Raw genomic sequence first — 113,360 nt, 5'->3', positions numbered from 1 at the left:
AGAGCACGCCCGCCATCGCCGCATGCTGCACATGGCTGTGCGCATGGATGCAGCCCTTGGGCAGGCCTGTGGTACCGCTGGTATAGGGCAGGATGGCCATGTCGCCCGCCGCCACCGCGATCGCCGGTGGCTCGGCAGTGCATTGGACCGCATCCCGCCAGCGGCTGACGGTGGTCGCACCCAGCCGGTCCGCAGCTGGCAAAGGCGCGTTGCCCAGCAACCAGGGCACCCAGCCCGGTGGAAAATCCGGCTGCGCTGCGGCATCTGCCGGCATCGTATCTGACAGATGGCTGATGAGCATATGCACCAGCTGCTGGGCAGGTGGCAGACTGGCGCTGGCCTCGCACAGCGCAGGCGCCAGATCGGCGGTGGTGATGGCCACGCGTGCATCGGCGTCGCTGATGTAGTGGGCCAGCTCGGCGGCGGTATTCATCGGGTTGACGGGCACCACCACCGCATTGGCACGCAGGATGGCGTAGTGCGCCAGCACCAGCTGCGGGCAGTTCTGCATCAGCAGGATCACCCGGTCACCCTTGCGCACGCCCTGCTGGTGCAAATGGGCGGCCAGGCGCTCGGTCTGCTCGCACATCTGGCCATAGCTGATGGACTGGTCAAAAAACACCAGTGCGGCATGGTCCGGATAGCGGCGGGCGTTGACGGCCAGGTTGTCCCAGACCGAGGTGGCCGGCACGGTCAACCGCCGGGGCACGCGCCCAGGCCAGTACGGGGAAGTGGAGGTCGGTGCAGGCAGGTCTGCAGCAGAGGTCATGGCGTGTTCCGAACAATCGAAAAGCGAGGTTCAGGCCAGTATGCCCAGCGGCCGGGGCAGCACCCCGTCGCTTAGGGGACCAGCGGGGGCGGCGGCGGCACCGCCTGCATCTGCACCCAGTGCAACACCGCATGCCAGCGCCGGGCGGCGGCGGCCAGGCGCTGCTGGTCCGCACCTGGGGCGGCCTGGCGCCAGGCGATGTCGGCCATCACGGCGTCCTGCCACATCTGCGCTTGCTGCTCCACTTGGGCGTGCTGGAACTGGGCCAGCAAGGCCGCTGGCGACTCGCCCGGGGTGTAGGCATACGGGTTGATGCCATGGCGCCAGAAGCGCCACTGCAGGCGCAGCGCCTGCCAGGTCACCGCGCGGCCCTGCAGCCGCTGCCAGTGGTGAAAAGCCTCATGGGCCAGCCATCCGGCCATCAGTGGCTCGTCAAGGCGCAGGCATTGCCGGGGGTCCGATCCGGTAAAGCAGCTGGCCGGCATCGACACAAAGCCGCCATTGAACGACAGCGCCCGCCGCGTATCGCCGAGACGGCGCAGGTGCAGCCGCATGCGCGCCCAGCCCGGGTGCTGCGGCTGGCCAAAGTAGCGCGCCAGCAGCGCCCATTCCGCCGCGTTCAGCGGCCGGGACCAAAACAGTGCGCGCCGCAGCCTTGGCAGCCATGCGCGGGGCGATCGTGCCCGGGTCAACAGGCGCTCCTGCTGGAACGCTCTGCGCCAGCCCGCCAAAGCCGCCCTGCGGGCTCCGGCTGCTGGTTAACACCGATCCTCGGGCAGCACGATAAATTGGATACTGAATACATAAAAGAACTTTGAACCGAAATTTTCAGCAATTATTTAGGCACTGTTCTTGCATGGAGCTGTTTTTCATTCGTCAGTTTGCATTTTCTGTATACAAGGAGTGGGTTATGACGTTCATGTTCAGCCGCCGTGCGGCCGTCTTCGCTTCGATGCTGGCAGCGCTCGTGCCACTGTCCCAGGCCCAGGCGCAGGCAACGCACAAGATCCGTTACGAAGAGGTGGTGCGCTCCGTGCTCTATGTTCCCATGTATGTGGGTATCCAGAAAGGCATGTTCAAGGAGGCCGGCATCGAGATGAGCATGAAAACCTCGCAGGGCACCGACAAGGGCATGGCCGCCCTGCTCTCGGGCAGCGCCGATATTGTGCTGATAGGACCCGAGGCCTCGATCTATGTCGCCAACAGCGAGTCGCCCGTCAAACCCATTGTTTTTGCCGGGCTGACTGCGACCGACGGCTTCTTGCTGATGGGCCGCAAGCCCGAGCCCAACTTTGACTGGAAGCAGCTCCAGGGCAGCAAGATCATGTCCTTCCGTCCGGGCTCCAACCCCGATATCTTTCTGGAAGCAGCATTGCGCAAGAAGGGGCTGGATCCCAAGAAGGATGTCAAGCTCGTGAGCAACATCGGCCCGGCCGCCCGCACCGGTGCCTGGCTGGCCGGCCAAAACGACTATGCGACCTTCCTGGAGCCCGAGGCCAGCAGCCTGGAGAAACAAGGCAAGGCCTTTCCGCTGGGGTCGGTGGGCAAGGAAGCAGGCATGGTCGACTACACCGTGTTCACCACCACCGATGCCTACCTGAAGAAAAACCGCGCCGCCGTGCAGGCCTGGACCCAGGCGGTGGCCAAGGCCCAGCAGTACACGGCGGCCGCTCCAGCGGGCGAGCTGGCGGACCTGGTGGCTGACTACTTCACCGGCGTGAACAAGGCTGAACTGGTCAGTGCGATCGAGCGTTACCAGCAACTGCAGTTGTGGAAGAAAACCCCGATGGTCGAGAAGCAGGCGATGGACCAGCTGCAAGAGATGCTGGTGCAAGGCGGTGTGCTGGAGGCGAGCAAGAAAGTCGACTACGCGCGTTTTGTGGACATGGGCCTGGTGCAGAGCCTGGCCCAAAAATAAGGAAGTGCGATGAACCACCCCTACCGTATCCATGTCGACAACGTCTCGTTGCGCTACTTCACGCCCCAGGGCGAAACCCAGGCGCTGCAGAACATCAACCTCTCGGTCAAGGTGGGCGAATTCATCAGCCTGATCGGCCAGTCCGGCTGCGGCAAGAGCACCTTGCTGTCGATCCTGGCGGGCATCCTGCCGCCGTCCAGCGGCTCGGTGCTGGTGGACGGTCAGACCATCATCGGCCCCAACCCGCGCATCGGCTACATGCTGCAGCAGGACTACCTGTTCGAATGGCGCACCATTCTGGAGAACACCTTGCTGGGCGCCCAGATCCAGAACAAGGACCTGGCCGCCGCCGAAAAGCGCGCCACGCAACTGCTGCACAAATGCGGCATGGGCGACTACCTGCACCACTACCCGCGCCAGCTCTCGGGCGGCATGCGCCAGCGGGTGGCGCTGGCCCGCACTCTCGTTACCAACCCGGATGTGGTGCTGCTCGACGAACCGTTCTCCGCGCTCGACTCGCAAACCCGATTGTCGATTGCCGATGAGGTGGTCGATGTGCTGCGCGACGAAGGCAAGTCGGTGATCCTGGTGACACACGACATTGGCGAGGCCATTGCAATGACCGACCGTGTCATCGTGCTCTCGCGCCGGCCCGGGCGCATCAAATCGGTACACCACATGGATTTCCCCTCGCAGGGAGGCAAACGGCCCACGCCCTTCGAGGCCCGGGGCTGCCCGGAATTCAACGACTACTTCAATGTGCTGTGGGACGAGATCGACGCCCACGTGGAAGGATAAGCATGAGCACCGTCATGAACACCACCAACACGGCGGCCCCGGCCCAGGCCGACACCCGCAGCCCCGAATACCGCCAGTGGCTGGCCCAGATCCAGCGCCGCAAGCGCCTGGTGGCGCTGAGCCGCGCCGGCCTGTTGCTGGCATTCCTGCTGATTTGGGAGGTACTGGCGCGCAGCCACATCCTCAACCCCATGCTCACCAGCTACCCGTCTGCGGTACTGCCCACCCTGGTCGATCTGGCCCGCAGCGGCGACCTGCTGGGCCACACCTGGGTCACTTTCAAGGCCACGGTAATCGGCTTTGCGATCAGCATGCTGCTGGGCATCGGCATGGCTGCCCTGCTGTGGTGGAGCAGCTTTCTGAAAAAGGTACTGGATCCTTTCCTGGTGATTGCCAACGCCATGCCCAAGATTGCCTTTGTCCCGATCTTCTACATCTGGCTGGGCTCGGAATATTCGGTCTACGGCATGGCGGTCGCCATCTCGCTGTTCATCACCATCATGGTGGTCTATGAAGGCTTTCAGGCCATCGACCCCAACAAGATCAAACTGGCCACCACGTTGGGCGCGAGCAAGTTCCAGGTGATGAAGTACGTGGTCTTCCCGGGCAGCGTGCCGGCAGTGATCGCCGCGATCAAGATGAACATCGGCCTGTCGCTGATCGGCGTCATCGTCGGCGAGTTCCAGTCCTCCAGCGCCGGGCTGGGATTTCTGATCGTCAATGGCAGCCAGGTGTTCAAGCTCAATGTGGTGATGGCCTCGATCGTCGTGCTGGCGCTGCTGTCAGCGGTGATGTACATGGCGGTCACCCGGCTGGAGAAAAGCGTGCAGCACCGCTACGCCTGAGCGCTGATCATGATCCCCCATTTCAAGAAACGACCACCCCATGCAGTTTGAACCCTGGATTGAAGAACGCGTGCTGGCCCGCCAGGGGGTGCTCCACCCCTATGACCAGTTCGATGCCGCAACCACGGCCTTTGTCATCGTGGATCTGCAGAACTACTACACCCAGCCCGGTTTTCAGGGCGAATGTGCACCGGCACGCGCCATCTTTGGCCAGGTCAACCAGCTGGCTGCGGCGCTGCGCGCCAAGGGCGGCACCGTTGTGTGGATCAAGACCAGTGCCGATGGGGCCGACCAGTTCTGGTCCCACCACCACCGCCATATGCTGACGCCCGAGCGCAGCGCACGCCGGCTGCGGGAGCTGGGCAGTGGTCACGCCGGCTTTGCGATGCCGCCAGCGCTGGAGGTATTGCCGGGCGATCTCACCGTCGTCAAGCGCTGCTACAGCGCGCTGGCCCCCGGCGCCTCGGACCTGGACGCCGTCCTCAAGGCACGGGGCGTGCGCACGGTGCTGATCGGCGGCACCGTCACCAATGTCTGCTGCGAATCCACCGCGCGCGACGCGATGATGCTGGACTACGCCACCATCATGGTCGACGACGCGCTGGCCGCCGTTACGCCCCATGAGCATGTCAACAGCTTGAACAACTGGATGCTGTTCTTTGGCGATGTGCTGACGGTGGCCGAGGTCGCCGAGCGCCTGGCTTGACCCCCAAAAAACCGGCCTTACTGCTGCAGCTGCTGCCAGACCTTGTCCAGCCGCTTGCTGCTGACCGGGTACGGCGTGCGCAGCTCCTGGGCAAAAAAGCTCACCCGCAGCTCTTCCAGCATCCAGCGGTACTCCTGCATGCGCGCATCCACCTGGCCCTTGCGCTCTGCTACCAGGCGCCAGTAGCGCTGCTCCAGCGGCTGCAGTTCCTTGAGCTTGGCGGCATCACGTGCCGGGTCGGCCCGGTACTTGTCCAGGCGCGCGGTGATCGCCTTGAGGTAGCGGGCATAGTGGCCCAGTTGGGCCCAGGGCGCGATGGCGATGAAGTTCTTGGGCACCAGCTTTTGCAATTGCTGCTGGGCGTCTGCGGTGGCCTCGGGGGCGTTCTTGGTGTCCTTGATCTTGCGCACGGCAGCCATGTACTCCTGCAGCACGCCGGCGGCCATGCGCGCCACCTCGTTGGCGATCAGGGTCAGGCGCCCGCGCCCCTCCTGCACCCGCTGCTTGAACTGCTCGGCATCGGCGGGCAGCGGCTCTTGCAGAAACGCGCGGTCAATCGCCACATTGATGATCTGCTCGCGCAGCTCCTCCTGCGTGCCCAGCGGCATATAGCCCACCGCCATCTTCTGCAGATCGGGGATGTTCTTCTCCAGGTACTTGAGCGCATCGCGGATCTGCAGCGCAAACAGGCGGCGCAGGCCCAGCGCATGGCGGCTGGCTGCCACCTCGGGCTCGTCGAACACCTCGATGCCGACACCGGTGCCGTGGTCGATCAGCGCGGGAAAGCCAATCAGCGTCTGGTTGCCCTTCTTGATCTCCATCAGCTCGGGCAAGGCGCCAAAGCTCCAATCGGTCCAGAGCTTGTCGGCCGCATGCACGGGCCCCGACGGCTTGGCTTGGGCTGCACCACTGCTGGGCGCCGGGGCCGCCTTGCCCGCCTGCTTGGCAATGGCGGCGGGGGCTTGCACCGGTGCCGCTGCGGCCGTGCCTTCGGCCTGCGGCGCGATCTTGAGCTCGGCCAGCGCCTGGAAGGCGCCGCGCGCCTTGGCGCCCCACTGGGCCTTCAAGGCACCCAGGTTGCGGCCCTGGCCCAGCTGGCGGCCATGCTCGTCGCTGATGCGGAAGTTCATGAACAGATGGGGGCTGAGCATGTCCAGCTTGAAATCGGCGCGCTTGATGTCCAGCGAGGTCTCATCGCGCGCCTGCTTGAGCAGCACCTCGACCAGGCTGCCGGCACCAAAGCGCTCGGCGCTGCCCAGCAGCTCGGCCAGGCGCTGGGCGTTTTCAGCCAGCGGCACAAAGCGGCTGCGCGGGCGCTGGGGCAGGCTTTTGAGCAGGGCCTGGATCTTGTCCTTGAGCATGCCCGGCACCAGCCATTCGGCACGCTCCTCGCTGACCTGGTTGAGCACGAACAGCGGCACCGTCACGGTCACGCCATCGCGCGGATCGCCGGGCTGGTGCAGGTAGCTGGCCGTGCAATCGACCCCACCCATCCTGATGGTCTTGGGGAAGGCGGCGGTCGTGATACCGGCGGCCTCATGGCGCATCAGCTCCTCGCGCGACAGGCGCAGCAGATCGGGGTTGCGCGCGCTCTCGTCCTTGACCCAGCGCTCCAGCGCCCGGCCGGTGCAGATGTCTTGCGGAATCTGCTGGTCGTAGAACGCATAGATGAGTGCATCGTCGACCAGCACGTCCTGGCGGCGGCTCTTGTGCTCCAGCTCCTCGACCTTGGCGATCAGCTTCTGGTTGGCCTGCAAAAATGGCAGGCGTGTCTCCCAGTCGCCCTCGACCAGCGCCTGGCGGATGAAGATGTCGCGCGCGCCTTGCGGGTCGATCTTGCCGTAGCTGATGCGGCGCTGGCTGTAGACCACCAGGCCATACAAGGTGGCCCGCTCATAGGCGGCCACCTCGCCCTGCTTTTTCTCCCAATGCGGGTCCAGCAACTGCTTGCGCAGCAGGTGCGCGCCTACCTGCTCCAGCCACTGGGGCTCGATGGCGGCAATGCCACGGCCGTAGAGGCGCGAGGTCTCGACCAGCTCGGCCGCCACAATCCAGCGGCCCGGTTTTTTGGACAGATGCGCGCCGGGGTGCGGATGGAAGCGGATGCCACGCGCGCCCAGGTAGCCATCGCCCTCCTCGGTCTTGAAGCCGATATTGCCCAGCAGGCCCGAGAGCATGGACAGGTGCACGGCCTCATAGCCGGCAGCCTCCTCATTCATCGGCCAGCGCTGCTCCTTGACCACCGTCAGCAGCTGCGAATGGATGTCGCGCCACTCGCGCACCCGGCGGATGTTGATGAAGTTCTGGCGCAGCAGCTGCTCCCACTGCCGGTTGCTCAGCTTGTGGCTGGCCTCGTCGGCGACGCTGTCCTGCGGCGTGAAGGCGGCCAGCGGCGCGGCCGACTCCAGCGCTGCGGTCGCACCGGTGCTGCGCTGGGCCACCGGCAAAAAGGCGGCATTGCGCCCCATTGCCTGGCCCTTGGCCGGAGCCAATTGCTGGGCCATGTCCTTGCGGCTCTTGGCCACCACCTTGCCGCCGCGCGCATCCTGCAGCCATTTCCACAGCCGCAGGTAGCCACTGAACTCGCTCTTCTCGTCGTCGAACTTGGCATGCTGCTGGTCGGCCTGCTGCTGGGCTTCCAGCGGGCGGTCGCGCACATCCTGCACACTCAGCGCCGAGGCAATCACCAGCACCTCGGCCAGTGCGCCGCGCTCGCGCGCCTCGACAATCATCCGGGCCACGCGCGGGTCCAGCGGCAGGCGCGACAAGGCCTGGCCCATCGGCAGCAGCTCGCCCTGCTCATCGACCGCACCGAGCTCGGCCAGCAGCTGGTAGCCATCGGCAATCGCGCGGCCGGACGGCGCTTCCAGGAACGGGAAGTTCACCACATCGCCCAGGCGCAAGGCCTTCATGCGCAGGATGACGCCGGCCAAGGACGAGCGCAGGATTTCCGGATCGGTGAAGGGGCTGCGCGACTGGAAATCGGCCTCGTCATAGAGACGAATGCAGATACCGTTGGCCACGCGGCCGCAACGGCCGGCGCGCTGGTTGGCCGCTGCCTGGCTGACCGGCTCGACCAGCAACTGCTCGACCTTGCTGCGGAAGGAATAGCGCTTGACCCGGGCGGTACCGGCATCGATCACATAACGGATGCCGGGCACCGTGAGCGAGGTTTCGGCCACGTTGGTGGCCAGCACGATGCGCCGGCCGGTATGGCCTTCAAAGATGCGGTCCTGCTCGGCCTGCGACAGGCGCGAAAACAGCGGCAGCACCTCGGCATTGCGCAGTACCGGCGAGTGCTGCAGGTGCTTGCGCAGGTGGTCAGCGGCCTCGCGGATCTCGCGCTCGCCCGGCAGAAAAATCAGAATGTCGCCGCCGGCCCCACCGTTCCACAGCTCGTCGACGCCATCGGCAATCGCATCGTTGAGGTCGTAGTCCTTCGCATCCTCAAAGGGGCGGTAGCGCATCTCCACCGGAAAGGTGCGGCCCGAGACCATGATCACCGGCGCCGGGCCCTGCGGACCGGCAAAGTGTTTCGCAAAGCGGTCGGCATCGATGGTGGCCGAGGTCACCACCACTTTCAGGTCCGGGCGCTTGGGCAGGATCTGGCGCAGATAGCCCAGCAGAAAGTCGATGTTGAGGCTGCGCTCATGGGCCTCGTCAATGATCAAGGTGTCGTAGGCCTTGAGCAGCGGGTCGGTCTGGGTCTCGGCCAGCAAGATACCGTCGGTCATCAGCTTGACCGAGGCGTCCTTGGACAAACGGTCGTGGAAACGCACCTTGTAGCCCACTACATCGCCCAGCGGGGTCTGCAGCTCTTCGGCAATGCGCTTGGCCACGCTGCTGGCCGCAATACGCCGGGGCTGGGTGTGGCCGATCAGGTGGCCGCGTACCTCCCCCTTGTCATTGGGGGTGGCATTGATCTTGCCTCGGCCCAGGGCCAGCGCAATCTTGGGCAGCTGGGTGGTTTTGCCCGATCCGGTCTCGCCGCAGACGATGATGACCTGGTGGCGGTCCATGGCCTCCATGATTTCATCACGGCGGGCGGAAACTGGCAGGGATTCGGGAAACGTAATCTTGAGCGACATAGGGGCAGCATTATCCCCGCAGCAGGCCTCTACCGGTTGCGAAGCCGCAACAACGCCTTGGCCCGCGCAGGCTTTGCCGCTCAATCGCTGCTTCCGCCCCCGCAGCTGCTACCGCCACAACTGCTGCCACTGCAGCCGGACGAGCCGGCATCGCTGTCTGCACTCGTGCTGCTGGCCATATCGGCGCCATCACCAGCGCTGCTGCTGTCGCCCCGGTGGTGGCTGCTGTCGCTGCCCGATACCGGACTGGACATGGTGTCGGTGCTGCTGCTGGCCGCAGCGGACGCCTGCGCAAAGGCCGCTGCCCATTGGTCCAGCAGCTCCGGCGGGTAGTGCCAGCCGTCCTCGATGGCCGCAGCCGCATCGAGCGCAAACAGCAGCGGAATGCCGCCCAGCAGCGCACCCACCATATAGCGCCGGGTGTGCATCGCCGCATTCCAGCTTGGCTGCATATGCGCTGCCCGGTCCTGCGAAGCCCCAGCGCTGGATGCTTGCGCCGGCAGGTGGTGGAGCATATGCCCAAAGGCGCGCTGGCAAAACTGCTGGTAGCGCCGCGTATCCAGAATGAACGCATGCCACAGCGCATCGGCCAGGCGCGAAGGCATCTGCAGCTGCGCGCGCGGCGCCAGCCAGTGCATGATGAAAAACTGGCGCAGCGCCTCTTCGGCCTGCGCCAGGCTCGCATCGTTCAGGTAGGGGTGGTCACGCCAGATCGCCTTGCGGTAGGCGGCGTCCAGCCGGTACTGCTGCAAAAAACGCAGTTGCCGGCGTTTGCGCAGCATGCGCCAGCCCAGCACGGCCAACAGCGCCGCAACGATGGCGGCAAAGATCAGAAACATCAGACCCGCCCAGCGCCGGCTTGGGCGCAGCAGCAGCCAGGAACGCGATCAAACCTTGGGCACCGGTACATCAATGGCCTCCCCGATGGCATAGAAATGGCCGCCCGCGACATAGTGCAGCGTGCGCAGCGCCTGTGGCGCGGTTTCGAAATGCCAGTGGCCGTCCCGGAACACCCGGTCGTCGGCCCAGGCGGCGGTGACCTCGCCAATGAACAGGTCATAGCTTTGCTGGTTATGGGGCTCGGGCACCAGCCGGCATTCCAGCCAGGCGGCGCATCCCGCCACCAGCGGGGTCTGCTGGCCTGGCGCCTCGAACAGCTGCACACCCAACCGGGCCAGCTTGTCCGGGTGCTGCAGCGCGCTGAGGGTGCCCAACTCCACCGCCAAGGCGGCGATGGGCACGGTGGGCAGCTGCAGCGCAAAGCGGCCGCTGGCCTCCACCAGCGCGCGGGTGCGGGTGGCCTTGTCCAGCACCACGGTCACCTTGGGCGGTGAGAAATCAAGCGCGCAGGCCCAGGCAGCGGCCATCACATTGCGCTCGGCGCCATCGGCGGCCGACACCAGCACCGTGGGCCCGTGGTTGAGCAGGCGGTAGGCTTTTTCCAGCGCCACGGGTTGGAAGTGGGGGTCGGCGCTGCCAGAGATCAGGTCCATAGGTGGGTCTGCAAGTACAAGATCCCTCCATTGTGCATGTCTGCGCCGCGCTGCGCAGGCGGTGGCTCAATCGATGCGGATCTTCGCGGTCTTGACCACCCGTGCCCATTTGTCGATCTCGGACTGGAGGCGCTGCGCCATCTCTTCGGGCGTGCCGGGATCGGCCTCGGCACCGGCGACATACAGGCGCTGGCGCACCTCCGGGTTCCGCATCACCTGGTTGAAATCGGCATTGACCTTGGCGACCACCTCCTTGGGCGTGCCGGCCGGCGCAAACAGCGCTGCCCAGGAATAGGCCTCGTAGCCGGCCAGGCCCTGCTCGGCAATGGTCGGCACCTCGGGCATCAGCGCCGAGCGCTTGGGGCTGGCAACACCGAGCACCCGCACCTTGCCGCTCTTGATATGGCCAATGGCGGTGGGCGCATCGCTGAACATCATCGCCACCTGGCCACCCAGCACATCGGTCATCGCCGGAGCGCTGCCCTTGTACGGAATGTGCAGCAGCTGGGTGCCCGCATGCATGTTGAACAGCTCGCCCGCCAAATGGGTGCCGCCGCCATTGCCCGAAGACGCAAAGGCCAGGTTGCTTCCGGGCTTTTTGGCCAGCGCGATCAGCTCCTGCACATTCTTGGCCGGCACGCTGGGGTTGACGACCAGAAACACCGGGAACATGGCGGCAAAGCTCACCGGCACAAAGTCCTTCTGGATGTCATAGCCCAGCCTGGCATGCAGCGACGGGTTGACCGAATGGTGGATCGCACCCACAAACAGGCTGTAGCCGTCGGCGGGCTGGCGGGCTGCGGTCTCCGCACCGATGATGCCGCCGCCACCGGCGCGGTTGTCGATAAAGGTGCCCTGGCCCCACAGCTGGCCCAGCGGCGGTACAAAGGCCCGCGCCGTCGTGTCGACCGGGCCGCCGGGCGGAAACGGAACGATGAATTTGACCTGCTTGTTGGGGTAGTCGGCCGCATGCGCAGCCCCCGCATGCAGCAGGGGCAAGCCGGCGGCGGCCAGGGGCGCTGCGCCCAGGGCCAGCAGCTGGCGGCGGTTGATGGTGGTGGTCATGCTTGTCTCCAGGCTGTTTTTTTGCGAAACCGCCATCATCGGCCCGGCGCGCTGCTTTGCCCACACCCGTGCCGTTTGTGATTGCGAAACCTCCACTTCGCGCCAGCAGAAATGAAACAGGCGCCATTGATGGTTTTTTTCCATGGCCACAGACCCGATTCCGGTGCGAACTGCATGCAGGGGCGCCATGTTTGTATAACAATAGCGGCAGCCGCAAACCGCCGATCTGGCGTGCTTCTAGGAAATACCCCACCCCCACCCCTCCATGTCCGCTGTATTCAATTTCACCTTTGTGCCCTGGTTCCGTTCGGTGGCGCCTTATATCCATAAGTTTCGCAACCAGACTTTTGTAGTGGGCGTGACAGGTGAGGCGATTGCAGCGGGCAAGCTGCAATCCATTGCCCAGGATCTGGCCTTGATCCAGGCGCTGGGTGTCAAGATCGTGCTGGTGCATGGTTTCCGGCCCCAGGTGAATGAGCAGCTCGCCGCCAAAGGGCATGCGCCGCGCTATTCGCATGGCATCCGCGTGACCGATTCGGTGGCGCTCGATTGCGCCCAGGAGGCCGCTGGCCAGCTGCGCTTCGAGATTGAAGCGGCCTTCAGCCAGGGTCTGCCCAATACGCCGATGGCGGGCGCCACGGTGCGGGTGATCTCCGGCAACTTTGTCACCGCGCGCCCGGTCGGCATTGTCGATGGCGTGGATTTCATGCACTCGGGCCTGGTGCGCAAGGTGGACGTCGGCGGCATCCACCGCACCCTGGACATGGGCGCGATGGTGCTGGTCTCGCCATTTGGCTTTTCGCCCACCGGCGAAGCCTTCAACCTCAGCATGGAAGAAGTGGCCACGCGCGTGGCGATCGAGCTCAAGGCCGACAAGCTGATGTTCCTGACCGAAGTGGCCGGCATCCGCCTGAACCCGCTGGAAGCCGAAGGGGAAGACAACCCGGTGGACACCGAGCTGCCGCTGGATGCGGCGCAAAAGCTGCTGGCCGAGCTGCCCCCTGCCACCGTGCCGACCGATGTGGGCTTTTACCTGCAGCATTGCGTCAAGGCCTGCAAGGAAGGCGTGGAGCGCAGCCACATTCTGCCGTTTGCGACCGACGGCGCGCTGCTGCTGGAAATCTATGTGCACGATGGCATTGGCACGATGGTGATCGACGAGCGCCTGGAAGAGCTGCGCGAAGCCAAGCCCGATGATGTCGGCGGCATTCTGCAGCTGATCGAGCCCTTCGAGAAGGACGGCACCCTGGTCAAGCGCAGCCGTACCGAGATCGAGCGTGACATCTCTGCCTACACGATCATCGAGCACGATGGCGTGATCTTTGGCTGCGCCGCCCTCTACCCTTACCCGGAAGCGGGCACCGCCGAGATGGCCGCCGTGACGGTATCGCCCCAGAGCCAGGGCACCGGCGATGGCGAAAAATTGCTCAAGCGCATCGAGCAACGCGCCCGTGCCACCGGCTTGAAGAGCATTTTTGTGCTCACCACCCGGACGATGCACTGGTTTCTCAAGCGCGGCTTCCAGCCGGTGGACCCCGACTGGCTGCCCGAGCAGCGCAAGGCCAAGTACAACTGGAGCCGCAAGAGCCAGGTGCTGGTCAAGTACCTGTGATCGGGCCGGCTTGAAGCGCGCACAGCAAAACTGCCCTTGACCAGGGGCAGTTTTTTCTCAATGCCGGCGCTATCGGTGCCGCCTTAGCCCCAGAGCTTGACCACTTCGGCCGCCACGGTGGCCAGTGCGGCATCGCGGGCCTTGGGCTCGGCCTTGCATTCGGTCAGATAGCTGGTCACCAGGATGGGGGCACCACCGCCTGGCGGCCAGAGCAAGCCCACATCATTGCGCGTGTCAGGACCGGCTCCGGTCTTGTCACCCACCTTCCAACCCTTGGCGCCCGCGCGCAGGCAGTTGTCCCCGGTGGTGTTGGCAAGCAGCCAAGCTACCAGCTTGTCGCGGCTTGCCGGGCTCAGGGCGGTACCCAGGGTCAAGGTCTGCATGCTGGTCAGCATGGCCAGCGGGCTGGTTGTATCACGTACATCGCCGGGCTTGGACTCGCTCATGGCAGGCTCGATGCGATCCAGCCGCGTGACCTGGTCTTTCAAGCTGCGCATGTAGGCGGTAAAGCCTGCGGGGCCGCCGACACGCTCCAGCAGCAGATTGGTAGCACCGTTGTCGCTCAACGTGACGATGGCGTCGCAAAGCGCGTCGACCGTCATCGGCGCCTTGCCAGCAAACTTCTCGATGACCGGCGAATAGCTCACCAGCGCCGACCGGTCAAAGGTGACCTGTGCATCCAGCTTTTCCTGCCCTGCATCCACGCGGGACAGCACCTGGCCCGCCAGCAGCATCTTGAAGGTACTGCACATCGGGAAACGCTCATCCTGGCGCCAGCCCAGTGCCACGCCCGTGCCGGTGTTCAGCACCGACACCCCCAGCCGCCCGCCCACCGAGCGCTCCAGCGCCTCCATCGCGCGGAGAAACGCCCGCTCCGCGGGCGAACGAAGCGCAGGTGTGGCCGCCCAGGCGCGCGACGAGGTCGCTATCATGCTTGCCGCACCCATAGTCAAGAAAAACTTTCTTCTATACACTGATTCACTCCTTAGAATTCATGGTTCATCGATAGGTGACACTGAATTTACCGGGTTGGCTACGTTTTTACCAACGATGAAAACCAAGAAAACCCACAAGAAAAACTTATAGCTTATGCACCTGCCTCTGAATGCCCTGCGCGCTTTCGATGCCGCTGCACGCCACCTCAACCTGACGCGGGCGGCGCTGGAGCTGCATGTGACCCAGGCTGCCATCAGCCAGCACATACGCCAGCTGGAAGACCTGCTGGGCAAGCCGCTGTTTCGCCGCCTGCCACGCGGCCTGGCACTGACCGATGAGGGCATGGCCCTGGTGCCGGTGGTGGCCCAGGCCTTTGGCAGCCTGTCGCGGGCGCTGGCGCAGGTACAGGACCGGAGGCCGCACGAGGTGCTGTCCGTGGGCGTGGTGGGCACGTTTGCCGTGGGCTGGCTGCTGCCCCGGCTGCGGGCCTTTCAGGAAGCCCACGCCTTTGTCGACCTGCGGCTGTTCACCCACAATAACCGGGTGGACCTGGCTGGCGAGGGCTGGGATTGTGCGATCCGCTTTGGCGACGGTGCCTGGCATGGCACAGCGGCCCGGCAACTGCTGCAGGCACCGCTGACGCCGATGTGTGCACCAGCCATTGCCGCGCGGATACAGCAACCGGCCGACCTGGCCCATGAGACCTTGTTGCGCTCCTACCGCGCCGGAGAGTGGGAGCAGTGGTTTGCCCATACCCGGCAGACCTGTCCGACGCTGCGTGGCACGGTCTTCGACTCCTCGTTGACCCTGGCCGAGGCAGCGGCGCAAGGACTGGGCGTCGCGCTGCTGCCGTTGCGGCTGTTTTCCCGCGATCTGCAGGCCGGCCGCCTCGTGGCGCCGCTGGCGCAATGTCTGGACACCGGCAGCTACTGGCTGACCCAGCTGAAGTCGCGCAGCCCCTCGCTGGCCATGCAGACGTTCGAGCGCTGGCTGCTGGAGCAGTGCAGCCCAGCCGCCGCTGGCCAGTAGCCAGCCGCGATGGTCTCGGGACCCAGGCCGGGCCGTCTCCTACAAAGGCCCCGGCGCTTGTCAGACAGCGGGTAAACCAGGCCAGGCCTACGATAGGCAGTGACGCGTTCCTGTACAACAAGTCTGCGTCTACGCAGAACCACAACCACCGAGAGGACATCCATGCTTTCCACCCGCTATATCGCCTCCCTGTCCGCTGTTGCTGCCGCCTTGCTGGCTGCAGGTTGCGCCTCTACCGGCGACATCGAAGACCTGCCGCGCCCCAAGTCGGGCCACTGGCAAATCAGCTCCACCGACCAGGATGGCCAGACGGTCCAGTTCCAGGACTGCATGGACAAGGACACTTTCTACAAGACACGCGAGCTGCAAAAGGCCAAGTACGATGTGCAGCAATGCAAGACGAGCAGCCTCCGGGACAGCAATGGCTGGCAGTTCACCTCCAACTGCAAGGTAGGCCAGACGGAGCAGCGCATCGAGAGCAGCCGCAAGATCAGCGGCGATTTCCAGCACAACTTCCATGTGCTGTCGGTCACCAAGCAGCAGATGCCCGATGGCAGCACCGTGGAGACCACCCGCAATATCAAGGGCGAATACCTGGGCGCCTGCCCCGCCGGCATCCATCCTGGCGACCGCGTATTCGACGGTGGCGGCAAGATCAACTTCTACGACGTCACGGGCCTGAGCCCCAAGTAAGGTTTGGCACCTGTCCAACAGCCCGGCCATGCCGGGCTTTTTTTAAGTCTGAACGCCGGGCCATTTTGCTGATGCAGATCTAGAAATGGGTGATTCAGATACAGTACGATGTTCAGCCGTTGGACTGCGGCCCGCCCTGTGCTGCCTGCGCTGGCGGTGCCCGCCAGCCCCCATGCAGCCGTCCCAAGATGGCATGCCAGGGCCCTCCTCGCGTCCACCCGGCTTTTCCTCTGCCATACCGACAGATGCTGCCCACCGGCAGGCATCTTTCGTAGATTTTCTCCATGTCCCAGCAATACCTTACCGCCGCGCTTTACCAGTTCATCGACCTGCCGGAGTTTGCCCAGTGGCAGCAACCTTTGCAGGCGCTGTGTGACCAGCACCAGGTCAAGGGCTTGCTGCTGCTCGCCCACGAAGGCATCAACGGCACGATCGCCGGCCTGCCCGGCGATGTCCATGCGGTGCTGAACTGGCTCAAGCGCGACCCGCGCCTGGCCCATCTGGTGCACAAGGAAGCCTTTGCCGACAGCAACCCTTTCTACCGCATGCGGGTGCGGCTCAAACAGGAGATCGTCACGCTGGGCGTGCCCGAACTGAACCCGGCGCTCAACGCCGGCCAGTATGTGAAGCCTGAGGACTGGAATGCGCTGATCAGCCAGCCCGATGTGGTGCTGGTCGACACCCGCAATGACTACGAAGTGGGCATTGGCAGCTTTGAGGGCGCGATCAATCCACGCACCAAGAGCTTCACCGAGTTTCCGCAATGGGTGGCCGAGCAGTCCCAACCGGGTGGCGCGCTGCACGGCAAGCAAAAGGTGGCGATGTTCTGCACCGGGGGCATCCGTTGTGAAAAATCCACCGCCTATATGAAGACCCAGGGCTTTGACGAGGTCTACCATCTTGAAGGCGGCATTCTCAAATACCTGGAGACGGTGGACGCTGACGCATCGATGTGGTGGGGCGACTGCTTTGTGTTTGACGAGCGCGTGTCGGTCGGCCATGGCCTGGTGCGCGGTCCGCACCAGCTCTGCCGCAGCTGCCGCATGCCGCTGGGGGCGGACGAACTGGCCCATGCCCACTATGTGCGCGGCGTCAGTTGCCCCTACTGCCATGGCAGCCGCACGCCTGAGCAACTCGCTTCGCTGGCCGAGCGCCAGCGGCAGATGGATTTGGCGCATGAGCGCGGTGACACCCACCTGGGCCACACCCAGGCCAGCTCGCAGCAGTCGCGCCAGCAAAAAATGGCAGCACAGCAAGAGGCCTTGCAAGGCCTGCCGGTGCTGTACTCCTTCCGCCGTTGCCCGTACGCGATGCGGGCGCGCCTGGCGCTCGCCTACGCCGGCGTGGCCTGCCAGCTGCGCGAAGTGGTGCTCAAGGACAAGCCGCAGGCGCTGCTGGATGCATCGCCCAAGGCCACCGTGCCGGTGCTGGTACTGGCCGATGGCACCGTGCTGGAAGAGAGCCTGGAGATCATGCTCTGGGCGCTGCGCCAGAATGACCCGGACCAGTGGCTGAGCCCTACCGACGGCAGCCTCGACGAGATGCTGGCGCTCATCGCCCGCCATGACAGCGAATTCAAACCTGCACTGGACCGCTGCAAATACCCCAGCCGCTATCCGCAAGCAGATGCGGCTGCCGCAGCGGCCACGGCCAACGAGTTCTTGGGCGCATTGAACCAGCAGCTGACTGCCACCGGCTACCTGTTTGGCCGCGACCCGAGCCTGGCCGACATGGCCATCCGCCCCTTTGTGCGCCAGTTCGCCGGTATCGACGAAGCCGCATGGCAGAATCACCCCTGGCCCCATCTGCAAGCCTGGTTGCTGCGTCTGACCGACTCGGCACTTTTTGAGCAGGTGATGGAAAAATACCCTGCCTGGCACCCGGACGAAGCGGGCGTGCTGTTCCGCTGAGCGGGCGCCGCACGCTCCCGGCACGCGAGTGACAGGCACTGCCCACGGATGCGCAGCCCTGCGCCCGCTGCAGCGCTTGCCCGGCACCGACCGCCTGCGCCCACGACCGTGCCATGATCCAGTCCATCCAGATCCTGCGTTTTGCCGCCGCCCTGTGGGTGGCGCTCTACCACGCGCGGAACTACCGTTTCTTCCCCGAACTCCCCCCCTGGCTGCGCGCCATCGCCGACGGGGGCTTTGTCGGTGTCGACATCTTCTTTGTGATCAGTGGCGTCATCATGGCGCTGGCCACTACCCACACCGCCACCGGCCCGCGGCCCTCGGCCCAGTTTGTCGCCACCCGCTTTGCCCGCATCTACACGGGCTGGTGGCCCGAGATGCTGCTTTATGCCGCCGGCTTGCAGGCGCTGGGCACCATGCCGCCCGATGTGCATCTGCTGTCGTCCGCGCTGCTCTACCCGGCCAATTTCAGCCTCCATATCAATGCGGTGATCTGGACCTTGGTCTACGAGCTGTATTTCTACCTGCTCATCGGCGCCAGCCTGCTGCTGGCCAAGCCCTGGCGCGACCGCGCGCTGGCGCTCTGGGCGCTGGTCATCGCCGTGCTGGTGCTGTATTACGCCGCAACAGGCCGCTACCGCCCGGACATGTTCTCGCAAGCAACGCCGCTGGTCTGGTTCTATGCCGCGCCGCTGGTGCTCGAGTTCTTTGCCGGGTACTTCTTGTACCGCTGGCTGCAGCGCAGGCCCCAGCAACACTGGTGGGCCTGGCTGTTGGCCAGCGCCCTGCTCTGCGCGGCTGCCGTTTACTACAGCGTCACCGCCACGTTGTATGCGCCGGGCATCGTCGGCTTTTTCCACTGGCCGGAGCGTGCCCTGCTGGTGGGGGCTGCCGCCACCGCCCTGGTCGGTGCCGCCTTGCTGTTGCCAGCGCCCCGGCATGCGGCATGGCGCTTGCTCGCCAAGCTGGGCGACTACGCCTTTGCCATCTATTTGCTGCACCTGCTGGTGTTCCAGCTCGCGCAGCACTCCATCACCTCGATGGCGCTGGAAATACCGCACCGCGCCTTCAGCCTGCTGCTGGTGCTGGCGGCGCTGGTCGCGCTGTCGGCGCTGTACTACCACGCCATCGAACACCCCATCTACCAAGCATGCCGCCGCGCCATTGCGCGCTGGGCGGCTCCCAAGCCATGACCCAAGCCCGTATCCATCTGATCTATGCCCGCGCCCGCAATGGCGTGATCGGCCGCGACAACCAACTGCCCTGGCACCTGCCCGAGGACATGGCTTTTTTCAAGCAAAAGACAGCCGGGGGCACCGTCGTCATGGGCCGCAAGACCTGGGATTCGCTGCCGTCGCGCTTTCGCCCGCTGCCGGGCCGCGACAATGTGGTCGTCACCCGCCAAAATGGCTGGCAGCCCAGCCCTGCCAGCGAAAGGGTGCATGTCGCTGCTGACCTGCCGCAGGCGCTGGCCACCGCCCAGGGGCTGGGCCAACCGGTCTGGGTGATTGGCGGCGCGCAGATCTATGCCCAGTCGCTCGCGCTGGCAGACGAGGTCTGGGTGACCGAGATCAACCAGGATTTTGACGGCGACGCCCATGCACCCGTGCTGGATGACCGGTGGCAGGAGGTCTCGCGCGAAGCCCAGACCAGCAGCAATGGTCTGCCCTTTGCGTTTGTCTGCTACCAGCGTAGGCAGGCCCCAAAGTCCTGAGTAGGACAGGCAGAGGTCCCAAGGCACCACGCTGGTGCAGCGCAGCAAATTGATGCAAAATGGATTTCATCAAATAGCAATCTGCGGCGTGCCGGACCAAGCGCTGGGGCGACGCAACAAGACGGAACACTGTGACGATGAGCCTGGTACAAGCTTTGCCCGCCGGCCCGTTGGATGTGATCGGCGATGTGCACGGCGAGCGCCTGGCATTGGAAGCGCTGGTCCGGCATCTGGGCTATGACGACAATGGCATCCATCCGGCCGGCCGTACGCTGGTCTTCGTCGGCGATTTCTGTGACAGAGGCCCAGACAGCCCTGGCGTGCTGGCCCTCGTGCGCCGCTGGGTGGAAGCCGGCAATGCCTGCGCCGTGCTCGGCAACCACGAGATCAACCTGCTGCGCGAAGACGCCAAGGACGGCTCGGGCTGGTACTTTGACGAGCGCATCGAGGCCGACAACCTCAAATATGCACCCTATGCGCGTGCGGACAGGGCCTTTGACGACGAAATGCTGCCGTTTTTGCGCCAGTTGCCGCTCGCGCTGGAGCGCGCAGACCTGCGCATCGTTCATGCCGCATGGATCGGCGACAAGATCGACCAGGCCCGGGCACTGCCGCTTGGGCGGGTGGCGCAAGACTATGACCGGCTGGAGCAAGAGGCCTATCTGCACGCAAAAACGCTGGGCATCCCCGCCCAGTTGAAGGCCGAAAACCAGGCCTGGCCCTACCACCTCGAAGATGGCGCCCATTGCCCGCCCTTCATGCCGGCGCATGCCGACAGCGAGTTGAACAAATCCCAGTACAACCCCCTCAAGGTGCTGAGTTGCGGGGTGGAGCGCAGAGGCAGCGAACCCTTTTTTGCGGGCGGCAAATGGCGTTTTGTCGAGCGGGTGGCCTGGTGGGATGCCTATACGGACAGCACACCTGTCGTCGTCGGCCATTACTGGCGCCGCATCCATGAGCTCGACCGCTCGGTGCTGGGCAAGGGGGACCAGGACCTGTTCGCCGATATCGACCCCCACGCCTGGCACGGGCTGCGCGGCAATGTTTTTTGCGTGGACTTTTCCGTGGGCGCGCGCTGGACGGCCCGGCTCGCCGGCCAGCCGCCGGAGCAGGACTTCAAGCTCGCGGCGCTGCGCTGGCCGGAGCGGGTGCTGGTGCTCGATGACGGCAGTGCAGAGCCCACCACCGGCTTTATGCAGGCGGCCGTGCCAGCGCTGGTGTGACGCCCGGGTCAGCCCCTGATGCATGGAAAAAGCGGCCAGTGGCCGCTTCGTCGTTGATGGGCTCGCTGCCCTGTTTGGAGTGCTAGTGCCTTACAGGCCCAGGACTGCAATGCCCGCCTTGGCGATCTGCGCATCTTCCGGTGCCTTGACACCGCTGACGCCCACAGCGCCCACACATTCGCCGTCCTTCATGATCGGCACGCCGCCTTCGAGCATGCCATCGATCAGCGGAGCGCTCAGGAAAGCGGTGCGGCCACCGTTGATCATGTCTTCAAAACCCTTGCTCTCGCGGCGGCCGAGTGCCGAGGTGCGGGCCTTGGCCACGCAGATGTGGGCCGAAACGGGGGCCGCGCCGTCGCGGCGGATCATGCCCAGCAGGTTGCCGCCGTCATCCACCACGGCAATGCTCACGATCCACTGGTTCTTGACCGCTTCGGCCTCGGCCGCATTCAACACCGCCTTGACATCGGCCAACTCCAGCACTGCTTTGGTTTTCATGGTGACTCCTTGGAAAAGATGGGGGAAACCCGGTTGTTCAGCATGCCAGCATAACGGCATTACAGCGCGCTAATTGCTCAGCGGCATCACAGCATTTGTGCCTAAAACGTCGGTAATCCCCATCGGTTTAGGCGGCTGCACCTTCCGCAGCAGCGGAGGCCTCTGCATCGGCCATCTCGGTCTCGGTCTTGACCGACGGCGCATGGCCATCCCACTCAAACACCGCCATGCTCTCGACGTGGGCCGTATGCGGGAACATGTTGACCACACCGGCAGCCACGCAGCGGTAGCCGGCCTGGTGCACCAGCAGACCGGCATCGCGCGCCAGGGTCGCCGGGTTGCAGCTCACATACACAATGCGCTTGGGCGGTGTCCAGTCCTTGGCGCTGTCGGGCAGCGGCGCGGTATCGGGCACCTGGTGGCGGGCCTTGTGGATATCAGCCAGCGCCTTGGACAGTGCGAATGCGCCTTCACGTGGAGGATCGACCAGCCATTTGTCAGCCTGGCCATCGGCGATCAGCATCTCCGGCGTCATCTCGAACAGGTTGCGGGCCACAAAGCGCGTGGGCGCCAGCGCATTGCCTGCGGGGCGGCTGGCATTGTTGGCGGCATAGTTCTCGTGCGAGCGCTGCACCAGGGTCTCCGAGCCTTCGATGCCCAGCACCTCACCGGCCATCGTGCCGATGGGCAGGGTGAAGTTGCCCAGACCGCAGAACCAGTCGATCACGCGCTCGGTCTTCTTCGCATCCAGCAGGCGCAGCGAGCGCGTCACCAGCACCTGGTTGATGTGGGGGTTGACCTGGGTGAAGTCGGTGGGCTTGAACGGCATCGTGATGCCGAAATCGGGCAGTGCATAGGACAGCTGCGCGCCGATGCCGTCCATCAGGTGCACGGTGTCCGGCCCCTTGGGCTGCAGCCACCACTGCACGTTATGGGCTGCGGCAAAATCGCGCAGGCGCTGCATGTCGGTGTCGCTCAGCGGCTCCAGATGGCGCAGCACCAATGCGGTGACATGGTCGCCGCAGGCCACTTCGATCTGCGGGCAGGTTTCGCGGGCATCGAGGCTGCCGATCAGCGCGCGCATCGGCATCAGCAAGGCATCGACATGCGGAGGCAGGATCTTGCAGGTTTCCATGTCGGCGATGTAGCGGCTCTTGCGCTCATGGAAACCCACCAGCACCTTGCCCTTCTTGGCGACATAGCGCACCGACAGGCGCGAGCGGAAGCGGTAGCCCCAGCTGGGGCCTTCAATGGGGCGCATCACCGTCTCGGGCACCACCTTGCCCAGGTGCCAGAGGTTGTCCTCCAGCACGCGCTGCTTGGTCGCAATCTGGGCGCCGACGTGCAGATGCTGCATCTTGCAGCCACCGCAGGCACCGGCATGCAAGCCAAAGTTGGGGCAGCCGGGCCGCACACGCTGCGACGACTCGCGGTGGATCTGCAGCAGATCGGCCTGCTCCCAGTTGTTTTTCTTGCGCCGGGTCTTGGCGCTCACCCATTCGGTGGGCAAGGCACCATCAACAAAGACGACCTTGCCGTCGGCACGGCGCGCGACACCCTGGGCGTCCATGTCCATGGACACGATCTTCAAGGCATCTGCGGGGAACTGGGCTGCCTCGGCGGCATCGGGGGATTCGGAAATGGTCTGTGGGGTCTGCGCTTCGCTCATCCCGGTATTTTCGCAGGCTGGACAATGGCCTGCGGCCAACCTCTGGCAATTTGGCGTGCGGGAGCGCAAAAAATCACGACGGCGCCCAGATCAGCTTTGCCAATGCCGGGTCTTGCTGTGCTGCCGCCTCGTCGTAGCTGTCCCGATGGCGTATCACCTCATCCATATGCCGCTCGGCCCACAGGCGAAGCGCATCCAGCGTGTCAGCCAGCGACTGGCCCAGCGGAGTCAGGCTGTATTCCACTTTGGGCGGCGAACAGGCAAAGACTTCGCGCCGCACGATGCCATCGCGCTCCAACGCCCGCAGCGTTTGCGTCAGCATCTTTTGAGACAGGCCCTCAATGCCCTTGCGCAACTGCCCAAACCGCCACGGCCCTGCGCGCAGCAGGCCCAGCACCAGCACTGTCCATTTGTCGGCTACGCAATCGAGCACCTGCCTGGTGGGGCAGGTGGCGAGATAAGGGTTCCACGCAGGGCGGCAGGGGTCAATGGTCACTTTTTGGTTCCTATGTCACTTTTCGGTGTCTTATTGCAACTATTGATCGCAACCTTTAATCTCATCGTTTTTCATGCATCTGCCCACGGCAGCTTGGCTTATTCAACAAGGAGAGAAGATGAACACAGCACAGAACATGGATGTCGTACGCCGCTACTTTGAGGCTGTCGCAAAAGGCGATCTTGAGGGCGTTGGCGCCGCTTTCAGTAACGACATTGAATGGCACCAGCCCGGCAAGGGCACGCTATCTGGATTGCACCGTGGCAAGGCTGCCGTCTTCACACTGCTGGGCCAATTCATGCAGCGCAGCCAGGGAAGCTTTCGCATCGACAAAGTCGGCCCGCTGATGGCCCAGGGCGATCTGGTCAGCACCTCCTTGCACTTCTGCGCTGAAAAGCCAGGTGCAGCCATCGCCATGTCGGGCATCGATGTGCTGCGCATCGAGAACGGACTCATCCGGGAAGTATGGCTCTTCTCTGAAGATCAGGATGCGGAGGACGCCTTCTGGGGCTAACAGCGCTGGGCAGGCCAGCACGATGAGGCCTGCTTGAAAAACACAAAGGGCAGCCGCGCTGCCCTTCGGTATTTTGTGTAGCGATTACTGCGCGGTGATCATGCTGCCCATGTTCAGCTGGTCAGTCACCATGTTGGCACTGCTCGATGTGCGCTTCTTGGCGCCCGGCAGCGCATGGACTTCGGTGACGCAGACGCTGTTGTTGGGCGTGAAGACCACGCGGCTGCCGCTGGGCAGCTCGCCTGCAGTCTGGTGTAGCGGCTTGGACATGTCGACCGGTGGTTCCGCACTGCGGTAAATCACTTCGTTCTTGCTGTCATAGACCGTGTAGCAGGTCGCCTGCGCCCAGGCCGAGGCGGTGAGCGCCAGCATCGCAAGTGCTGTGGATTTGAAGCTGTAACTGGAACCAGGCATGGTAGGACTCCCGCAATATTTTTTATCGATCCGGTGAAGTTACCAAATTTTCCCAAACGGCGCATCCCCATTTGCCGGGGAAAGGTCAAGAAAAATCAACCAAAAACAAAAACTTACACAAAACGTGCGCCTGTCGCAGTTCTATTCAGATTTGGTATTGATAATTATTCTCATTCAATGCTAAGATTCGCCCATCGCCGCTGTCAGGGGCTGGGTGCATGCAGACATGCCTCCAGCCCTCGCAACGGTGATGGTTTCATCGTGGGGCGACTCTTGGGGCCCGTTCAGCCCCAGGGTCGTTTTGGCCAGCCAACGATCTTTTCGCACAGCCACGCATTTTTTCGATGAAGCCCGCGCAGTCCATGGCCGCTGCCCATCGCCGCCGCTGCGACCGGTGTTTGCTGAACGATAGCCCTGCCCTGCTGCACCGGCCCGCTTCGTCCACGGCTCCGCAATCTCCACCACCCGCTGCTACAGCTCGCCTTGCCGCAATCCGCTCGAGCGCCTCACCTGGCGTTCCGTCGCCTCTTCCAACACCGAGAAGTTACTGCTGCCGCCTGCCACCACGGTCAGCCAGCGCTTGGCCCGGGTCATGCCGGTGTAGACCAGCTCGCGGGTCATGATCGGCGACAGGCTGGGCGGCAACACGACGGCCGCATGGCTGAACTCCGAGCCCTGGGATTTGTGGATCGTCATCGCGTAGACGGTCTCCACGGCCTGCAAGCGGCTGGGCAGCACCCAGCGCAGGCCTTCGCTGGTCGCAAACACCACGCGCAGCGTACCCGGTGCCATGCCGGCCCCGCCGGTCTCGGGCGCCTGGTTCGCCGGCATCTGCACGGTGATGCCGATATCGCCATTCATCAGCTTGAGGCTGTAGTCATTGCGGGTCACCAGCACCGGGCGGCCGGCATACCAGCCGCTGCTTTGTGCAATCAGCTCGCGGTGGGCCAGCAGTTGGGCAATGCGCTCGTTGAGCCCTTCCACACCCCAAGGGCCGCTGCGCAGCGCGCAGAGCACCTGGAACTCGCCATGCGCCTTCAACAGCTGCAGCGCCCAGGCATTCAAGGCCTCGGGGCCGGGGTTGGGCGGCATCTCGCGCAGCACCTGCAGGTAGTGGCCATAGCCCACGGGCCCGGCATCGCGCTTGGCGGCGCTGTCGACAAAGCGCTTGCCGCCGCCATCGAGCACCAGTTGCGCGAGAGATGAATGTGTCGGGTCCGGTACCGCATACGCGGCCAGATCGGGGTAGCCTGCCTTCAGCAGCGGCTTGATGGCCTTGCGCCTTCCGGCGTTGACGACACCGGCCAACTGGCCGATGCCGCTGTCGGCATGGAAACGGTGGCTGACCCGCAGCATCACCACCGCCTGGTCCAGCGGCTTGCCTGCAATATCTTGCAGCTCCGCAGGCACCTGCTGGCCGGTCACCTGCTGCAGCCATTGCGCCGTCTCGTGCCAGTAGAGGCCGCGCTCGGCCTGGGCGCAAAGCTCCCCGAGCACCGCGCCGGCTTCCACCGATGCGAGCTGGTCCTTGTCGCCCAGCAGCACCAGACTGGCCTGCGGCGGCAGCGCCGACAGCAGGGCTGCCATCATCTCCAGGTCAACCATCGACGCTTCATCGACCACCAGCACATCCAGTGCCAACGGGTGCTGGGCATCATGGCGGAAATGCCGGCTGTCAGGCCGGCTGCCCAGCAAACGGTGCAAGGTCTGGGCTTCCGACGGGATCAGCGGCTTCAAGCTCCGGGGCCCACCACTCTCGGCCGGCGGCAAGGCAGGCAGCTGCGCATCATCGAGGCGCTGCAAGGCCTGCACGATGGATTCGGACAAGCGCGCTGCCGCCTTGCCGGTGGGAGCCGCCAGGCAAATGCGCAGGGGCCGGCCGCCTTGCTGCAAGGCCATGCTCTGCAGCAGCGCCAGCAGCTTGACGACGGTGGTGGTCTTGCCGGTGCCCGGGCCGCCGGTAATGATCGAAAACGCGCTCGATGCTGCCAAGGCGCAGGCCATTTTTTGCCAGTCGGGCGAATCGGGAACCTGGTGCGGCGCCGGTGCAAACAGCTGGTCCAGTGCCTGGCGCAGCATCGCATCCTGCGCGGCACTGCGACCCTGGCGCAAATGCTGGCTGGCAGTGATGCGCTGGCCAATGGCCTGCGCTACGTCCTGCTCGTACTGCCAGTAGCGGCGCAGATAGAGGCGATCGCCCTGCAACACCAGCGGTGTGCCACCCTGGCTGGGCTTGCCCGGGGCCGCCACCAGCGCGCTGGCCTGCAGCACCGACTGCCACTGCAGCAGGTTGACCTGGGCCAGCAGCTCGCTGGGCAGCGGCAATGGCGTAGGCTCGGTCGCGCCGCTGCCCTGCGCAGCGGTATCGGGTGGCAGCGACAGCGCAAAACGGCTGTTGTCCAACGTGGCTTGCAGATCCAGGCAGACATGGCCACGGCCCAGCTGGTGGCTGGCCAGCGCAGCGGCCAGCAAGACCAGTGGCGATGCGCCGGGATCGAGCTCATGCAGAAAAAGCACCAGCGCCTGGTCCAGGCTGCGCAGCCAGCCATGGGCGGTCCAGCGCTCTACCGTGTGCAGCAGGCTGGCGGTCGCGCCGTCCGGCACGGCCGGCGTACGTACTGCGGATTGCTGGTGGGGCACGCCCTGCTGGGGCGTGCCGTCCTCGGGTTCTGTCGTCATTGCATTCATCATCATTGCGCAAACAGCGCATCGAGCGCATCCATCAGCGCGCGCGGGGGTTTGTCCTGGTAGAGACCCTGGTGCTCCGCACCCACGCCTCGCAAAAACCAGTACTGCATGCCGCCCACATCGCGCTCGTAGTCATAACCGGGCAGGCGCTGCTGCAGCAAGCGGTGCAGCGCATAGGTGTACAGCACATACTGCAGGTCATAGCGGTGTTGCAGCACAGCAGCCGCCATGGCCTGCGGCGTGTAGGCCGTACTGTCCGCGCCCAGCCAGTTGGATTTGTAGTCCATCACGTAATAGCGGCCGCCATGCTCGAACACCAGGTCCATGTAGCCCTTGAGCATGCCATGAAGCTGGTTCGGGAGCAGCGCCGGCCTCGGCTGGCCCGGCAGCACATGCTGCTGCACGAGCGTGTCGAGCTGACCGGTCGAGGCCCGGTTGATCGACAGCCAGAACTCCATCTCTACCTGGTAATCGCCCAGCGACTGCAGTGCGGCAGGCGTCTCGCTCGGGGCACCCTGCAGCAGTAGCGGCGTCTGCAGCCATTGCCGGACGAAGCCTTGCAAGGGTGCGGCCCAGTCCCCCCAGCCGCGCACCTGGCAGCGGTAGGCGATGATGCCATCCAATGCCGCTGGTTTGCTCAGTACCGTGGCAAAACCCTCTTGCGCGCACCACTCCAGCAGGCCGTGCAGAAAGTTGCCCGCATCCGGGCCCTTGGGGAACGCATGTAGGCTGCCCGGCTGCGGCAGGCCGGGCGCGGTGGCTTGGGGCAGCGCTTCCTGGGGCTCGAGGTACTGGTCCTGCTCTGCGGTTTCGGGCTCGGCCGCAGTGACGGCTTCTTCGGTCCACAGGCCTTGCGAGGGGAGCGCCAGGCCCAGCCGCTCGGTCAGTGCGGAGAAACTGGCGATCCACCAGTGCTCATCGGCTTGTCTGCGGGGGCGGCGCGCCGGGTGAACGGCCGGCGGCCGCTCGGGCTGGTAGCGCTGCAGGCTGACCTCGGGGACCGGCTGCACTGCCATCTGCGGGCAGCTGCTGGCAAATTCCTGCAGGTAGGCATGCAGCGCCAGATCGGGCAGCTTTTGCCCGCCCGCCAGCAGGTAGCCGACAGCGCTTTTCTCCAGGCTGCCCGCCCGGCTCATGCCCTTGGCGAGCGGTGCCACGCCCAGCCACAGCGCGTACTGGGCCCGCGTCAGTGCCACATAGAGCAGGCGCATGTCTTCGCTCAGGCGCTCGTCGTTGTGGGCGCTGACCGCCTCGGCATGCTTGTTGTTCAGCTCCACGACCAGGTCACCCGAAGCAGCATCGTGGTACTGCGCATAGCCCCGGCTCTTGCCGTCAAAATCGCGCCAGCTGCTGATGAAGGGCAGCAGCACCAGCGGGTATTCCAGGCCCTTGGACTTGTGGATGGTGACCACCTTGATCAGGTCCGCATCGCTCTCCAGGCGCAGGATCTCCTCCTCACCCTCGGGGCTGTCCATCTGCTCGGCCAGGCGCCGGATCAGCGCCTGCGCACCCTCCACCTCGGTCGAAGCACGCTGCAGCCATTCGGCCAGGTGCAGCACATTGGTCAGGCGCCGCTCGCCGCCGGGCTGGCCGAGCCAGCGGGCGGGCAGGTCAAAATCGAGCAGCCACTGGCGCAGCATCGGCAACACGCCTTTTTTCTGCCACAGCTGCTGCAGTACACGTGTGCGCAGCGCCAGGTGCTCCCAATGCTGTTCATCATGGTTGAGCCGCTCCAGTTCCTGCCACGACCAGTCCATCGACGCGGTGGCCAGCGCCACCCGCAGCAGGCCGTCATCGCCAGGCGCATTGACGGCGCGCAGCCAGCGCAGCATGTCAGCGGCCTCACCCGTCTGGAACACCGAGTCGCGGTCCGACAGGTAGACACTGGCCAGGCCCCGGTCCTTGAGCGCATCGCGCACCAGCTCGGCCTCGGCACGGCCCCGCACCAGGATGGCGATGTCGGCCGGGCGCAGCGGCCGGCCCAGCGCATCCGGCGATTGGCCAAAACCGGCCTGCCCGGCCCGGGCAGCATTGAGCCAGGCGGTGATCTGGCTGGCGGCCGCCTGTGCCATGCGCTGGCGGTAGGCGGATTCGGCCACGCCGGTACGCGCGCTCTTGCCAGTGCCTGCGGCATCGCCATGCTCGTCGGCGCCATCGGCCTGCGCTTGCGTGCCGGCCTCCATAGTCCACAAGGTCATCGCCGGCGTGGTCTCGCCCTGCAAAAAGAGTGCGTCGCGGCGGCCGTTGGCATCAACGGCCACAAAGGGCACGGGATTGTGCTGCGCATCCTGGCGGAAGCGGAAGGCCGCCCGGGGATGGCCCTCGGCATGCACAAAGCAATGGTTGATGGCCTGCACGACCGCCTGGGTGGAGCGGTAGTTGGTGCCCAGCGAGTAATGGCGCTCCTGGGTGGCAGCGCGGGCGCGCAGGTAGGTGTAGATATCGGCACCGCGAAACGCGTAGATCGCCTGCTTGGGGTCGCCGATCATGAACAGGCCCTGCGCGGGGTCGTTGTCCGCAATGCGGTAGATGCGTTCAAAAATGCGGTATTGGAGTGGATCGGTGTCCTGGAACTCATCGATCATTGCCACCGGAAACTGGCTGCGGATGCGCTGCGCAAGAGCGTCGCCCCCGGGCGCATGCAACGCAGCATCCAGGCGCTGCAGCAGGTCGTCAAACCCCAGTTCGCCACGGCGCTGCTTCTCGCCCTCCAGCGCGCGCTGTATGTGGGCCATCGCATGGCGCAGCAGCAGCGGCTTGAGCGGCGTGGCCGCTTGTGCGTCTTGCGCCACCGCCTCCAGCCAGGCGTCGATCGCAGCAAAGGCCGCATGCTCGGGCACCACGACCCCTTTCTTGGCCTTGATGCCCGACTGGCCGAAGGCCCGAATCTTGGCGGGCGCCGGCTCGCCAGCACTCCAGGCCGCCATCGCGGCCAACCAGGCCTCGAACACGCCTGGCTCGTCCTTCTTGGGATAGGTGACGCCGTTGAGGCCCGGCACCAGCGCGATGAGCAACGCCTCCAGCTCGGACCGGTGCTGCTGCCACAACTGGCGGGCGGCATTCTCCAGCGCGCCATGGCGGGCGGCAGCCTCGCTGGCCTGGGCCAGCAAAGCCGGCAGGTCGACCTGGCCGGCAGGCGCCAGTTGCGCGCCCTCGTAGCGCCAGTCGGCATCCTGGCGGCTGAGCATGGGCTGGATGGCCTGCTGCAAGGCCTGGGGCGTGGCCACCACCTGCAGCAAGCTGCGCAGCGACGTTGCGGGCAGGTCGTAGAACTGGCGGCGCCAGTAGTCCTGCACCACCTGGGTCAGCAATTCGCTCTGGTCGGTGATGAGGCTTTGCTGGAACAGGCTGCCGCTGTCAAATGCATGTTCGCGCAGCATGCGGTAGCACCAGCTGTGGATGGTGGATACCGCTGCCTCATCCATCCAGTTGGCGGCCTCGTGCAGCACACGGGCGCAGGCAGGCCAGCGGCTGCTGGGATAATCGGCCCGCAGCGCCAGCAGCAAGGGGTCCGTCGCCTCTTCGCTGCCGCTGCCCTCCGGGTCCTGCGCGAACAGCTGGGCCGCTTCGGACAGGCGGTGACGAATGCGGTCGCGCAGCTCCTGCGTGGCCGCATCGGTAAAGGTCACCACCAGAATATCGGGCGGCGCCAGAGGCCGCCCAAAGGCCTGCTCTCCTCCATGCTGCAGCACCAGCCGCAGGTACAGCGCAGCAATCGTATAGGTTTTGCCGGTGCCGGCACTGGCTTCGATCAGCCGGCTGCCCCACAGCGGAAAACGCAGGGGATCCAATGCCAAGGTGGTATCGGGTGGCATCGCGCTCATCGCGGCCCCTCCCCATCGCCCGCACCACCCTCTGCAAAGCGCGCCAACGCCTGCGGATGCTGGCCATTGACCAGTTGCACATGGGCGAGCATGTCGCCATACAGCTGCTGGGCCACGTCCAGCAGACCGGCAGCCAGCAGCGCATCAAAATCCGGAAACACCCGGGCCAGCTCGGCCGAGCGTTGCAGCTCGCCGGTGCCCCGGTAGCTGTCGTCGTACAGCGACGCCAGCTGCCCGGCCGATGCAGCCGGTGACAGGCTGGCGATGGAGGTACGAACCGCTGCCGGCAAGGGCGCGCGCATGCCTTGCTGCCACAGTGCCAGCAACTGGCGCCACGCCGTCCGGGCATCGCCAGCGGCCAGCGCGGGAAACACCGCAATGCCCGATTCGGTGCAGACCACCGTCGTCAGCGCCTGGCCGGCGTTGTGCCAGGCCAGGTGCTCCACCCAGGCGCGCACCAGGCGGTCATAGCGCAGCTGCTCGCCGGCATGCAAGCGGCCGGCGGACAGGCTGATCTTGGCGGCATGCCGCTGGCCGGCGGCATCAGTCCAGCGCAGACCGCGCAGCCAGTCGGCCACGGCCGGGCCCTGCGTGCCGCCGCTGTAGCGCAGCTCCAGCGCATCGCTGCCCGCCTGCGGCCAATAGCGCAGCGCTGCCGCATACACCTGCAGCGCACGCAGGGCCGCGTCGCATGCGGGCTCGAGCGCGCAATCGGCAAAGGCGCGCAGCGGCAGCCGCCCTTCCAGCCGCAGCCGATGGGCCGCAGCATCGAGCTGCGCGCGCAGCTGGGGAGCATCGGCCGCCGCGCCGGGGTTGTCGCGCACCCAGGGCTCCAGCGCGCTCAGCAAGCTCGCCTGCAGGCTCCAGGCCTGCAGGCCGTCCGGGGCAAACATCTCCTCGTCCTGGCCGGTCAGGTCCTCGTCTTCAAAAAACACGCGCAGGCGCTGGCGGAAGAATGCGGCAACGGGCTTTTGCGCAAAGTCCTGCAGTTGGCGCAGGTTCAGCGCTGCGTCCAGCCCCATCTCGGGCAAGGCCTCCCACGCGTCTTCGGCTGCCTCGGTCGGCAGGCCTTCCCCGTGCACACCATGCCACTCCTGCGCATAGGTATAGAGGCCATCGCTGCCCGCCTGCGCAGGGGGCTGCGCGAAGTAGCGCGGGCTGAAGGGTTGCAGCGGGTGCTCCTGCGTGAGGGCGCGCAGCAGCGCCTGCCCCGAGGCAGGGCGGGACAGCCCGGCGGGGGCGCCTGCCAACTGCCAGCCCTGGGCAAGATGGTCGCGCAGCTGGCCGATCAGCACCGATGGCGGGCGGGCCGTGCTATCACGGATGCTGCGCCCTACCCAACTGATGTAGAGTTGCTCGCGGGCCGACAACACAGCTTCCAGCAGCAAGTAGCGGTCATCATCGCGGCGCGAACGGTCGCCGGGCCGGTACTGCTGGCGCATCAGGTCAAAGTCCAGCACCGACACCGGACGCGGGTAGGCCCCATCGTTCATGCCCAACAGGCACACCACGCGAAAAGGAATCGCGCGCATCGGCATCAGGCTGCAAAAACTCACGGCCCCCGCCATGAAGCGCTGATTCAAGCTGCTGGTATCCAGGCCTGCCAGCCAGGCCTCGCGTGCCACACACAGCGGCAACGCTTCGTCAAACGCCGCCGCCTCGCATTGGCCCAGCCAGCGTTCCAAGCCTTGCAGCAGCTGCATCTGCAGCAGTTTTTCATGGTCTTGCTGAGGATCGAACAGCAGCTCCAGCACCGTTCGTGCTCGTTCCACCCAGGCACCGGGCGATACCTCCTCGTCCAGCAGACTGCAGGCTTGCTCCAGTGCGCGCAGCAGGGCCGCCAGGCCACCCAGTGCTGCGGCATCGAGACCGCCAATCTCATCGTAGGGCTGGATATCGTCCAGCGCCTGACCGCGCCCCACGGCAAAGCCCAGCAGCATGCGGCGCAGGCCGAAGCGCCAGCTGTTGGTCTCCCCGGCCTGGGCCAGGCCAATGCGTGCGCGCTGTGCGGCATCCAGCCCCCAGCGCACACCGGCGCCTTCAATCCAGCGGTGCAGCAAGGCCAGATCATCCGGGTCAATGCCAAAGCGCTGGCGCACCGCATCGACGGCCAGCAGATCGAGCACTTCGCTGACGGCAAAGCGGCTCTCGGGCATGGCCAGTACATGCTCCAACGCAACCAGCATCGGCTCGCGCCCGCGCTGGCTCTGGTCGGCCAGCGAATAGGGAATAAAACGCGCATCGCTGCGGGCTATGCGGCCAAACACCGCATCGATATGCGGTGCATAGACCTGGATGTCGGGCACCATGACGATGATGTCACGCGGGCGCAGGCCCGGGTCGGCACCCAGGCGGGCGAGCAACTGGTCGTGCAGCACCTCCACCTCGCGCTGCGGGCTATGCGCGGTCTGGAAGCGGATGGAGCCATCCTGCGCCGGGTCCACCGCCGGCCACAGCGCGCGGCTTTCGGCCAGCGGCCGCAGGTCCAGAATGTCGTCCTGCAACTGGGCCAGCATGTGGCGGGGCTCGGCCTCGCCAAACAGATCAATGCGCCCGCCGTTGACCGGGCTCAGCAGCGCGGCGTACTGGTCAGGCTGGTCGAATTCGTCAATCAGGTGGATATAGTCGCGCCCCTGCTTGCCCCAGGCGGCCAGCAGCGGGTGGGCATGCTGGTGCAGGTCATCGTCGTGGATGAGCCCCTGCATGCTGCCCTTGCGCTGTTGCCGCCGGTACTGGTGGCGCAGCAAATCCTTGTCGGCAACGATGTCCGACCAATGGTGGCGGCAGGGGTTGTGCACGCACAGCAGCACCTGGCTGCTGCGCGACATGGCAGCCAGCGCCTGCAAGGTCTGCGCCGGCATCGAAGAAATGCCAAATACCACCACCCGGCGCGGCAGCCCGGGCATGTGCCGGGCCTGGGGCGACTGCCAGTACTGCACGAAGCGCTGGTGCACGGCGGCGCGGCTGGTCTCCATGCCGGCAGCGCCCACGTCGTCCAGCAAGCTGCGCCACAGCTGTGCCTGCCAGCGCTGCTCCTGCTCCAGCGGTTTCGCATCGCCGCGCGCACTGCGCAGCTGGTCACGGCCTTCCGCCCAGTCGCGCAGCCAGTCGGCGCGGTAGACCTGGTACTGGTCGAACAGGTCGGCGATGCGCTCGGCCAGTTGGAAGCGCCGGCGCTGGTCATGGTCCTCGGCGAGAAACCGCTGCAGCGCGGCGAACGCTGGCTGGGCCAGCAGACCGGGCAACAGGCGCATCAGGCGCCAGGTCAGCGGCTGCTTGTCCAACGGCGAGATTTCGGGGACCTCGTGCTTGCCGAGCACTGCCCGATAGGCCTGCCACAGAAACTGCGCGGGCAACTGCAGATCGACGGCGGCAGTGATGCCGCATCCTCCTTCCGCGAGCGGCTGCGCCATCGACAGCTTGAGCCACTGCGCAATGCCATTGCTCTGCACCAGGATCGTCTCGCTCTCCAGGGGCCGCAGCGGGTAGCGCTGCATCCAGGCCACGACCAGGTCTCGCAGAGCCTCCGGATGGTTGCTGTGTATCACCATCAGGCCGGGGGTCATCGCTGGGACGGGGGAAGATTGCATCAGAGGGGGAAAGATCGGTCAGGCTGTGCCAGCTTGGGACTGTAACGCAGGCCCAGCCCACCGCGATTGCAAAGGTCGGTGAGGCCGATAAAAAAGGCAGCCGAAGCTGCCTGTGCGGAGGGGGAGTCGGCCCGGCTCAATCCACGGTCGCGCCCGAGGATTTGACGACCGGCGCCCAGGCCGCCACTTCGGACTTGATGAAGGCGCCAAACTGCTCGGGCGTGTTTTTCTCGGCCACGGCGCCCAGCTTTTCATAGGCTTCCTTGACCTGGGGCTTGTCAAAGGCGCGGTTCATCGCGGCGTTGAGCTTTGCCACCACTTCAGGTGGCGTGCCAGCCGGTGCAATCAGGCCGAACCAGGACGAAACGTCAAAAGGCTTGATCCCGCTTTCTTCCATCGTCGGCAGATCGGGGGCGGTGGGCGAGCGCTTGGTGGTGGTAACCGCCAGCGCCTTGAGCTTGCCCGCCTTCACATGGGGCCAGGCCGAAGGCATGTTGTCGAACATGAACTGCACCTGGCCGGCCATCAGGTCGGTGAGCGCAGGCGAGCTGCCCTTGTAAGGGATGTGCTGGGTCTTGAGACCCGTGCGCAGCTTGAACAGCTCACCGGCCATGTGGATCGAGGTACCGCTGCCCGACGACGCATAGGAGACCTTGTCGGGGTTGGCCTTGGCAAAGGCGATGAGCTCCTGCACATTGTTGGCAGGCACGCTGGGGTTCACGACCAGCACATTGGGCACCTTGGCGCCCAGCGCGACCGGTGCAAAGTCCTTTTCCAGGTCAAAGCGCACCTTCGGGTAGAGGGTCTGGTTGATGGCACTGGTGACCGCGACAAACAGCAAGGTGTAGCCGTCGTTCTCGGCACGTGCGACTTGCTCGGTGGCGATGTTGCTGCCGGCGCCTGGCTTGTTGTCCACGACGAAGGACTGGCCCAGCTCGGCGGTCAGCTCCTTGGCCATGATGCGTGCCACCACGTCGGTGGTGCCGCCGGCAGAAAAGCCCACCACCACGCGCACGGCGCGCTCGGGGTATTTCTTGGGGTCTGCGGCTTGCGAGGCCAGGGGCAGCAGCGCGGCGGCACCCAGCAGGGTGGCGGCCAGCACGTGACGACGCGAGGGCATGCAGGCGGCCGCGATGCGGCTGCACGAAGAGGGGCTCATGGTGTCTCCTTGGCACCTGGACGCTGAGCACATCCAGGCGGTTGGCTTATAGGCTTGTAGCGGCTGCAGCCTGATGCGGCGGCAGACCTTCGGGGCTGATCACCCCAAACCGCAAGATTGTGCCACGGCGGCGTGCGCCTGAGACGCTATGACCTTTGCACGGCGTGCAAAGGTCCGAAGAGCCGTACAAGGATCTCAGACCGGCCGCACGGCCTGCTCTTGCGCCAGCTTCTCCAGCATGCGGCGCGTGATTGACTGGCTCGCGCCTCCGCTGGCGACAAACAGGAACATCGTCGAGCGCGCATTGGTCCAGCTCAGCTGTTTGGGCACCCAGCCACCGCCCTGGCCCAAAAACTCCAGCCAGACACCGGCTTCCAGCCGCTTGCCACCAATCCACAGCCCCACGCTATCGGGTTTGGGCGCATCCAGCATCGAGCCGGTCACGATGATCGCGGGCTCATCCTCGCCAATCGCATCGACGGCATCGGGCAGCTGTGCCCATGCCGAAGGAGAGGGCGCAGGCGACACGCCAGCGGCCGCCGATGAAGCCGGCAGGGGGCGTGCCACAGCGGGCGCCGGGTGCAGCCCCTCTTCCTGCACCATCTGCAGCTCGACCAGCGCGCTCGGCGCCATCTGCGCCACGGCGGTCAGCACCGGTGCAATGCGCTCCGGCATCCACCCGATGCTGGTCAGCCCAGCCTTGAGGCGCGTGAGCAGCGAGGGGATCAGCATGTCCGCATCGTGGTGCATGCCTGCGCTGGCATTGGCGCCGGCCAGCGCCAGCACATCGTCCACCGCCTCCTGGTAGGCGCGGTAATGCGATGACGAGATGCCCGAGCGCTCGGCCGCCTGCTGCAGCACCTTGGGCCAGGCGCCCGTCAATGCCGCCAGCAGCGCGGGATCCACATCAAAACTGTGCAGACTGGTTGCCAGTCGCAGCATCACGTCGGCCTCGATCTTTTCGAGGCTGGCCGAGGCGCTGTCGTCCGTGGCGGCTGGGACCGTGATCGGTGCGGCAGATGCCACGGATGCGCCTGCCGCCGGGGCTCGAAATGGCACGGCTTGCGGGGTGGGCGGTACCGGGGCATCACGCTCTGCCTGCATCTGGGCCAGTTGCGCCCAATCAGACTCGGGGCTGATGCTGATCAACCCTGATGCGCCCCACTGGCTCTCCAGCAGCATGCTGCTGGCGTAACCGGAGTCATCGACATCCTGCAGCGCAGACGACAAGCGGGGCTTGAGCCGCACCCCGAAGCGGCTGAGCGCCTGGGCAAAATCCCCGGCCCTGGGCTGGGCCAGAGCCGACAGCGTTTCTACGGTTTCGCTCACCAGCTGGGGAAACTGCGGATCGGACAGCGCACGCCCCTCTTCCTTGAGCACGGTGGCCTTGTCGACAATGGTCTGCACCAGCACGCGCGCAGGGTGGTCGGAATCACTCCAGAACGATGCATCCTGGGCGGCCATGCGCTCCATCACCGGGATCAGGGTTTTGTAGGCTCTGACGGCACCCACAGGACAATGCGCGGGGATGTCGAACAGTGTCTTGATCCGCTGCACAAAACTGCGGGTGTTGTCCTTGGCAGCGCGGCGCTTGAGTTCGGCCCTGGCCAGCAGCTCGGCATAGCTGTTCATCGCCAAGGTCATGATGCGCTGGTAGTTCGTCTGCAGGTGGTCCGCCATGACGCCCACCATGTCCGGCAAGAATAGCGCCGTGGCGTCTGCAGACATCTCCACATCGCTCAACGTGGCCTGCAGGCTGTCAAGGTAGACGGTATGGTGCAACGGATTGCCATTGCGCCAGTAACGGGTGATCTTGCGCAACGGGCGGTAGACGCGCTCCAGGCCTGTCAGGCTCTGCTCGGTCTGCTGCAGCAGGTTGATCTGCATGCGTCCCCACTCGATCTGGGCACGCAGCGCATTGCGGTCCCCGGGCAGGCCATCGGTCAGGCCCTGGCTGCTCATCTGGGCGTGGTAGTCCTCACGTTTGCCTTCGGCAATGGCAAACACGGCCTGGCGCAGACGCAGCGCATACGCGAGCGGCAGCTGTGCCTTCTTGCTGGCGAGCTGGCCTTGCGCGTGGCGCAACAATTGTTGATCTTCAGCGTTGCTGTAAGACGACAATTGCGCAGCCAGGGAAGCCAATGCAGCATTGACCATGGCGGCCATCAAAGGCTCCGCCTCCTGCAATGCCTGCTCCAGACAGGTGTCAAATACCGATACGGCCCGTTGCTCCACGCTTCACCTCTCCCAGTTAAAACGCCCGCCGCTTCTGTAAAGCGACGGGCGTACGGTGTGGGTTTACTTCAGGGCTTTGTAGCGCATCCGCTTGGGTGCCGCCCCTTCTTCTCCCAACCGCTTCTTCTTATCTGCCTCGTATTCCTGATAGTTTCCATCAAAAAATACCCACTGGCTATCCCCTTCCGCCGCCAGGATATGGGTCGCGATGCGATCCAGGAACCAGCGGTCGTGGGAAATGACCAATACTGTACCCGCATATTCCAGCAACGCGTCTTCCAGTGCACGCAGGGTTTCCACGTCCAGGTCGTTCGACGGTTCGTCCAGCAGCAGCACGTTGCCGCCCTGGATCAAGGTCTTGGCCAGGTGCAGGCGGCCGCGCTCACCGCCGGAGAGGTTGCCGACCTTCTTTTGCTGGTCCTGGCCGTTGAAGTTGAAACGGCCCGCATAGGCACGCGAGGCCATCTGGAACTTGCCCACGTTGATGATGTCCAGACCACCGGAGATGTCCTCCCACACGGTCTTGTCGTTGGCCAGCGCATCACGGTGCTGGTCCACAAAGGCCATCTTCACGGTCTGACCGATTTCGACCTCGCCCGAATCAGGCTGCTCCTTGCCGGCGATCAGCTTGAACAGCGTGGACTTGCCTGCGCCGTTGGGGCCGATGATGCCGACGATGGCGCCCGCAGGGATGTTCATGCTGAGGTTGTCAATCAGCAGACGATCGCCAAAGGCCTTGGACACATTCTTGAACTCGATGACGCGGCTGCCCAGACGCTCGGCCACAGGAATGAAGATTTCCTGCGTTTCGTTGCGTTGCTGGTATTCGTAGTCGCTCAGCTCTTCAAAGCGGGCAATACGGGCCTTGGACTTGGCCTGGCGCCCCTTGGCGTTCTGGCGCACCCATTCCAGCTCCTTCTTCAGCGCCTTGGCACGGGCTTCTTCGCCCTTTTGCTCCTGCTCCAGGCGGTTGCCCTTTTGCAACAGCCAGTCGGAGTAGTTGCCCTTGTAGGGAATGCCGTGGCCACGGTCCAGTTCCAGAATCCACTCGGCCGCGTTGTCCAGGAAGTAGCGGTCGTGGGTAATGGCCACCACGGTGCCGGTGAAACGGTGCAGGAACTGTTCGAGCCAATCCACCGATTCGGCATCCAAGTGGTTGGTCGGCTCGTCGAGCAGCAGCATGTCAGGCTTGGACAGCAGCAGCTTGCACAGCGCCACGCGGCGCTTTTCACCGCCGGACAGCTGGCCGACGATGGCATCCCAGGCAGGCAGGCGCAGCGCGTCTGCAGCGATCTCCAGCTGGTGCTCGGAGTCGGTGCCGGCAGCGGCGATCACCGCTTCCAGCTGGCCTTGCTCGGCAGCCAGCGCATCGAAGTCGGCGTCTTCTTCGGCGTAAGCGGCGTAGACCTCTTCCAGGCGTGCCTTGGCGTTGTTGACCTCAGCCATCGCCTCTTCCACCGCTTGGCGCACGGTGTGCTCGGGGTTGAGCTGGGGCTCTTGCGGCAGATAGCCGATCGACAGGCCTGCCATCGGGATCGCTTCGCCTTCGAATTCCTTGTCGACGCCTGCCATGATCTTGAGCAAGCTGGACTTTCCCGAACCGTTCAGACCCAGCACGCCAATCTTGGCGCCCGGGAAGAAGCTCAGAGAAATACCCTTCAGAATCTGTCGCTTCGGAGGAACCGTCTTGGTGACGTTGTTCATCGAAAAAACGTATTGAGCCATGTGTTCTTTTGGTAAATCAGTAAAAAAATATGCGATTTTTGATCGCGGCCACCCTGGGATTATCGGTGCATGCGACAATACCTGCAGTCAAAGGCTCCAGTTGCCTAGGACTTCAGCGCTTATGCTGGGGACGATGGACACAGTTCCGGGCTCCCTCTTTGAACCCATCTGCCTATCTGACTGGCTGCAATTATTCCAAAAAATTGCTTAGACGAGGCCGATACCCAGCGTCCAGGTTGGACGCATCTGATCCAATGAACTTTGAAGAACTGAATCTGGCACCTGCCATTGTGCAGGCTGTGCGCGAACAAGGCTACGACACGCCTACTCCCATCCAAGCCCAGGCTATCCCGCTGGTGCTGCAAGGCAGCGATCTGCTGGCCGGCGCACAAACCGGCACCGGCAAAACGGCCGCCTTCACGCTGCCGATGCTGCAGCGCCTGACCGAGTCCCAAGGCAGCCTCAACAAATGGGGCAACAAGGCCATCCGCGCCCTGATCCTGGCCCCTACCCGCGAACTGGCCGCCCAGGTGGAAGAAAATGTGCGCCTCTACGCTGCACACCTGGACATCAAGTCCACTGTCATCTTTGGTGGCGTTGGCATGAACCCCCAGATCGACCGCATCAAAAAGGGTGTGGATGTGCTGGTGGCCACACCTGGCCGCTTGCTCGATCTGCAGCAACAAGGCTTTCTGGACCTGTCCACGGTCGAGATCCTGGTGCTCGACGAAGCCGACCGCATGCTGGACATGGGCTTCATCCACGACGTGAAGAAGGTGCTGGCCCTGGTGCCCAAGGACAAGCAAAGCCTGCTGTTCTCCGCCACCTTCAGCGATGAGATCCGCGAGCTGGCCAACGGCCTTCTGAAGAATCCCCAGTCCATCCAGGTGACGCCGCGCAACACCACGGTGCAGCGCATCAAGCAGGTGATCCACCCGGTGGGCCGCGGCAAGAAAAAGCAGGTGCTGCTGCACATCGTGCAGGAGAACAACTGGAGCCAGGTGCTGGTCTTCACCCGCACCAAGTTCGGCGCCAACAACGTGGCCGAATACCTCAGCAAGAATGGCGTCTCGGCCATGGCCTTGCACGGCAACAAGAGCCAAAGCGCCCGCACCCAGGCGTTGGAAGGCTTCAAGTCCGGCGACCTGCGTGCGCTGGTGGCCACCGATATCGCAGCGCGCGGTATCGACATCGACGAGTTGCCCAACGTGGTCAACTACGAAATCCCCAATGTCTCGGAAGACTACGTGCACCGCATTGGCCGCACCGGCCGCGCGGGCCGCGAAGGCAACGCCGTGAGCCTGGTGTGCATGGATGAAGAAGGCTTCATGATGGACATCGAGCGCTTCACGAAGCAGGACATCCCTGTGCAGGTGCTCGAAGGCTTTGGCCCTGAAGAAGGCGAAAAGGCCGAGCCCATCGCCATGGGCCGCCAGACCATCTGGGGCGGCGCGGGCAAGGCCCCTGGCCGTGATGTGATGCAGGCAGCGGCCAAGGCTGCGCGCCAGGAAATGATGGAACGCGTGCGTACCAACAAGGTGGCACGCGGCCCCGGCGGCGGTAACGCAGGTGGTGGCCAGCGCGGTGGCAATGCCAAGCGTAGCCCCGGGCCACGCGGTGAACGCGCCGAAGGCGGTGCTGATTTTGGCGGCGAAGGCATGGACCAGGCACGCCGCGAGCAGCGCCCACCACGCCGCGACGGCCGCCAAGGCCCACGCCACCCATCGGGTGAGGCACGCGGCCCACAACGCCAGTCGCAAGGCCCGCGCCAAGGCGGCGCTGGTGCTGCCCGTGGCCCCCGCCAGGACAGCGAACGCCAGCCCCGCGCTGATGCCCACCTGGGCACGCAGTTTGGCGGCACGGTCGATGGCCGTGACCACCGCCGCAGCGGCGCGGCACAGCCCGATCCGATGCGCACCAGCGTGGACAGCATGGCCGAACGCGGCCGCCGTGGCGGCTTCGGCGGTGGCAACCGCAATGGCGGCGGCGGTGGTGCTGGCCGAGGTGGCCGCAACCACTCGTTCTCGCGATAAGCAGCGTGAAGTGGGGACGAATCCCAACTGTCATCGCTGATGGCAGTTGATTTGGACGCCCACTTCCGCTAGGGTTAGGCCGCATTCGAAAGCGAGTTTCATGCGGCCTTTTTCTATGCCCTCTTCCGCTGCCCACCCTGCAGCGCTCACTTTGGCACCCGACACCTTGACGGTGGCCACCTGCAATGTTCTCAATCTGGCACTGCCTGAGCGGGAGTTCTACGCCAACCAGGCGCCCTACACCCGGGCCCAGTACGAGCGCAAAACACAATGGCTGGGTGACCGCTTTCAGGCGCTGAATGCCGACATTCTGGCGGTGCAGGAAGTCTGGGACGAGGCTGCCTTTGCTCAGTCGCTGGCCGCCAGCGGTCTGCGCTACCACTATGCGGCTGTGCCCGGCGCAGAAAACAGCGAGGGCCGGCCAGGCGCCAGCGGCACCCCGCGCGTGGGATTGGCCACCCGCCTGAAGGTGCTGGCCACGCGCTCGTTCACCGACTTTCCTGCCGGGCTGGGCCAGCCCATTCCGGGGCTGGGCGTCCACACGCGTTTTGAGCGTCCCCCGCTCGTGGCCACGTTGCAGATGAAGCGTGGCCAGGTCTTGACGGTGCTGACCTGCCATCTCAAATCCAAACGCCCGAAGTTCCTGCTCGATGCCAACGGCAACCCTCTGGAAGACCGCGACAACCCCAAGATTGCCGCACTCGCCTCGTTGCGCTCGCTGGTGATGCGGGGCGTGGAAGCGACGGCGCTGCGCTGCCTGGTCATCGACCTGCTGCGCCACACCCGCATGCCCTTGGTGGTGCTGGGCGATTTCAACGACACGCCCGACAGCGTCACCACGCAGATGATCTCGGCCAGCGCCGAAGTGGCCTATGACCGCAAGGCCCGTGATCGCGCGCTGTTCAATGCCTTCGATCTGCTGGGCGATGCGGCGCTGAAAAAAGACGTGGCCTACTCCCATATCCACCAGGGGGCGCCGGCCGTTCTGGACCAGGTGCTGGTCAGCGAGGAGTTCGATCCGCGCAGCCGCCATGCGGTGGGCGATGTACGCCGCGTGGATTACTTCAACGACCACCTGCATGAAGGGCGCGACCGCAGCCGCTCCGACCATGGATTTGTTCGCGCATTGCTGCGCATGCAGGCGCCGGTACCTGGCGCCGCGCCCGGGGATGTAGCCCCGGATTTGGAGACGGCAGGCACTTTCGAGCGGCCCAGTGATGGGGCCTAGCAACATAGCGTCCAATGCAAACGACTGCAAGCCGCGCCGATTCCTCTCTGGAGGTCGGCACTGCGGCGCACACTACGGCGGCGGATCAGCGTGCGCCAGTTACGCTCGGAAACTTATTGTTTCGCACCCATCCTACGTGAAAGCCGTGCATAGCTTTGCATAATGGCAACGTATTTTTCAGGAGGGGCGTGATTCGTCACGCACGACAATGATGATGAAATCCGACGCAGCATCCCCAACCACCCAGCGCACGATGCCCGCCTGGACCAGCCTGACCGTAATTGCGGCAGCGCTTGCGCTGAGCGCGTGCTCGAGCACGCCGCTGCCTGCCTGGAACAGCACGCCGATAGCCGGCGGCCAACCGGCGCCGGGCACGGTCACGACCCGGCCGGCCAGTGGCCCCAGCCCGGTGCAGATTCCGGGCATCAGCAACCCCGGCGTGGTGTCAACCCCGGTTGAAACGGTGCCCCTGCAGGGCAGTCCTTTGAGCGGATGGAAGGAGAGCGACGAAGTCGCTGCCCGATTTCCCGATCCCCAACGCAACTACATCACCCCTGGATTGAGTGCGGGCCGCACCACCTATACCAGCAATGCCGAACTGGGCCAGTGGCTGCGCCAGCTGGCGACGCCAGACCAGTCCGGCACCAAGACCGAGCTGGTCACAGCCGGCACCTCCCAGGAAGGCCAGCCCATTTTGGCGCTGCTGCTGACCCGCGCTGCCAGCACCAGCCTGCACGACCTGGACCAAAGCCAGCGCCCTACCGTGCTGCTGATTGGCCAGCAGCATGGTGATGAGCCCGCCGGCAGCGAAGCGCTGCTGGCCCTGGCGCAGGATTTGAAACAAGGCCCGCTGTCGGCGGTCCTCGACAAGATCAACGTACTGCTGGTGCCACGTGCCAATCCGGATGGGGCTGCCACCGGACGGCGTACCACTGCCAACGGCCTAGACATGAACCGCGACCACCTGCTGCTGCAGACGCCGGAAGCCCAGGCCCTTGCCAAGCTCAGCCGGAATTACCGGCCCCTGGCAGTGTTGGATGCCCATGAGTTCACAGTCGCCGGCCGCTACCTGGAAAAGTTCAAGGGCGTGCAGCGCTATGACGCCCTTCTCCAGCCCCCGACGACCGCCAATGTCCATGAGTTCGTCAGCAAGGCGGCCAACGAATGGTATTTGCTGCCGATCCAAAAGGCGCTGACCGAGCAAGGGCTGGCGACCAACTGGTACTACACCACTACCCGTGATCCGCAGGACCTGTCGCTGTCGATGGGCGGCGTACGCCCCGACACCGGCCGCAACGTGAACGCGCTCAAGAACGCCACCACGATGCTGATCGAGACGCGCGGTGTCGGAATTGGCCGCGCGCACATCCAGCGCCGCGTGCATGCGCAGTATGTGGCACTGGCGTCTGCATTGGAGACCACCGCTCAGCGCACCAAGGAGCTCGAGCAGGTGCGCACCTTCGTCAACCGCGACATCGCCTCCCAGGCGTGCCGAGGTGAGTTCACGCTGGAGGCGAAGCAGACCACCGAAAAGCGCCGCGTTCTCTTCCTCGATCCGCAAACGGGTGAGGACATGCAGCAGGAAGTGGACTGGCACTCCTCGGTGAAGCTCAGCCCTGGCCCCAAGCGTGCTCGCCCTTGCGGATACTGGCTGGCCAGCAGTGCCACCGATGCGGTCGACAAGCTCCGCGCGCTGGGGCTGCAGGTGCTGCGCGTCGCCGAACCGGGCAACCTGCTGGCCGATACCTACCAGGAGCAAGAACGCAGCAGCAATGCCAAAAGCGATGTACTGGGCCCGGCACAGCAAAGCGTAGAGCGGGTCAAGGTCGGCCTGGAGCGCGTTGCCATCGATGTGCCCGAGGGCAGCTACTACGTTCCACTGAACCAGTCGCTGGCCAATGTGGCCATTGCGGCCCTGGAGCCAGATACCCAAAGCAGCTTTTTCGCCAACCACATCATCGCCGGCCTCAACGATGTGGCTCGCTCGATGAACAACCCTTCGCTGGTTTACGAAGAGACCGAGTAAGCGCTGCCCTGCCCTCTTCGGCCATGCTTGGATCGATGCATGGTTGGGTCGGAATTGACAATGCCCGCAGTGTGATCGCACTGCGGGCATTGCTATTTGTGCATTGAAGGCACGACTCGATGCGACGTGACTGCCCTGCTATGGGGGGAATGCAATGTTGCAGTCTGGCAGGGACTCAATACAGCCGAGGAGTTTGGCCTGCCCGACAGGGATCGAACCTGTGACCCACAGCTTAGAAGGCTGTTGCTCTATCCAACTGAGCTACGGGCAGATGCTTGATTTATGAAGGTATTTTGCCGTGAAGGACGCAACCTGAGACCCTGGTTTTGCGGAGCGCTCCGCAAGGGCCGTTTTTGTTTTTTTTATGACTGGGCGTCATTATGCACTGAATCATCGGCTCCAACTTCAGCGCAGGCGTGGTCAAGGCAAAAGATGGATCGCACGGCTGCCACTGCGGAACCTTTGCGCAAAATGGCTGAAGGCTTACAACGCAAAAAGCCCCTTGCGGGGCTTTCCAGGATATCTGCCTCCGGGCAGCTATCACTTCTTCGCGTACTCAAACTTGGGCAGCGCCTTGAGCGCATCCTTGGTTGCACCGGGCAAAGTGATCTTGTCATTTTGCACACGGAACTGGCCCACGGGGATGGCGACATCATGCTTGCCAACGCCCAGGAAGCCGCCGGCACCGATGATGGCGTAAGAGACGGCCTTGTCAGGTGCAACGATCACGTCGTCGACCTTGCCGACAGACTTGCCTTCTTCGTTGTAAACGTTCTTGCCGAGCACCGACTTCTTCAGGCTCCAACCGGTGGCGACCGCCTGGATTTCGGTCTGCTCTACACCCAGCTTGACGCCACCTGCGACTGGCACTTGTGTCTGCGCGAAAGCAGTGCCCGCAGCCATCGTGATGGCAAAAGCGCCGAGCATCAACATAGATTTGGATTGCATCATCAACTCCTTGTTACTTGTTAGTGTCCTGGACCGCTTCTTGCACATGGCCCGCTGCTTTTTGGGTCTTGCCTTCGACCTGCTTGGCAATGCCCTTGGCCTGCTGCTCAGGGCTGTTGACTGCTTCGCCGACCTTCTGCTGCACCTTGCCAGCAGCATCTTTTACGGCACCCGCGACTTGGTTCTTGTTCATGCGTTTTCCTTCAGTGGTGTTGCAGCGCAACGTTGGGATAGGTCAACGATAGCGCGCAACGCGATGGAAGAAGTTAGGTGCACAACTTGTTAGACAGTGGGGTTAGGCTTACAGGCCTCGCTGGAGTTGCTCGGAATGCGCGCCTTCAAGCGCCCGTCCGGAAAGCACTGCATACGCTTCACCCTGAACACTCGCGCACTACCTCATGCGCATTCAGCGGCAGGTCTCGGTTAACCGGCTTGATCCACTGGATGCCGTAACACCATGAGGCGCACCGCAGGCCAACGCGTGCCACGATCAGCCCACGCTGCCGAGCAAATCAGTGGGGATTGACACACACCCGGCACACCAGATGAGTAGCACCCCCTACAATCGCCCACCCATCTTTTAGATTTTTTATTTTTGTTTGGTTTTTTTCATAGTTTCTGCAAAATACGCACAGCTATGACAATGATTGGCAATGTTTATCGAATCTGAACCAATAATAGATGCATAATCCGTTCAGACTTTTCAATAGCCAGTTCCTTCAGGAGCTCACCATGTTGCCGGAAATCCTTGTTCGTTCTGATCTGCAATCCCCTCCCCGCGCTATCCAACTGGAGCGCGGTTGCACGGCCATTGGCCGAGGTCCGAGCAGCGGTCTGTTCCTGAGCGACCCGAGCATCAGCCGCGACCACGGCGCCTTCAGCTACTACATCGGTCTGTTGATGGTGGAGGACCATGACAGCACCAATGGCATCTTTGTCAATGGCCGCAGGGTCAAGCGCCAGGTGCTGTATGCCGGAGACCAGGTCTCTGTCGGCAATTTCGACATCGTGGTGAAGTCCGGCTCCGTGCCCAGCTTGGAAACACAAGACTGACTGCCTGCCTGCCACCCAGCGAAAAAAGTCCGCATGTGCGGACTTTTTGCATGGTGGCTGACGGCTTGGACTCCGCCCGCCCGATTCAGTGGTCAGGGTCTCAGGCCACCGCTTCCTCGTTGGGGGTCAGCATCAGACGGCCTACCGCCTTGCCCTGCTCCAGCGCCACCAGCGCGGAGAAGGCCTTGCTGAAATGCATGCAGGTGGTCGGCACGGGGTTCAGCTTCTTGTCGCGCACCAGCGCGATCAGTTCACGCAGATCACCCAGGTTGCCCACATAGGTACCCTGGTAGGTGATGGCACGGATCGCATGCGTGGGGGTGGGCAGATCCACATGGCCGCCGAACAGACCGATCTGCACCAGATGGCCGCCCTTGGTCAGCATATCGATGCCTTGCTGCACGGTCTGGCTGGAGCCCACGCAGTCGATGATGGCCCAGACTGCGCCGCCAGCGGCCTGCTTGACCTGGGCGATGAAGTCGGGCGACTTGGGATCAATGACCACGTCGGCGCCTGCGCTCAACGCTGCCGCGTGTTTGCTGGCATCGGGCTCGACGACCACCACACCGGCCCCACCCATGGCCTTCATCAGCAGGATGGCCATCAGCCCCAGACCGCCGGCGCCAAACAGCACGATCTTCTCATCCTTGAAGACCTGGGGATCGATCTTCTTGATCGCGCTGTAGGTGGTCAGGCCCGAGCAGGCATAGGGGGCGGCTCGCTCGGCAGGCATATCGCCGATATCCACCAGGTAGTAGGCATGGTTGACCAGCACATGGTCGGCGTAGCCACCGTTCTGGTAGACACCCATCGATTTGCCGGCCAGGCAGAGGTTCTCATCACCGCGCTTGCAGACCTTGCATTCACCGCAACCGTGCCAGGGGAAGACCACATAGCGCTTGCCGATCTCGACGCCCTTGGCGTCCGGGCCCATGGCTACCACCTCACCGGCAATCTCGTGGCCCAGGGTCAACGGCAGCTTCATGCCACGGTCGGCCATGGACAGCTTTTTGCCATTGCCCAGGTCGTACTCGCCATGCCAGATGTGCAGGTCCGAGTGGCAGACACCCGCAGCCTCGACACGCACCAGCACCTGGTCTCCGGTCGGTACGGGGGTGGGGCGCTCGCTGCGCACCAGGGGCTCACCAAAGCCTGTGACGTCATAGCTGATCATGCGATCTCCTTATTGCTTGTTGCTTGTACTGGGCCGGGACTGGCTGTCCCTTTCGTTGCCTGACAGATCAGCATATTAGTGCCGCGTTGTTTCTGCACAAGCTGGCTATCGCGCACACCAGTCGCATTGGCGATAAAGGCCTGGCGCGTTGTCCCCTGCTCTGCGCCGCCATGAAAAACGCCCCTCAAAAGGGGCGTTTGCATGCAGAGCGACAAGGCTTAGCGCTTGGCTTTGAACAAGGCCAGCAGCAGCACGATGCTGAAAGCGGTAAAAGCGAGGAAGGACCAGTTGGCAATCGACAGACCCAGGAAGGTCCAGTCGATGGCGGTGCAATCGCCCGAGCCACGGAAAATCATCGGCAGCGAACGGCTGATCGGGTAGTTCTCGATCATGCCGTAGAAGTCGCGCCCGCAGGTCGCGAACTCTGGCGGGTTCCATTGCAGCCAGCTCTGGCGCGCTGCAGTGAATGCGCCGAAGGCGGAAAACAGCAGCGCCAGGCCACCGAAACTCTTCCACCAACCGGCCGTCGACGGCTTGAGGCTGCCCAGCAGCGCAAATACACCGACCGCAATAAGGCAGTAGCGCTGCACGATGCACATCGGACAAGGCTCCAGCCCTACCACGTGCTGCAAATACATGCCAAAAGCCATCATGGCCGCGCAGGCCACAAAAATCAGCGCCAAGGTGCGGCGCGGTGCGTTCCAGATCCAGTTCAAGTCATGTCCTTATGCTGCCAATCCCGCCATCTTACGCGTACAGACCTGCAGGAGCCCAAAACCAGAAAACCGGCCCGCCCACAGGGCAGAACCGGGTCTCACAGCTTCAGGCGCAGGCGCGAGCGTCAGGCGCTAGATATTGGCCGCTTGATCGAGAAAAACTCGGGCTTGCCGCGGTGTCACCACCAGCGTCTCGCCTTCCTTCAGGCCCATGGCTTTGAACTGTTGCGCAGAAATCTGCGCCTCAATGAGCTTGTCGCTGTCCGAAGCCTCGGCACCTGGGGCTTGGTGCCCGCCAACGGCAATAAGTTCCAGACGGGCGATGGGGCCGACAACAATCGCACGGTCAAGCTGGGCCACGATGCCGCGCTGGCGGCCATCGGCGTCCTTTTCCTGGCCGGGCGAGTAGCGCTCCACGTCCAGCTCGTGGGGCCGCACATAGGCCAGTGCCTGGGCATTGTTGGCCGATGCCAGCTCGGGCGAATCGATCTGCACGCCGCCTTCGACCACCGTATGGCCACCGGTAGCACGGCCTCGGAACAGGTTGACGTCACCCAGGAAGCCATAAACAAAGGGGCTGGCCGGGCTGTCCCAGACTTCCTGCGGCGTGCCCGCCTGCTCGATCTGGCCCTTGTTGATGACGACCACACGATCCGCCACTTCCAGCGCTTCTTCCTGGTCATGGGTCACGAAGATGCTGGTCACGTGCAGCTCATCGTGCAGACGGCGCAACCAGCGGCGCAGCTCCTTGCGCACCTTGGCATCGAGTGCGCCAAAGGGCTCGTCGAGCAGCAGCACCTTGGGCTCCACCGCCAACGCCCGGGCCAGCGCGATCCGCTGGCGCTGGCCACCCGACAGCTGCGAGGGATAGCGGTCCGCGATCCAGTCCAGCTGCACGAGCTTGAGCAGGCTCATGACCTTTTCGCGGATCTGGGTTTCGCTCGGGCGCTCCTTGCGGGGCTTGATGCGCAGGCCAAAAGCCACGTTCTCGAACACCGTCATATGGCGGAACAGCGCATAGTGCTGAAAAACAAAGCCCACATTGCGGTTGCGCACGTGCACATCGGTGGTGTCCTCACCGCTGAACTGGATCGTGCCCTGGTCAGCAGACTCCAGGCCGGCAATGATGCGCAGCAAGGTGGTCTTGCCGCAGCCCGACGGGCCCAGCAGCGCAATCAGTTCACCGGATTGGATGCCCAGATTGACGTTATTGAGCGCCTTAAAGCTGCCAAACGACTTGGAAATGTTTTGGATTTCAATGCTCATATCCGACCTCGAAAATACCGGGTTTATGCCGTGGCTGCGCTGTCATCACGCGGACGCTCGGGTGGCAGACTGGCTGCCTCTTTGTGCTCTTTCTCGGCGCGCCACTCGGCGATCGACTTGAGCACCAGGGTCACCAGCGCCAGCAGGGCCAGCAACGACGCCACCGCAAAGGCTGCAGAAGACTGAAAGTCGGCATACAGAATCTCGACATGCAGCGGAATGGTATTGGTCTGGCCGCGGATGCTGCCCGACACCACAGAGACCGCACCAAATTCGCCCATGGCGCGCGCATTGCACAGGATCACGCCGTACAGCAGACCCCATTTGATGTTGGGCAGGGTCACGCGCCAGAAGGTCTGCCAGCCCGAAGCCCCCAGCACAATGGCTGCCTGCTCTTCGTCATTGCCCTGGGCCTGCATCAGCGGAATCAGCTCACGGGCAATGAACGGGAAGGTGACGAACACAGTGGCCAGCACAATGCCGGGCACCGCAAAAATCACCTTCAGGTTATGGGCCTCCAGCCATGCCCCAAACCAGCCATTGGCCCCAAACAGCAGCACATAGGTGAGGCCCGCCACGACAGGGGACACCGAGAAAGGCAGGTCCACCAGCGATGTCAGCAAGGCCTTGCCCTTGAACTCGAACTTGGCAATGGCCCAGGCGGCTGCCACACCAAACACCAGGTTCAGCGGCACGGCAATCAATGCAGTGATCAAGGTCAGCTTGATGGCCGACCAGGCATCAGGCTCGGTCAGCGCGCTCACATAGACGTCCCATCCCTTGCGCAGCGCCTCAAAGAACACCGCCAGCAATGGCAGCAGCAAAAACAGCAGCATGAAGACCAGCGCAATACCGGTCAGGGTCCAGCGCACCCAGCGCGGCTCCGTCACGGTGCTCTGCACTTCAGGCACATGGCGGGCCACATACTGGTAGCGCGCCAGCACGGTGCCCAGCACCACCACGACGATGGCAATCAATACGAGATACATGGTTGGCATGGTTCAGGCCCCCGAACGCTTGCGCTGCCAGCTTTGCAGGCCGTTGATGAGAAGCAGCAGCACGAAGGAGATCACCAGCATCACCATCGCAATCGCAGTGGCACCGGCATAGTCGTGCAGTTCCAGCTTGGCCATGATGACGAATGGTGTGATCTGCGACTCCATCGGGATGTTGTTGGAGACGAAGATGACCGAGCCATACTCACCCACTGCGCGCGCAAAGGCCATCGCAAAGCCGGTCAGCAACGCCGGGCCGATCGCAGGCAGGATCACCTTGTAGAAGGTCTGCCAGCGCGACGCACCCAGGCTGCCGGCGGCCTCTTCCAGCTCTTTCTCAAAATCTTCCAGCACCGGCTGCACCGTGCGCACCACGAACGGCAGGCCGATGAAGATCAGCGCAAACACGATACCTACGCGGTTGAACACCAGCTGGATACCCAGGGGCGCAAAATACTGGCCAATCCAGCCGTTGTCCGCCAGCAATGCCGTCAGCGAGATACCGGCCACAGCGGTGGGCAGCGCGAACGGCAGGTCGACCAGCGCATCGACGATCTTCTTGCCGGGAAACTGGTAGCGCACCAGCACCCATGCGATCAGCATGCCGAACACCAGGTTCACCAGCGCCGCGATCAGCGATGCGCCGAAGGTGACCTTGTAGGCGGCCACGGCAATGGGGGCGGAGATCGTTGTCCAGAATTGGTCCCAGCTGAGCTCGAAGGTCTTGAACAACAACGTGGCCAGCGGGATCAGCACGATGATGCTGAGGTAGAAAATGGTGTAGCCCAGAGTGAGCCCAAAGCCTGGCAGTACGCGTTTGGCACTACGGCGTTTGGCACTGGGCACGGCATTCGCCGGAGCAGTGATGGCAGCTGACATGGATTCCGATCGGCAAAAATCTACGGGAAATGCGCAGTCAGCGCCCGGCTGGCGGGCGCTGCTGCCGGCTCATCACTTCTTGGGCTCGGTGAAGAGCTTGTCGAAGTAGCCGCCATCTCCAAAGTGGGTCTTCTGCGCCTCACCCAGGCTGCCAAAGTACTTGGCCACGGTGAACTGCTTGATCGGCTTGAACACGTCGGCGTGCTTCTTCAGCACCGCTTCGCTGCGGGGGCGGATGGCATGGTTGGCAGCGATTTCCTGCCCTTCATCCGAGTAGAGGTAATCCAGATAGGCCTTGGCCAGCTCGGCCGTACCCTTTTTCTCGACCGTGCGTTCCACCACGGCCACCGGGTTTTCCGCAGTGATGCTCACCGATGGGTAGACCGGATCCACCTTGCCTTTGCCAAACTCGCGGTCAATGGAAACCACCTCGGATTCAAAGGTGATCAGCACATCGCCCACATTGCGCTGCAGGAAGGCAGCAGTCGCATCGCGCCCGCCCTTGGCCAGCACCGGCACATTCTTGTACAACTTGCTGATGTAGGCTTGGGCATCAGCATCCGAGCCACCCTTTTCACGGGCCTGGCCCCAGGCGGCCAGATAGGCGTAGCGGCCATTGCCACCCAGCTTGGGGTTCACCACCACCACCTGCACACCAGGCTTGATCAGGTCATCCCAGTCCTTGATGCCCTTGGGGTTGCCGTTGCGCACCAGAAAAAGCATGGTCGATGTGGTGGGCGATGCATCGTTGGGAAACTTCTTGGTCCAATCCTTGGCAACCACGCCCTTTTCAGCCAGGAACTCGACGTCGGTCGTGGTGTTGAAGGTCACCACATCGGCGGCAAGACCTTCGGACACGGCGCGCGCCTGGGCGCTGGAGCCGCCATGGGACTGGTCCACCTTGATATCCACGCCCTTGGTCTTCTTGTAGTGGGCGATAAAGGCCGCGTTGTAGTCCTTGTAGAACTCGCGGGCAACGTCGTACGAAACATTGAGCAGCTGGTTTTGTGCCAGCACCGAGCCACTGGCCACCACCGCTGCGGCAACCACCAAAGATTTCAATCCACCCAGTTTCATGTTCTGCTACCCGTTCGTATGAAGTGATGTTGCAAATTGTGGACTTTTGTACTTAAAACTCAAACGAATATATTTTTGTTAATTTATGGCGTTTTGAGAATAAAGGAATCAGGCAAGCGTCTTGCCGCCGGTCTTCAGGCGGCCTGTGCGCCATACGCCCGGCACCGCGCTCAGCCCGGTGCAGCCAATGGTGCAGAACCTGGCGGGCTCACAGCCCCAGGATGACTACCAGCACGCCCTTGTCCACCTTGATATCGCGCACCGCCATGCGCGCCAGGCGCTGGCGCGTGTCGGAAGCATTGAGCGTATAGATCGGCTGCTGGGCCAGGTACGAGGCCATCGCCGCTTCCAGCGCTACCTGGGCCATCGCCGTGCGCCGCTCATCAAGGCCCTGCACCACCAGCCTGTCCATCACCGGCTGGTCCAGAAAGACCGCCCCGCGCTCGGCGTCATAGCGCAGGGAGGAAGACACATCGATCTGCGCACCCAACAGCTGCGTGCCGCTGGAATGGGTGTTGACCGTCATGTTCACACCAAAGTCGACGCGCTCGCTGTCTTCCTTCAAATGCACCCTTGGCTGGGCCATGGTGACAGAGACCAGCGGATAGCGCTGCGTCAGCGGCAGGCGCTCGGCCAGCTTCTGCTCCAACTGCGCCTGGCTGATGCGTATCTCGTAGGTTTTACCCGCCAGGTACCAGATGACCGCGCTGCCCACCAAGGCCAGCAGCACCAGCAGTGACCATGTCCATTTTTTCCCCATGCCTGCATCCCTTCTGTTGCTTCCATCTCGCTCACTCCACCCGCCAACTGGGCAGCCGCCAATGCCGCCACAGCGCAATCGCCCGCAAGCCTGCGGTGACCAGCACACAGCCGAGCATCGGCGCCATCTCGGGCACGGGCGAGCTGCGCAGCAGCAGATCCACCCAACCGCCGACGAAGGCACAGACAGCATAGGGCTGGTGGTCACGGAAGGCCTGCGGAATCTCGCCGCACATCACATCGCGGAGCACCCCGCCAAACACCCCGGTGATCACGCCCATCATCACGCAGATGAGTGCGGGCAGGCCCTGCTCGGCGGCCATGTCCACCCCCACCGCAGCAAACAGGCCCAGGCCCAGCATATCGGGCCAGAGCATGGCCCGCTCGGTCAAAGCAAAGTGGCGCTGCCGCAAAAATACGATGGCCAGCAGGCTGATGCCCAGGATCACCCAGACAAAGGTCTCCTGCCGCACCCAGAAAAACGGCCGCTGGTCCAGCAGCAGATCACGCAAGGTGCCGCCGCCAAAAGCAGCCACGAACGCCACCACACAGACACCGACGACATCCAGTTTCTTGTGCGCCGCCTTGATTACGCCGGACAGCGCAAACGCAATCGTCGCCGCGATCTCCAGCACCTGGCGCGCAGTGTCGATGATGTGCGGTGTGTCCATGGCCATGGGCAGCAAGGTAAGGGGCGGGATGCGGCTTCAGCCGCAGCCCCGCCGGTGGAAGGTCAGGCAACCGATTGCATGTTGCTGATCATCTCGTCGCCAAAGCGCGAGGTACTGACCTGCGTGGCCCCCTCCATCAGCCGCGCAAAGTCGTAAGTGACGCGCTTGGAGGCAATCGTGGCCTCCATCGCGGCAATGATCAGGTCAGCGGCTTCGGTCCAGCCAATATGGCGCAGCATCATCTCGGCCGACAGGATCAGCGAGCCGGGGTTGACATAGTCCTTGCCGGCGTACTTGGGCGCCGTGCCATGTGTGGCCTCGAACACCGCCACCCGGTCCGACAGATTGGCGCCCGGCGCAATGCCGATACCGCCCACCTGCGCGGCCACCGCGTCCGAGATGTAGTCACCATTCAAATTGAGCGTGGCGATCACCGAGTAATCGGCCGGGCGCAGCAGCACCTGCTGCAGGAAGGCATCGGCAATCACATCCTTGATGATGATCTCGGAGCCATCCTTGGGGCTCTTGAGGCGCATCCAGGGCCCGCCGTCGATAACCTCGGCACCGAACTCCTGCTTTGCCAGCGCATAGCCCCAGTCGCGGAACGCGCCTTCGGTGAACTTCATGATGTTGCCCTTGTGCACCAAGGTCACGCTGGGCTTGTCATGGTCGATCGCATACTGGATGGCCTGGCGCACCAGGCGCTCGGTGCCTTCGCGCGATACCGGCTTGATGCCGATGCCCGAGCTGAGCGGAAAACGGATCTTCTGCGAGCCGATCTCCTGCTGCAAGAAAGCGATCAGCTTGACCGCCAGGTCCGAGCCCGCCGCAAACTCGATCCCGGCATAGATGTCTTCGGAATTCTCGCGGAAGATCACCATGTGCGTCTTGTGCGGCTCACGCACTGGCGATGGCACGCCTTCAAAGTAGCGCACGGGGCGCAGACAGACGTACAGGTCCAGGGTCTGGCGCAAGGTCACGTTGAGCGAGCGGATGCCGCCGCCCACCGGCGTGTTCAACGGGCCCTTGATGGCTACCAGGTACTGGCCGATGGCGTCCATGGTTTCCTGCGGCAGGCTCTGGCCCTCGCCATACAGACCCAGCGCCTTGTCACCGGCAAACACTTCCATCCAGGCAATGCGGCGCGACGGGCCATAGGCCTGGGCCACTGCCGCATCCACCACCTTGCGCATCACCGGGGTGATGTCCCGGCCCACGCCATCGCCTTCGATGAAGGGGATGATGGGCCGGTCTGGCACGCACAGGCTGTGGTCCGCATTGGCCGTGATGGCCTGTCCGCCTTCGGGCTGCTGGATAGGTTGAGCACGCATCGTCACAAATCTCCCAATCTGGTTCTTCGCCCAGCCCCACACCAGGCACCAGGCGCATGTGTTACCGCCAACGATTCTATCGACAAATACCGGCCCGGCCTGACTGCACAAACTGTGACATCTGAACCCGGCCCCGGGCAGGGTACCACGGCCCCCCAGCTGCGCTGGCATGGTGTATAAAACCGGCTATGGCGCGCCGCGCCGCCGCTGCACATCTCGTGCGCCCTGCTTTGTGAGAGTCTTGACCGCTATGTTCCCCACCCCCTTGGTAACCCGTTCTTCCCGCCTCGCTCAACGCTGCCTCGCCGCCTCGGCCATGGCCTGCGCACTGGCGGCTGCCTTGCCGGCTGCGGCGCAGCAGGCGGCGCCCACCGGGGAGCCCCAGATGCAGCTGGCCCGCACCGAGCTGACGGCCGGCATGCACCGCATCCATGCACAGGTGGCCCAGACGGCGCGCGAGAAGGAAATCGGCCTGATGTTCCGCAAGGACATGCCAGCCAACGAAGGCATGCTCTTTGTGTTTGACCGCCCCGGCACCCAGTGCTTCTGGATGAAGAACACCCTCCTGCCGCTGACCGCCGCCTTTGTCAGCGACGACGGCACCATCGTCAACCTGGCCGATATGCAGCCGATGACGGAGGATTCGCACTGCTCCAGCAAGCCGGTGCGCTATGTGCTGGAGATGAACCAGGGCTGGTTCAAGCAAAAAGGCATTGCAGCCGGCACCAAGCTGCGCGGCCGCCCCTTCAGCGCGCAATGAGTGGGCGCTGAAGGGCGATCACTTTTCGTAGACACCCGGACGTAGCCATCAGCAGCCAGTCACCAACAGGCAGGCCCGGCGCAGGGCTTGCCTCTATGATGGCCCGCAGAACAACCCTGTGGAGACACGACCATGGCTGCAACTGCGCGCTACCCCCTGCCCGATCTCAAGAGCCTGCCTGAAGACATCCAGGCCCGCATTGCCCACGTGCAGGAAAAGGCCGGCTTCATCCCCAATGTGTTTTTGGCCTTTGCGCGCCGCCCGGCGGAATGGCGCGCCTTCTTTGCCTACCACGATGCGCTGATGGAGCGCGAGGAAAGCAGCCTGAGCAAGGCCGAGCGCGAGATGATCGTCACCGTCACCAGCGCACACAACGAGTGCCTGTACTGCGTGGTCGCGCATGGCGCGCTGGTGCGTATCTACGACAAGGCCCCGATGCTGGCCGACCAGTTGGCCGTCAACTACCGCAAGGCCAACATCTCGGCACGCCAGCGCGCAATGCTGGATTTTGCGATGAAGGTCTGCACCCGCTCGCAGGAGATTGAAGAAGCCGATTTCAGCACCTTGCATGCCCATGGGTTTGATGACGAGGACATCTGGGACATAGCGGCCATCACCGCCTTCTTTGGCCTGAGCAACCGCATGGCCAGCTTTGCCGGCATGCAGCCCAATGACGAGTTTTATCTGATGGGCCGCATCCCCCGCAGCAAGGCCTGAGACGGGTCAAGAATGGACCACGCACCAGAAGACAGCCTGCTGGTCAGCGAAAGCGACTTGCAGCGCCTGGCGCTGCAGGTATTGCAGCACCTGGGCCTGAGCGAACCCCATGCCCAGGCCATTGCCCGCATCGTCGTCACTGGGCAGCGCGATGCCTGCCAATCGCATGGCGCCTACCGCATCCTGAGCGCAGCCCACACCATCCGCACCGGGATGGTGGATCTGCAAGCCCGGCCACTGCTGCAGCCTACGCAAGGCGCGATCACCCGGGTCGATGCCCAGCGCGGCTTCTCGCCCTGGGCTCTGGAAGTGGGCCTGCCGCCGCTGGTGGCAACCACCCGCAAGCTGGGCATGGGCGCCTTGGTGATCAACCACTGCGTCCACTTCACGGCGCTGTGGCCGGAGGTGGAGATGCTCACCGACCAGGGCCTGGCCGCCTTGGTAATGACACCCAGCCATGCCTGGGTGGCGCCGGCCGGCGGCACCCAGGGGGTGTTTGGCACCAACCCGATTGCCTTTGGCTGGCCCCGGCCCGGGCCCTTCCCCTATGTGTTTGACTTTGCCACCAGCGCCATAGCGCGCGGCGATCTGGACCTGCACCGGCGCGCCGGCACCCCCTTGCCCGAAGGCGTGGGCATCGATGCGCAAGGCCAGCCATCGACCGACCCGGAAGCCGTCGCACTGGGCGCGATGCGCACCTTTGGCGGCCACAAGGGCTCGGCGCTGGCGACCATGGTGGAGTTGATGGCCGGCATGCTGATTGGCGATCTGGGCAGCCAGGAATCGATGGCACTGGACGCCGGTGCAGGCGGCATGCCCTGCCACGGCCACCTGGTGCTGGCTTTTGATCCGCAGCGTTTTGCCGGCGAAGACTGGCCCGGCCACCAGGCGCGTGCCGAGGCCATGTTTGCTGCCATCAAAGGCCAGGGTGCACGACTGCCGTCCGAGCGGCGCTATGCAGCGCGGGCGCTGAGTGCGCAGCAAGGCATCCGCCTGCCACGCCAGCTGCACGACGAAATCCTGGCCTTGTTGGACTGACGCCAGGCACACAGCCGCCGATGCGGACAGTTGCAGGGCGCGGCGTTTGAGAACTAGCGCGCGATGCGCTTGGCGATCTCGGCCACCAATTGCTCGCCCAAGGCCGCCTTGCTGGCATGGGGCAGTTCCTGGTGGCCCTGCGCGTCCACCAGCAGCAAGGCATTGTCGTCCTTGCCAAAGGTGGCGGGGCCAATATTGCCGACCAGGAGCGGAATCTGCTTGCGCAGGCGCTTGGCCTGGGCGTTGGCCAGCAGGTTTTCGCTTTCGGCGGCAAAGCCCACGCAGTACAGATCGCCGCTTTTGGCACGCGGCAGCTGCGCGACGGTGGCCAGAATGTCCGGGTTTTCGACAAAGGCCAGATGGGGCACCTCGCCACTGCCGTCCTTCTTGATCTTCTGGTCCGCCGCACGGGCGGGGCGCCAGTCGGCCACCGCAGCGGTGGCTACAAACACATCGGCGCCTTCCACGCTGGCCAGCACCGCTTGCAGCATGTCTTGCGCCGATTGCACATCGATGCGGCGCACGCCACGCGGCGTGGGCAAATGCACCGGACCGGCGACCAGCGTGACCTCGGCGCCCGCCGCCTGCGCCGCACGCGCAATCGCAAAGCCCATCTTGCCGCTGGACAGGTTGGTGATGCCCCGCACCGGGTCAATCGCTTCGAACGTGGGGCCTGCGGTGATCAGCAGCCTTTTGCCTGCCAGCGCCTTGGCGCTGAAAAAATACTGCAGCTCTTCCTCGATCTCGGCCGCCTCCAGCATGCGGCCGTCCCCGGTCTCGCCACAGGCCTGGTCGCCATTGCCCACGCCCAGCACCACGGCGCCATCGGCCTGCACCTGGCGCAGGTTGCGCTGCGTCGCAGGGTGGGCCCACATCTCGCGGTTCATCGCAGGGGCCAGGATCAGGGGCACGCGGTCGATGGGACGCGCCAGGCACAACAGGCTCAGCAGCTCATCGGCCCGGCCCTGCACCAGGCGGGCGATAAAGTCGGCGCTGCAAGGCGCCACCACCACCGCATCGGCCTCGCGGCTCAGGTTGATGTGCGGCATGTTGTTGGGCTCGCGCGCATCCCACTGCGAGGTATAGACCGGGCGGTTGGAGAGCGCCTGCATCGTGACCGGGGTCATGAATTGGGTGGCCGATTCGGTCATGACCACTTGCACGGTCGCTCCGGCCTTGATCAATCGGCGGCACAGCTCGGCCGATTTGAAGGCAGCAACGCCGCCCGACATGCCGAGGACAATATGTTTTCCGTGGAGCTGGTTCATGCCCGCCAATGTAGCAGAGGCACAGCGCCACCGCTGCACTGCAGCAGACAAGAGAGCAGCGCCAGAACGGCTATCTTTGCCACGCGCCATCGCACGCAAACCCGTGGCCGTTGAAGCCCATTTGTCGCAGCTGTCTGCAGGGGCTGGCATACGCCTTTATAATCAGAATTTCCCACCTCCCTAAAAGACATGACCAAATTTGTCTTCGTTACTGGCGGTGTGGTGTCTTCCCTGGGCAAGGGAATCGCCTCAGCCTCCCTTGCAGCGATTTTGGAATCGCGCGGACTCAAAGTCACCCTGATCAAGCTGGATCCCTACATCAACGTGGATCCAGGCACCATGTCCCCCTTCCAGCACGGCGAAGTGTTTGTGACGGACGATGGCGCCGAGACCGACCTGGACCTGGGCCACTATGAGCGTTTCATCGAAACGCGCATGCGCCAGTCCAACAACTTCACGACCGGCCGCATCTACCAAAGTGTTCTTGAAAAAGAACGCCGTGGTGACTACCTGGGCAAGACCGTGCAGGTCATTCCCCACATCACCAACGAGATCCAGGAGTACGTCAAGCGCGGCGCCGGCATCGGCACCGACCACGCTGTCGATGTCGCCATCTGCGAAATCGGTGGTACGGTCGGCGATATCGAGTCGCTGCCCTTCCTCGAAGCGGTGCGCCAGCTGTCGCTCAAGCTCGGCCCCAACAACTCGGCCTTTGTGCACCTGACCTACCTGCCCTACATCGCAGCGGCCGGCGAGCTCAAGACCAAGCCCACCCAGCACACGGTGCAGAAGCTGCGCGAAATCGGTATCCAGCCCGATGCGCTGCTGTGCCGCGCCCAGCATGCCGTCCCCGAGGAAGAGCGTGACAAGATCTCCTTGTTCACCAATGTGCAATCCTGGGGCGTCATCAGCATGTGGGATGTGGACACCATCTACAAGGTGCCCCGCATGCTGCACGAGCAGGGCCTGGACGGCCTCATCTGCGACAAGCTGCGCCTGAACACACCTCCGGCCAACCTCAAGCGCTGGGATGACCTGGTCTATGAGACCGAGCACCCCAAGGGCGAAGTGGCCATTGCGATGGTGGGCAAGTATGTCGAGCTGTCGGATGCCTACAAGTCCGTCAACGAAGCGCTCAAGCACGCCGGCATGCAAAACCATGTGCGCGTCAAGATCACGCACGTGGATTCGGAAACCATCCACGACAGCGATGCAGCCGAGCTGCTCAAGAGCTATGACGGCATCCTGGTGCCCGGCGGCTTTGGCTCGCGCGGCGTGGAAGGCAAGATCTCCACAGCCAAGTTTGCCCGTGAAGGCAAGGTGCCCTACCTGGGCATCTGCCTGGGCATGCAGGTGGCCACCATTGAATACGCCCGCCATGTGGCAGGGCTGGACAATGCCAACTCCACCGAGTTCGACCGCCAGACCCCCCACCCCGTGATCGCGCTGATCACCGAGTGGAAGGATGCCGACGGCACGATCAAGACCCGTGACGAGAACTCGGACCTGGGCGGCACGATGCGCCTGGGCGCGCAATCGTCCGATGTGCAAAAGGACACGCTGGCCCACAGCATCTACGGCGATGTGGTGACCGAACGCCACCGCCACCGCTACGAAGCCAACACCCAGTACCTGGACCAACTGCGCAACGCGGGCCTGGTGATCTCCGCGCTGACCCAGCGCGAGCACCTGACCGAGATCGTCGAGCTGCCCAAGGCGGTACACCCCTGGTTCATCGGCGTGCAGTTCCACCCCGAGTTCAAGTCCACCCCCTGGGCCGGCCATCCGCTGTTCAATGCCTTCATCAAGGCAGCAGTCGATCGCAAGAAGCAGGCAGCCAAGTAAAATTGCGGCCACGCTGCGGCACACACTGAAGCCATGACAAACAAAGCACCCACCAACGCTGCGTTTCTCATGGCGTCTTTGCTTTCACCCCATCCTTAAGGAACACCGTCCATGCAATTGTGCGGATTTGATATCGGGCTTGATAAACCGTTTTTCCTGATCGCCGGCCCCTGCGTGGTCGAGTCCGAGCAGCTGCAGATGGATGTGGCCGGACAGCTCAAGGAAATGACGTCCAGCCTGGGCATCCCCTTTATCTTCAAGAGCAGCTTTGACAAGGCCAACCGCAGCTCGGGCACGAGCTTTCGCGGCCCTGGCATGGAAAAAGGCCTGGAGATTCTGGCCAAGGTGAAAAAAGAGCTGAATGTGCCCATCCTCACCGATGTGCACACCGAAGCCGAAGTGCCTTATGTCGCCAGCATCGTCGATGTGCTGCAGACACCGGCCTTCCTGTGCCGCCAGACCGACTTCATCCGGGCGGTCGCCCAATCCGGCAAGCCGGTCAACATCAAGAAGGGCCAGTTTCTGGCCCCGCATGACATGAAGAATGTCATCGACAAGGCCCGCGCTGCCGCCAAGGAAGTGGGCCTGCCCGAGGACAGCTTCATGGCCTGCGAACGCGGCGCCAGCTTTGGCTACAACAACCTGGTGAGCGACATGCGCTCGCTCGCCATCATGCGCGAGACCCATGCGCCGGTGGTGTTCGATGCCACCCACAGCGTGCAGCTGCCTGGCGGCAATGGCACCTCCAGCGGCGGCATGCGCGAGATGGTTCCCGTGCTGGCCCGCGCAGCAATTGCCGTAGGCGTCGCTGGCGTGTTCATGGAAACCCATCCGGACCCCTGCAATGCGCTGAGCGATGGCCCCAATGCGGTGCCGCTCAAGCACATGAAGGCCTTGCTCGAAACCATGGTGGCGCTCGACGGCATCACCAAGAAGAACGGTTTCCTGGAAAACAATTTTGGAGCTTAAATGCCAAGCGCATACATCATTGCATCGGTCACCGTCACCGACCCGGAGCAGTACGAGGAGTACCGCAAGCTCAGCACCATCGCCATGCAGACCTATGACGCCGAAGTCTGCGTGCGCGGTGGCAAGGTCGAGGTGATCGAGGGCGACTGGAACCCCGGCCGCACCGTGATCCTGAAGTTCAAGGACAGCGAGCAGGCCCGCCGTTTTTACGACTCCCCCGAGTACAGCAAGGCGCGCGAAGCGCGTGCCGGTGCCGCCATCATGCGCATGGTACTGGTCGAAGGCGTTTAAGCGCTGCCTCGCCCTGCCCACCCCTTTTGATTCCGTGCAGTTGCAGTCCACCCGTTTGCAGCGCACCATCCCGTTTCTCAATCTCTGAAAGGCTCTAAAGTGAGTGCAATTGTTGATATCGTTGGCCGCGAAATTCTGGATTCGCGTGGCAACCCCACCGTGGAATGTGATGTATTGCTGGAATCGGGTGTGATGGGCCGCGCGGCCGTCCCATCGGGCGCCTCCACCGGTTCGCGTGAAGCCATCGAGCTGCGCGATGGCGACAAGAGCCGCTACCTGGGCAAGGGCGTGCTCAAGGCCGTCGAGCACATCAATACCGAAATCTCCGAAGCCATCCTGGGCCTGGATGCCGCCGAGCAGGCCTTCCTGGACAAGACCCTGATCGACCTGGACAACACCGACAACAAGAGCCGCCTGGGCGCCAACGCCATGCTGGCCGTGTCGATGGCCGTGGCCCGCGCCGCTGCCGAAGAAGCCGGCCTGCCGCTGTACCGCTACTTTGGCGGCATGGGCGGTGTGCAACTGCCAGTGCCGATGATGAACGTCATCAACGGTGGCGCACACGCCAACAACTCGCTGGACCTGCAAGAGTTCATGATCGTGCCCGTCGGTGCGCCGAGCTTCCGTGAAGCGCTGCGCTGGGGTGCCGAAGTGTTCCACGCGCTCAAGAAGATCATCGACAGCCGTGGCATGCCCACCGCCGTGGGCGACGAAGGCGGTTTCGCGCCATCGGTCGAGAACCATGAAGCGGCCATTCAGCTGATCCTCGAAGCCATCGATCAGGCGGGCTACACCGCTGGCGACCAGATCGCGCTGGCGCTGGACTGCGCTGCCTCCGAATTCTACAAGGACGGCAAGTACGTGCTCGAAGGCGAAGGCGGCATCAGCCTGACGGCCGAGCAGTGGACCGACATGCTGGCCGCCTGGTGCGACAAGTACCCGATCATCTCCATCGAAGACGGCATGCACGAAGGCGACTGGGATGGCTGGAAGGTGCTGACCGAGCGCCTGGGCAAGAAGGTGCAGCTGGTCGGTGACGACCTGTTCGTGACCAACACCAAGATCCTCAAGGAAGGCATCGACAAGGGCATCGCCAACTCGATCCTGATCAAGATCAACCAGATCGGCACCTTGAGCGAAACCTTTGCCGCCATCGAGATGGCCAAGCGCGCCGGCTACACCGCCGTGATCTCGCACCGCTCGGGCGAAACCGAAGACAGCACCATCGCCGACATCGCCGTGGGCTTGAACGCCGGCCAGATCAAGACCGGCTCGCTGAGCCGCTCGGACCGCATGGCCAAGTACAACCAACTGCTGCGCATCGAGGAAGACCTGGGCGAAGTGGCAGTGTATCCAGGCCGCGCCGCCTTCTACAATCTGCGCTAAGCTTGTCTCGGGACATGGCTGACAGCCGTGTCCTGACTGCCTCCCGGACTTCTGTTTGCCATGATCTCTCGCATTGTTCCTTTTGTGCTGCTGGCCATCCTGGTCAGCATCCATGCCCAGCTCTGGAGTGGGCGCGGCAGCGTGCCCTACGTCAAGGACATGAAGCAGCAAATCGCCACCCAGAAAACGGAGAACGAAGCGGCCACGCGTGAGAACGTGCGCCTGGAGACCGAGGTCAACGACCTCAAGCAGGGCATGGACATGGTCGAGGGCAAGGCCCGCAATGAGCTCGGCATGGTCAAGCCCAATGAAGTGTTTGTGCAGTACACGCGCAAATAAGACAGCGCGGCCCCCAGCCCCAGTAAGCGCCTCCCAGGAGGCGCTTTTTTGTCGCCCTGGCCTGCCTTAGGCCGTATCATCGCCGCCATGCCTGCGCTGCCCTCCTCCGCCTTCACACCCCGCCCCCTCGGCTCGCCACCGGCGGTCTACCTGGCCTCGGCGGCCTGCGCGGATGCAGAGCAGCTCGCGCAGCAACTGGCGCATTACCTGGCGCAGTGCAATAGGGCATCGCCACCCGCATTTGTGCTGCAGGCCTGCAGCCTTGCGCAACTCACCGCCTCGCCCATGGCAGAGCTGCCAGCCGCGTTCCTGGCCCGGCATGACGCGGTGCTGCTGCTGGCGCCACCGATGCGTGACAGCGCAAGCGGAGCCGATCCCGCCCAGACCCTGCTGATGCAGGCACGCCTGCACCTGGTGGCCCAGGGGCAGGCGTTTCAATTGTTGTTCAGCCAGGGGCACCGGCTGGAGCAAGAGGCGCTAGCGGCACTGTGCAACTGGTTCCCCGAGGCGCCGGGCCTGCAGGCCTTGCGCACGGCATTGCGCCAGGCCAACCCCGGCGCGCGTGCACGCTGGAACTGCGAAAAATGCAGCGATCCCGATTGCGAGCTGCGCCTGTTCCAGGGCCTGATCACCCCCTCGGCCAGCTAGGCGCCACCAGGGCGCCGGGCGTCACTGCACCAGGTTGGAGGCTGGCGGGTCATTGCCGCGTTCGGTAAACAGGTGCGCCACATCAACGGCATCGAAGCGGTATTGCTGGCCACAGAATTCGCAACCGACCTCGATCATGCCCTGCTCTTCCAGAATGCTGTCCGATTCCTCCTGACCGAGGCTGCGCAGCATGTTGCCGACGCGCTCGCGGCTGCAGGTGCAGGCAAAGTGCGGGCCGCCTTCGCCGTCTTCGGGCACAAAGCGCAGCAGCTTTTCCTCCCAGAACAGGCGGTGCAGGATGGTCTCGACATCGAGGTTCAGCAGCTCATCGCGGGTCAGGCTGGCAGCCAGATGGGCAATGCGGTTGTACTCTTCGTTCAGGCCGATCTGGTCGACCTCTTCGGTATTCTGCGCCCCGGCTGCCAGGTTGGCCTCGCCCTTGATCGGCATGCGCTGCACGATCAGGCCGGCGGCCACCTTGTCGTTGGCCGCCAGCACCAGCACGGTGTCGAGCTGTTCGGACTGGCGCATGTACTGCTGCAGGATCGCGGCCATGCTCTCCAGCGGCTGGCCATCCACATCGACCAGCGGCACCACGCCCTGGTAGGGTTGCTGGCCGGGTTGCTTGTCCTTGGGGTCCAGCGTGATCGCACAGCGGCCCTTGCCATGCACATTGACCATGTCAGTCAGGGTCGCGTCAGCTGGCAGATCACCGATCATCGTGACGGTGGAGCGCACGCTCAGGTTGGTCAGCACCTCGGTGACGGCCAGCTTCACCGGGCCATCACCCGAAATCTGGAACACCAGCGCGCCATTGAATTTGATGTTGGACTGCATCAGCACGCCGGCAGCGGTCATCTCGCCGAGCATCTCCTGCACCGGCAGTGGGTACGGGCCAGTACTGGTATTGACTGCGCGGCGCTGCAAGATCTCTTGCCAGGCATCGGTCAGTCGGACAATGGCGCCCCGCACGGGCAGCCCATCAAACAAAAATTTATGCAGTTCAGACACTGTGATTCTTCCCATTCAATACATGCAGGCCGGCAGCGCCCGGGCATGCTGCCCGGTGCAACAGCGCCTCAATCGGGCAATTTTCGCAGACCCGCCTTGAAACGCCGGGCGTTGGCCATATAGCCCTCTGCACTGCGCCGCAGCCCATCGATCTGTTCCGGGCTCAACGTGCGCACCACCTTGGCAGGGCTGCCCACAATCAAGCTGCCTTCCGGAAACTCCTTGTTCTCGGTCACGACCGCACCGGCACCTACGAGGCAGTGGCGCCCGATTTTGGCGCCATTGAGCACAATGGCCCCCATGCCGATCAGCGATTCATCACCGATCGTGCAGCCATGCAGGATGACGTTATGGCCGATAGTGACATGCTTGCCGATGTCCAGGGGCTTGCCCTTGTCGGTGTGCAGCACGCTGCCGTCCTGGATATTGCTGCCCTCGCCGATGCGGATCGGGTCATTGTCCCCGCGCAGGATGGCGCCGAACCACACACTGCTGTCTGCAGCCATCTCCACCCGGCCGATCACCTGCGCGCTGTCTGCAATCCAAGCCGACGCTGCAACCTGCGGCTGCACACCATCGAGTTCATACTTTGCCATCATGTCTCCATCGGTTTATGGTTCCGGGCCAAGGCCTCACAGGCATCAGAGACGCCCCGCCGGGCAGCACGCCGCCACATGCGTACCAGCCTCATAATTGTAGGGATGGAATTACGTCAATCCGCCTTGCAGGCCCTGTGTGTGGCCGATGCCGAGGAAAAATCCGCGCTCACCCTTGCCATGTATGCGCAAAGAGCCACAATTTCAATAGCACCCCAGGCGCAGTTGGCGGTCCCCCACGGCGTCACCCTGCCCGGCCACCCGGCCAAGCCCGAGCTCAAGGTCCATACCGCCATGGGCAGGCGCTCGCCCGCCACGGCCGAGGGCCGCGCCATCTTGCTGCACGCCATCGCGCATATCGAGTTCAATGCCATCAACCTGGCGCTCGATGCCATCTGGCGCTATGGCGGCATGCCCGAGGCTTTCTACCAGGACTGGTTGCAGGTGGCGGCAGAGGAAGCCAAGCATTTCCGGCTATTGCGCGCTCATTTGCGCAAATGGGGCCACGACTATGGCGACTACCCGGCCCACCAGGGGCTGTGGACCATGTGTGAGAAAACCGCCGATGACATCGTGGCGCGCATGGCCTTGGTGCCCCGCACCTTGGAGGCCCGTGGTTTGGATGCAACTCCCCAGATTCAGGGAAAATTGCAACAAACTTCTGCCGATGATGCGCTGGAGGCCGTGGCCATTCTGGACATCATCCTGCGCGAAGAGGTGGGCCATGTCGCGATCGGCAACCACTGGTACCGGTACCTCTGCGCGCAGCGCGATCTGGATCCGGAACAGCACTACAGCTGGCTTGTGGGACATTACGAAGCACCACGCCCGCGCCCGCCCATCAATCTGTCTGCGCGGCGCCTGGCCGGCTTCAGCGAGAGCGAACTGGACTGGCTGCAGGGACAACTGTAACAAACTGACGCTTTTTAAACCCCAAAAGCGTGTGCAGTTTGCTACAAAACCTGCAGGTTCACTCTATCCTCAGACGCGTGAAATGCCCGATATGAAGGACAATGCACGTCGATCCCGAGATAACAAAATGCAGACATTGCTTGCGCCAGTTGCTGGTGAGGCACCACTGATGCATGCCATGGTTCAGCCGTACATGCAACAGACGAGCGCGCCCTCCGCAACCCCATCCTCCTTGGCCACGGCCTTGGTGTTTACGTCGCCTGCCCCCCCGATTGCCTGGCAGCCGATCAAAGATGCCGATGACACCGTCATCGGCCACGAGATATTCAACCGCTCCCGCACCGCGTCGGCCCATACGCTGGAATCCGACCTGGCATTGACCCATGCCGTGCTTTCACATATTGAACCCGCCCCGCTGCTCGGCGACGGGTTGCTTTTTCTGAACACGACCTTCGAGAGCCTGCACGGCAGCCACCTTGATCTGCTGCCCGCGCACCAGATCGTGCTGGAAATACCCTCGCTCGGCCACGCCGCATCGTCTGAAGCCATGGCCCGCCGCCCGGCGCTGGAAGCGTTGCGCGCCAGGGGCTTTGCGCTTGCCTTCAACCATTCCGTGCTCGATTCCGCCTACGCACCCTGGCATGACCTGGTCAATTACCTGAAGATTGACTTTTCGGTGCTGTCGGCCGAGCGTGCCGTGCTGATGCTGCAATGGGCCCGGCGCATCTCTGGCGCGACATTGATTGCCGACAAGATCGAGTCCACCGCACAGCTCCAACTGGCCAAGGAGAACAAGGCCCACCTGTTGCAGGGCTATGCGGTCAGCCGGCCCGAGCCGGTGCCTGCCAGGGTGGTGCTGCCCAGCACGGCCGATGTTGCCGCGCTGGCGGCTGTGCTGAGCAGCCAGGCAGACGCCGGCGCACTGGTGGAGCTGATGCAGCGCCGCCCGGCCCTGCTGTTCAATCTGCTGCGCATGGCGCACTCGCAAGCCTTGGATGCGCGCACGCCTTACCAGTCGCTGCTGACCTTGATCCAGGCCTATTCGGCCGAACAGTTGAAGGCTTGGGAGACCCTGCTCCAGGCAGTGGCCACGAAGATTCCCCAGCTGCCGCAAATACAGTACTGCGAGAAAGTTTTCCCGCACCAAAGTGCGGAGCTGGCTGCAAAGGCACAGATGCGATGGCCCGACGCCCCGGCAGGCAGCCTCCAGCTGATGGCCAGCGCCTTGCTGCTCGGCCATATGCTGGGTATGACAGTCGCGCAAACCGCCGACCAGCTGCTGCCCGGTGCACTGGCCCAACCGGTGCGCCTGCTCGCCTCCGAGTGGCAGGCCATGCTGCCTGCGCTTGCCTGACCCCGCCCTTCCCGTCATCGCAAAAAAGCCCGGTGCTTGTGCAGCACCGGGCTTTCTTTTGGGCCATGCGGTTACCAGCACCTGCAGGTGCTGTATGCAGCAGGCTTAACCGATCGAGGCATCCAGGTCGTCGTCGTGCGCACGCTCGCGGATGAAGAAGGAGGCGATCAGACCCAGTGTCACGCCGAACATCACGTAGAAGGCAGGCGACATCGTCGAGCCCGTCGTCTTGATCAACCAGGTCACGATGAACTGCGCAAAACCACCAAACACCATCACGGCGATGTTGTAGGCCATGGACATGCCGACCGAACGCACATGGGCGGGGAACAGCTCTGCCATCACCGTGCTGAAGACGCCGAAAAACACCGACACAAACAGGCAGACCACGACCTGCACCGTCATCAGCTTCGCAATGGTCGGGCCATCGGTCAGCCAGGCGTAGAGCGGGTACAGCACCACCAGGTAACCGAGCAGCGAGCCGATCATCAAAGGACGGCGGCCCACGCGGTCCGACCAGGCGCCCATGAAAGGCATCAGCACCACCATCATGGCGGCACCCGCCATCTGGACCATGAAGGTGTCGTGCAGCGGCAGCTTCAAGGTCACGGTGGAGTAGGTCACCAGGTAGGTGAAGGTGATGTAGATCGACACGGTGGCCGTTACCACCAGGCCCATGCCCACCAGGGTTTCACGCGCATGGGTGCGCAGCATCTCCAGTACACCAACTTGTTTGACGGTACCCGCCTTTTGCGCGGCCTGCATCTTCACAAAAGTCTCAGGCTCTTCGACATGGCGGCGAATGTAGATGGCGACTGGCACGATCAACAGACCTACGGCGAACGGAATGCGCCAGGCCCAGGACATCAGCTGCTCCTGCGTGAAAAAGTCGGTAATCAGCGTACCCACCGCCGCACCAATCAGCAGAGCCGCCATCTGGCCTGTCATCTGCCAGGAGCCGTAAAAGCCGCGTTTGCCCTTGGGTGCGAGCTCGATCAGCAGTGCGGTGGAGGTACCGAACTCACCGCCTGCGGCAAAACCCTGCAGCAGACGCGCCAGCACGATGAAGATCGGCGCCCAGATACCCACACCCTGGTAGGTGGGCGCAAACGTGATCAGCGCAATGGCCACCGCCATGATGCCGGTGACCATCACCATCGCGGCCTTGCGGCCCCTGCGGTCGCCATACAGACCCAGCAGGATGCCGCCGACGGGGCGCATAAAGAAGCCTACGCCAAACACGGCCGTGGTCATCAGGATGCGGTTGAGGTCATCACTGGGATCATTGGGATTGGAGGGGAAGAACAGCTTCGCCACGATCGGCGTCATGAAGGCAAAGACCAGAAAGTCATACCATTCAAGCGCGTTGCCAATGACAGCGGCCAGAATATTTCGCTTGGATACAGCAGTAGATTGCACGCAAAAATCCTAAAAAACACGAGGCACAGCCGGCAGCAACACGGCTAGATGCAATAACGTAACGGAAAACGATCTTTGAACGGCTACCACCAGGAAACCGGGCATGCGGCGCAGCAAGGCGAGCAAAGCCAGACTACAGACCGCAGCAGGCTGGATTCATGCATGAAATGCATAAATAACCACCGAGATCAGCATTGAATTGTAATGGGTGGAAAACGGCGTGCAGGACGCCAAAGCGGCATTTAGCTTAGGGGTCAGGCGCAGGAAAACCGCTTTTCCCAGCCTGCGGGAAGCCGCTGCGCCAGCGACGGCAACGCTGCGCTCCGCCGCAAGCGTATTGCCTACCGCGTGCGCCGTTCGGTTTCAGCGGCGGTCGGCTAACGCATGGGCAATCGTGCCCAGATCCACATATTCCAACTCGCTGCCAATGGGCACGCCCCGTGCCAGGCGCGTGAAACCAATGCCTTTGCGCTGCAAGGCGTCCCCGATCACATGGGCAGTGGCCTCGCCCTCAGCGGTGAAATTGGTGGCCAGAATCACCTCCTGCACCACGCCATCCGTGGCCCGCTGCAACAGCTGCAGCACCCCAATATCGCGCGGGCCCACGCCATCGAGCGGCGACAGGCGCCCCATCAGCACGTAGTAATAGCCTTTGTAGGCGCCGGTGCGCTCCAGTGCCGCTTGGTCCGCCGGTGTCTCCACCACGCACAGGCGTGCGGCATCCCGCCCTTCATCCAGACAGGTGTCGCAAATGCGGTTTTCGGTAAACGTGTGGCAGCGTTCGCAGTGCTGCACACGGCTGCTGGCCTCGTGCAGTGCACGCGAGAGCAGCTCGGCCCCCTCCCGGTCGTTTTGCAGCAGGTGAAAAGCCATGCGCGATGCCGACTTCACCCCCACCCCCGGCAGGCGGCGCAGCGCCTGCACCAGTGCATCCAAGGTACCCGTATCAGACATGGACCAGTCCTTCCGGGCAGTGCATGGGGCAGTCAAGCCCGTGACGGCGCGCGGCTGTCAAGGGCTGGAGAACGCTCAGAGCTTGTGGCAAGACGAAGCGCTTAGAACGGGAACTTCATGCCGCCGGGCAGGCCTGGCATGCCAGCGGTGATCTTGCCCATCTTCTCGTTGCTGGTCTCTTCTGCCTTGCGCACGGCAGCGTTGAAGGCGGCAGCCACCAGGTCTTCGAGCATGTCCTTGTCTTCGGCCAGCAGGCTGGGGTCAATGGTCACGCGCTTGACGTCGTGCTTGCAGGTCATCAGCACCTTGACGAGGCCGGCACCGGACTCACCTTCGACCTCGATGTTGGCCAGGTCATCCTGGGCCTTCTTGAGGTTGTCCTGCATGGCCTGGGCTTGCTTCATCAAACCGGCGAGTTGTCCTTTGTTGAACATGGAAAATCCTTTTGTATAAAAACCTGCGGCAGGTGGGAGCGCCCATCGGCCCGCGAACGCCGCATCATAGAGGCTGAATGCTACCGGGCACTATTTTCGCGCCAAATTGCTGTATCAAAGACTGGACATAGGGATCGTTGCGCACCGTCGCTTCGGCCGCACGCTGGCGCGCCTGCACCGCATGGGCCTTGCGGCGTGCGGGGCAGTCCGTCACGGGGCCAACGGACACCTGGATCTTGCCCACCAGACCAGCGGCCACCAAGGCCGTGCGCAGACGCTCGATCGTGCCAGGCTGCGCCAGCGATTCCAGGTCCACGCGCAGCGACCACACCTCGGCCTCGCGCTGGATCAGCTGGGAGCGCAGCGCCAACTGGCGTGCCACTGCGGTGATGGCCTCGGCCTGCACCAGCCCGGTGACGGTTTCGTTCCAGAAACGGCCCTCTTCGGTGTCCTCGAACTCAGGCGGAACCCGTCCCAGGTTTTCGCCAAAGCTGGCAGCGGGCCGGTCCAGCTCGCTGGCCTGCGGCGTTTGCACCGGCAAGGCGATCAGACTTGCGCGCTCTTCAGCCACCACCACCGTCGTCTGCACCGCCACTACGGCATCGGAGCGGCCCGGCAATGCCGGGGGCTCATCATCGGCGTAGGCGTCGATCGGCACTTCGTCGAAATAAGGCGCAGCGGTCTCGTCATCGGCATCGCTGCCCGCGTCCGGCAAGCCATCGTCGTCATGGGCTTGCGGTTGCTCCTCCTCCACCAGCTCTTTCTCTGTCTGGGCCGGTGTCGGCGGGTCGATCGCCGCAGGCGCCGGCGCAGCGGCACGGGCCGGAATCAAGTCCTCTGCGCTGCGCACTGGCAGCTTGACAGCCTCCACGATAGGCGCGGCTATGTGGTCGGCCCCTGCGGCCCCACCGGAAGCGGGTTGGGCCATCGAGTTGGCCACCACGGCCGGGGCGGGTGCGGCAGTAGTTACCGGCGCAGCAGGCGCGGCAACCGGCTGGGCTACAGCGAGAGGCGCAGGCGCAGGTGCAGCTATGGGCGCAGCCAACGCACTGGCCAACTGCGGTGGTTGAGAAGCTGCGGCTGGCGATGGCGATGGCGATGGCGATGGCGGTACTTGCGCCGCTACAGGCGGAGCGACAGACGCAACGGCAGCCTGGGCCGCCGCCGTTTTGGGTGCGGCAACCGCGCTATTCAGAGTTTTTTTTTCAGCCGAGCCCGCAGGCTTGAAGGCCAGCAGCCGCAGCAGCGCCATCGTCAACGCGGCATATTCATCAGGCGCCAGTCCCAGCTCGCCCCGGCCATGCAGTGCAATGCTGTAGAGCAGCTGGGTCTCGTCCGCCGGCATTTGCTGGGCCAAGCGCAGCAGTTCCTGCTGCTCCCCGTCGTCTTCGCTGGCAGCGGCTTGCGCCTTGTCGGGCACCGCCTGCAACACGGCCATGCGCTGCAGCTGCACGGCCATGTCTTCCAACGTAGACGCAGCCGACAAGCCCTGGTGGCGCAGCTGGTTGACGGTGTCGACGACCTCGGCACCGTCACCACGCGTCAACGCATCGATCAGGCGGAACACGTGGCTGGAATCGACGGCGCCCAGCATCTGGCGCACGCTGGCCTCTTGCAGCTGGCCACCACCAAAGGCGATCGCCTGGTCGGTCAGCGACAGCGCATCGCGCATCGAGCCACGGGCCGAGCGCGCCAGCAGGCGTAGCGCCGGTGGCTCGGAGGAAATCTGCTCCTGCACCAGCACGCGTCCCAGGTGTTCCTGGATGGTCTCTGGCGCCATGGGGCGCAGGTTGAACTGCAGGCAGCGCGACAGCACCGTGACCGGCACCTTCTGCGGGTCGGTCGTTGCCAGCACAAACTTCAGGTATTCGGGCGGCTCTTCCAAGGTCTTCAACATGGCGTTGAAGGCGGTGTTGGTGAGCATGTGCACTTCGTCGATCATGAAGACCTTGAAGCGGCCCTGCACCGGCTTGTACACCGCCTGCTCCAGCAGGCCCTGTACTTCGTCGACGCCCCGGTTGGACGCGGCGTCGAGCTCGGTGTAATCGGGAAAGCGCCCGCTGTCGATCTCGGTACAGGCCGGGCACACGCCGCATGGTGCAGCCGTGATGCCGCCATGGCCGTCCACCCCGGTGCAGTTGAGCGACTTGGCCAGAATGCGCGAGACCGTCGTCTTGCCCACACCACGGGTTCCCGTGAACAGATAGGCGTGGTGCAAGCGCTGCTGTACCAGCGCATTGGACAGCGCTTGCACCACATGCTCCTGGCCTACCATTTCAGAGAAATTCCGTGGACGGTATTTGCGAGCGAGAACAAGATAAGACATAGCACCGCATTCTACGGTCAGTCGCAGCCATGCACGGCGCTGGCTCCGCGCTGCATGCAATACTTTTAGGCGCCGCACCCTGCCACCCGGACGATCAGGGACTTTTTGGCCCGCCTGGCCGGAACGCATGCATTCTTTAGGTACAATCGGTCCCTGACGGGCCTCCTCGCATGGGGAAGCGGCCAACCGGGTCAGGTGGGGAACCAAGCAGCCCTAACTGTGGATCCAGTGCCGGGGTCAGGCTCGTCACCTTCTTTTGACCAATGCCAGCCTCGTGCTGGCATTTGCTTTTCCAGGCCAGGCGTGGGAATGCACGTAGAATGGCGCCCAAGCCATTCCTGTCACTGCCATGAAATACCTGCTGTGGCTGCTCAAAGCTGTCATCTTCTTCACCCTGTTTGCATTTGCGCTCAATAACCAGCGGGATGTGGTGGTGCACCTGTTCTTCGGCACCCAGTGGCAGGCCCCCCTCGTTCTGGTCGTGCTGCTCGCATTCAGCGCGGGTGTGATTGTCGGCATCATCGGCATGGTGCCGCGCTGGTGGAAGCACCGCAAAGCCGCGCAGCGTGCAGCGGCAGCGCAAACGGCCGCGGCTGAGCCCGCCCTCTCCATCAACGCCCCTGCGGACGAATCCACCCCGCTGCCCCCTCATGGAATTTGACATCTCCTGGATCCTGCTGGGCTTTCCCGCTGCGTTTGTGCTGGGCTGGCTGGCTTCGCGTTTTGACCTGCGCCAGATCCGCCGCGAGAACCGCAGCGCCCCCAAGGCCTACTTCAAGGGGCTGAACTTCCTGCTGAACGAGCAGCAGGACAAGGCCATCGATGCGTTTATCGAGGCCGTACAGAACGACCCCGATACCGCCGAGCTGCACTTTGCGCTGGGCAATCTGTTCCGCCGCCGGGGCGAGTACAGCCGCGCGGTGCGGGTGCATGAGCATCTGCTCTCACGCGCCGATATCAGCAAGCCCGAGCGCGAACGTGCCCAGCACGCGCTGGCACTCGATTTTCTCAAGGCGGGCCTGCTGGACCGCGCCGAGGATGCGCTGTCCCGACTGGACGGCACACCCTATGAGAACGAGGCACGCCTGTCGCGCCTGGCCATCTACGAGCGTGCCCACGACTGGCCCCAGGCGGTGCAGATTGCACGCCTGATGCACAGCCACAACCAGGGCGACTACAGTGTGCGCATTGCCCATTACCTGTGCGAGCAAGCATTGGGCCAGCAGGCCCATGGCCAGCGCGACGCTGCACTGAGCCTGCTGCAGCAAGCCCAGTCCGAAGCCCCGCATGCACCGCGCCCCCGCATTGAGCTGGCCCATCTGCAGCACAAGAGTGGACATCCTTCGCTGGCGCTGAGTTCGTTGATCGAACTGGCATCGGTGTCGCCCTCCTCGGTGCCGCTGGTCGCCCCGCTGATGCTGGAGCTGGTCAAAACCGATGAGCGCAAGCCGCAGGTGCGTGCGCTGCTGGAGGCGAACTACCAGAACGCGCCGTCGCTGGATGTGATGGAGAGCCTCGTTCAGATGGACGAGCACGCGATGGTACCGGACGCGGCGGCGCCTGCCGGGCGTGACTGGTACATTGAGCATCTGCGCCATGAGCCTTCGCTGGTGGCTGCGGGTCGCTGGCTGACCCAGGAAACCCTCAGCCATGAGGAACACCACCCGGCTATCCAGCGCGCATTGGACAATGCCGCCAAGCCGCTGACACGCTACCGCTGCGCCGCCTGCGGTTTTGAAGCGCGCCAGCATTTCTGGCAGTGTCCCGGCTGCCAATCCTGGGACAGCTACCCGCCCCGCCGGGTGGAAGAGCAATAGGACATCCCGGTCGCTTCTGCTAGGATGCGCTGACGCCCTGCCCTGGGGCGCAGGAGCCCAGACATGCCTCGGCACCGGACCCCATGCACCCAAGCCCAGCCCACCATGGAGCGCGCCTCAGCGGCGCGTCGCACGTGCACGTCGCCGGGTGGCTCGCCGCGACGCACCATTTCCCCCCTGATACCCATCCCAGGTGCTGCAGCCCGGCTGCCGTGTTGGCCTATGGCCAAAGGCCTGCCTATTCATGCAAAGCATGCATCGGCCCATGTCCAAAACATCCATCCAGAAACCGCCTTTGCTCGCGCATTTGCAGTCACTAACATAGGGTATTGACTATCGATAAGCCATGACCAATATCCTGAACTTGCTCGGGTTTTAGTAGCAGCTGGGATCGAGCCAGCTTGTAGAATTTACAAAGAAATGGCACTTTCCTACCTGATCCTCCTCCCCTTCATCGGCAGCGCCATCGCGGCGCTGCTGCCTGCCAACGCGCGTAACACCGAGTCCACCTTGGCAGGGGCCATAGCCGTGTTCTGTGTGGTTCAAGTCGCCATGCTTTTCCCGGAAACGCAGAACAATGGCGTGGTGCACCACAACGTGGCCTGGTTGGGCCAGTTGGGCCTGGATCTGCACTTCCGCATGGACGGCTTTGCCTGGATGTTCTCCATTCTGGTGCTGGGCATTGGCAGCCTGGTGGTGCTGTACGCCCGCTACTACATGTCGCAAGCCGATCCGGTGCCACGCTTCTTCTCGTTTTTCCTGGCGTTCATGGGCTCGATGATGGGGGTAGTGCTCTCGGGCAACCTGATCCAGCTGGTGTTTTTCTGGGAACTGACCAGCCTCTTCTCCTTCCTGCTGATCGGCTATTGGCACCACCGCAAGGATGCACGCATGGGCGCACGCATGGCGCTGACGGTGACCGGCACCGGCGGCCTGTGCCTGCTGGGGGGCGTATTGCTGCTGGGCCATATTGTCGGCAGCTATGAACTGGACAATGTGCTGGCGGCGGGCGACCAGATCCGCAACCATGAGCTCTACCGCGTTACGCTGGTGCTGGTGTTGCTGGGAGCACTGACCAAGAGTGCACAGTTTCCCTTCCATTTCTGGCTGCCGCGCGCCATGGCAGCACCCACCCCCGTGTCAGCCTACCTGCATTCGGCCACCATGGTCAAGGCAGGCGTCTTCTTGCTCGCGCGCCTCTGGCCAGCGCTGAGCGGTACCGAGGAATGGTTCTGGCTCGTCGGGGGTGCCGGCGCCATCACCTTGCTGTTGGGCGGCTACATCGCCATGTTCCAGCACGATATGAAGGCGCTGCTGGCCTATTCGACCTTGTCGCACCTGGGCCTGATCACGTTGCTGCTCGGCCTCAACAGCCCCTTGGCTGCCGTCGCTGCCGTGTTCCACATCATGAACCATGCGACTTTCAAGGCCTCGCTGTTCATGGCGGCCGGCATTGTCGACCACGAATCGGGCACGCGTGATATCCGCCGGCTCTCCGGCCTGCAGAAAATGATGCCGATCACCGGCACCCTGGCGATGGTGGCCAGTGCGGCCATGGCCGGTGTGCCGCTGCTCAACGGCTTTTTGTCCAAGGAAATGTTTTTTGCCGAAACGGTGTACATCAACACCACACCGTTTCTGACCACGGCGTTGCCGGTGGCAGCTACCCTGGCCGGTATTTTCAGCGTCGCCTATTCGCTGCGCTTCACCGTCGATGTGTTTTTTGGCCCGCCTGCCACCGATCTGCCGCATGAGCCGCATGAGCCACCGCACTGGATGCGGGTGCCCGTCGAGCTGCTGGTGCTGATCTGTCTGCTGGTGGGGATCTTTCCGGCCTGGGCGGTCGGCCAGTACCTGGATGCGGCCGCCTCGCCGGTGGTGGGCGGCAGCTTGCCGGAGTTCAGCCTGGCGCTGTGGCATGGCATCAATGCGCCGCTGGTGATGAGCATCATCGCCATGCTCGCTGGCATTCTGCTCTATCTGCTGCTGCGTCTGCTGCGCGCCAAGCAATACCTCGATGATGCACCGCTGGTCGGCCGCATCAATGGCCAATGGGTGTTCCAGGCGGTGATGGCGATCATCACCAACGGTGCGCGCCATCTGCGCCGCTGGCTGGGCACGCGCCGCTGGCAATGGCAGGCGCTGTGGCTGGTGCTGGCGGCATTGCTGACGGCCACGCTTCCGCTGCTGATCCATGGCCTGGAGCTGGGCAACCGCGGCCTGCAACCGCTGTCCCCCGCCTTTGGCATTCTGTGGCTGATCGGCATCAGCTGCTCGCTGGCAGCAGCCTTCCTCGTCAAGTACCACCGCCTGGCGGCGCTGGTCACCTTGGGCGGCGCCGGGCTGGCGACCTGCCTGACCTTCCTGTGGTTCTCCGCGCCTGATCTCGCGCTGACCCAGCTGGTGGTCGAAGTAGTCACCACGGTGCTGCTGCTGCTGGGTCTGCGCTGGCTGCCCAAGCGCGACAAAAAGCTCAAGAAAGTCTCCCAGCAAGGCGCACTGGTCACGCTGCGCCGCTGGCGTGACTTGTTGATCACGTTGCTGGCCGGTGGCGGCATGGCCTGGCTGTCGTTTGCGATGATGAGCCGGCCCTTCCCCGAAAGCACCTCGACCTTCTTCCTGGAGCGTGCGCAAACGGAAGGCGGTGGCACCAACGTTGTCAACGTGATGCTCGTCGATTTCCGTGGCTTTGATACCTTTGGCGAAATCGTCGTGCTCGGCATTGTTGCGCTGACCGTGTATGCGCTGCTGCGGCGCTTCCGCCCGGCACCCGAGGCGATGGACGTGCCCGAGCAGCAGCGCTTTTTGCCAGCTGACTTGCAGACCGACCTGCTCAACCCGCGCAGCGCCACCGATACCGCTGTGGGCTACCTGATGGTGCCCGCTGTGCTGGTGCGTCTGTTGCTGCCGTTTGCCGCCATTGTTGCAATGTACCTGTTCATGCGTGGCCACAATGAGCCCGGCGGGGGATTTGTCGCCGGCCTGACCTTGGCCATCGGTCTGCTGCTGCAATACATCATCTCCGGTACGCACTGGGTCGAATCGCATTTGCCCATCTACCCGCGCCGCTGGATTGCCGCCGGTCTGCTGTTTGCACTGGGCACCGGTGTGGGCAGCTGGTACTTCGGCTATCCGTTCCTGACCAGCCACACCGCACACCTGACCCTGCCGGTCGTAGGCGAGATCCATATCGCCAGCGCACTGTTCTTCGATATCGGCGTGTTCTCGCTGGTCGTGGGCTCCACGATGCTGATGCTCACCAGCATTGCCCACCAATCCGTCCGGGGCTTCCGCTACCACGAACGCCAGCAAGGCGAGCGCAGCGACTCGGCATCTCAACCCTAAGGACAATACCAAATGGAAATCGTACTGGCCATTGCCATTGGCGTATTGACCGGCTCCGGCGTCTGGCTGTTGCTGCGCCCACGGACGTTCCAGATCATCATGGGTCTGCTGTTGCTGTCGTATGCGGTCAATCTGTTTATCTTCAGCATGGGCCGCGTAGGCCTGGCAATCGACCGCGAACCGATACTGCAGCCGGGTGTACCGACTGATCTGATGCACTATGCCGACCCCATGCCACAAGCGCTGGTGCTGACGGCGATCGTCATCGGTTTTGCGATGACCGCGCTCTTTCTGGTGGTGCTGCTCGCCTCGCGCGGCATGACGGGCACCGACCACGTGGACGGGTCCCTGTCCAATGACGTGCAGGAGGCGCCTTGATGTCGCTGATGACGCTGACTGAGCGCCTGATGCCGCACCTGCTGCTGGCACCGATTTTGCTGCCCATGCTGACCGCAGCCTTGATGCTGACCCTGGGCGAGAAGTACCAACGCACCAAACTGCTGATGAACATCAGCTCCTGCCTGATCGGCCTGGTCATTGCGATGGCGCTGGTCAAATGGAGCAATCAGGATGGCATGGCCACCTCGATGAATGTCTACCTGTCGGGCAACTGGGCCGCGCCGTTTGGCATTGTGCTGGTGCTCGACCGGCTCTCGGCGCTGATGCTGCTGACCACCAGCGTGGTTGCGCTGTGTGCAGTGGTGTATTCGGGCGCGCGCTGGCACCGGGTAGGCGTGCATTTTCACCCGCTGTTCCAGTTCCAGATGATGGGTCTGGCCGGTGCCTTTCTCACCGGCGACCTGTTCAACCTGTTCGTGTTCTTCGAGATCATGCTCGCTGCCTCCTATGGCCTGCTGCTGCATGGCTCAGGCAAGTCCCGGGTTCAGCATGGCCTGCACTACATCGCCATCAACCTGGCAGCGTCGTCGCTGTTTCTGATTGGCGTGTCGATGCTCTATGGCATCACCGGCACCTTGAACATGGCCGACCTGGCGCGCATCATTCCGAGTGTCAGCAGCGCGGACCGGGGCTTGCTGCACACCGCTGCCGGCATTCTGGCCACCGCCTTCCTGATCAAGGCAGCGGTCTGGCCGCTGAACTTCTGGCTGGTGCCCGCCTATGGCTCGGCCACGGCCCCGGTCGGCGCCATTTTTGCGCTGATGACCAAGGTGGGCATCTACACGATTGTGCGGCTGTGGACCTTGATGTTCAGCAGCGAGGCCGGGCCATCGGCCCATTTTGGCAGCGCCTGGCTGATCCTGGGTGGCCTGGCCACGATGCTGTATGCGGCCATTTCCATGCTTGGCACGCAGCGCCTGGGCTATGTAGCGGGCTATGCCGCCATCCTGTCCGCAGGCACGTTGCTAGCTGCCGCCGGCTTTGGCCAGAACCTGATGACGAGCGCCTTGCTGTACTACATGCCGAGCTCGACGCTCGCGGTGGCGGCGCTGTTCCTGATCACCGACCTGATCGAGCGATGGCGCACGACCGACGGTGCCAGCGTACGCTTCGAGGATGAGGAGGCGCCGTTCCTGACCGCCGAACTGCTGCCGCGCGATGGTTTCAACCTCGACGAAGACGAAGAAGTGCTGATCGGCCGGGCCATTCCGGCAGCAATGGCATTTCTGGGGCTGTCATTCATGCTCTGCACCTTGGTGATATCGGGCCTGCCGCCGCTGTCCGGCTTCATCGGCAAGTTCGCCATGCTCTCGGCGCTGCTCAATCCCCTGGGACTGGGCTCTTCGGCAGGTACGCAGATCGGCTGGTTGGGCTGGCTTTTCATGGGCTTGCTGATCGCCACGGGGCTGATGGCGTTGACCGCCCTGGTGCGGATCGGGATTCGGGAGTTCTGGTCCAGCATCAGCCGCAATACCCCTGAGCTGAAGGTCATCGAGGGCTTGCCGCTAGCGATCTTGCTCGGTTGCTGCATCCTGATGGTGACCCATGGTGCCAGCGTGATGCGCTTTACCCAGCGGGCTGCCGACAACCTCCACGCGCCCGGCAATTACATCCGCGCCGTGCTGGAGACCCATCCCAAGCCCTCCCCCACGGCCAAGCCCGTGGTCGCTCCCGAGATCCCGACCGTGCTCCCTGAGACGGGGTTTGGGCTTGCGCCGCAAGCTCCTGCAGGAGGTACCGAGCCATGAAACGCCTTTTCCCTGCGCCCCTGCTGTCCGTGCTGCTGTGCCTGGTGTGGCTGCTGCTCAACCGCAGCCTCAGCCCCGGGCAGATCATTCTCGGTGTGCTGCTGGGCTGGCTGATTCCAATGCTCACCCAGGGGCTGCGCCCACGCTCGGTCAGCATCAAAAAACCCTGGACCATCATCCGGCTCGGCTTTCGTGTGGCTGCGGATTCGCTGCAATCCAATGTCGCCGTGCTGCGACTGCTGCTGATGCCGGGCAGCCGAAAAAAGCCGGCAGGGTTTGTCCATGTGCCTTTGCAGCTGCGCGACCCCAACGGCCTGGCCGTGCTGGCAATGATCGTCTGTATCACCCCCGGTACCGCGTGGGCCGAGATATCGCGCGACCGCTCCATCCTGCTGCTGCATGTGCTGGAGGCAGACGACCCGCAAGGCGTTATCGACCACATCAAGGCCTTCTATGAACGGCCTCTCATGGAGATTTTCGAATGAACATCATTCTTGCCTGGACCATGCCGGCAGCCCTTTTCATCTTGCTGCTGGCCATGCTGTTCGCGATGATCCGCCTGCTCAAGGGGCCACAGGCCCAAGACCGCGTTCTGGCGCTGGACTGCATGTACCTGATCGGTATGCTCGCGATGCTGGTGCTGGGCATCCACTATGCGTCCGTCAATTACTTTGAGGCCGCGCTGCTCATCGCGTTGTTCGGTTTTGTCAGCTCGACAGCGATGGCCAAATTCCTGCTGCGCGGGGAGGTGATCGAATGACCGAAGTCGACCTGCCCATCTGGGTACAGATCCTCGTGTCGGTGTTGGTGCTTGGCGGCACCTTGATCACGCTGATCGGGGCGCTGAGCCTGTTTCGACTGCCCAGCTACTACGAGCGCGTGCATACACCTTCCATCATCGCGTGCGCCGGCTGCTGGCTCATTGTCTGGAGCTCGGTCTTCTTTTTCAGCCTGCAGTCGCACAAGCCCAGTTTCCACACCTTGCTGATTGCCGTGCTGCTGTCGGTCGCGGTGCCGATCACCAATATCTTCCTGATGCGTGCGGCACTGTTCCGCGATCGGCGCATGGGCAAGGACGTGCCACCCAGCCTGAGCCGCATCGTGTCTGCCAACCCGGAAGGCAACGACGCCTGAGGGCCAGATGGCGATAGCCGGCTAAATAAGACCTTGCCGGATGGAGTGTCAGCGGGAATAAGCGCCGGCGTGCAGCAAGAACAGCGTGCTTGTTCTATGCTGGTGGATCACAAGCATCTACACCGCAGGCCACACCATGACGCTCCTCCTCTCCAGCACCCTAGACCGTACGCTCACCCAGTGGGTGGCAGAGCGCCTGGCCCATCCCCAGCCCGAGTGGTCCTGGCAGCTGTGGTGTTTCGAAGGCGTTGAGGCGCGCCGTGCGGCCGAGCAGATGCTGAGCAAGCAGGGCATCCACGCCCGCATCCGCAGCGCCTACAAGCCCTTGGTGCATGCGGTATTGGAAGACCTCGATACCACCGGGCTGCAAAGCCTGCATCTGCACTACCCGCTCCATGCGGATGCCGCGCCCCATCGTTTCATGCTGGAAGCCTACCCCCTGGCCGCCATGCTGCCGCCGGGGGTGGACCTGCAGATGCAGGCCGGTCAGCACGCCGACAGCTATACGCTGGCGCTACGCTACCAGGACGGGCACACGCAAAACCTGCAGGTGTTCGCACCCAACCGGTCTTTCCACACCGCACACGGCAGCAGCGGCATCACGCCCTGCGGCTGGCAGCAGGCGCAGGATGCGCAGGGGCGCACCGTGCACGATGCCGCCTTGCAAACCGACTACGAAGCTGCTTACGCCCAGGCCCTGCATGCGATCGAGCACCATGCCTGGCCGCAGACCGAGCCCTTTTTCGGCCGCCTGCACATTGCGATGCAGTTGACCGGTTTTGAGCAGGAGATTGCCGGCACTGGTGAGACCATGAGTACACCGGAAGCCATGCATGAGGACCTGTATTTCTCGCTGCTCGAGCACTTCCAGAAGCTGTCCGGGCGTGCAGCAGGCGACCGCCGGCTGCAACCGGGCCAGATCGTGCCCGACATCCGGATCGCCGCACAATCCCATCCGCTTGAACAGACCTCCGTCGGCTTGCAAATACACGCACTGGCGCTGTCAGAGCCGTTGCCCACCGCGCCTGAGGGCCTGCCGCCAGCGTTCTTCCGCCCCAACAGCATCGATGACGCTGCTTTCCATGCGGCGCAGCTGCAGCGTGCCCCCAGCCTGGCCCAGATGGATGCGCTGGTCCAGCCGCTGTTCGCCGCCTATGGCAGCGCCTGCCAGGGCCAAAGCGTGCAAGGCCGCCCTATTGCCGCCACCTATAAAAAAGGCAGCGAACACGCGGTGGTGCTGAGCGGCGGCCAGCATGCCAACGAGATCTCTGGCGTCACCGGCGCTCTGCGCGGGGCGCTGGCGCTGGCGCAGCAGGCCGACAGCCACTTCGCCTACATCCCCATCGAGAACCCGGACGGCTATGACCTGCACCAGTGGTACTGCGACTACGCACCGCAGCAGATGCACCATGCAGCGCGCTACACCGCGCTGGGCGACGACCTGGCCTACCGCGACCATGCCCCCTGGTACGAGAGCGCACTGCGGCGTGATGCAATCGCTGCCAGTGGTGCGCAGTTGCACCTGAGCCTGCATGGCTACCCCGCACACGAATGGACCCGCCCCCTGTCGGGCTACGTGCCCCAGGGCTTCGACCTCTGGACCATTCCCAAGGGCTTTTTCCTGATTCTGCGCTACCGGAAAGACTGGCAGGCGCAAGCCGAGGCCCTGGCCGAACGGGTGGCGCAGGCGCTGCTGAAGGTGGAAGGTTTGCCGGAATACAACCGCCGCCAGTTGGCGCTGTACCAAAGCCATTCCGGCCGCCAGCCGTTTGAGTTGCGGCACGGTACCCCTTGCTCGATGCAAGTGGACGACAACGGCCTCACGCCGGTGAGCCTGATCACCGAGTTCCCGGACCAGACCGTGGTGGGTGACGCGCTGGTGTTCGCGCATACCGCACAACGCGCAGCCGTGCTGGCCGCCTATGCCGCCTGGCAGGACATCGTGCAGGCGCGCTGAGGCATCAAGCGGAGCCTTTCTGCGCTGCATTTCTCCCCAACACAGCGGGGCCCTGCTAAGCTCGCGGGCATGTGGAACGTTCTTGGCATATCGATTGGCGCCTGCCTGGGCGCGCTGGCACGCTGGCAGTTGGGCCGCTGGCTCAACCAGCCCCATGCGCTGCTGCCCTGGGGCACCCTGGCGGCCAACCTGGTCGGCGGCTACGCCATTGGTTTGCTGGTGGCCCTGTTCCAGAACTCCCCCGGCATCGACCCGGTCTGGCGCCTGGTGCTGATTACCGGATTTCTGGGTGCACTCACGACTTTTTCCAGCTTCTCCGCCGAGACGGTGTCCATGCTGCAGGCGCAGCGCTATGGTCTGGCGTTGCTGCAGTGCAGCCTGCATCTGCTCGGTTCACTGGCGTTGACGGCCCTCGGGCTGGCCACCGGCCAAGCCCTCTGGGGTGGGCGCTGAACGACTTTTTTCAACGCATTGCCCCAAGCGCATGCCCAAAACGCTCTATATTCAGTAGCAGCACAGGCCCCGCTTGTGCTGCTCGTGTTTTTTGTGACCGCTGGTGCCTGCCCCGGCGCCGGCATTGTGAAAGCTGGAGAAGACCATGGACGCCAACACCCAACTCGACGAACAAGTCATGGCGCATGACTGGAACCTGTTCGGCGCCGACATGCCGCCCGAGCAAGCCGCCAAACGCGATTCATACCGCCTGGCCTTTGCCGATCCGGAGTTTCTGAGCCGCCGCGAAACCCGCTCGATCCGCTTTCAGCTGGAGATGCTCAAACCCGACCTGGAGCTGACCGCCCAGGGCATCAACAACACCGTCGTGGTGTTTGGCAGTGCGCGTTTCGTAGCCCCCGAAGAGGCGGAGGTACTGCTGGCCGCTGCCCAGGCCCAGGGCGATGCGCAGGCGATAGCTGTGGCGCAGCGCGCCATGGCGACCAGCCGCTACTACGATGCGGCGCGCCGTTTTGCACGCCTGGTCGCCAAGTTCAGCGAAACCCAGAAGCTCGAGGACCGCCTCTACATCTGCACCGGCGGCGGCCCCGGCATCATGGAAGCCGCCAACCGGGGCGCCTCCGAAGAGCATGCACCCAATGTCGGCATGAACATCACGTTGCCCCACGAGCAGTCGGGCAACCGCTACATCACACCGGCGCTGTGCTTCAAGTTCCACTACTTTGCGCTGCGCAAGATGCACCTGATGATGCGTGCACGCGCCCTGGTGGTGTTCCCAGGCGGCTTTGGCACGATGGATGAACTCTTCGAAGTGCTGACCCTGGTGCAGACCCACAAGGCCAAGGGCGTGCCGATTGTGCTGTTTGGCGTGGACTTCTGGTCGCGCATGCTCAACTTCGACGTGATGATCGAATACGGCACCATCTCACCCGAGAACGTCAAGCTGTTCCACATCACCGACGATGTGCATGAGGCCTGCCGCATCATCCAGGCCTACTACCAGCGCTAAGGCAGCGTTTGGCCCCTTAAAAAAACCGCTCCTGGCCATGCAGCCAGGAGCGGTTTTGCTTTGTGCAGCGGCAGCCTCTGCCGCCGCACCCATCAGCCGCCCAGGTAGGCCTTGCGGATGTCCTGGTTGCGCAGCAGGTTGACCCCGGTGTCTTCCAAGGTGACCTTGCCGGTCTCCAGCACATAGCCACGGTCGGCGATCTGCAGCGCCTGGTTGGCATTTTGCTCCACCAGGAACACAGTCACGCCCTGCTCGCGCACGGCCTTGATGATCTCAAAGATCTGCGCAATGATCAGCGGCGCCAGGCCCAACGTGGGCTCATCGAGCAGCAGCAGGCGCGGCTTGCTCATCAGCGCCCGGCCAATGGCCAGCATCTGCTGCTCCCCCCCGGACATCGTGCCGGCACGCTGGTCGGCACGCTCCTTGAGGCGGGGAAACAGACCATAGACATAGTCGATGCCGTGGGCGATCTCCTGCTTGTTCAAGAAGAACGCGCCCATCTGCAGGTTCTCCATGACCGTCAGATCCTTGAACACACGGCGGCCTTCGGGCGATATCGCAATGCCCTTGCGCATGATCAGGTGAGACGACTGCCCCACCAGCTCTTCGCCCTCGAACCTGATCGAGCCGGTGGTCGCGCAGGGATTGCCGCAGACGCTCATCAACAACGTGGTCTTGCCCGCGCCATTGCTGCCAATCAGCGAGACGATCTCTCCCTCATTGACATGCAGACTCACATCATTGACTGCACAGATCGCACCGTAATGCGTGCTGATATTCTTGATTTCCAACATCGGCTGCATCAGGACTCTCCCAGGTACGCCTTGATCACGCGTTCGTCATTGCGAATGACCTCCGGCACCCCCAGTGCGATCGGCTTGCCATACTCCATCACCAGGATGCGCTCGGACACCCCCATCACCAGGCTCATGTCGTGCTCGATCAGCAGCACGGTCACACCGTACTCCTTGCGCAAGCGGTCGATGAGGTGCTGGAGCTCCACTTTCTCCTGCGGGTTGAGGCCGGCGGCCGGCTCATCGAGCATCAGCAGCTTGGGCTTGGTGATCATGCAACGCGCGATCTCCAGCCGGCGCTGGTGGCCATAGGCCAGGTTGCCCGCTTCGCGGTTGGTGAAGGCACGCAGGCCCATCACATCCAGCCAGTGCGCAGCTTGCTGCTTGGCGTTCTCTTCCGCTTCGCGGTAGGCCTTGGTCTTGAACAGACCCGACAGCAGGTTGCGCTTGATCTGCTGGTGCTGCGCAACCAGCAGGTTTTCCAGCACCGTCATGCCTTTAAACAGGCGCACGTTCTGGAACGTCCGCACCACGCCATGGTTGGCGACCTCATGGCTGGCCAGGCCGGCAATCGATTGCCCGCCCAGCGAGACCGTACCGGCCGTCGGCTTGTAGAAGCCGCTGATGCAGTTGAACACCGTGGTCTTTCCCGCACCATTGGGACCAATGATGGCGAACACCTCCTGCGGCTTGACATCGAGTGCGACCTGGTCGACTGCGAGCAAGCCACCAAAGCGCATGCACAGGCCTTCCACCTTCAAGATGCTTTGACTCATAAACACTTCTCCCTGTTTGCGTTTTCCGTGTTTACGGTCATTGCTTCAACTCTTCGTGGTAGCGCTTCATCGGGAACAAGCCCTGCGGACGCCAGACCATCATCAAGATCATCACCAGGCCGAAAATCAGCATGCGGTATTCCGAGAACTCACGTGCGAGCTCCGGCAGCACCGTGATCAGGATCGCAGCCACGACCACGCCAATCTGCGAGCCCATGCCGCCCAGCACCACGATGGCCAAGATCAGGGCCGACTCGATGAAACTGAACGACTCGGGGCTGACAATGCCTTGCCGCGCTGCAAAAAATGCACCGCCAAAGCCTGCAAACATGGCACCCAAGGTAAAAGCGGAGAGCTTGATCTTGGTGGGGTTCATGCCCAGCGAACGGCAAGCCACTTCGTCCTCACGCAGTGCTTCCCAGGCGCGGCCGATCGGCATGCGAATCAAGCGGTTGCTGATCCACAAGGTGACCAGCGCCAGGCACAGCGCCAGCAGGTAGAGGAAGATCACCATGTGCATGGTGTTGAACTCGATACCCATCAGTTGCTGCAAGGTCTGCGCACCCTCTTGCGAGGCGGTACGCGTCAGCTCAAAGCCGAACAACGTCGGTTTGGGAATGCCCGAGATACCGTCCGGCCCGCCGGTGACATCCACCAGATTGACCAGCAGCAGGCGAATGATTTCGCCAAAGCCCAAGGTCACGATCGCCAGGTAATCACCACGCAGGCGGAGCACCGGAAAGCCCAGCAAGAAGCCGAACAACGCGGCGGCGGCGCCGGACAGCGGCAACGCTTCCCAGAACGACCAGCCGGCCCAGTGGAACAGCAAGGCATAGGTGTAGGCACCCACCGCGTAGAAGCCGACAAAGCCTAGGTCAAGCAGACCGGCAAAGCCCACCACGATGTTCAGGCCCAGGCCGAGCATCACGTAGATCAGCGCCAAGGTGGCAATGTCCACCGCATTGCGGCCACTGAAAAACGGCCAGGCAATGGCCGCGACAATCACCAGCCACAGCAAGGTCATCCGCATGCGGGTGCTGACCTCGGGCAGGCGCGGCGCCTGCACCCGGGCCATGTGCTTGCCCAGCAAAGGCTTGATCAGCTGCAGCACCAGCACAATGACAAAGCCCCAGATCACCAGGTTCCAGTGCGGCTCGATGTAGTTCTGACCGCCCTTGCGCTCCAGATGCAGGCCGAAAATGGGCATCACCACCAAGGCCGCCAACACGGCCGAGATGATGGCGTTCTTGAAGTTCGCTTTCATCATCAGACCTTCTCCACCTCAGGCTTGCCCAGCAGACCGGTGGGGCGGAACAGCAAAATCAGCACCAGCAGACCAAAAGCAACGATGTCCTTGTATTCCGAAGAGATATAGGCTGCGGCCATGGTCTCGGCCACACCCAGCAGTACGCCGCCCAGCATCGCCCCCGGAATGCTGCCGATACCGCCAAGCACCGCAGCGGTGAAGGCCTTGATACCGGCGACAAAGCCGATGTAGGGGTTGAGCTTGCCGATCGCCAGCGCAATCAGCACACCGCCTACAGCCGCCAGCACCGCCCCCAGGATGAAGGTGAATGACACGACCTTGTTGGTGTCGATGCCCAACAGGTTGGCCATTTGCATGTCTTGCGAGCAGGCGCGCGATGCGCGGCCCATGCGCGAGTGGCGGATGTAGAAGGTCAGCGCGGCCATCAGCACCACCGCCACCACAATGATCAAGATGCGGGTGTAAGGCACAAAGACCTCGAAATCACCCATGTGAAAGTTGAATGCACCGGGCAGCAGCGAGGGCACGGCCATATCGCGTGCGCCCTGCCCCAGGGCTACCCAGTTCTGCAAGAAGATGGACATGCCGATGGCCGAGATCAGCGCCACCAGGCGCGGGCTGCTGCGCAAGGGCTTGTACGCCACCTGCTCCACCACATAGCCGTAAACACCGGTGAGCACCACTGCAACGAGCAGCATCGCACCAATCACCACAAACACCGGCAACCCGCTTTGCGTGCCGATGGCCGACAAGGTCACGAGGCCGATATAGGCCGCAATCATATAAATCTCGCCGTGGGCGAAATTAATCATTCCGATAATTCCATACACCATCGTGTAGCCAATGGCCACGAGCGCGTAGATCGCGCCCAGGGACAGACCATTGAACAACTGCTGTATGAATTGGGGCAAAAAATCGTTCATACCGTACCAACCCAATTCCTTTGGCGCTTGTGGCCGCCAAAATAAAAAAGCATGGCTCTATGTTTTAGAGCCATGCTTTTGTCAAACACTTACTTAGACGCTGGCGACTTGCTGCCATCCTTGTGCCAGTTGAAGACCTGGAAGTCGTAGGACTTCAGGTCGCCCTTGGCATCCCAGGCGAGCTTGCCCAGCGGGGTGTCGAACGTAGCGGTATGCAGGTGCTTGGCCACCTTGGTGCCATCGTTGCCCACGGCCTTGATCGAGTCAGCGATGACCTGCACGGCAGTGTACGAGCCCATCTGGAACGAACCGGAAGGATCGCGCTTCTTGTCCTTGAAGGCCTTGACGATGGCCGCGTTCTTCGGGTTGCCAGCAAAGTCGGCGGGCAGGGTCACCAGCATGCCTTCAACGGCGGGGCCGGCGATCGCATTGATTTCGGGATTGCCCACGCCTTCAGGGCCCATGATGCGGACCTTCAGGCCCTGCTCTGCCGATTGGCGCAGCAGCAGTCCCATTTCTGGGTGGTAGCCGCCGTAGTAGACAAAGTCCACACCGGCGCTCTTGAGCTTGGTGATCACGGCCGAGTAGTCGCTGTCACCGGCGTTGATACCTTCAAACAGCGCAACATTGATGCCGTCAGCCTTCAGCGTATCGCGCACGGCCGTGGCAATGCCCTGGCCGTAGGATTGCTTGTCATGCAGCACCGCAACCTTCTTGGGCTTGACGGTCTGGGCAATGAACTTGGCAGCAAACGGGCCTTGCTGGTCGTCGCGGCCAATGGTGCGGAAGACCGACGTGAAGTTCTTGCCTTCGGTCAGCGCAGGCGAGGTGGCCGAGGGGGTCACGACGACCACACCTTCATTGTTGTAGATCGGTGCTGCAGCGATGGCTGCGCCCGAGCATACAGGTCCCACCACGTAATGGATCTTCGCATTGACGACGCGGTTGGCAGCCACGGGGCCTTGCTTGGGTTCGCAGGCATCGTCAACGATCACTGCTTCAAGCTTGTTGCCATTGATGCCGCCGGCAGCATTGATCTGCTCGAGCGCCGTATCCACACCCTCCTTGACCATGTCACCGTACTGGGTCAGCGGACCCGTCGCAGGAATGACCACGCCGATCTTGATATTTTGAGCCTGGGCTGCGCCAGCGAGCATGCTGCCGGCCAGACCAAATGCAACCACCATCGAGTTGAGGCGAAACGGTACCTTCATATCGGAATCCTTTTTAATCAAGCTATGAATCGCAGACATTGACAATAGAGCAACTATCAAGTGCGATGCGGAGACAGCATATAGGTCTAATAAACTCTCGCAACAGGGATGCCTAGGATTGCCAAATATGTCACTTATGTGCTAGCAAAAAGTGATTTTTGCACCTAATCAGGGCATTAACGGGCATTAGTGCACCAATAATGTGCAAAACACCTTTAAAGCCACCGCGCAAGGCGCTCAGACCCTATACATTCTGATGCATTTAGTAGCATCAATCTGAAATACCCCAAGCGCCGCCTCGGCATCGGTGCCGTCCCGGCTCCCTTGTCTCGCACTGAGCCCAGCGGCCACCGCAAATTTCAGAACCCGGGCAGCTTCGCCGCGAGAGGCAGCATTGTGCGCGAAAAAGATCCCGCCACGCACAAAACCAGGGTTGTGGAAACCCTGATCTGCAGCCAAGACGCGCGCGCCCGTCCATGCTCCTCGCCCGCCTCTGTTACATCTAGCCATGGATCGCGCTCGGGAGCTGGTGGGGCCGATAGGCATGCCCATCGAAGACCTCCGTAAAGCGTTTGATGTCTAAAGGCTTATTGAATGCTCGACCTACGCACCATCAGAATGTGCTCATTCATTGGTTCTTTAACCATTGCTAACTCAAGCAAAAACCACTTGCACAATATCAATCAGGGATGGAGAATTGTTCAACATGAAAGAAATTAGGTTGATCAATTCCAAGGGCACCGGCGCAGACAACGCCGCTGCTGCCTCTGCCTGGCTGCCCGATGATGTCCACCATCGCCAGCAATTCCTGCAACTGCTGGAGCAGGCCATTGCCGATGGTGGACCAGGCACCTACCTGCTGCAGACCCGTGGCCAGCATGTGCTGACCGATATTCTCTATCCCAACCGGGCGTTCTGCGCGCCGGTCTGAGCGCTGGGGGTTGGGTCGCGCGCCTCCGGCTCCTGGGCAAGGCATGCGGCATGCCTTCTTCGCCGCGCAGCCTCATCGGCTGCGCAGGCTGATACTTAGCTGCGATTGCTGGTAGCGCTCAATCACCCAGCACTACGCCCAGGGCGGCCAGCTTCGATGCCATGACATCGCGCCGGCGCTCGGCTTTCTCAGCAGTGGCCATCGCGGCACGCATGGCCTGAGGGCCTTTGAGCGATGCAACACGCACCAGATCCGTTTTCTTGTTGACCTCAGCCACCAGCTTTTGGTAGCTGGCAATCAGGTCCGCATGTTCAGGGGAAGGGCTCACAACAGTTCCTTGTTTTCTACAGCCGCTATTGTCCAGCGAAATGCCAGACTGCCTGTGTCGCTGCGCCATCGTTCATTCCCCGTCCACGGCTGGCCCAGCACCTTCTGTAAGACCATCTCCACGGACCATGTTGCGTGGCGGCCAATTTGCCTGAGCGCCCCCAGGAACCGGTTACAGTGGGGCATAACACCAGGAGGATCCCATGGCCCACAACGCGCAACGCCATCGCTGCCCAGGCCTGCAAGCACATGGAGACCCGCCGCAGGCAGCCCCCTCTCCTTGGCGTTCTCAGCCGACTTAAGCCCCCGCTCCCACTTCGCCGAGATTTCCCTTTGATTGCCGCTGGCAGCTGACCCTGGTCACGTTGTCATGCCCACCGCTTGATTGTTATGAAAACCATCGACGAAATGCTGAGTCTGGACCTGCTCACCCATGACCAACATGGTGAGATCAGCGCATGGATCGACCAGTCCACCACCCCGGAAGAAATTCTGCAAATGCCCCCGCAGCTTTGGCAAGCCATTGAGCGCGCCAGCCTGGCGATGGGCGTCAACGATGATCTTTTACGTCCGCCGTCGCTCGATGCGGGAAGCTTGCTGGTGAGCTGAGCTTGTCGTAGCGCTTCTCGCGGGCATGGAAGGCGCTTTCTCAGCGGAGTGCGGCCGCTCGTTGGGCAGGCCTGGGCTGGGTAGGCACCAAGCCCTCTGTCCTGGTTCGCCTCGCTGCATAGCGAGGGGTTCGAGCCGCAGTCTAGCTATGTAGAGCGTTTCCACGCCCTCCATATCAATGGGCCCACACCCTACCCCGCCGCCTTGGCAGTCGTTATTTTGAGATGCTCAAGCAGGCAACCGGTATAGCTGATGGTTGGCTGAACATGGGCGCGTACTTGAGACCAACTGGCGCCATTCACCGGTGGAGAGCCTGCAGATCCCAAGCGCTCCTTGTTCAGACCTAGGGAATACCCTTCAAGAATCGATTTGCATAAATCTATAGAATATATCTAATGATTTGCCGGGTTCATGCACCATCCTCCCTCCCTCTCTAGATTTGCATGAACATCCTGAGCGATCAGGAACGGCTTTTCTTCAGCGCCTCAGGCCACCTTCGGGTGGCCTTTTTTTTGGCTCGGGAGGTAGCCGTTTAGCGAAGATCCCGCCTGTCGCATGTTCATTCGTCGATTACCCGCCCATCGGGCAGCTTGCAGATGCTTCGTTCCCCGATCGCTGAAGACTGGAGAGGTGACGTGCCTACATGCTGTACGCCATATACAGATGCAGGATAGCCATGCCCAGCAGTGGAACAGACGCTGCCGGACGCTTAGCACCGCCGGTCAGCGGCATGAGGGTTGAATTCATATGGATGCGCAAAAACACGCACGCAGAAAGGGCGGCGAGCTTCTGCTGAAAGCGTCGGCTGGCGACACCAAACACGGACCACTGCTCGACTGGCCGCTAAACTGCCTCCATCCCAAGCACACAAGGCGTTTTCTATGTTGTCCCGCTTCAAGGTTTCACTCACCTGTATTTTTTTGGTATACGCAGGTCTGGCACACGCCAGCCCTGCAGCGCAAGAAGCCTCTGCATACGAGACCTTGAAAATCAAGGCCATGATCTGCAAGGAGGAATATATGATTGGACTGTTGAAGGTTGGCCAGGGCGAAACGACTCTGCAGCAGGCTTACAGCGATTTTCTGGGCTGAAGAGGCGCTGTGTCGAAAGCATCCAAGGAGGTCTATAAAAAGGTGCTCGGCAAAGCCAAGGGGAGCGATGCCAAAAAGGCCCTCAAGGACTACCAGGTGGCCTTCATGACTTTTCTGGACGGCATAGATGCCAAGGCGGGAGAGACAAAATACGACTACTCGCTACGCTTTTCCGCATTGGAAGACAACCTGAGCATGGCCAAGCGGCGCCTGGATCTGGAATTGGAATAGGCGATAGGCATGCCAGCGCTACTGGCAAGCTGGCCTATCCGCACCAGTTGCGCACATCTTCAGATGCGTTGGGCTGGATACTCTCACTGCCGCCATCAGCTTGGCAAAGACGGCATTGAATGAAGTGGAACTACTCCGGAACCTTGTTCGCCGCGCACCGGCCCCATGTGCAGGGTGCTTGCACCTGATAGCTGCATATCGTGTCTGGCCTTAATTCGGAGGCGCTTTGCTCTTGGAGAACACCGCGAGGTGATGGGCGATTCCGGCTTTTGGATCTGGAATATTGCAGCCTCGCGTTGTGCGGTGTAAATGCCGACAGAATCACTATTTTCAGTGATACCAATTGTTACTCAACCTCTCTATGCTTATAACTTAGCAGCTCCTCGCTTAACCTCCCAACCGGGGGTTGCTGAGTTTCAGTTCCACCTTGTTGGATGGCTAGAGATGAATACCAGCACTGCACACCCATTGTTCGATGCGGCCCCTACTCTGCAAGGCTTGCTGCCTCCGCACCTGTGGAGGGTACTGGCAAGAAATGGCATTACCACCATTGAACAGGCAGCCCAGAGCTACCCAGAAAAGCTGCTGCTGATGCCCAGCGTGGGCCCCAGAACCTTTAGAAAGATTGAAGAAAGCCTGTTTCCCGGTAAGCACTATGCACCGCCCCAGCAGGAAGGTGCCGTGCAGCCTGGTCTGGACCAGACATCCAGGGCCCTCCCCTTTTTCCGTCGCACTCAGAATGCGCTGAGGCGGCACGACCTCAAATAAGGACAGCGGGCTGTTGAATGACCGGGAAGCCCAACCGCCCGGGTCCAGCCGCCCATTCAACTGGGGCCCATACCCAGCATTCGTGCCAACGGATTCTCTGCCGCGTGGGCGTACCCGCGGGGCAGACCGCCGCGCCCACCATCACTCCTCTGCAGCTTTCAGCGTATCGCCCAGCCACAACCGGGGACCCGCACCCCGTTTGCCAATATAGTCCGCCTGGTTGAACACGTGGCAGACCTTCATCGACAGGCAGCCACAGCCGATGCAGTTCTCAAGACTTTTGCGCAGATGCGTCAGTTCCTGAATGCGCTCATCCACCCGCGCGATCCAGGTCTTCGACAGGCCACGCCATTCCTCCCCAGAGGGCGCATGGTGCTTGGGCAGGCCCTCCAATTGCGACGCGATCTCCTCGAGCTGAAATCCCAGCCGCTGCGCGAACACGATATAGGCCACACGGCGCAGTGCTGAACGCCGGTAACGGCGATGCCCCGAAGCGCTTCGCACTGATTCGATCAAGCCCAGTGACTCGTAGTAACGCAGCGCCGACGCGTTGACGCCGCTGCGCTTTGCGATGTTTCCGATGGGCAGCAGTTCATCATCCCCAGGAGTCATGGTGCTTCTTCCTTTTCGCTTGACTTAAAGTTAACTTTAACTTGAAGAATCCGCTCCGGCAATGACGAGGGAAATTTTTTCTCGCAAGTCATTGAGCCCTTCTGCGTCCCCGTCGCTTGCCGCTCAGGACGGTAGACGCCCGAGTCTTCAAGAAAAGGAATTCCAATATGAGATCAGAGATCTGCCCGCAGGCAACTGCTGCTGGCACAGGTCCTGCGATGGCATCTGCCGTGCGCGTGATCACGCTATCCCTTGCATTGTCCGCCGCACTCACAGCCTGTGGACCCCCAAAGCCACCAGAGGACAGGAGTGCGCCGGGCGAACCAGCGCCAGCCGCCGTCACAACTGCCACGGTACGCGCTGAGCCGGTACAGCTGTGGAACCAGTTCAACGGCCGGATTGCTGCGCAGGAAACCGTGGAAATCCGCTCCCGCGTGGCAGGCTACATTGAACATGTCCATTTCCGCGAGGGGCAGCCCGTGCGCAAAGGCCAGTTGCTATTCAGCATCGATGCCCGCCCCTATCGGGCCTCGCTGGCGAGCGCACAAGCACAACTACAGCGTGCCAAAGCGGCGACGGAATTGGCTGCCACGCAGGACCGGCGTGCACGCGACTTGGTGGCGGACCGCGCCATCGCTGCTGAAGAAGCCGATAACCGCGCTGGAACTCTGGCCCAAGCCCGAGCCCAGGTAGCGGCTGCCGAAGCTGCGGTGGCAGCCGCACAACTGGATCTGGGCTTCACCGAAGTCCGTGCCCCCATTGCTGGCATAGCCGGACGCGCGCTGCTGACCACCGGCAACCTTGCGCGCGCGGACGACAGTGTCCTGGTGACCGTGGTTTCTCAAAATCCGGTGTATGTGAATTTTGATGCCGATGAGCAAAGCCTGCTGCGTGGCATGCAAAACAGCAGCGCGGCCCCGAGCGACGCGATGGTGCGTGTCGGCCTGGTCAGCGATGAAGGCTTTCCGCACACGGGCCGCGTGGGCTTCACCGACAACCGGCTGGATCCGCAGACGGGCACGTTGGCACTGCGCGCCGAGTTGAACAACGACCAAGGGCTGTTCAAGCCGGGCATGTTTGCGCGGGTGCAAATGCAGGAGCGCAGCACGGTCACCGCCGTACTGATTGACGACAAGGCAGTGCTCACCGACCAGAGCCGCAAATACGTCTATGTCGTGGACGCTGCCCAGCGTGCACAAAGGCGCGATCTGCAGTTGGGGAGGATGGTGGACGGCAGACGCATCGTGGAGTCCGGGCTTGCGCCCGGCGAGCAATTGGTGGTGGCAGGCATGCAGCGCATTTTTTACCCCGGCATGCCATTGGCGCCCCAGAGGTTGGACAGCCAAGCTGCGGGCGCCGCACTGCCGGAAACGCAAAAACCCGCCCAGAAAGCGCAGCCATGAGCAAAGGACACATGGACTTCTCCAAATTCTTCATCGACCGGCCCATCTTCGCGATCGTGCTGTCGGTCATCATGTTCGCCGTAGGACTGATTGCGATTCCTCAGCTGCCGTCTGGCGAATACCCCGAAGTCGTTCCCCCCAGCGTGGTCGTGCGTGCGACCTACCCCGGCGCCAACCCCAAGGAAATCGCCGAATCAGTGGCAGTGCCGCTGGAAGAGGCCATCAATGGCGTCGAAGGGCTGATGTACATGAAGTCCGTCGCGGCCTCGGACGGAAGCCTGCAGGTGGTGTCCACCTTCCGCCCGGGCACCGACCCCGACGCCGCGGCGGTGCGGGTGCAAAACCGGGTGAGCCAGGCCCAAAGCCGCCTGCCCGAAGAGGTGCGCCAGTATGGAATCACCACGCAAAAGCAATCGGCCACGCCGCTGATGTATGTCGGCCTCGTCTCCACGACTGGTAGCCTCGACACGCTGTATCTGCGCAATTACGTCACCTTGCGCGTCAAGGATGAACTCGCGCGCCTCCCCGGCATCGGCGACGTGGGCGTCTACGGCGCTGGTGACTATGCGATGCGCATATGGCTGGACCCGGACAAGGTCGCAGCCCGCCAGCTGACCACCGACCAGGTCATTGCCGCCGTGCGCGAACAGAACGTCCAGGTATCAGCGGGCCAGCTCGGCGCCGAGCCCAGTGGCCGCGCTACGGACACCTTGCTGTCCATCAACGTGCAAGGCCGTCTGCAGAGCGAAGAGGAGTTCGGCAGCATTGTGCTGAAGACAGGCGCTGATGGGCAACTGGTGCGCCTGTCCGATGTGGCCCGGCTGGAGCTGGATGCCAGCGACTACACACTGCGAGCCTCTCTGGATAACAAGCCCATGGCGGCCATCGGCATCTTTCTGACACCGGGCGCCAATGCGCTGGGCGTGGCCCAAGAGGTGTACAAGACGCTGGACCGCCTGTCCGGCGACCTGCCGCCCGGCACCGCGTTCAAGTACCTGTGGGACCCGACCGTCTTTGTGCGGGATTCGATCACGGCGGTACAGCACACGTTGATCGAAGCCGTGGTCCTGGTCGTCCTGGTGGTCATTGTCTTTCTGCAGACCTGGCGCGCTTCCATCATCCCGCTGCTCGCGGTGCCGGTATCGATTGTCGGCACCTTTGCCTGGCTGTACCTGCTGGGCTACTCGATCAATACCCTGACCTTGTTCGGACTGGTGCTGGCGATCGGGATCGTTGTCGACGACGCCATCGTCGTGGTCGAGAATGTGGAACGCTTCATCGAAAAAGGCCACAGCCCGCGCGATGCCGCGCACCTGGCCATGCAGGAGGTGTCAGGCCCCATCATCGCCATTGCGCTGGTGCTGTGCGCCGTGTTTGTGCCCATGGCGTTTCTCGATGGCATCACCGGCCAGTTCTACAAGCAGTTCGCGGTGACGATTGCCATCTCGACCGTCATCTCGGCCATCAATTCGCTCACCTTGTCGCCCGCCCTTGCGGCCAAGCTGCTGCAGGGCCACGGCGCGCGCAAAGACTGGCTGGCGCGCAGCATGGACACGGGGCTGGGCTGGTTCTTCAGGCGCTTCAACCGCCTGTTCGACCGCAGCGCGCAGCGCTATGAACATGCGGTGGCGCGCTCATTCCAGGGGCGCGGGCTGGTGTTTGCCATCTACCTGGCGCTGCTGGGTGCCACCGCCCTGCTGTTCAACCAGGTGCCCGGTGGCTTTATCCCGATGCAGGACAAGCTTTACCTGTTTGCTGGCGCCAAATTGCCCGAGGGCGCATCGCTGCAACGCACCGATGCAGTGACGCAAGAGCTCACGCGCCACGCCCTGGCCATCGAGGGGGTGGAATCGGTGCCGGCCTTTGCCGGAATGAATGCGCTGCAGGGAACCAATACTCCCAATCTCACCAGCGCCTATGTGATCCTCAAGCCTTTTGCGGAGCGCCAGCGCAGCGCGACGGAGATCAGCAATGCGCTCAACCAAAAGCTCGCGGGCATGGAGGGCGGCTATGGCTACGCGCTGATGCCGCCGCCGATCCAGGGTTTGGGCAATGGATCGGGCTATTCGCTGTTTCTGAAAGACCGCGCCGGCCTGGGCTATGCAGCCCTGCAGCAAGCGCTGGGAGCGTTTCAGGCAGAGATTGCCAAGACCCCGGGCATGCACTACCCCGTCAGCGCCTACCAGTCCAATATTCCGCAGCTTGACGTGAAGGTGGATCGCACCAAGGCGAAAGCCCAGGGCGTCGCCTTGAGCGACCTATTCCAGACCCTGCAGGCCTACCTGGGTTCGGTCTACGTGAATGACTTCAATGCGCTGGGCCGCGTCTACCGCGTCGTGCTGCAGGCCGACGCCAGCCACCGCCAGACGGCAGAGGACATCGGAAAACTGCAGACGCGCAACAACCGGGGCGATATGGTGCCGCTGGCCTCCATGGTGTCTATCGTGCCCAGCTACGGGCCCGATCCGGTTTTGCGCTACAACGGCTTTCCGGCTGCCGACCTCATCGGTGATGCCGATCCTGCCGTTCTGTCGTCGTCAGAGACACTGCTGAAGCTGCGTGACATTGCGGACAAGACCTTGCCACCGGGCATTGAACTGGCCTGGACGGACATGAGCTACCAGCAAGTCGAGCAAAGCCATGCCGCAGCCGTCGTATTCACCCTGGCAGTGATGCTGGTGTTCCTGGTGCTCGCCGCGCTGTACGAGAGCTGGACCATGCCGTTGGCCGTCATTCTGATCGTACCCGTCTGCATTTGTGCGGCGCTGTTTGGCGTCTGGCTGTCAGGCGGCGATAACAATGTCTTTGTCCAGGTGGGCCTGGTGGTGCTGATGGGCCTGGCCTGCAAGAACGCCATCCTCATTGTGGAATTCGCCCGCGAACGCGAGATGCAAGGTGCCAGCACCTGGGATGCCGCACGCGAAGCATGCAGGCTCCGCCTGCGCCCCATCGTCATGACATCCATTGCCTTCATTGCCGGTGCCGTGCCGCTGCTGATCGGCCAGGGCGCTGGCGCGGAAGTACGCGCTGCCACTGGCATTACTGTCTTCTCCGGCATGCTGGGTGTCACGCTCTTTGGGCTGTTCCTCACGCCGGTGTTCTATGTCACCTTGCGCAAGCTCAGTGGCACCCAGCTGCATACACCCGACACTGCAGAGGCATTGAAGCCCCGCCGTGCAGCACCTGCAATCGCCAAGGAGCCGGCACATGACTAAATACTTCCATCTGCGAAGCATCGCTGCCGCCTGTTGCATCAGCTTGTCAGGCTGCAGCGCAGTGGGGCCGGATTTTCATTCGCCGCTTGCAGAAGACAGCCTGCCCACCCGGTTTGCGCAGCAGCAAAGGTCTGCGCAGGCAGACGCGGCTCCATTGCTTTCCACCGATATCCACGATGCCCCATTCTGGAACCAGTTTGGCGACCCGCTACTCACGCAGCTGGTACAGCAAGCGCTGCAGAACAACAACGACCTGGGTGCGGCGCTGGCAAGGCTCCAGTCGGCGGAGGCGCTTTTCAGGCAATCAGGAATGGATCGCTTCCCCACCGTCACGATGAACGCCGAGGGCCGGCAGCAAAAGCGCAGTGCTGCGCAAACCAGCCCGGGGCAGCCACGGTCGGCTCGCCTCTACAGCAGTGCCATCACCGCGCAATGGGAGCTGGATTTTCTGGGGCGCATCTCGCGGTCGGTGGAGGCAGCGCAGGCCAGCATGCAAGCGACACAAGCCGATGTCGCGGGACTGCAAATCATCATCGCAGCACAGGTGGCGGACGCCTACACCCAATTGCGCGGCGCCCAGTTGCGCCTGCAGATTGCACAGGCTGCTGAGAAAAACCAGCTTGGCACCCTGCGGGTGGTCGAGCGGCGCTTGCAGGCAGGAAGCAGCACCGATCTGGACGCCGCCCGTGCGAGGGCTCAGTGGCTGAACACGCAGGCGCGGGTTCCCGAATGGCAGACGCAGATGGCGGTTCAACAGCATCGCCTGGCGGTGCTGCTGGGTCTTTCGCCGGATCGCTTGTCGGCTCAGCTCTCCAACACAGCTGCGTTGCCAGCCATGCCACCCGCGCTGGACCCGGGGGCGCCCGCTCACCTGCTGCGGCGCAGGCCTGACATCGCCGCAGCAGAATTGCGCCTCCATGCCGCCACAGCACGCATTGGTGTCGCGACAGCGGACTTGTTCCCCCGCCTCTCGTTGGGCGCTGTGCTGGGCAGTACCACGCTGGCCGGCCGCCATCTTTTTGCGGGTGACACCCTGCAAAGCAGTGCCTTTCTCGGCATCGACTGGTCGTTCCTGGATGTGGGCCGCGTGCGCGCCCGCATTGCAGCGAGCCAGGCAAATGCCGCCGAGGCCCTGTCGCTGTACCAGCAGAGTGTGCTGCTGGCGCTGGAAGAAACCGAGAACGCGTTGGCAACGGTGCATCGCAACAGCGACGAGCTCAGCGCTTTGAAGGAGGCGCAGGCCGAAAGGGACCAGGCTGAGCAGCTGGCCCAGCGCATGTACCGAGGCGGCTCCATCAGCTTGTACGAAGTGCTGGATGCCCAGCGTGAGCAGCTGGCAGCGCAGGATGCCCGAGCCCAAAGCCAGATCGCCGCCGTGCGCTCGAGCATTGCGCTGTACAAGGCACTGGCAGGTGGGTGGACCGGGCTGCCGCAGCCAGCAGAGAAAGTCGCCGCTCAATGACGGTGAGACGGGGCATGTGGGCGCTGGGATCCCGCAGCACAGTGCCCTGTCTCCGCCATGACCGGCCATGGAAGCATGCGGATGACATGGCGCGGTTACGCTCGAACGGAATCGATGAAACACGCGGCAGCAGAAATACCCGTTGCAAAAGCTCGAGCCACTAGACCGGAAGCGATGAACGCGGGCCAACGGTCTAGTTTCAAAGAGTTACATACAGCTTCACAGGAGAGACAAACTCCCACCCAGATGCTTGCTTACGATCGTCGCAAGTCATTGGCATTGCTGACGAATCAGCCCTTTGCAGAGATCCCTCCCGCCCGTACCCTGCGGGCATTTAAGCCATCCTAGCCGGTGGCTTTTTTTTCTGTCTGAGTGCGTGCGCAGCTGCAAAGCCAACCGACAGATTGCGGAATATTCCCAGAAATTGCGGAACAACAGACAAGAAAAAAGCCCCTGCGCGATTTGCGCAAGGGCTTGATTCCTATAACCAATGTTTGGTGGGTCCTGCGAGATTCGAACTCGCGACCAACGGATTAAAAGTCCGCTGCTCTACCGACTGAGCTAAAGACCCGCCGCGTTTGCTTGACAATTTCCTAAGAAGAGGTCTTGCTCACAACAGACTTAGATTATAGCGTAGGTTTTTTGTCATTTTTGGGAATGCGCCAATTTTTCCAGAATCCAGCTCGCAGCGCACATGCCAAAGGTTGCGGTCACCGCCACTGACGACCCATAGCCGTGGCAGTTCAGCGAACCATCACCATCGACTGCGCAAGAAGGATCAGGGCCGGCAACGGCTTCCTGGCTGTAGATGCAGGCCACGTTCATCTTCTTGCCATCCTTGGGGGCGCCATATTCTTTGCGCAGACGGTAGCGCACCTGGGCAAGCAAAGGGTCGTGCGTCGTCTGCGACAGGTCGGCCTGCTCCACCTTCCATGCCAGGCGCTTGCCGCCCGCCGCACCGATGCAGACAAAGGGCCGCTGGTTGCGCCGCCCCCAGTTGGCCATCGCGGCCTTGGCACGCACCTGGTCGCAGGCATCGACAAAGCCGTCGACGCCGTCAAGCAGTGCAGCGCAGTTCTCGGCGGTGAGGAAGTCTTCGACCACCTCGACGACACAATGGGGGTTGATCTGGCGGATGCGCTCGCGCATCGCATCGACCTTGGCCATGCCAATCGTGTCGGTCAATGCATGGATCTGCCGGTTGATGTTGGACTCGGCCACATTGTCCAGGTCGATCAGCCGAAGGCGGGCAACGCCACTTCGAGCCAGCGCTTCGGCCGTCCAGGAGCCTACGCCCCCGATGCCGATCACGGCGATGCAGCTTGCGCGCATTTGCGCAGCCGGCCCGACACCAAACAGGCGGTCCAAGCCGCCAAAGCGCCTTTGCGTGTCAACGTCCACCTCGGCGTCCTGCCGATCGGGCGCCGATGGAGACGGTGCACTCATATCACTTCAGCTTGGAGAGGCGCTCTTTGGCCGCCGTCGCCGCATCGCTTTGCGGGTAGGCAGCAATCAGGTCTTCCAAGGTCTTGCGGGCAGCCTTGGTGTCCTTGAGCTCGATCTGGCAATTGGCAATCGACAGTGCCGAATCAGGCGCACGCATGTGCTCGGGCGCCTGGGCCAGGATCAGCTTGAAATTATCGATGGCAGGCTTGTAGTCGCGGGTAGCGTAATACGCATTGCCCAGCCAAAAGCGTGCCGAGGGCACATAGCCACTCTTGGGATAACGCTGGATGAAGCTGCTGAACACGCCCGCGGCATCGGCAAACTTGCCGGTGCGAAACACGCCCAGGGCGGCTTCAAAATCTCGCTTTTCAGCAGGGTCAGCTTTGAACTCCTGCCCATCCACGGTGACCGAAACAGGTTCAAACTGCTGGAGCCGGGCTTCAACACCCTTGGCCAAATCAGTCTGACCGCGCTTCAGATCGGCAACCTCACGTCGCAGAGTTTCGTTTTCGCCACGCAGCTTGTTCATCTCGCCACGCATGGATTCAATCTGCGATTGAAAGTCCAGCAGGCTGCGACGCACTTGCGAGGTGTCCTCACCATTTTGGTTGTTGCCTTGCGTCAGCTGATCAACGCGCTGACGCAGCTCAAGGATGGCGCGGCGTGCGTCGCCATCTTCGAACAAAGCGGCCTGGGAGGTACTTGCACAGGCCATCAATGCGGCCAGTGCAATCCAACGGGGAGTACTGCGAGTGAGGTTCATGGAGCCTTTAACGGTAGTTCAGTTCAACGCGGCGGTTTTGGGCGTGCGCATCTTCCGAGTTACCTTCAGCAGCCAGCTTTTCCTTGCCGAACGACACGGCTTCGAGTTGGCTGTCGCTCACGCCCAGCACGGTCAGCGAACGGCGCACGGCTTCAGCACGCTTTTGGCCCAGGGCCAGGTTGTACTCACGGCCACCGCGGTTGTCGGTGTTGCCTTCCAGCATGACCTTGCGCGACGGGTTGGCCTTCAGGAAGCGTGCGTGTGCGTCCAGCATCGATTGTGCATCTGGCTTGACCGAGTAGCTATCGAAGTCAAAGTAAACAATGCGTGCAACGCCGACAGGGCCTTGGCCGTTGGCTGCGCTGCTGTTCAGGTCAACGCCTGGCACCGTGCTTTGGCCTGCACCACCGGTGCCAGCGCCTTGACCAGCGGTAACGCCACCCTTGTCTTCGACAGGTGCGTTATCCAGAGGAGGTGCAGAGCTGCAACCAGCCAACACGGCAGCGGCCACCAGGGCCAACGAAGCTTTCTTCAATGACAACATGTATAACTCTCCGAAACGATTTTCTCGTATAAAAATAATTGACTCGCCAAAACCAATCTTAGGGCTGGTATGGGCCCCAATCGGGCTCCCGTATGTCTCCGCTCTGCCCTGCCAGTCGTGCTTTGATCTTGCCGTCCAGCGTCGTGGTCATGAGGGCTTCACGACCGCCTTCGCGGGTTGCATAGACGATGAGTCGGCTGTTCGGAGCAAAACTGGGGCTTTCATCACTCGAGGTGTCGGTGACCGACGACACGGTGCTGGAAGCCAGATCCATGACCTGCAATTTATATCCACCACCGGCGCGCGTGATGTAAGCAAGTGTCTTGCCATCAGGACTGATGGAAGGAGAAATGTTGTAGGACCCGCTAAACGTGACGCGCTCGGCGTTACCACCTTGGGCGCCTACGCGGTAGATCTGCGGCGCACCGCCACGGTCGCTGACGAAGTAAATATAGCGGCCGTCCTTCGAATAGGTAGGCTCGGTGTCAATGCCGCTGCTTTGCATCAGACGGCGAGGCTCACCACCGCTCGAAGGGATGGTATAGAGCTGCGAGCCGCCATCGCGGCTCAGGGTGACCGCCAAGGTGCTGCCATCGGGCGACCAGGCCGGCGCGCTGTTGGAGCCACGGAAGTTGGCGATCAGGCGGCGGCGCCCGGACGAGACCTCGTGCACATAGACCACGGGCTTGCGCGACTCGAAGGACACATAGGCCAGCTGCGTGCCGGCGGGCGACCAGGTGGGCGAGATGATGGGCTCTGGGCTGGCCAGTGCCGACTGTGCATTCTCACCGTCAGAGTCCGCCACCCACAGCGTGTAGCGGGGGCCGGCCTTGGTCACGTAGGCGATGCGGGTTGAGAACACGCCTTTTTCGCCGGTGATCTTTTCGTAGATGTAGTCCGAAATCTTGTGCGCCACCAAGCGCAGATCGGCTTGCGGCACGCTGTAGCTCTGACCGCCCATGTCGGCGCCCTTGACAGCATCCCACAGACGAAAACGCACATCAAAGCCATTGGCGCCCCGGGTCACGCTACCGACCGACAGGTACTCGGCGCCTGCGGCCGACCACTTGGCGACATCGGGACGCGAGCTCTCATCGAGTTGTTCGCCCGAAGCATCGACGGGCTTGAACAGACCGCTGCGGATCAGATCGGCCTGCACGATGGCAGAGATCTTTTGCGGCGACGCATCTTCGCCCCGGAACTTGGGCAAGGCGATGGGGATTTGTCGGATGCCAACGCCATGGATCTCAACCCGGAACTGCGCCAGGGCGGGAACTGCAGGGGCTGCGAGTGCAGCACCTAGAACGTGACGACGATGGAATAGCGGCTTGGCCGCCTCCGAGAGAAGAGATGGGAAGCGAGTTTTAGTCATTACCGACCATCATAAATGCGCTATGCATGACAAGCCCTGAAGGCTGCAGGATGTTACACACCCCACAAATTCTTTATTATCGTTCAACGTCGACAGCCGTGCATTTTAGAATCACCTCTACATGTCCACAACTGAAAAACCATCTTCTGCACGTGCATCTGACGCGCCAGCGGGCGCTGAAGGCCACAATCCGGCCACTAGCGTTGCGCAGATGCCACTGCGCGCACGCCTGTCGCGCCTGGCGCCCTACTTTGGCTACCAACGCTGGACCTGGGTACTGGCGATCCTGGCCACGATCGTGGTAGCAGGCACCGAGCCGGCTATTCCCGCACTGCTCAAGCCTTTGCTGGACCAGGGCTTCACCGGTGGCACCTTGCCGCTGTGGGCAGTGCCGGTCACCATCGTCGGCGTCTTTTTCATCCGAGGTCTTGCGCAGTTCATCAACCAATACGCACTCGCACGCATTGCCAATGACGGCATGATGCGCCTGCGCGAGAACCTCTTCGGCCGGGTGCTGGATGCACATCTGGGACTTTTTACCAAGCAATCGGCCAGTGCGCTGTCCAACACCGTGGTGTACGAGGTGCAAAACGGCTCCACACTCATCGTGCAGGCCTTGCTGATGCTCTCGCGCGATGGCTTCACGGTCATTGCGCTGTTGATGTATTTGCTCTACCTGAACTGGCAACTGACCTTGATCGTCGCCGTGCTGCTGCCCAGCGTGTCGTGGATCATGAAGAAGCTCTCCAAGCGCCTCTACCACATCACCAAGGCCAGCCAGCAGGCCACCGATGAGCTGGCCTATGTGGTCGAAGAAAACGTGCTGGCCCACCGCATGGTGCGCATCCACGCCGCCCAGGCCAGCCAGTCGGGCCGCTTCCAGATTCTGAGCCGCAAGCTGCGCCAGCTGGCCATCAAGGCCACCATCGCATCGGCAGCAATGACGCCTCTCACCCAGCTGCTGGCGGCCGTCGCACTGTCTGCGGTGATCTGCATTGCGCTGTGGCAAAGCCGCACCACCGGCATCAATGCCAAGGATGTGACCGTCGGCGGCTTTGTGGCCTTTATCTCCGCCATGCTGATGCTGATTGCACCCATCCGCCGCCTGGCCGATGTGGCCAACCCGTTGACCCGGGGCGTAGCTGCGTTGGAACGCGGACTGGGCTTGCTCGAAGAAATCCCGCCCGAACAGGGCGGTGGCTACAAGACGGAACAAGCACGTGGTGCCATTGCGCTGCAGGATGTGAGCGTTGGGTTTGGCGAAGACAAGGCCCCGGCGCTGCGCCACCTGAGCCTGACTATCCACCCCGGCGAAGTGGTGGCGCTGGTCGGCCCGTCGGGCGCCGGCAAGACCACGCTGGTCAACCTGCTGCCGCGCTTTGTGGAGCCCAGCGAGGGCCAGATCAGCATTGATGGCGTGGCGCTGGGCGATTGGGACTTGCACAGCCTGCGCAGCCAGTTTGCGATGGTGAGCCAGGACGTGGTGATGTTCAACGACACCATCGCCGCCAATGTGGCGCTGGGCCAGGACGTCGATGAAAAACGCCTGCTCGAATGCCTGGCTGCCGCCAATCTGCAGGACTTTGTCGAACGCCAGCCGCAGGGCATCTACAGCCTGGTCGGCCACAATGCCAACCAGTTGTCGGGCGGCCAGCGCCAGCGCCTGGCCATTGCCCGCGCGCTGTACAAGAATGCGCCAATTCTGATCCTGGACGAAGCCACGTCGGCCCTCGACACCGAGTCCGAACGTCTCGTGCAAGAAGCCCTCTCGCGCCTGATGCAGGGCCGCACCACCCTGGTCATCGCCCACCGCTTGTCCACGATCGAACATGCCGACCGTGTGGTGGTGATGGAGCGCGGCCAGGTCGTGGAGCAAGGTACGCACCAGCAACTGATCGACTTGGGCGGCCTGTACGCACGCCTGCAGTCGCGCCCCCACTGAACCCACGGGGCCTCAGCAGGAGGCCCCAACATCTGCTTACCGCGCAGAACTACAGCAGCGGGTGACAGCCTTGCGCTATCGCCGCTAGCATGCAGATAGACGACCATCCCGGTCGCTATTTGGAGGGGGCTGCATGCGTAGTTATTTCTTACCCAGTTGGCGCCAGCTCTGGCTGGCCGCCCTGCTCTGCTGTTGGGCAGCACTGGCCCAGGCCAGCAACAAGCCAGCCTTGTGGCTTGCGCAAAAATACCCCGGTGGCTTGGATCTGCAGCAGTACTGGGTCAGCGAGAAATACGACGGAGTGCGCGGCTACTGGGATGGCCAAGCCCTGTGGACCCGCCAAGGCACAGCCATTACTGCTCCGGCCTGGTACACCGCTGGCTGGCCAGCCACGCCGATGGAGGGTGAGCTATGGGCCGGGCGCGGCCAGTTTGCACGCGCCCAGTCCATCACCAGCAAAGCCACGCCGGCGGATGCCGACTGGCAAGCCCTGCGCTTCATGGTGTTTGATGCGCCTGCCACGCCCGGCAGTTTTACCGAGCGCCTGCAGGCCATTGCGCAGTTTGTAGACGCTGTGCAGCAGCCCTGGGTAAAGGCCACGCCGCAATGGCGGGAGAGCGACGAAGCCCGCCTGATGGCGCAGATGCAGCGCATCGTGCGCGAAGGTGGCGAAGGGCTGATGCTGCACAAGGCCAGCGCCGTCTACCGCAGTGGACGCAGCGGCGATGTGCTCAAGCTCAAACCGCATGAGGATGCCGAAGCCCAGGTGGTGGGCCATGCACCGGGGCGTGGCAAATACGAAGGGATGACTGGCGCCTTGCTGGTCCGCACTGCCGATGGTATTGACTTCAAACTGGGCAGCGGTTTGAGCGATGCGCAGCGCCGCGATCCGCCCGCCATCGGCAGCTGGGTCACCTACCGCTACCGCGGCCTGCACGACAGCGGCAAGCCGCGCTTTGCCAGCTTTTGGCGCGTGCGTGAAGAAGGCATGCCGCCCTCCCCGGCAAGCGACCTGGCAAGCACGCCATGAGCGACGAACGCGCATAAAAAAAGCAGCGCATTGCGCTGCTTTTGAGGTGAGGCGAGCGTGACACAGGGGTCTCAAAATCCCCCGCAGTTACGCCCCTACCCGATCAGACCTTGGGCGTGCGTGGCTTGGCCACACGGCGCGGCTTGGGCGCGGCTTGCGGCGTCTTGGCCACGGGCGATACCACACCCTCGCTGGCATCACCCAAGGGCTTTTCAGCGTTGAGCGACTTCTTCATCGCAGCAGTGCTGCGCTTTTTGGCCGACGATGCGGGCGCCTTGCCTTCCAGCATGGGGCTGCGCTTCTTCGACGATGCCACTGGGGCAGAAACCACCTGGGTTTGCATTGCCTGGTCGCTGGCGTCCATCGCGACGCAGTCCGCGTAGTAACGCACTTCGCCACTTTCTTCGTCCACCAGTTCAACCAGGCCGTGGATATCGGTCTCAAAACCTGGGCAGAGCTTGGAGAACTCACGTGCAAAGATGAGGTAGTCCACGATCTTCTTGTTGAACACTTCACCAGGAATCAGCAACGGAATGCCGGGTGGGTAAGGCGTGACCAGACCCACGGTAACGCGGCCTTCCAGGTGGTCGATCTCCACACGCTCGGTCTTGCGGCGCGCGATGTGCGCAAACGCGTCCGATGGCTTCATCGCTGGCGTCAGGTCCGACAGGTACATCTCCGTGGTCAGACGGGCGATATCGTACTTGGCATAGAGCTGGTGCACGTGCTGGCACAGGTCCTTCAGACCCATGCGCTCATAGCGCTTGTGCTGCTGGCAGAACTCGGGAAGGATGCGCCACATCGGCTGGTTCTTCTCGTAGTCGTCCTTGAACTGCTGCAGCGCGGTCAGCATCGTGTTCCAGCGGCCCTTGGTGATGCCAATGGTGAACATGATGAAGAACGAGTACAGACCGGTCTTCTCGACCACCACACCGTGCTCGGCCAGGTACTTGGTGACGATGGACGCGGGGATGCCGGTCTCGTCGAAGTCGCCGTCCAGGTCCAGCCCGGGCGTCACGATGGTGGACTTGATCGGGTCCAGCATGTTGAAGCCATCGGCCAGATCGCCAAAGCCGTGCCAGTTGTCGAACTCCTTGCCGTTCTTGCCCTTGGTCTTGCGCGATGCATCCGGGCCACGAATGATCCAGTCCTGGGCCGAACCCACGCCTTCATCGGCCAGGGCTTCGGGGCCCCAGACCTGGAACCACCAGTCGTCCTCGCCAAATTCCTCGTCCACCTTGCGCATCGCACGGCGGAAGTCCAGCGCCTCCAGGATCGACTCCTCCACCAGCGCGGTGCCGCCGGGCGGCTCCATCATCGCAGCGGCCACATCGCAGCTGGCGATGATGCTGTACTGCGGGCTGGTCGAGGTGTGCATCAGGTACGCCTCGTTGAACAGGTTGAAGTCCAGCTTTTGGGTCTGGCTGTCCTGCACCAGCACGTGCGATGCCTGGCTGATACCGGCCAGCAACTTGTGGATGGACTGGGTGGCATACACCACCGAGTGTTTCGGGCGCGCGCGCTTCTTGCCCATGGCGTGGTAGCTGCCATAGAAGGGGTGGAAGGCCGCATGTGGCAACCAGGCTTCGTCAAAGTGCAGGTTGTCGACATAGCCATCGAGCTTTTGCTTGATGGTCTCGGTGTTGTAGAGCACGCCGTCGTAGGTCGATTGCGTCAGGGTCAGCACACGGGGCTTGACCGTTTTTGGATCGACCCCCTTGAGCAGCGGGTTCGCAGCAATCTTGGCCTCGATGGTCTTGGGCGAGAACTCGCTCTCATGGATCGGGCCGATGATGCCGAAGTGGTTGCGTGTGGGCTTCAGGAACACCGGAATCGCACCCGTCATGATGATGGAGTGCAGGATGGACTTGTGGCAGTTGCGGTCCACCACCACCACATCGCCCGGCGCCACCGTGTGGTGCCAAACCATCTTGTTCGAGGTAGAGGTACCGTTGGTCACAAAGAAGCAGTGGTCGGCATTGAAGATGCGTGCCGCATTGCGCTCGCTCTCACCAATCGCGCCGTTGTGGTCCAGCAGCTGGCCCAGTTCTTCCACAGCGTTGCAGACGTCGGAGCGCAGCATGTTCTCGCCATAGAACTGGTGGTACATCTGGCCAATCGGGCTCTTCAAGAAAGCCACACCGCCACCGTGACCGGGGCAGTGCCAGCTGTAGGAGCCGTCTTCGGCGTAATCCAGCAGCGCCTTGAAGAACGGTGGCTGAATGCCTTCGAGGTAGTTCTTGGCTTCGCGCAGGATGTGCTTGGCCACGAACTCGGGCGTGTCCTCGAACATGTGGATGAAGCCGTGCAGCTCACGCAGGATGTCGTTGGGCAGGTGGCGGCTGGTCTTGGTTTCGCCGTAGATGTAGATCGGCACATCCGGATTCTTGCGTCGCACTTCGGTGATGAAGTCACGCAGGTTATGCACGATCTGGTCATCACCGCCGCCCAGTTGGAACTCCTCGTCATCGATCGACAGGATGAAGGCACTGGCGCGGCTTTGCTGCTGCGCAAACTGGCTCAGGTCACCATAGCTGGTCACGCCCAGCACCTCAAAGCCCTCCTCCTCGATGGCATGCGCCAGATCGCGGATGCTCAGGCCGGAAGTGTTTTCCGAGCGAAAGTCCTCGTCAATGATGACGATGGGAAAGCGAAACTTCATGGGCGTTCCCGCAGCCGCGGGCCTCAGTAAAACAATCGAAACAGCCGCGAAGTGTACGGAATTTGCACGCCCTTTTTATGTATCCTGCATCAATTGCCGCAAAATTGGTCGGCATATCGCACAATCGGCCTACAAACCTATTCCAACGAGGGGGACTTATGGAGATTTCAACCGTGTGGTGGCTGCTGACCGGCCTGGCCGTTGTCGCCGAGCTGCTCACCGGCACCCTGTATTTGCTGATGGTCGCGATCGGCATGGCCGCCGCTGCCATCGCTGCGCACCTGGGTGCCAGCGAAGTGGCGCAGATCCTCATCGCCGCCATCGTGGGCGCCGCCACGGTGCTGGCCTGCTATATGCGGCAAAAGCGCCGTGGTTCGCTGCTGTCGGGCGAGCGCGATCAGGACATGCACCTGGACATTGGCGAACAGGTCCATATCGACCATTGGGATGCCGACCGCACCGCCCAGGTGCGCTACCGGGGCGCGCCCTGGTCGGCCAGCTTGCTGGGCCAGCACCCTGCGCTGCCCGGCGCCTACCGCGTGGTGCGGCTGGACGGCAACCGCCTGCTGGTGGAACCTGCCGACCCCGCCGCACACTAAGAACCGCGTGCAATCACTGGGGCATACAAACATAAATAACAGGCGCTGCCAAACCCATGCCCCGCCACCCCCGCTTGGCCGTCACACCTGCATGGTGTAATGACCAGGCCCTTTGAGCCAGGGGCCCGCCCCCAGCCCATCACCGCTAAAACCGGCGCATGCCCCAACGCCTGCGCCCACACGAGGAGAGCCCATGGAAGTCGCCATCATCATATTTGTCATCGCCATCATCTTCATCGCGATGTCCGTCAAGATCGTGCCCCAGCAGCACGCCTGGATCAAAGAGCGCCTGGGCCGCTACGCCGGCACCCTGGCCCCCGGCCCGCGCTTCATCATCCCCTTCGTCGACAAAGTGGCCTACAAGCACAGCTTGAAGGAAATCCCGCTGGATGTGCCCAGCCAGATCTGTATTACCCGCGACAACACGCAGCTGCAGGTGGACGGCATCCTGTACTTCCAGGTGACCGACCCGATGCGCGCCAGCTACGGCTCGTCCAACTACATCATGGCCGTCACCCAGCTGGCCCAGACCTCGCTGCGCAGCGTGATCGGCAAGCTGGAGCTGGACAAGACCTTTGAAGAGCGCGACATGATCAATGCCCAGATCGTTTCGGCCATCGACGAGGCCGCGCTGAACTGGGGCGTCAAGGTGCTGCGCTATGAAATCAAGGATCTGACGCCACCGGCAGAAATCCTGCGCTCCATGCAAGCCCAGATCACCGCCGAGCGTGAGAAGCGTGCACTGATCGCCGCATCCGAAGGCCGCCGCCAGGAGCAGATCAACATCGCCACCGGCGAACGCGAAGCCTTCATCGCCCGCTCCGAAGGTGAGAAGCAAGCCGCCATCAACAAGGCACAGGGTGAGGCCGCATCGATCACCGCCGTGGCCGATGCAACCGCGCAAGCGCTGGAGCGCATCGCCTCCGCCATCCGCCAGCCAGGCGGCGAGCAAGCCGTGCAGCTGAAGGTGGCCGAGCAAGCCGTCGATGCCTACGGCAAGCTGGCCAGCGATGCCAACACCACCCTGGTCGTCCCCAGCAACATGACCGAGGTCTCCAGCCTGATCACCTCGGCCATGCGCATGATCCAGACCGGCAAGGGCCAGTAAAGAACCTGGCCAGCGTGCATGCAGCGCCGACCCTTCCGGAGGCACTGCATTTTTTCCAAACAACCACCCTCTTTGCCGGAAGCCGCCAAATTTCAGGCTAGAATACACGCTTCACCGACTGGAGAGGTGGATGAGTGGTTTAAGTCGCACGCCTGGAAAGCGTGTGTGGGTTAATAGCCCACCGCGGGTTCGAATCCCGCCCTCTCCGCCAGTCAACAGGTGAAATTGTCAGCCAAGCTGTCCACGCTTGGCTTTTTATTTCCTGGCCACCACAGGACGTAAAACGTACAAAACATGCGGAGAGGTGGATGAGTGGTTTAAGTCGCACGCCTGGAAAGCGTGTGTGGGTTAATAGCCCACCGCGGGTTCGAATCC

At 63.0% G+C, this 113,360-nt stretch carries 98 protein-coding genes, 3 tRNA genes, 1 other RNA gene and 2 pseudogenes (1 of these 104 running past the window's edge); 53 read left to right on the top strand and 51 right to left on the bottom strand.

The features are described from left to right. Window positions 1-769, bottom strand: partial view of a long-chain fatty acid--CoA ligase gene (locus AB7A72_RS04695; protein ID WP_369459159.1) — the beginning only. 953 nt of this gene lie to the left of the window's left edge; only the first 769 of its 1,722 coding nucleotides appear in the window; its start codon is at window positions 767-769; its stop codon lies beyond the left edge, outside the window. A 71-nt stretch (window positions 770-840) separates the two neighbouring features. Continuing rightward, window positions 841-1,461 carry a hypothetical protein gene (locus tag AB7A72_RS04690; protein ID WP_239812174.1) on the bottom strand — a complete coding sequence of 207 codons (621 nt, stop codon included), beginning with the start codon at window positions 1,459-1,461 and terminating at the stop codon, window positions 841-843. A 218-nt stretch (window positions 1,462-1,679) separates the two neighbouring features. On the opposite strand from AB7A72_RS04690, the gene AB7A72_RS04685 reads away from it, so the two are divergent. From AB7A72_RS04685 to AB7A72_RS04670, 4 genes are read left to right on the top strand one after another with little or no spacing between them, the layout of a single operon-like run. Next, window positions 1,680-2,687, top strand: coding sequence for an ABC transporter substrate-binding protein (locus AB7A72_RS04685; RefSeq protein ID WP_369459158.1), 1,008 nt, complete (start codon window positions 1,680-1,682; stop codon window positions 2,685-2,687). A 9-nt stretch (window positions 2,688-2,696) separates the two neighbouring features. Then, complete coding sequence (locus tag AB7A72_RS04680; protein WP_369459157.1) at window positions 2,697-3,485, top strand: ABC transporter ATP-binding protein; 789 nt, start codon at window positions 2,697-2,699, stop codon at window positions 3,483-3,485. A 2-nt stretch (window positions 3,486-3,487) separates the two neighbouring features. Continuing rightward, a complete protein-coding gene (locus tag AB7A72_RS04675; protein WP_369459156.1) occupies window positions 3,488-4,330 on the top strand; it encodes an ABC transporter permease in 843 nt (280 codons plus the stop codon). A 40-nt stretch (window positions 4,331-4,370) separates the two neighbouring features. Further along, window positions 4,371-5,036, top strand: a complete 666-nt coding sequence (locus tag AB7A72_RS04670; RefSeq protein ID WP_369459155.1) for an isochorismatase family protein — start codon at window positions 4,371-4,373, stop codon at window positions 5,034-5,036. A 17-nt stretch (window positions 5,037-5,053) separates the two neighbouring features. Here AB7A72_RS04670 and hrpA read toward each other — a convergent pair whose 3' ends face one another. From hrpA to AB7A72_RS04650, 4 genes are all read right to left on the bottom strand, one after another. Then, window positions 5,054-9,124 carry an ATP-dependent RNA helicase HrpA gene (gene hrpA / locus AB7A72_RS04665; RefSeq protein ID WP_369459154.1) on the bottom strand — a complete coding sequence of 1,357 codons (4,071 nt, stop codon included), beginning with the start codon at window positions 9,122-9,124 and terminating at the stop codon, window positions 5,054-5,056. A gap of 80 nt (window positions 9,125-9,204) precedes the next feature. Next, the gene (locus AB7A72_RS04660) at window positions 9,205-9,963 is read right to left on the bottom strand and encodes a glycine-rich domain-containing protein (protein WP_369459153.1); all 759 of its coding nucleotides are present in this window, start codon (window positions 9,961-9,963) and stop codon (window positions 9,205-9,207) included. Window positions 9,964-10,011: 48 nt separating this feature from the next. After that, complete coding sequence (locus AB7A72_RS04655; RefSeq protein WP_369459152.1) at window positions 10,012-10,617, bottom strand: flavin reductase family protein; 606 nt, start codon at window positions 10,615-10,617, stop codon at window positions 10,012-10,014. A 66-nt stretch (window positions 10,618-10,683) separates the two neighbouring features. Then, complete coding sequence (locus AB7A72_RS04650) at window positions 10,684-11,682, bottom strand: tripartite tricarboxylate transporter substrate binding protein (RefSeq protein ID WP_369459151.1); 999 nt, start codon at window positions 11,680-11,682, stop codon at window positions 10,684-10,686. Between the two features lie 265 nt (window positions 11,683-11,947). Between AB7A72_RS04650 and argA the strand changes: the two genes are divergently transcribed. Next, window positions 11,948-13,294 carry an amino-acid N-acetyltransferase gene (gene argA, locus AB7A72_RS04645; RefSeq protein WP_312409205.1) on the top strand — a complete coding sequence of 449 codons (1,347 nt, stop codon included), beginning with the start codon at window positions 11,948-11,950 and terminating at the stop codon, window positions 13,292-13,294. Between the two features lie 83 nt (window positions 13,295-13,377). On the opposite strand, the gene bla is transcribed toward argA, so the two are convergent. Beyond that, window positions 13,378-14,226, bottom strand: a complete 849-nt coding sequence (gene bla / locus AB7A72_RS04640) for a class A beta-lactamase (RefSeq protein WP_369459150.1) — start codon at window positions 14,224-14,226, stop codon at window positions 13,378-13,380. 157 nt (window positions 14,227-14,383) lie between these two features. Between bla and AB7A72_RS04635 the strand changes: the two genes are divergently transcribed. The 7 genes and pseudogenes from AB7A72_RS04635 to AB7A72_RS04605 all read left to right on the top strand — a co-directional run bounded on the left by AB7A72_RS04635 (window position 14,384) and on the right by AB7A72_RS04605 (window position 20,799). Further along, window positions 14,384-15,259, top strand: coding sequence for a LysR family transcriptional regulator (locus AB7A72_RS04635; RefSeq protein WP_369459149.1), 876 nt, complete (start codon window positions 14,384-14,386; stop codon window positions 15,257-15,259). Between the two features lie 162 nt (window positions 15,260-15,421). Next, window positions 15,422-15,952, top strand: coding sequence for a DUF3617 domain-containing protein (locus AB7A72_RS04630; RefSeq protein ID WP_239812185.1), 531 nt, complete (start codon window positions 15,422-15,424; stop codon window positions 15,950-15,952). A gap of 284 nt (window positions 15,953-16,236) precedes the next feature. After that, a pseudogene (gene trhO, locus AB7A72_RS04625) lies at window positions 16,237-16,893 on the top strand (oxygen-dependent tRNA uridine(34) hydroxylase TrhO); the annotation flags it as partial. Between the two features lie 300 nt (window positions 16,894-17,193). Next, complete coding sequence (locus AB7A72_RS04620; protein WP_369459517.1) at window positions 17,194-17,862, top strand: glutathione S-transferase; 669 nt, start codon at window positions 17,194-17,196, stop codon at window positions 17,860-17,862. Between the two features lie 113 nt (window positions 17,863-17,975). After that, a complete protein-coding gene (locus AB7A72_RS04615; RefSeq protein WP_369459148.1) occupies window positions 17,976-19,055 on the top strand; it encodes an acyltransferase family protein in 1,080 nt (359 codons plus the stop codon). Further along, a complete protein-coding gene (locus AB7A72_RS04610) occupies window positions 19,052-19,576 on the top strand; it encodes a dihydrofolate reductase (protein ID WP_369459147.1) in 525 nt (174 codons plus the stop codon). The genes AB7A72_RS04615 and AB7A72_RS04610 overlap by 4 nt, the downstream gene beginning before the upstream one ends. 137 nt (window positions 19,577-19,713) lie before the next feature. Beyond that, window positions 19,714-20,799, top strand: coding sequence for a metallophosphoesterase (locus AB7A72_RS04605; RefSeq protein WP_239812188.1), 1,086 nt, complete (start codon window positions 19,714-19,716; stop codon window positions 20,797-20,799). Between the two features lie 90 nt (window positions 20,800-20,889). On the opposite strand, the gene AB7A72_RS04600 is transcribed toward AB7A72_RS04605, so the two are convergent. From AB7A72_RS04600 to AB7A72_RS04590, 3 genes are all read right to left on the bottom strand, one after another. Next, entirely contained in the window at window positions 20,890-21,297 is a 408-nt protein-coding gene (locus AB7A72_RS04600; protein WP_239812189.1) for a GlcG/HbpS family heme-binding protein, read from the bottom strand. 127 nt (window positions 21,298-21,424) lie between these two features. Then, the gene (gene rlmD, locus AB7A72_RS04595) at window positions 21,425-22,966 is read right to left on the bottom strand and encodes a 23S rRNA (uracil(1939)-C(5))-methyltransferase RlmD (protein ID WP_312836298.1); all 1,542 of its coding nucleotides are present in this window, start codon (window positions 22,964-22,966) and stop codon (window positions 21,425-21,427) included. A gap of 73 nt (window positions 22,967-23,039) precedes the next feature. Continuing rightward, window positions 23,040-23,462: a winged helix-turn-helix transcriptional regulator gene (locus AB7A72_RS04590; protein ID WP_312530564.1), complete on the bottom strand. Its 423-nt coding sequence runs from the start codon at window positions 23,460-23,462 to the stop codon at window positions 23,040-23,042. 118 nt (window positions 23,463-23,580) lie between these two features. Here AB7A72_RS04590 and AB7A72_RS04585 point away from each other — a divergent pair, with 118 nt between their 5' ends. Then, window positions 23,581-23,976, top strand: a complete 396-nt coding sequence (locus tag AB7A72_RS04585) for a nuclear transport factor 2 family protein (protein ID WP_312530562.1) — start codon at window positions 23,581-23,583, stop codon at window positions 23,974-23,976. 84 nt (window positions 23,977-24,060) lie between these two features. On the opposite strand, the gene AB7A72_RS04580 is transcribed toward AB7A72_RS04585, so the two are convergent. From AB7A72_RS04580 to ettA, 7 genes are all read right to left on the bottom strand, one after another. Continuing rightward, entirely contained in the window at window positions 24,061-24,390 is a 330-nt protein-coding gene (locus tag AB7A72_RS04580) for a hypothetical protein (RefSeq protein WP_239812190.1), read from the bottom strand. 471 nt (window positions 24,391-24,861) lie between these two features. Then, complete coding sequence (recD, locus tag AB7A72_RS04575; protein ID WP_369459146.1) at window positions 24,862-27,069, bottom strand: exodeoxyribonuclease V subunit alpha; 2,208 nt, start codon at window positions 27,067-27,069, stop codon at window positions 24,862-24,864. Between the two features lie 11 nt (window positions 27,070-27,080). After that, on the bottom strand, window positions 27,081-30,902 hold the full coding sequence (gene recB, locus AB7A72_RS04570) for an exodeoxyribonuclease V subunit beta (protein ID WP_369459145.1): 3,822 nt from the start codon (window positions 30,900-30,902) through the stop codon (window positions 27,081-27,083). Next, window positions 30,899-34,492 (bottom strand): exodeoxyribonuclease V subunit gamma, encoded by a 3,594-nt coding sequence (gene recC, locus AB7A72_RS04565; RefSeq protein WP_369459144.1) that lies wholly within the window; start codon window positions 34,490-34,492, stop codon window positions 30,899-30,901. Before recC ends, recB begins: the two co-directional genes overlap by 4 nt. Before the next feature lie 136 nt (window positions 34,493-34,628). Next, complete coding sequence (locus AB7A72_RS04560; RefSeq protein ID WP_312451336.1) at window positions 34,629-35,651, bottom strand: tripartite tricarboxylate transporter substrate binding protein; 1,023 nt, start codon at window positions 35,649-35,651, stop codon at window positions 34,629-34,631. A 195-nt stretch (window positions 35,652-35,846) separates the two neighbouring features. After that, window positions 35,847-37,886, bottom strand: coding sequence for a DUF1631 family protein (locus AB7A72_RS04555; protein WP_369459143.1), 2,040 nt, complete (start codon window positions 37,884-37,886; stop codon window positions 35,847-35,849). A gap of 63 nt (window positions 37,887-37,949) precedes the next feature. Further along, window positions 37,950-39,611 (bottom strand): energy-dependent translational throttle protein EttA, encoded by a 1,662-nt coding sequence (gene ettA, locus AB7A72_RS04550; protein WP_230778157.1) that lies wholly within the window; start codon window positions 39,609-39,611, stop codon window positions 37,950-37,952. Between the two features lie 254 nt (window positions 39,612-39,865). On the opposite strand from ettA, the gene AB7A72_RS04545 reads away from it, so the two are divergent. The 3 genes from AB7A72_RS04545 to AB7A72_RS04535 all read left to right on the top strand — a co-directional run bounded on the left by AB7A72_RS04545 (window position 39,866) and on the right by AB7A72_RS04535 (window position 44,898). After that, window positions 39,866-41,644: a DEAD/DEAH box helicase gene (locus tag AB7A72_RS04545; protein WP_239812196.1), complete on the top strand. Its 1,779-nt coding sequence runs from the start codon at window positions 39,866-39,868 to the stop codon at window positions 41,642-41,644. 115 nt (window positions 41,645-41,759) lie between these two features. Next, complete coding sequence (locus tag AB7A72_RS04540) at window positions 41,760-42,872, top strand: endonuclease/exonuclease/phosphatase family protein (protein ID WP_369459142.1); 1,113 nt, start codon at window positions 41,760-41,762, stop codon at window positions 42,870-42,872. A 208-nt stretch (window positions 42,873-43,080) separates the two neighbouring features. Next, window positions 43,081-44,898, top strand: a complete 1,818-nt coding sequence (locus tag AB7A72_RS04535; protein ID WP_407064951.1) for a M14 family metallopeptidase — start codon at window positions 43,081-43,083, stop codon at window positions 44,896-44,898. A gap of 194 nt (window positions 44,899-45,092) precedes the next feature. Here AB7A72_RS04535 and AB7A72_RS04530 read toward each other — a convergent pair. The 3 genes from AB7A72_RS04530 to AB7A72_RS04520 form a co-directional block, all read right to left on the bottom strand. Continuing rightward, a tRNA-Arg gene (locus AB7A72_RS04530) sits at window positions 45,093-45,169 on the bottom strand. Window positions 45,170-45,438: 269 nt separating this feature from the next. After that, on the bottom strand, window positions 45,439-45,825 hold the full coding sequence (locus AB7A72_RS04525; RefSeq protein ID WP_373449083.1) for a PRC-barrel domain-containing protein: 387 nt from the start codon (window positions 45,823-45,825) through the stop codon (window positions 45,439-45,441). 34 nt (window positions 45,826-45,859) lie between these two features. Then, the gene (locus AB7A72_RS04520) at window positions 45,860-46,039 is read right to left on the bottom strand and encodes a CsbD family protein (protein ID WP_239812201.1); all 180 of its coding nucleotides are present in this window, start codon (window positions 46,037-46,039) and stop codon (window positions 45,860-45,862) included. A 539-nt stretch (window positions 46,040-46,578) separates the two neighbouring features. Here AB7A72_RS04520 and AB7A72_RS04515 point away from each other — a divergent pair. After that, window positions 46,579-46,899 carry an FHA domain-containing protein gene (locus tag AB7A72_RS04515; RefSeq protein ID WP_239812202.1) on the top strand — a complete coding sequence of 107 codons (321 nt, stop codon included), beginning with the start codon at window positions 46,579-46,581 and terminating at the stop codon, window positions 46,897-46,899. Window positions 46,900-46,999: 100 nt separating this feature from the next. Here AB7A72_RS04515 and AB7A72_RS04510 read toward each other — a convergent pair whose 3' ends face one another. From AB7A72_RS04510 to icd, 9 genes are all read right to left on the bottom strand, one after another. Beyond that, complete coding sequence (locus AB7A72_RS04510; protein WP_239812203.1) at window positions 47,000-48,073, bottom strand: alcohol dehydrogenase; 1,074 nt, start codon at window positions 48,071-48,073, stop codon at window positions 47,000-47,002. 218 nt (window positions 48,074-48,291) lie between these two features. Further along, complete coding sequence (locus tag AB7A72_RS04505; protein ID WP_369459139.1) at window positions 48,292-48,789, bottom strand: disulfide bond formation protein B; 498 nt, start codon at window positions 48,787-48,789, stop codon at window positions 48,292-48,294. Window positions 48,790-48,921: 132 nt separating this feature from the next. Next, window positions 48,922-50,055: a sulfate/molybdate ABC transporter ATP-binding protein gene (locus AB7A72_RS04500; protein WP_369459138.1), complete on the bottom strand. Its 1,134-nt coding sequence runs from the start codon at window positions 50,053-50,055 to the stop codon at window positions 48,922-48,924. A gap of 23 nt (window positions 50,056-50,078) precedes the next feature. Continuing rightward, entirely contained in the window at window positions 50,079-51,044 is a 966-nt protein-coding gene (gene cysW / locus AB7A72_RS04495) for a sulfate ABC transporter permease subunit CysW (RefSeq protein ID WP_239812206.1), read from the bottom strand. Window positions 51,045-51,056: 12 nt separating this feature from the next. Then, complete coding sequence (gene cysT, locus AB7A72_RS04490; RefSeq protein WP_239812207.1) at window positions 51,057-51,929, bottom strand: sulfate ABC transporter permease subunit CysT; 873 nt, start codon at window positions 51,927-51,929, stop codon at window positions 51,057-51,059. 72 nt (window positions 51,930-52,001) lie between these two features. Further along, complete coding sequence (locus AB7A72_RS04485; RefSeq protein WP_312409223.1) at window positions 52,002-53,006, bottom strand: sulfate ABC transporter substrate-binding protein; 1,005 nt, start codon at window positions 53,004-53,006, stop codon at window positions 52,002-52,004. A 208-nt stretch (window positions 53,007-53,214) separates the two neighbouring features. Then, on the bottom strand, window positions 53,215-53,766 hold the full coding sequence (locus tag AB7A72_RS04480; protein WP_369459137.1) for a DUF1439 domain-containing protein: 552 nt from the start codon (window positions 53,764-53,766) through the stop codon (window positions 53,215-53,217). A 31-nt stretch (window positions 53,767-53,797) separates the two neighbouring features. Further along, entirely contained in the window at window positions 53,798-54,436 is a 639-nt protein-coding gene (locus AB7A72_RS04475) for a trimeric intracellular cation channel family protein (protein ID WP_239812210.1), read from the bottom strand. Between the two features lie 62 nt (window positions 54,437-54,498). Beyond that, window positions 54,499-55,767 carry an NADP-dependent isocitrate dehydrogenase gene (gene icd, locus AB7A72_RS04470; protein ID WP_312409225.1) on the bottom strand — a complete coding sequence of 423 codons (1,269 nt, stop codon included), beginning with the start codon at window positions 55,765-55,767 and terminating at the stop codon, window positions 54,499-54,501. 316 nt (window positions 55,768-56,083) lie between these two features. Between icd and AB7A72_RS04465 the strand changes: the two genes are divergently transcribed. The 3 genes from AB7A72_RS04465 to AB7A72_RS04455 all read left to right on the top strand — a co-directional run bounded on the left by AB7A72_RS04465 (window position 56,084) and on the right by AB7A72_RS04455 (window position 58,282). Further along, window positions 56,084-56,527, top strand: coding sequence for a DUF192 domain-containing protein (locus AB7A72_RS04465; RefSeq protein WP_369459516.1), 444 nt, complete (start codon window positions 56,084-56,086; stop codon window positions 56,525-56,527). 132 nt (window positions 56,528-56,659) lie between these two features. Then, window positions 56,660-57,244 carry a peroxidase-related enzyme gene (locus AB7A72_RS04460; protein WP_369459136.1) on the top strand — a complete coding sequence of 195 codons (585 nt, stop codon included), beginning with the start codon at window positions 56,660-56,662 and terminating at the stop codon, window positions 57,242-57,244. Window positions 57,245-57,256: 12 nt separating this feature from the next. Further along, window positions 57,257-58,282, top strand: coding sequence for an Ldh family oxidoreductase (locus tag AB7A72_RS04455; protein WP_369459134.1), 1,026 nt, complete (start codon window positions 57,257-57,259; stop codon window positions 58,280-58,282). A gap of 53 nt (window positions 58,283-58,335) precedes the next feature. Here the strand turns inward: AB7A72_RS04455 and coaBC are convergent, their stop codons facing one another. Continuing rightward, complete coding sequence (coaBC, locus tag AB7A72_RS04450; protein ID WP_369459133.1) at window positions 58,336-59,550, bottom strand: bifunctional phosphopantothenoylcysteine decarboxylase/phosphopantothenate--cysteine ligase CoaBC; 1,215 nt, start codon at window positions 59,548-59,550, stop codon at window positions 58,336-58,338. 189 nt (window positions 59,551-59,739) lie between these two features. On the opposite strand from coaBC, the gene AB7A72_RS04445 reads away from it, so the two are divergent. The 6 genes from AB7A72_RS04445 to AB7A72_RS04420 all read left to right on the top strand — a co-directional run bounded on the left by AB7A72_RS04445 (window position 59,740) and on the right by AB7A72_RS04420 (window position 65,028). After that, complete coding sequence (locus tag AB7A72_RS04445) at window positions 59,740-61,395, top strand: CTP synthase (protein WP_230778111.1); 1,656 nt, start codon at window positions 59,740-59,742, stop codon at window positions 61,393-61,395. A gap of 111 nt (window positions 61,396-61,506) precedes the next feature. Further along, window positions 61,507-62,364 carry a 3-deoxy-8-phosphooctulonate synthase gene (gene kdsA / locus AB7A72_RS04440; protein WP_369459132.1) on the top strand — a complete coding sequence of 286 codons (858 nt, stop codon included), beginning with the start codon at window positions 61,507-61,509 and terminating at the stop codon, window positions 62,362-62,364. Then, window positions 62,365-62,655 (top strand): DUF1330 domain-containing protein, encoded by a 291-nt coding sequence (locus AB7A72_RS04435; RefSeq protein WP_369459131.1) that lies wholly within the window; start codon window positions 62,365-62,367, stop codon window positions 62,653-62,655. Window positions 62,656-62,754: 99 nt separating this feature from the next. Further along, window positions 62,755-64,041, top strand: coding sequence for a phosphopyruvate hydratase (gene eno / locus AB7A72_RS04430; RefSeq protein WP_239812217.1), 1,287 nt, complete (start codon window positions 62,755-62,757; stop codon window positions 64,039-64,041). A 60-nt stretch (window positions 64,042-64,101) separates the two neighbouring features. Continuing rightward, complete coding sequence (locus AB7A72_RS04425; RefSeq protein ID WP_021028246.1) at window positions 64,102-64,380, top strand: FtsB family cell division protein; 279 nt, start codon at window positions 64,102-64,104, stop codon at window positions 64,378-64,380. A gap of 87 nt (window positions 64,381-64,467) precedes the next feature. After that, window positions 64,468-65,028, top strand: a complete 561-nt coding sequence (locus tag AB7A72_RS04420; protein WP_369459130.1) for a hypothetical protein — start codon at window positions 64,468-64,470, stop codon at window positions 65,026-65,028. Between the two features lie 21 nt (window positions 65,029-65,049). Here the strand turns inward: AB7A72_RS04420 and hslO are convergent, their stop codons facing one another. Beyond that, window positions 65,050-66,039, bottom strand: coding sequence for an Hsp33 family molecular chaperone HslO (hslO, locus tag AB7A72_RS04415; protein WP_230778097.1), 990 nt, complete (start codon window positions 66,037-66,039; stop codon window positions 65,050-65,052). Window positions 66,040-66,107: 68 nt separating this feature from the next. Continuing rightward, complete coding sequence (locus tag AB7A72_RS04410; protein WP_239812220.1) at window positions 66,108-66,635, bottom strand: gamma carbonic anhydrase family protein; 528 nt, start codon at window positions 66,633-66,635, stop codon at window positions 66,108-66,110. A 105-nt stretch (window positions 66,636-66,740) separates the two neighbouring features. Here AB7A72_RS04410 and AB7A72_RS04405 point away from each other — a divergent pair, with 105 nt between their 5' ends. Together AB7A72_RS04405 and AB7A72_RS04400 are read left to right on the top strand one after the other, a co-directional pair. Further along, complete coding sequence (locus AB7A72_RS04405) at window positions 66,741-67,547, top strand: ferritin-like domain-containing protein (RefSeq protein ID WP_369459129.1); 807 nt, start codon at window positions 66,741-66,743, stop codon at window positions 67,545-67,547. Between the two features lie 193 nt (window positions 67,548-67,740). Continuing rightward, window positions 67,741-68,901 carry a YuxH family protein gene (locus AB7A72_RS04400; protein ID WP_312834962.1) on the top strand — a complete coding sequence of 387 codons (1,161 nt, stop codon included), beginning with the start codon at window positions 67,741-67,743 and terminating at the stop codon, window positions 68,899-68,901. Between the two features lie 105 nt (window positions 68,902-69,006). On the opposite strand, the gene AB7A72_RS04395 is transcribed toward AB7A72_RS04400, so the two are convergent. The 4 genes from AB7A72_RS04395 to dnaX form a co-directional block, all read right to left on the bottom strand. Then, window positions 69,007-70,320 carry an MFS transporter gene (locus AB7A72_RS04395; RefSeq protein ID WP_369459128.1) on the bottom strand — a complete coding sequence of 438 codons (1,314 nt, stop codon included), beginning with the start codon at window positions 70,318-70,320 and terminating at the stop codon, window positions 69,007-69,009. 363 nt (window positions 70,321-70,683) lie between these two features. After that, complete coding sequence (recR, locus tag AB7A72_RS04390) at window positions 70,684-71,274, bottom strand: recombination mediator RecR (protein ID WP_239812224.1); 591 nt, start codon at window positions 71,272-71,274, stop codon at window positions 70,684-70,686. A 101-nt stretch (window positions 71,275-71,375) separates the two neighbouring features. Beyond that, complete coding sequence (locus AB7A72_RS04385) at window positions 71,376-71,708, bottom strand: YbaB/EbfC family nucleoid-associated protein (protein ID WP_239812225.1); 333 nt, start codon at window positions 71,706-71,708, stop codon at window positions 71,376-71,378. Window positions 71,709-71,772: 64 nt separating this feature from the next. Continuing rightward, window positions 71,773-74,034, bottom strand: coding sequence for a DNA polymerase III subunit gamma/tau (gene dnaX / locus AB7A72_RS04380; RefSeq protein WP_369459126.1), 2,262 nt, complete (start codon window positions 74,032-74,034; stop codon window positions 71,773-71,775). A gap of 155 nt (window positions 74,035-74,189) precedes the next feature. Between dnaX and ffs the strand changes: the two genes are divergently transcribed. From ffs to AB7A72_RS04320, 12 genes are all read left to right on the top strand, one after another. Continuing rightward, window positions 74,190-74,285: signal recognition particle sRNA small type (gene ffs, locus AB7A72_RS04375), an RNA gene on the top strand. A gap of 98 nt (window positions 74,286-74,383) precedes the next feature. Then, the gene (locus AB7A72_RS04370; protein ID WP_239812227.1) at window positions 74,384-74,695 is read left to right on the top strand and encodes a LapA family protein; all 312 of its coding nucleotides are present in this window, start codon (window positions 74,384-74,386) and stop codon (window positions 74,693-74,695) included. Continuing rightward, a complete protein-coding gene (lapB, locus tag AB7A72_RS04365) occupies window positions 74,685-75,851 on the top strand; it encodes a lipopolysaccharide assembly protein LapB (RefSeq protein ID WP_369459125.1) in 1,167 nt (388 codons plus the stop codon). Before AB7A72_RS04370 ends, lapB begins: the two co-directional genes overlap by 11 nt. A gap of 420 nt (window positions 75,852-76,271) precedes the next feature. Beyond that, window positions 76,272-79,196, top strand: a complete 2,925-nt coding sequence (locus tag AB7A72_RS04360; RefSeq protein ID WP_312409237.1) for a monovalent cation/H+ antiporter subunit A — start codon at window positions 76,272-76,274, stop codon at window positions 79,194-79,196. A gap of 12 nt (window positions 79,197-79,208) precedes the next feature. Next, a complete protein-coding gene (locus AB7A72_RS04355; protein ID WP_021028259.1) occupies window positions 79,209-79,574 on the top strand; it encodes a Na+/H+ antiporter subunit C in 366 nt (121 codons plus the stop codon). Further along, window positions 79,574-81,343, top strand: a complete 1,770-nt coding sequence (locus tag AB7A72_RS04350) for a monovalent cation/H+ antiporter subunit D (protein ID WP_239812229.1) — start codon at window positions 79,574-79,576, stop codon at window positions 81,341-81,343. The genes AB7A72_RS04355 and AB7A72_RS04350 overlap by 1 nt, the downstream gene beginning before the upstream one ends. Beyond that, window positions 81,340-81,828, top strand: coding sequence for a Na+/H+ antiporter subunit E (locus AB7A72_RS04345; protein WP_239812230.1), 489 nt, complete (start codon window positions 81,340-81,342; stop codon window positions 81,826-81,828). Before AB7A72_RS04350 ends, AB7A72_RS04345 begins: the two co-directional genes overlap by 4 nt. Beyond that, window positions 81,825-82,103, top strand: coding sequence for a K+/H+ antiporter subunit F (locus tag AB7A72_RS04340; RefSeq protein WP_182322531.1), 279 nt, complete (start codon window positions 81,825-81,827; stop codon window positions 82,101-82,103). The genes AB7A72_RS04345 and AB7A72_RS04340 overlap by 4 nt, the downstream gene beginning before the upstream one ends. Further along, the gene (locus tag AB7A72_RS04335) at window positions 82,100-82,477 is read left to right on the top strand and encodes a monovalent cation/H(+) antiporter subunit G (RefSeq protein WP_239812231.1); all 378 of its coding nucleotides are present in this window, start codon (window positions 82,100-82,102) and stop codon (window positions 82,475-82,477) included. The genes AB7A72_RS04340 and AB7A72_RS04335 overlap by 4 nt, the downstream gene beginning before the upstream one ends. Before the next feature lie 136 nt (window positions 82,478-82,613). Further along, entirely contained in the window at window positions 82,614-84,434 is a 1,821-nt protein-coding gene (locus AB7A72_RS04330; RefSeq protein WP_369459123.1) for a M14 family metallopeptidase, read from the top strand. A 69-nt stretch (window positions 84,435-84,503) separates the two neighbouring features. Further along, window positions 84,504-84,887 carry a fluoride efflux transporter CrcB gene (gene crcB, locus AB7A72_RS04325; protein ID WP_230778069.1) on the top strand — a complete coding sequence of 128 codons (384 nt, stop codon included), beginning with the start codon at window positions 84,504-84,506 and terminating at the stop codon, window positions 84,885-84,887. 145 nt (window positions 84,888-85,032) lie between these two features. Beyond that, a complete protein-coding gene (locus AB7A72_RS04320; protein WP_239812233.1) occupies window positions 85,033-85,896 on the top strand; it encodes an LOG family protein in 864 nt (287 codons plus the stop codon). A gap of 92 nt (window positions 85,897-85,988) precedes the next feature. Here the strand turns inward: AB7A72_RS04320 and AB7A72_RS04315 are convergent, their stop codons facing one another. The 5 genes from AB7A72_RS04315 to AB7A72_RS04295 form a co-directional block, all read right to left on the bottom strand. Next, a complete protein-coding gene (locus tag AB7A72_RS04315) occupies window positions 85,989-86,690 on the bottom strand; it encodes an ABC transporter ATP-binding protein (protein WP_239812705.1) in 702 nt (233 codons plus the stop codon). A gap of 8 nt (window positions 86,691-86,698) precedes the next feature. Next, a complete protein-coding gene (livG, locus tag AB7A72_RS04310) occupies window positions 86,699-87,466 on the bottom strand; it encodes a high-affinity branched-chain amino acid ABC transporter ATP-binding protein LivG (RefSeq protein ID WP_239812234.1) in 768 nt (255 codons plus the stop codon). 37 nt (window positions 87,467-87,503) lie between these two features. After that, window positions 87,504-88,733, bottom strand: a complete 1,230-nt coding sequence (locus AB7A72_RS04305; protein WP_373451227.1) for a high-affinity branched-chain amino acid ABC transporter permease LivM — start codon at window positions 88,731-88,733, stop codon at window positions 87,504-87,506. Beyond that, window positions 88,733-89,656, bottom strand: a complete 924-nt coding sequence (livH, locus tag AB7A72_RS04300; protein ID WP_116927424.1) for a high-affinity branched-chain amino acid ABC transporter permease LivH — start codon at window positions 89,654-89,656, stop codon at window positions 88,733-88,735. Before livH ends, AB7A72_RS04305 begins: the two co-directional genes overlap by 1 nt. A gap of 89 nt (window positions 89,657-89,745) precedes the next feature. Then, on the bottom strand, window positions 89,746-90,870 hold the full coding sequence (locus AB7A72_RS04295; RefSeq protein WP_239812235.1) for a branched-chain amino acid ABC transporter substrate-binding protein: 1,125 nt from the start codon (window positions 90,868-90,870) through the stop codon (window positions 89,746-89,748). 706 nt (window positions 90,871-91,576) lie between these two features. On the opposite strand from AB7A72_RS04295, the gene AB7A72_RS04290 reads away from it, so the two are divergent. Continuing rightward, window positions 91,577-91,801, top strand: coding sequence for a hypothetical protein (locus tag AB7A72_RS04290; protein ID WP_239812236.1), 225 nt, complete (start codon window positions 91,577-91,579; stop codon window positions 91,799-91,801). Window positions 91,802-91,919: 118 nt separating this feature from the next. Here AB7A72_RS04290 and AB7A72_RS04285 read toward each other — a convergent pair whose 3' ends face one another. Continuing rightward, complete coding sequence (locus AB7A72_RS04285) at window positions 91,920-92,129, bottom strand: hypothetical protein (RefSeq protein ID WP_239812237.1); 210 nt, start codon at window positions 92,127-92,129, stop codon at window positions 91,920-91,922. A gap of 389 nt (window positions 92,130-92,518) precedes the next feature. Here AB7A72_RS04285 and AB7A72_RS04280 point away from each other — a divergent pair, with 389 nt between their 5' ends. Continuing rightward, window positions 92,519-92,737, top strand: coding sequence for a hypothetical protein (locus tag AB7A72_RS04280; RefSeq protein ID WP_239812238.1), 219 nt, complete (start codon window positions 92,519-92,521; stop codon window positions 92,735-92,737). Between the two features lie 559 nt (window positions 92,738-93,296). Here AB7A72_RS04280 and AB7A72_RS04275 read toward each other — a convergent pair. Beyond that, window positions 93,297-93,356, bottom strand: a pseudogene (locus AB7A72_RS04275) (hypothetical protein); the annotation flags it as partial. A gap of 20 nt (window positions 93,357-93,376) precedes the next feature. Then, window positions 93,377-93,559 carry a hypothetical protein gene (locus tag AB7A72_RS04270; protein ID WP_312834967.1) on the bottom strand — a complete coding sequence of 61 codons (183 nt, stop codon included), beginning with the start codon at window positions 93,557-93,559 and terminating at the stop codon, window positions 93,377-93,379. Window positions 93,560-93,618: 59 nt separating this feature from the next. Between AB7A72_RS04270 and AB7A72_RS04265 the strand changes: the two genes are divergently transcribed. From AB7A72_RS04265 to AB7A72_RS04255, 3 genes are all read left to right on the top strand, one after another. Further along, the gene (locus AB7A72_RS04265) at window positions 93,619-93,828 is read left to right on the top strand and encodes a hypothetical protein (protein WP_369459121.1); all 210 of its coding nucleotides are present in this window, start codon (window positions 93,619-93,621) and stop codon (window positions 93,826-93,828) included. A gap of 9 nt (window positions 93,829-93,837) precedes the next feature. Continuing rightward, complete coding sequence (locus AB7A72_RS04260; RefSeq protein ID WP_369459119.1) at window positions 93,838-94,059, top strand: hypothetical protein; 222 nt, start codon at window positions 93,838-93,840, stop codon at window positions 94,057-94,059. A 444-nt stretch (window positions 94,060-94,503) separates the two neighbouring features. Then, window positions 94,504-94,827, top strand: a complete 324-nt coding sequence (locus AB7A72_RS04255) for a helix-hairpin-helix domain-containing protein (protein WP_239812241.1) — start codon at window positions 94,504-94,506, stop codon at window positions 94,825-94,827. Between the two features lie 141 nt (window positions 94,828-94,968). Here the strand turns inward: AB7A72_RS04255 and soxR are convergent, their stop codons facing one another. Beyond that, window positions 94,969-95,439: a redox-sensitive transcriptional activator SoxR gene (gene soxR / locus AB7A72_RS04250; protein WP_312409243.1), complete on the bottom strand. Its 471-nt coding sequence runs from the start codon at window positions 95,437-95,439 to the stop codon at window positions 94,969-94,971. A gap of 218 nt (window positions 95,440-95,657) precedes the next feature. Here soxR and AB7A72_RS04245 point away from each other — a divergent pair, with 218 nt between their 5' ends. Genes AB7A72_RS04245 through AB7A72_RS04235 form a run of 3 tightly spaced genes read left to right on the top strand, consistent with a single transcriptional unit; the run spans window position 95,658 to window position 101,519 of the window. Continuing rightward, window positions 95,658-96,842: an efflux RND transporter periplasmic adaptor subunit gene (locus tag AB7A72_RS04245; protein ID WP_407064955.1), complete on the top strand. Its 1,185-nt coding sequence runs from the start codon at window positions 95,658-95,660 to the stop codon at window positions 96,840-96,842. 11 nt (window positions 96,843-96,853) lie between these two features. After that, complete coding sequence (locus AB7A72_RS04240) at window positions 96,854-100,057, top strand: efflux RND transporter permease subunit (RefSeq protein ID WP_369459515.1); 3,204 nt, start codon at window positions 96,854-96,856, stop codon at window positions 100,055-100,057. Next, a complete protein-coding gene (locus tag AB7A72_RS04235) occupies window positions 100,050-101,519 on the top strand; it encodes an efflux transporter outer membrane subunit (RefSeq protein ID WP_369459116.1) in 1,470 nt (489 codons plus the stop codon). The genes AB7A72_RS04240 and AB7A72_RS04235 overlap by 8 nt, the downstream gene beginning before the upstream one ends. 495 nt (window positions 101,520-102,014) lie before the next feature. Here the strand turns inward: AB7A72_RS04235 and AB7A72_RS04230 are convergent. From AB7A72_RS04230 to tolB, 5 genes are all read right to left on the bottom strand, one after another. Further along, window positions 102,015-102,090: transfer RNA gene (locus tag AB7A72_RS04230), tRNA-Lys, on the bottom strand. 74 nt (window positions 102,091-102,164) lie between these two features. Next, complete coding sequence (locus AB7A72_RS04225) at window positions 102,165-102,965, bottom strand: tRNA threonylcarbamoyladenosine dehydratase (RefSeq protein WP_369459115.1); 801 nt, start codon at window positions 102,963-102,965, stop codon at window positions 102,165-102,167. A 1-nt stretch (window position 102,966) separates the two neighbouring features. After that, entirely contained in the window at window positions 102,967-103,728 is a 762-nt protein-coding gene (ybgF, locus tag AB7A72_RS04220) for a tol-pal system protein YbgF (protein ID WP_239812246.1), read from the bottom strand. A gap of 7 nt (window positions 103,729-103,735) precedes the next feature. Further along, a complete protein-coding gene (pal, locus tag AB7A72_RS04215; RefSeq protein WP_239812247.1) occupies window positions 103,736-104,272 on the bottom strand; it encodes a peptidoglycan-associated lipoprotein Pal in 537 nt (178 codons plus the stop codon). A gap of 58 nt (window positions 104,273-104,330) precedes the next feature. Then, window positions 104,331-105,644 (bottom strand): Tol-Pal system beta propeller repeat protein TolB, encoded by a 1,314-nt coding sequence (tolB, locus tag AB7A72_RS04210; RefSeq protein ID WP_369459114.1) that lies wholly within the window; start codon window positions 105,642-105,644, stop codon window positions 104,331-104,333. Between the two features lie 211 nt (window positions 105,645-105,855). Here tolB and msbA point away from each other — a divergent pair, with 211 nt between their 5' ends. Continuing rightward, window positions 105,856-107,586 carry a lipid A export permease/ATP-binding protein MsbA gene (gene msbA, locus AB7A72_RS04205; RefSeq protein WP_239812249.1) on the top strand — a complete coding sequence of 577 codons (1,731 nt, stop codon included), beginning with the start codon at window positions 105,856-105,858 and terminating at the stop codon, window positions 107,584-107,586. A 133-nt stretch (window positions 107,587-107,719) separates the two neighbouring features. Beyond that, window positions 107,720-108,616, top strand: coding sequence for a DNA ligase (locus tag AB7A72_RS04200; RefSeq protein ID WP_369459113.1), 897 nt, complete (start codon window positions 107,720-107,722; stop codon window positions 108,614-108,616). A gap of 103 nt (window positions 108,617-108,719) precedes the next feature. Here the strand turns inward: AB7A72_RS04200 and AB7A72_RS04195 are convergent, their stop codons facing one another. Then, entirely contained in the window at window positions 108,720-111,278 is a 2,559-nt protein-coding gene (locus tag AB7A72_RS04195) for an arginine/lysine/ornithine decarboxylase (RefSeq protein WP_239812251.1), read from the bottom strand. Between the two features lie 158 nt (window positions 111,279-111,436). On the opposite strand from AB7A72_RS04195, the gene AB7A72_RS04190 reads away from it, so the two are divergent. The 3 genes from AB7A72_RS04190 (at window position 111,437) to AB7A72_RS04180 (ending at window position 113,196) form a co-directional block, all read left to right on the top strand. Then, the gene (locus AB7A72_RS04190; protein WP_239812252.1) at window positions 111,437-111,877 is read left to right on the top strand and encodes an NfeD family protein; all 441 of its coding nucleotides are present in this window, start codon (window positions 111,437-111,439) and stop codon (window positions 111,875-111,877) included. A gap of 193 nt (window positions 111,878-112,070) precedes the next feature. After that, the gene (locus AB7A72_RS04185) at window positions 112,071-112,985 is read left to right on the top strand and encodes an SPFH domain-containing protein (protein WP_369459112.1); all 915 of its coding nucleotides are present in this window, start codon (window positions 112,071-112,073) and stop codon (window positions 112,983-112,985) included. Window positions 112,986-113,105: 120 nt separating this feature from the next. Beyond that, window positions 113,106-113,196, top strand: a tRNA-Ser gene (locus tag AB7A72_RS04180). Window positions 113,197-113,360 lie beyond the last annotated feature (164 nt).

It is taken from the genome of Comamonas sediminis (assembly GCF_041107495.1).
Lineage (GTDB): Bacteria > Pseudomonadota > Gammaproteobacteria > Burkholderiales > Burkholderiaceae_C > Comamonas > Comamonas sediminis.
The sequence above is the reverse complement of the archived record's forward strand: the minus strand, read 5'-3'. Positions and strand labels throughout refer to the sequence as shown.

What these genes read in the sequence shown, in the direction of transcription:
- AB7A72_RS04685 (WP_369459158.1), top strand. Translation starts at nt 1,680, where the DNA reads ATGACGTTCATGTTCAGCCGCCGTGCGGCCGTCTTCGCTTCGATGCTG.
- AB7A72_RS04680 (WP_369459157.1), top strand. Translation starts at nt 2,697, where the DNA reads ATGAACCACCCCTACCGTATCCATGTCGACAACGTCTCGTTGCGCTAC.
- AB7A72_RS04675 (WP_369459156.1), top strand. Translation starts at nt 3,488, where the DNA reads ATGAGCACCGTCATGAACACCACCAACACGGCGGCCCCGGCCCAGGCC.
- AB7A72_RS04670 (WP_369459155.1), top strand. Translation starts at nt 4,371, where the DNA reads ATGCAGTTTGAACCCTGGATTGAAGAACGCGTGCTGGCCCGCCAGGGG.
- hrpA (WP_369459154.1), bottom strand. Translation starts at nt 9,124, where the DNA reads ATGTCGCTCAAGATTACGTTTCCCGAATCCCTGCCAGTTTCCGCCCGC.
- AB7A72_RS04660 (WP_369459153.1), bottom strand. Translation starts at nt 9,963, where the DNA reads ATGTTTCTGATCTTTGCCGCCATCGTTGCGGCGCTGTTGGCCGTGCTG.
- AB7A72_RS04655 (WP_369459152.1), bottom strand. Translation starts at nt 10,617, where the DNA reads ATGGACCTGATCTCTGGCAGCGCCGACCCCCACTTCCAACCCGTGGCG.
- AB7A72_RS04650 (WP_369459151.1), bottom strand. Translation starts at nt 11,682, where the DNA reads ATGACCACCACCATCAACCGCCGCCAGCTGCTGGCCCTGGGCGCAGCG.
- argA (WP_312409205.1), top strand. Translation starts at nt 11,948, where the DNA reads ATGTCCGCTGTATTCAATTTCACCTTTGTGCCCTGGTTCCGTTCGGTG.
- bla (WP_369459150.1), bottom strand. Translation starts at nt 14,226, where the DNA reads ATGATAGCGACCTCGTCGCGCGCCTGGGCGGCCACACCTGCGCTTCGT.
- AB7A72_RS04635 (WP_369459149.1), top strand. Translation starts at nt 14,384, where the DNA reads ATGCACCTGCCTCTGAATGCCCTGCGCGCTTTCGATGCCGCTGCACGC.
- AB7A72_RS04630 (WP_239812185.1), top strand. Translation starts at nt 15,422, where the DNA reads ATGCTTTCCACCCGCTATATCGCCTCCCTGTCCGCTGTTGCTGCCGCC.
- AB7A72_RS04620 (WP_369459517.1), top strand. Translation starts at nt 17,194, where the DNA reads ATGGCAGCACAGCAAGAGGCCTTGCAAGGCCTGCCGGTGCTGTACTCC.
- AB7A72_RS04615 (WP_369459148.1), top strand. Translation starts at nt 17,976, where the DNA reads ATGATCCAGTCCATCCAGATCCTGCGTTTTGCCGCCGCCCTGTGGGTG.
- AB7A72_RS04610 (WP_369459147.1), top strand. Translation starts at nt 19,052, where the DNA reads ATGACCCAAGCCCGTATCCATCTGATCTATGCCCGCGCCCGCAATGGC.
- AB7A72_RS04605 (WP_239812188.1), top strand. Translation starts at nt 19,714, where the DNA reads ATGAGCCTGGTACAAGCTTTGCCCGCCGGCCCGTTGGATGTGATCGGC.
- AB7A72_RS04600 (WP_239812189.1), bottom strand. Translation starts at nt 21,297, where the DNA reads ATGAAAACCAAAGCAGTGCTGGAGTTGGCCGATGTCAAGGCGGTGTTG.
- rlmD (WP_312836298.1), bottom strand. Translation starts at nt 22,966, where the DNA reads ATGAGCGAAGCGCAGACCCCACAGACCATTTCCGAATCCCCCGATGCC.
- AB7A72_RS04585 (WP_312530562.1), top strand. Translation starts at nt 23,581, where the DNA reads ATGAACACAGCACAGAACATGGATGTCGTACGCCGCTACTTTGAGGCT.
- AB7A72_RS04580 (WP_239812190.1), bottom strand. Translation starts at nt 24,390, where the DNA reads ATGCCTGGTTCCAGTTACAGCTTCAAATCCACAGCACTTGCGATGCTG.
- recD (WP_369459146.1), bottom strand. Translation starts at nt 27,069, where the DNA reads ATGACGACAGAACCCGAGGACGGCACGCCCCAGCAGGGCGTGCCCCAC.
- recB (WP_369459145.1), bottom strand. Translation starts at nt 30,902, where the DNA reads ATGAGCGCGATGCCACCCGATACCACCTTGGCATTGGATCCCCTGCGT.
- recC (WP_369459144.1), bottom strand. Translation starts at nt 34,492, where the DNA reads ATGCAATCTTCCCCCGTCCCAGCGATGACCCCCGGCCTGATGGTGATA.
- AB7A72_RS04560 (WP_312451336.1), bottom strand. Translation starts at nt 35,651, where the DNA reads ATGAGCCCCTCTTCGTGCAGCCGCATCGCGGCCGCCTGCATGCCCTCG.
- ettA (WP_230778157.1), bottom strand. Translation starts at nt 39,611, where the DNA reads ATGGCTCAATACGTTTTTTCGATGAACAACGTCACCAAGACGGTTCCT.
- AB7A72_RS04545 (WP_239812196.1), top strand. Translation starts at nt 39,866, where the DNA reads ATGAACTTTGAAGAACTGAATCTGGCACCTGCCATTGTGCAGGCTGTG.
- AB7A72_RS04540 (WP_369459142.1), top strand. Translation starts at nt 41,760, where the DNA reads ATGCCCTCTTCCGCTGCCCACCCTGCAGCGCTCACTTTGGCACCCGAC.
- AB7A72_RS04535 (WP_407064951.1), top strand. Translation starts at nt 43,081, where the DNA reads ATGATGATGAAATCCGACGCAGCATCCCCAACCACCCAGCGCACGATG.
- AB7A72_RS04525 (WP_373449083.1), bottom strand. Translation starts at nt 45,825, where the DNA reads ATGCTCGGCGCTTTTGCCATCACGATGGCTGCGGGCACTGCTTTCGCG.
- AB7A72_RS04520 (WP_239812201.1), bottom strand. Translation starts at nt 46,039, where the DNA reads ATGAACAAGAACCAAGTCGCGGGTGCCGTAAAAGATGCTGCTGGCAAG.
- AB7A72_RS04515 (WP_239812202.1), top strand. Translation starts at nt 46,579, where the DNA reads ATGTTGCCGGAAATCCTTGTTCGTTCTGATCTGCAATCCCCTCCCCGC.
- AB7A72_RS04510 (WP_239812203.1), bottom strand. Translation starts at nt 48,073, where the DNA reads ATGATCAGCTATGACGTCACAGGCTTTGGTGAGCCCCTGGTGCGCAGC.
- AB7A72_RS04500 (WP_369459138.1), bottom strand. Translation starts at nt 50,055, where the DNA reads ATGAGCATTGAAATCCAAAACATTTCCAAGTCGTTTGGCAGCTTTAAG.
- cysW (WP_239812206.1), bottom strand. Translation starts at nt 51,044, where the DNA reads ATGTATCTCGTATTGATTGCCATCGTCGTGGTGGTGCTGGGCACCGTG.
- cysT (WP_239812207.1), bottom strand. Translation starts at nt 51,929, where the DNA reads ATGTCAGCTGCCATCACTGCTCCGGCGAATGCCGTGCCCAGTGCCAAA.
- AB7A72_RS04485 (WP_312409223.1), bottom strand. Translation starts at nt 53,006, where the DNA reads ATGAAACTGGGTGGATTGAAATCTTTGGTGGTTGCCGCAGCGGTGGTG.
- AB7A72_RS04480 (WP_369459137.1), bottom strand. Translation starts at nt 53,766, where the DNA reads ATGGGGAAAAAATGGACATGGTCACTGCTGGTGCTGCTGGCCTTGGTG.
- AB7A72_RS04475 (WP_239812210.1), bottom strand. Translation starts at nt 54,436, where the DNA reads ATGGACACACCGCACATCATCGACACTGCGCGCCAGGTGCTGGAGATC.
- icd (WP_312409225.1), bottom strand. Translation starts at nt 55,767, where the DNA reads ATGCGTGCTCAACCTATCCAGCAGCCCGAAGGCGGACAGGCCATCACG.
- AB7A72_RS04465 (WP_369459516.1), top strand. Translation starts at nt 56,084, where the DNA reads ATGGCCTGCGCACTGGCGGCTGCCTTGCCGGCTGCGGCGCAGCAGGCG.
- AB7A72_RS04460 (WP_369459136.1), top strand. Translation starts at nt 56,660, where the DNA reads ATGGCTGCAACTGCGCGCTACCCCCTGCCCGATCTCAAGAGCCTGCCT.
- AB7A72_RS04455 (WP_369459134.1), top strand. Translation starts at nt 57,257, where the DNA reads ATGGACCACGCACCAGAAGACAGCCTGCTGGTCAGCGAAAGCGACTTG.
- coaBC (WP_369459133.1), bottom strand. Translation starts at nt 59,550, where the DNA reads ATGAACCAGCTCCACGGAAAACATATTGTCCTCGGCATGTCGGGCGGC.
- AB7A72_RS04445 (WP_230778111.1), top strand. Translation starts at nt 59,740, where the DNA reads ATGACCAAATTTGTCTTCGTTACTGGCGGTGTGGTGTCTTCCCTGGGC.
- kdsA (WP_369459132.1), top strand. Translation starts at nt 61,507, where the DNA reads ATGCAATTGTGCGGATTTGATATCGGGCTTGATAAACCGTTTTTCCTG.
- AB7A72_RS04435 (WP_369459131.1), top strand. Translation starts at nt 62,365, where the DNA reads ATGCCAAGCGCATACATCATTGCATCGGTCACCGTCACCGACCCGGAG.
- AB7A72_RS04425 (WP_021028246.1), top strand. Translation starts at nt 64,102, where the DNA reads ATGATCTCTCGCATTGTTCCTTTTGTGCTGCTGGCCATCCTGGTCAGC.
- AB7A72_RS04420 (WP_369459130.1), top strand. Translation starts at nt 64,468, where the DNA reads ATGCCTGCGCTGCCCTCCTCCGCCTTCACACCCCGCCCCCTCGGCTCG.
- AB7A72_RS04410 (WP_239812220.1), bottom strand. Translation starts at nt 66,635, where the DNA reads ATGGCAAAGTATGAACTCGATGGTGTGCAGCCGCAGGTTGCAGCGTCG.
- AB7A72_RS04405 (WP_369459129.1), top strand. Translation starts at nt 66,741, where the DNA reads ATGGAATTACGTCAATCCGCCTTGCAGGCCCTGTGTGTGGCCGATGCC.
- AB7A72_RS04400 (WP_312834962.1), top strand. Translation starts at nt 67,741, where the DNA reads ATGCAACAGACGAGCGCGCCCTCCGCAACCCCATCCTCCTTGGCCACG.
- recR (WP_239812224.1), bottom strand. Translation starts at nt 71,274, where the DNA reads ATGTCTGATACGGGTACCTTGGATGCACTGGTGCAGGCGCTGCGCCGC.
- AB7A72_RS04385 (WP_239812225.1), bottom strand. Translation starts at nt 71,708, where the DNA reads ATGTTCAACAAAGGACAACTCGCCGGTTTGATGAAGCAAGCCCAGGCC.
- dnaX (WP_369459126.1), bottom strand. Translation starts at nt 74,034, where the DNA reads ATGTCTTATCTTGTTCTCGCTCGCAAATACCGTCCACGGAATTTCTCT.
- AB7A72_RS04370 (WP_239812227.1), top strand. Translation starts at nt 74,384, where the DNA reads ATGAAATACCTGCTGTGGCTGCTCAAAGCTGTCATCTTCTTCACCCTG.
- lapB (WP_369459125.1), top strand. Translation starts at nt 74,685, where the DNA reads ATGGAATTTGACATCTCCTGGATCCTGCTGGGCTTTCCCGCTGCGTTT.
- AB7A72_RS04360 (WP_312409237.1), top strand. Translation starts at nt 76,272, where the DNA reads ATGGCACTTTCCTACCTGATCCTCCTCCCCTTCATCGGCAGCGCCATC.
- AB7A72_RS04355 (WP_021028259.1), top strand. Translation starts at nt 79,209, where the DNA reads ATGGAAATCGTACTGGCCATTGCCATTGGCGTATTGACCGGCTCCGGC.
- AB7A72_RS04350 (WP_239812229.1), top strand. Translation starts at nt 79,574, where the DNA reads ATGTCGCTGATGACGCTGACTGAGCGCCTGATGCCGCACCTGCTGCTG.
- AB7A72_RS04345 (WP_239812230.1), top strand. Translation starts at nt 81,340, where the DNA reads ATGAAACGCCTTTTCCCTGCGCCCCTGCTGTCCGTGCTGCTGTGCCTG.
- AB7A72_RS04340 (WP_182322531.1), top strand. Translation starts at nt 81,825, where the DNA reads ATGAACATCATTCTTGCCTGGACCATGCCGGCAGCCCTTTTCATCTTG.
- AB7A72_RS04335 (WP_239812231.1), top strand. Translation starts at nt 82,100, where the DNA reads ATGACCGAAGTCGACCTGCCCATCTGGGTACAGATCCTCGTGTCGGTG.
- AB7A72_RS04330 (WP_369459123.1), top strand. Translation starts at nt 82,614, where the DNA reads ATGACGCTCCTCCTCTCCAGCACCCTAGACCGTACGCTCACCCAGTGG.
- crcB (WP_230778069.1), top strand. Translation starts at nt 84,504, where the DNA reads ATGTGGAACGTTCTTGGCATATCGATTGGCGCCTGCCTGGGCGCGCTG.
- AB7A72_RS04320 (WP_239812233.1), top strand. Translation starts at nt 85,033, where the DNA reads ATGGACGCCAACACCCAACTCGACGAACAAGTCATGGCGCATGACTGG.
- AB7A72_RS04315 (WP_239812705.1), bottom strand. Translation starts at nt 86,690, where the DNA reads ATGTTGGAAATCAAGAATATCAGCACGCATTACGGTGCGATCTGTGCA.
- livG (WP_239812234.1), bottom strand. Translation starts at nt 87,466, where the DNA reads ATGAGTCAAAGCATCTTGAAGGTGGAAGGCCTGTGCATGCGCTTTGGT.
- AB7A72_RS04305 (WP_373451227.1), bottom strand. Translation starts at nt 88,733, where the DNA reads ATGATGAAAGCGAACTTCAAGAACGCCATCATCTCGGCCGTGTTGGCG.
- livH (WP_116927424.1), bottom strand. Translation starts at nt 89,656, where the DNA reads ATGAACGATTTTTTGCCCCAATTCATACAGCAGTTGTTCAATGGTCTG.
- AB7A72_RS04295 (WP_239812235.1), bottom strand. Translation starts at nt 90,870, where the DNA reads ATGAAGGTACCGTTTCGCCTCAACTCGATGGTGGTTGCATTTGGTCTG.
- AB7A72_RS04290 (WP_239812236.1), top strand. Translation starts at nt 91,577, where the DNA reads ATGAAAGAAATTAGGTTGATCAATTCCAAGGGCACCGGCGCAGACAAC.
- AB7A72_RS04280 (WP_239812238.1), top strand. Translation starts at nt 92,519, where the DNA reads ATGAAAACCATCGACGAAATGCTGAGTCTGGACCTGCTCACCCATGAC.
- AB7A72_RS04265 (WP_369459121.1), top strand. Translation starts at nt 93,619, where the DNA reads ATGTTGTCCCGCTTCAAGGTTTCACTCACCTGTATTTTTTTGGTATAC.
- AB7A72_RS04255 (WP_239812241.1), top strand. Translation starts at nt 94,504, where the DNA reads ATGAATACCAGCACTGCACACCCATTGTTCGATGCGGCCCCTACTCTG.
- soxR (WP_312409243.1), bottom strand. Translation starts at nt 95,439, where the DNA reads ATGACTCCTGGGGATGATGAACTGCTGCCCATCGGAAACATCGCAAAG.
- AB7A72_RS04245 (WP_407064955.1), top strand. Translation starts at nt 95,658, where the DNA reads ATGGCATCTGCCGTGCGCGTGATCACGCTATCCCTTGCATTGTCCGCC.
- AB7A72_RS04240 (WP_369459515.1), top strand. Translation starts at nt 96,854, where the DNA reads ATGGACTTCTCCAAATTCTTCATCGACCGGCCCATCTTCGCGATCGTG.
- AB7A72_RS04235 (WP_369459116.1), top strand. Translation starts at nt 100,050, where the DNA reads ATGACTAAATACTTCCATCTGCGAAGCATCGCTGCCGCCTGTTGCATC.
- AB7A72_RS04225 (WP_369459115.1), bottom strand. Translation starts at nt 102,965, where the DNA reads ATGAGTGCACCGTCTCCATCGGCGCCCGATCGGCAGGACGCCGAGGTG.
- ybgF (WP_239812246.1), bottom strand. Translation starts at nt 103,728, where the DNA reads ATGAACCTCACTCGCAGTACTCCCCGTTGGATTGCACTGGCCGCATTG.
- pal (WP_239812247.1), bottom strand. Translation starts at nt 104,272, where the DNA reads ATGTTGTCATTGAAGAAAGCTTCGTTGGCCCTGGTGGCCGCTGCCGTG.
- tolB (WP_369459114.1), bottom strand. Translation starts at nt 105,644, where the DNA reads ATGACTAAAACTCGCTTCCCATCTCTTCTCTCGGAGGCGGCCAAGCCG.
- msbA (WP_239812249.1), top strand. Translation starts at nt 105,856, where the DNA reads ATGCCACTGCGCGCACGCCTGTCGCGCCTGGCGCCCTACTTTGGCTAC.
- AB7A72_RS04200 (WP_369459113.1), top strand. Translation starts at nt 107,720, where the DNA reads ATGCGTAGTTATTTCTTACCCAGTTGGCGCCAGCTCTGGCTGGCCGCC.
- AB7A72_RS04195 (WP_239812251.1), bottom strand. Translation starts at nt 111,278, where the DNA reads ATGAAGTTTCGCTTTCCCATCGTCATCATTGACGAGGACTTTCGCTCG.
- AB7A72_RS04190 (WP_239812252.1), top strand. Translation starts at nt 111,437, where the DNA reads ATGGAGATTTCAACCGTGTGGTGGCTGCTGACCGGCCTGGCCGTTGTC.
- AB7A72_RS04185 (WP_369459112.1), top strand. Translation starts at nt 112,071, where the DNA reads ATGGAAGTCGCCATCATCATATTTGTCATCGCCATCATCTTCATCGCG.